Source organism: Pseudomonas sp. QTF5, from assembly GCF_000512695.2.
Lineage (GTDB): Bacteria > Pseudomonadota > Gammaproteobacteria > Pseudomonadales > Pseudomonadaceae > Aquipseudomonas.
Window position 1 is genome coordinate 57,672 of sequence record NZ_AZRW02000003.1, and the last position, 115,343, is coordinate 173,014.

At 59.5% G+C, this 115,343-nt stretch carries 87 protein-coding genes, 1 tRNA gene and 1 pseudogene (2 of these 89 cut by a window edge); 42 read left to right on the forward strand and 47 right to left on the reverse strand.

The features are described 5' to 3' along the window. The 5 genes from IC37_RS03295 to IC37_RS03315 form a co-directional block, all read left to right on the forward strand. Positions 1–249: the 3' portion of a carbohydrate ABC transporter permease gene (locus IC37_RS03295; RefSeq protein WP_030128814.1), read on the forward strand. The gene continues 714 nt to the left of window position 1, outside the view; the window shows 249 of its 963 coding nt (coding positions 715–963); its start codon lies off the left edge, out of view; it ends in the stop codon at positions 247–249. Then, a complete protein-coding gene (locus IC37_RS03300; protein WP_030128815.1) occupies positions 246–1,088 on the forward strand; it encodes a carbohydrate ABC transporter permease in 843 nt (280 codons plus the stop codon). Before IC37_RS03295 ends, IC37_RS03300 begins: the two co-directional genes overlap by 4 nt. 27 nt (positions 1,089–1,115) lie before the next feature. Then, positions 1,116–2,261: an ABC transporter ATP-binding protein gene (locus IC37_RS03305; RefSeq protein WP_030128816.1), complete on the forward strand. Its 1,146-nt coding sequence runs from the start codon at positions 1,116–1,118 to the stop codon at positions 2,259–2,261. Then, positions 2,258–3,760 (forward strand): glycoside hydrolase family 32 protein, encoded by a 1,503-nt coding sequence (locus IC37_RS03310; protein ID WP_030128817.1) that lies wholly within the window; start codon positions 2,258–2,260, stop codon positions 3,758–3,760. Before IC37_RS03305 ends, IC37_RS03310 begins: the two co-directional genes overlap by 4 nt. A gap of 92 nt (positions 3,761–3,852) precedes the next feature. Beyond that, positions 3,853–4,845 (forward strand): LacI family DNA-binding transcriptional regulator, encoded by a 993-nt coding sequence (locus tag IC37_RS03315; RefSeq protein WP_030128818.1) that lies wholly within the window; start codon positions 3,853–3,855, stop codon positions 4,843–4,845. Between the two features lie 65 nt (positions 4,846–4,910). On the opposite strand, the gene IC37_RS03320 is transcribed toward IC37_RS03315, so the two are convergent. Beyond that, the gene (locus IC37_RS03320; protein WP_030128819.1) at positions 4,911–6,971 is read right to left on the reverse strand and encodes a TonB-dependent receptor; all 2,061 of its coding nucleotides are present in this window, start codon (positions 6,969–6,971) and stop codon (positions 4,911–4,913) included. Between the two features lie 346 nt (positions 6,972–7,317). Between IC37_RS03320 and IC37_RS03325 the strand changes: the two genes are divergently transcribed. After that, complete coding sequence (locus IC37_RS03325) at positions 7,318–8,961, forward strand: cyclic peptide export ABC transporter (RefSeq protein WP_030128820.1); 1,644 nt, start codon at positions 7,318–7,320, stop codon at positions 8,959–8,961. A 9-nt stretch (positions 8,962–8,970) separates the two neighbouring features. On the opposite strand, the gene fhuF is transcribed toward IC37_RS03325, so the two are convergent. Further along, positions 8,971–9,660, reverse strand: a complete 690-nt coding sequence (fhuF, locus tag IC37_RS03330; protein ID WP_081729283.1) for a siderophore-iron reductase FhuF — start codon at positions 9,658–9,660, stop codon at positions 8,971–8,973. Between the two features lie 199 nt (positions 9,661–9,859). Here fhuF and IC37_RS03335 point away from each other — a divergent pair, with 199 nt between their 5' ends. Continuing rightward, complete coding sequence (locus IC37_RS03335; RefSeq protein WP_030128822.1) at positions 9,860–11,563, forward strand: ABC transporter ATP-binding protein/permease; 1,704 nt, start codon at positions 9,860–9,862, stop codon at positions 11,561–11,563. 18 nt (positions 11,564–11,581) lie between these two features. Here the strand turns inward: IC37_RS03335 and IC37_RS03340 are convergent, their stop codons facing one another. From IC37_RS03340 to IC37_RS03400, 13 genes are all read right to left on the reverse strand, one after another. After that, positions 11,582–12,664 carry a hypothetical protein gene (locus IC37_RS03340; RefSeq protein ID WP_030128823.1) on the reverse strand — a complete coding sequence of 361 codons (1,083 nt, stop codon included), beginning with the start codon at positions 12,662–12,664 and terminating at the stop codon, positions 11,582–11,584. After that, positions 12,661–13,878 carry a CynX/NimT family MFS transporter gene (locus IC37_RS03345; protein WP_030128824.1) on the reverse strand — a complete coding sequence of 406 codons (1,218 nt, stop codon included), beginning with the start codon at positions 13,876–13,878 and terminating at the stop codon, positions 12,661–12,663. The genes IC37_RS03340 and IC37_RS03345 overlap by 4 nt, the downstream gene beginning before the upstream one ends. Then, positions 13,875–15,095, reverse strand: a complete 1,221-nt coding sequence (locus IC37_RS03350) for an acyl-CoA dehydrogenase family protein (RefSeq protein WP_030128825.1) — start codon at positions 15,093–15,095, stop codon at positions 13,875–13,877. Before IC37_RS03350 ends, IC37_RS03345 begins: the two co-directional genes overlap by 4 nt. After that, positions 15,089–16,738 carry a class I adenylate-forming enzyme family protein gene (locus IC37_RS03355; RefSeq protein WP_030128826.1) on the reverse strand — a complete coding sequence of 550 codons (1,650 nt, stop codon included), beginning with the start codon at positions 16,736–16,738 and terminating at the stop codon, positions 15,089–15,091. The genes IC37_RS03350 and IC37_RS03355 overlap by 7 nt, the downstream gene beginning before the upstream one ends. Further along, on the reverse strand, positions 16,735–18,588 hold the full coding sequence (locus IC37_RS03360; RefSeq protein WP_030128827.1) for a CoA transferase: 1,854 nt from the start codon (positions 18,586–18,588) through the stop codon (positions 16,735–16,737). The genes IC37_RS03355 and IC37_RS03360 overlap by 4 nt, the downstream gene beginning before the upstream one ends. Before the next feature lie 86 nt (positions 18,589–18,674). Then, a complete protein-coding gene (locus IC37_RS03365) occupies positions 18,675–18,947 on the reverse strand; it encodes a MoaD family protein (protein ID WP_030128828.1) in 273 nt (90 codons plus the stop codon). 74 nt (positions 18,948–19,021) lie between these two features. Then, the gene (locus tag IC37_RS03370; RefSeq protein ID WP_030128829.1) at positions 19,022–19,429 is read right to left on the reverse strand and encodes a Mov34/MPN/PAD-1 family protein; all 408 of its coding nucleotides are present in this window, start codon (positions 19,427–19,429) and stop codon (positions 19,022–19,024) included. A gap of 19 nt (positions 19,430–19,448) precedes the next feature. Further along, positions 19,449–20,621, reverse strand: coding sequence for a molybdopterin-synthase adenylyltransferase MoeB (gene moeB / locus IC37_RS03375; protein ID WP_030128830.1), 1,173 nt, complete (start codon positions 20,619–20,621; stop codon positions 19,449–19,451). A 181-nt stretch (positions 20,622–20,802) separates the two neighbouring features. After that, positions 20,803–23,313, reverse strand: coding sequence for an aminotransferase class III-fold pyridoxal phosphate-dependent enzyme (locus IC37_RS03380; RefSeq protein ID WP_030128831.1), 2,511 nt, complete (start codon positions 23,311–23,313; stop codon positions 20,803–20,805). A gap of 23 nt (positions 23,314–23,336) precedes the next feature. Then, entirely contained in the window at positions 23,337–25,751 is a 2,415-nt protein-coding gene (locus IC37_RS03385; RefSeq protein ID WP_030128832.1) for a decarboxylase, read from the reverse strand. Between the two features lie 25 nt (positions 25,752–25,776). Next, entirely contained in the window at positions 25,777–27,087 is a 1,311-nt protein-coding gene (locus tag IC37_RS03390; protein ID WP_030128833.1) for an MFS transporter, read from the reverse strand. Continuing rightward, positions 27,084–28,124, reverse strand: a complete 1,041-nt coding sequence (locus IC37_RS03395) for a methyltransferase (RefSeq protein WP_030128834.1) — start codon at positions 28,122–28,124, stop codon at positions 27,084–27,086. Before IC37_RS03395 ends, IC37_RS03390 begins: the two co-directional genes overlap by 4 nt. A gap of 26 nt (positions 28,125–28,150) precedes the next feature. Beyond that, positions 28,151–30,142: a TonB-dependent receptor gene (locus tag IC37_RS03400; RefSeq protein WP_030128835.1), complete on the reverse strand. Its 1,992-nt coding sequence runs from the start codon at positions 30,140–30,142 to the stop codon at positions 28,151–28,153. Between the two features lie 158 nt (positions 30,143–30,300). Here IC37_RS03400 and IC37_RS03405 point away from each other — a divergent pair, with 158 nt between their 5' ends. The 16 genes from IC37_RS03405 (at position 30,301) to IC37_RS03475 (ending at position 48,817) form a co-directional block, all read left to right on the forward strand. Further along, positions 30,301–31,266, forward strand: a complete 966-nt coding sequence (locus IC37_RS03405; protein WP_030128836.1) for an AraC family transcriptional regulator — start codon at positions 30,301–30,303, stop codon at positions 31,264–31,266. Positions 31,267–31,859: 593 nt separating this feature from the next. Next, complete coding sequence (gene rfaH, locus IC37_RS03410; protein ID WP_030128837.1) at positions 31,860–32,381, forward strand: transcription/translation regulatory transformer protein RfaH; 522 nt, start codon at positions 31,860–31,862, stop codon at positions 32,379–32,381. 255 nt (positions 32,382–32,636) lie between these two features. Then, a complete protein-coding gene (locus IC37_RS03415) occupies positions 32,637–33,794 on the forward strand; it encodes an outer membrane beta-barrel protein (protein ID WP_030128838.1) in 1,158 nt (385 codons plus the stop codon). Positions 33,795–33,807: 13 nt separating this feature from the next. Then, positions 33,808–34,341 carry a polysaccharide biosynthesis/export family protein gene (locus tag IC37_RS03420; RefSeq protein ID WP_030128839.1) on the forward strand — a complete coding sequence of 178 codons (534 nt, stop codon included), beginning with the start codon at positions 33,808–33,810 and terminating at the stop codon, positions 34,339–34,341. A gap of 2 nt (positions 34,342–34,343) precedes the next feature. Next, the gene (locus IC37_RS03425; RefSeq protein WP_030128840.1) at positions 34,344–36,590 is read left to right on the forward strand and encodes a polysaccharide biosynthesis tyrosine autokinase; all 2,247 of its coding nucleotides are present in this window, start codon (positions 34,344–34,346) and stop codon (positions 36,588–36,590) included. A gap of 143 nt (positions 36,591–36,733) precedes the next feature. Next, positions 36,734–38,125 carry an undecaprenyl-phosphate glucose phosphotransferase gene (locus tag IC37_RS03430; RefSeq protein WP_033864844.1) on the forward strand — a complete coding sequence of 464 codons (1,392 nt, stop codon included), beginning with the start codon at positions 36,734–36,736 and terminating at the stop codon, positions 38,123–38,125. A gap of 11 nt (positions 38,126–38,136) precedes the next feature. Further along, complete coding sequence (locus tag IC37_RS30325) at positions 38,137–38,289, forward strand: hypothetical protein (protein ID WP_256580633.1); 153 nt, start codon at positions 38,137–38,139, stop codon at positions 38,287–38,289. Between the two features lie 17 nt (positions 38,290–38,306). After that, positions 38,307–39,260: a glycosyltransferase family A protein gene (locus IC37_RS03435; RefSeq protein ID WP_030128842.1), complete on the forward strand. Its 954-nt coding sequence runs from the start codon at positions 38,307–38,309 to the stop codon at positions 39,258–39,260. A 56-nt stretch (positions 39,261–39,316) separates the two neighbouring features. Continuing rightward, on the forward strand, positions 39,317–40,372 hold the full coding sequence (gene galE, locus IC37_RS03440) for a UDP-glucose 4-epimerase GalE (protein WP_030128843.1): 1,056 nt from the start codon (positions 39,317–39,319) through the stop codon (positions 40,370–40,372). Further along, entirely contained in the window at positions 40,372–41,850 is a 1,479-nt protein-coding gene (locus tag IC37_RS03445) for a family 16 glycosylhydrolase (protein WP_033864845.1), read from the forward strand. The genes galE and IC37_RS03445 overlap by 1 nt, the downstream gene beginning before the upstream one ends. Before the next feature lie 96 nt (positions 41,851–41,946). Continuing rightward, positions 41,947–42,993, forward strand: coding sequence for an acyltransferase (locus IC37_RS03450; protein WP_030128845.1), 1,047 nt, complete (start codon positions 41,947–41,949; stop codon positions 42,991–42,993). A gap of 96 nt (positions 42,994–43,089) precedes the next feature. Continuing rightward, complete coding sequence (locus tag IC37_RS03455) at positions 43,090–43,797, forward strand: WecB/TagA/CpsF family glycosyltransferase (protein WP_030128846.1); 708 nt, start codon at positions 43,090–43,092, stop codon at positions 43,795–43,797. Between the two features lie 23 nt (positions 43,798–43,820). Then, positions 43,821–44,900 (forward strand): glycosyltransferase, encoded by a 1,080-nt coding sequence (locus IC37_RS03460; protein WP_030128847.1) that lies wholly within the window; start codon positions 43,821–43,823, stop codon positions 44,898–44,900. Continuing rightward, on the forward strand, positions 44,897–46,009 hold the full coding sequence (locus tag IC37_RS03465; RefSeq protein WP_030128848.1) for a glycosyltransferase: 1,113 nt from the start codon (positions 44,897–44,899) through the stop codon (positions 46,007–46,009). The genes IC37_RS03460 and IC37_RS03465 overlap by 4 nt, the downstream gene beginning before the upstream one ends. After that, on the forward strand, positions 46,006–47,370 hold the full coding sequence (locus IC37_RS03470; RefSeq protein WP_051414802.1) for an O-antigen ligase: 1,365 nt from the start codon (positions 46,006–46,008) through the stop codon (positions 47,368–47,370). The genes IC37_RS03465 and IC37_RS03470 overlap by 4 nt, the downstream gene beginning before the upstream one ends. Before the next feature lie 28 nt (positions 47,371–47,398). Beyond that, the gene (locus tag IC37_RS03475) at positions 47,399–48,817 is read left to right on the forward strand and encodes an oligosaccharide flippase family protein (protein WP_030128850.1); all 1,419 of its coding nucleotides are present in this window, start codon (positions 47,399–47,401) and stop codon (positions 48,815–48,817) included. A 307-nt stretch (positions 48,818–49,124) separates the two neighbouring features. Here the strand turns inward: IC37_RS03475 and IC37_RS03480 are convergent, their stop codons facing one another. The 5 genes from IC37_RS03480 to IC37_RS03500 all read right to left on the reverse strand — a co-directional run bounded on the left by IC37_RS03480 (position 49,125) and on the right by IC37_RS03500 (position 54,497). Further along, on the reverse strand, positions 49,125–50,189 hold the full coding sequence (locus IC37_RS03480; protein WP_256580648.1) for a 2,3-butanediol dehydrogenase: 1,065 nt from the start codon (positions 50,187–50,189) through the stop codon (positions 49,125–49,127). Between the two features lie 90 nt (positions 50,190–50,279). Next, entirely contained in the window at positions 50,280–51,392 is a 1,113-nt protein-coding gene (locus tag IC37_RS03485; RefSeq protein WP_030128852.1) for an acetoin dehydrogenase dihydrolipoyllysine-residue acetyltransferase subunit, read from the reverse strand. Continuing rightward, a complete protein-coding gene (locus IC37_RS03490) occupies positions 51,389–52,408 on the reverse strand; it encodes an alpha-ketoacid dehydrogenase subunit beta (protein ID WP_030128853.1) in 1,020 nt (339 codons plus the stop codon). The genes IC37_RS03485 and IC37_RS03490 overlap by 4 nt, the downstream gene beginning before the upstream one ends. 33 nt (positions 52,409–52,441) lie before the next feature. Continuing rightward, the gene (locus IC37_RS03495; protein ID WP_030128854.1) at positions 52,442–53,419 is read right to left on the reverse strand and encodes a thiamine pyrophosphate-dependent dehydrogenase E1 component subunit alpha; all 978 of its coding nucleotides are present in this window, start codon (positions 53,417–53,419) and stop codon (positions 52,442–52,444) included. Then, on the reverse strand, positions 53,397–54,497 hold the full coding sequence (locus IC37_RS03500) for an ATP-NAD kinase family protein (protein ID WP_030128855.1): 1,101 nt from the start codon (positions 54,495–54,497) through the stop codon (positions 53,397–53,399). The genes IC37_RS03495 and IC37_RS03500 overlap by 23 nt, the downstream gene beginning before the upstream one ends. 347 nt (positions 54,498–54,844) lie before the next feature. Between IC37_RS03500 and IC37_RS03505 the strand changes: the two genes are divergently transcribed. Together IC37_RS03505 and IC37_RS03510 are read left to right on the forward strand one after the other, a co-directional pair. Beyond that, on the forward strand, positions 54,845–56,731 hold the full coding sequence (locus IC37_RS03505) for a sigma-54-dependent Fis family transcriptional regulator (protein ID WP_030128856.1): 1,887 nt from the start codon (positions 54,845–54,847) through the stop codon (positions 56,729–56,731). A 111-nt stretch (positions 56,732–56,842) separates the two neighbouring features. Then, entirely contained in the window at positions 56,843–58,843 is a 2,001-nt protein-coding gene (locus IC37_RS03510) for a U32 family peptidase (protein WP_030128857.1), read from the forward strand. A gap of 197 nt (positions 58,844–59,040) precedes the next feature. On the opposite strand, the gene IC37_RS03515 is transcribed toward IC37_RS03510, so the two are convergent. Beyond that, positions 59,041–59,115: transfer RNA gene (locus IC37_RS03515), tRNA-Gln, on the reverse strand. Positions 59,116–59,293: 178 nt separating this feature from the next. Here IC37_RS03515 and IC37_RS03520 point away from each other — a divergent pair. The 6 genes from IC37_RS03520 (at position 59,294) to IC37_RS03545 (ending at position 73,085) form a co-directional block, all read left to right on the forward strand. After that, positions 59,294–60,406: a CapA family protein gene (locus IC37_RS03520; RefSeq protein ID WP_030128858.1), complete on the forward strand. Its 1,113-nt coding sequence runs from the start codon at positions 59,294–59,296 to the stop codon at positions 60,404–60,406. A 373-nt stretch (positions 60,407–60,779) separates the two neighbouring features. Further along, positions 60,780–62,519, forward strand: coding sequence for a dipeptidase (locus IC37_RS03525; protein ID WP_030128859.1), 1,740 nt, complete (start codon positions 60,780–60,782; stop codon positions 62,517–62,519). A 137-nt stretch (positions 62,520–62,656) separates the two neighbouring features. Continuing rightward, entirely contained in the window at positions 62,657–63,475 is an 819-nt protein-coding gene (gene dapF, locus IC37_RS03530) for a diaminopimelate epimerase (protein ID WP_030128860.1), read from the forward strand. A gap of 97 nt (positions 63,476–63,572) precedes the next feature. Beyond that, complete coding sequence (locus IC37_RS03535; protein ID WP_030128861.1) at positions 63,573–65,537, forward strand: metallophosphoesterase; 1,965 nt, start codon at positions 63,573–63,575, stop codon at positions 65,535–65,537. A gap of 388 nt (positions 65,538–65,925) precedes the next feature. Then, on the forward strand, positions 65,926–70,065 hold the full coding sequence (locus IC37_RS03540; RefSeq protein WP_081729284.1) for a hypothetical protein: 4,140 nt from the start codon (positions 65,926–65,928) through the stop codon (positions 70,063–70,065). Positions 70,066–70,373: 308 nt separating this feature from the next. Further along, positions 70,374–73,085, forward strand: coding sequence for a DUF5801 repeats-in-toxin domain-containing protein (locus IC37_RS03545; RefSeq protein WP_030128863.1), 2,712 nt, complete (start codon positions 70,374–70,376; stop codon positions 73,083–73,085). A 73-nt stretch (positions 73,086–73,158) separates the two neighbouring features. Here the strand turns inward: IC37_RS03545 and IC37_RS03550 are convergent, their stop codons facing one another. The 5 genes from IC37_RS03550 to IC37_RS03570 all read right to left on the reverse strand — a co-directional run bounded on the left by IC37_RS03550 (position 73,159) and on the right by IC37_RS03570 (position 79,370). Then, positions 73,159–73,902: a response regulator transcription factor gene (locus IC37_RS03550; RefSeq protein WP_030128864.1), complete on the reverse strand. Its 744-nt coding sequence runs from the start codon at positions 73,900–73,902 to the stop codon at positions 73,159–73,161. 593 nt (positions 73,903–74,495) lie between these two features. Beyond that, the gene (locus IC37_RS03555; RefSeq protein WP_030128865.1) at positions 74,496–75,875 is read right to left on the reverse strand and encodes a TolC family outer membrane protein; all 1,380 of its coding nucleotides are present in this window, start codon (positions 75,873–75,875) and stop codon (positions 74,496–74,498) included. A 2-nt stretch (positions 75,876–75,877) separates the two neighbouring features. Then, a complete protein-coding gene (locus tag IC37_RS03560; protein ID WP_030128866.1) occupies positions 75,878–77,191 on the reverse strand; it encodes an HlyD family type I secretion periplasmic adaptor subunit in 1,314 nt (437 codons plus the stop codon). Beyond that, the gene (locus tag IC37_RS03565; RefSeq protein WP_030128867.1) at positions 77,172–78,956 is read right to left on the reverse strand and encodes a type I secretion system permease/ATPase; all 1,785 of its coding nucleotides are present in this window, start codon (positions 78,954–78,956) and stop codon (positions 77,172–77,174) included. Before IC37_RS03565 ends, IC37_RS03560 begins: the two co-directional genes overlap by 20 nt. 147 nt (positions 78,957–79,103) lie before the next feature. After that, positions 79,104–79,370, reverse strand: coding sequence for a DUF2798 domain-containing protein (locus tag IC37_RS03570; RefSeq protein ID WP_030128868.1), 267 nt, complete (start codon positions 79,368–79,370; stop codon positions 79,104–79,106). A gap of 126 nt (positions 79,371–79,496) precedes the next feature. Between IC37_RS03570 and IC37_RS03575 the strand changes: the two genes are divergently transcribed. Further along, on the forward strand, positions 79,497–80,423 hold the full coding sequence (locus IC37_RS03575; RefSeq protein ID WP_030128869.1) for a LysR family transcriptional regulator: 927 nt from the start codon (positions 79,497–79,499) through the stop codon (positions 80,421–80,423). Positions 80,424–80,445: 22 nt separating this feature from the next. On the opposite strand, the gene IC37_RS03580 is transcribed toward IC37_RS03575, so the two are convergent. Beyond that, positions 80,446–81,627: an MFS transporter gene (locus IC37_RS03580; protein WP_030128870.1), complete on the reverse strand. Its 1,182-nt coding sequence runs from the start codon at positions 81,625–81,627 to the stop codon at positions 80,446–80,448. Further along, a complete protein-coding gene (locus tag IC37_RS03585) occupies positions 81,624–82,862 on the reverse strand; it encodes a serine hydrolase (protein WP_030128871.1) in 1,239 nt (412 codons plus the stop codon). Before IC37_RS03585 ends, IC37_RS03580 begins: the two co-directional genes overlap by 4 nt. A 125-nt stretch (positions 82,863–82,987) precedes the next feature. Here IC37_RS03585 and IC37_RS03590 point away from each other — a divergent pair, with 125 nt between their 5' ends. Beyond that, positions 82,988–83,908 (forward strand): LysR family transcriptional regulator, encoded by a 921-nt coding sequence (locus tag IC37_RS03590; RefSeq protein WP_051414803.1) that lies wholly within the window; start codon positions 82,988–82,990, stop codon positions 83,906–83,908. Between the two features lie 15 nt (positions 83,909–83,923). On the opposite strand, the gene IC37_RS03595 is transcribed toward IC37_RS03590, so the two are convergent. Beyond that, complete coding sequence (locus tag IC37_RS03595) at positions 83,924–84,931, reverse strand: AraC family transcriptional regulator (protein ID WP_030128873.1); 1,008 nt, start codon at positions 84,929–84,931, stop codon at positions 83,924–83,926. A gap of 131 nt (positions 84,932–85,062) precedes the next feature. Between IC37_RS03595 and IC37_RS03600 the strand changes: the two genes are divergently transcribed. Genes IC37_RS03600 through IC37_RS03610 form a run of 3 tightly spaced genes read left to right on the forward strand, consistent with a single transcriptional unit; the run spans position 85,063 to position 87,713 of the window. Then, complete coding sequence (locus IC37_RS03600; RefSeq protein ID WP_030128874.1) at positions 85,063–86,247, forward strand: acetyl-CoA C-acyltransferase family protein; 1,185 nt, start codon at positions 85,063–85,065, stop codon at positions 86,245–86,247. 16 nt (positions 86,248–86,263) lie between these two features. Beyond that, positions 86,264–87,115, forward strand: a complete 852-nt coding sequence (locus IC37_RS03605) for a 3-hydroxybutyryl-CoA dehydrogenase (protein WP_030128875.1) — start codon at positions 86,264–86,266, stop codon at positions 87,113–87,115. Beyond that, the gene (locus IC37_RS03610; protein WP_030128876.1) at positions 87,102–87,713 is read left to right on the forward strand and encodes a TetR/AcrR family transcriptional regulator; all 612 of its coding nucleotides are present in this window, start codon (positions 87,102–87,104) and stop codon (positions 87,711–87,713) included. The genes IC37_RS03605 and IC37_RS03610 overlap by 14 nt, the downstream gene beginning before the upstream one ends. A gap of 20 nt (positions 87,714–87,733) precedes the next feature. On the opposite strand, the gene IC37_RS03615 is transcribed toward IC37_RS03610, so the two are convergent. From IC37_RS03615 to gabT, 3 genes are all read right to left on the reverse strand, one after another. Continuing rightward, positions 87,734–88,222, reverse strand: a complete 489-nt coding sequence (locus IC37_RS03615; protein WP_030128877.1) for an Lrp/AsnC family transcriptional regulator — start codon at positions 88,220–88,222, stop codon at positions 87,734–87,736. 46 nt (positions 88,223–88,268) lie between these two features. Beyond that, positions 88,269–88,925: an HAD family hydrolase gene (locus tag IC37_RS03620; RefSeq protein ID WP_030128878.1), complete on the reverse strand. Its 657-nt coding sequence runs from the start codon at positions 88,923–88,925 to the stop codon at positions 88,269–88,271. Positions 88,926–89,018: 93 nt separating this feature from the next. Next, complete coding sequence (gabT, locus tag IC37_RS03625; protein WP_030128879.1) at positions 89,019–90,311, reverse strand: 4-aminobutyrate--2-oxoglutarate transaminase; 1,293 nt, start codon at positions 90,309–90,311, stop codon at positions 89,019–89,021. A gap of 448 nt (positions 90,312–90,759) precedes the next feature. Here gabT and IC37_RS03630 point away from each other — a divergent pair, with 448 nt between their 5' ends. The 4 genes from IC37_RS03630 (at position 90,760) to tatA (ending at position 94,319) form a co-directional block, all read left to right on the forward strand. Then, complete coding sequence (locus tag IC37_RS03630) at positions 90,760–91,686, forward strand: glyoxylate/hydroxypyruvate reductase A (protein ID WP_030128880.1); 927 nt, start codon at positions 90,760–90,762, stop codon at positions 91,684–91,686. 713 nt (positions 91,687–92,399) lie between these two features. Next, on the forward strand, positions 92,400–93,257 hold the full coding sequence (locus IC37_RS03635) for a GNAT family N-acetyltransferase (RefSeq protein ID WP_030128881.1): 858 nt from the start codon (positions 92,400–92,402) through the stop codon (positions 93,255–93,257). Between the two features lie 57 nt (positions 93,258–93,314). Beyond that, the gene (locus tag IC37_RS03640; protein ID WP_030128882.1) at positions 93,315–94,022 is read left to right on the forward strand and encodes a cupin domain-containing protein; all 708 of its coding nucleotides are present in this window, start codon (positions 93,315–93,317) and stop codon (positions 94,020–94,022) included. Positions 94,023–94,106: 84 nt separating this feature from the next. After that, complete coding sequence (gene tatA / locus IC37_RS03645) at positions 94,107–94,319, forward strand: twin-arginine translocase TatA/TatE family subunit (protein WP_030128883.1); 213 nt, start codon at positions 94,107–94,109, stop codon at positions 94,317–94,319. A 329-nt stretch (positions 94,320–94,648) separates the two neighbouring features. Here the strand turns inward: tatA and IC37_RS03650 are convergent, their stop codons facing one another. From IC37_RS03650 to IC37_RS30330, 13 genes and pseudogenes are all read right to left on the reverse strand, one after another. Further along, the gene (locus tag IC37_RS03650; protein WP_030128884.1) at positions 94,649–95,728 is read right to left on the reverse strand and encodes a tartrate dehydrogenase; all 1,080 of its coding nucleotides are present in this window, start codon (positions 95,726–95,728) and stop codon (positions 94,649–94,651) included. A 40-nt stretch (positions 95,729–95,768) separates the two neighbouring features. Beyond that, positions 95,769–97,226 (reverse strand): NAD-dependent succinate-semialdehyde dehydrogenase, encoded by a 1,458-nt coding sequence (locus IC37_RS03655; RefSeq protein ID WP_030128885.1) that lies wholly within the window; start codon positions 97,224–97,226, stop codon positions 95,769–95,771. 347 nt (positions 97,227–97,573) lie between these two features. Further along, the gene (gene argE, locus IC37_RS03660) at positions 97,574–98,731 is read right to left on the reverse strand and encodes an acetylornithine deacetylase (protein WP_030128886.1); all 1,158 of its coding nucleotides are present in this window, start codon (positions 98,729–98,731) and stop codon (positions 97,574–97,576) included. Further along, entirely contained in the window at positions 98,728–99,882 is a 1,155-nt protein-coding gene (locus IC37_RS03665; RefSeq protein ID WP_030128887.1) for an FAD-binding oxidoreductase, read from the reverse strand. The genes argE and IC37_RS03665 overlap by 4 nt, the downstream gene beginning before the upstream one ends. After that, the gene (locus IC37_RS03670; protein ID WP_030128888.1) at positions 99,879–101,270 is read right to left on the reverse strand and encodes an NAD(P)/FAD-dependent oxidoreductase; all 1,392 of its coding nucleotides are present in this window, start codon (positions 101,268–101,270) and stop codon (positions 99,879–99,881) included. The genes IC37_RS03665 and IC37_RS03670 overlap by 4 nt, the downstream gene beginning before the upstream one ends. Continuing rightward, positions 101,252–101,560 (reverse strand): (2Fe-2S)-binding protein, encoded by a 309-nt coding sequence (locus IC37_RS03675; protein ID WP_030128889.1) that lies wholly within the window; start codon positions 101,558–101,560, stop codon positions 101,252–101,254. The genes IC37_RS03670 and IC37_RS03675 overlap by 19 nt, the downstream gene beginning before the upstream one ends. After that, positions 101,557–103,401 carry an ABC transporter ATP-binding protein gene (locus IC37_RS03680; RefSeq protein ID WP_030128890.1) on the reverse strand — a complete coding sequence of 615 codons (1,845 nt, stop codon included), beginning with the start codon at positions 103,399–103,401 and terminating at the stop codon, positions 101,557–101,559. Before IC37_RS03680 ends, IC37_RS03675 begins: the two co-directional genes overlap by 4 nt. A gap of 1 nt (position 103,402) precedes the next feature. Then, the gene (locus tag IC37_RS03685) at positions 103,403–104,275 is read right to left on the reverse strand and encodes an ABC transporter permease (protein ID WP_030128891.1); all 873 of its coding nucleotides are present in this window, start codon (positions 104,273–104,275) and stop codon (positions 103,403–103,405) included. Continuing rightward, a complete protein-coding gene (locus IC37_RS03690; RefSeq protein WP_030128892.1) occupies positions 104,272–105,228 on the reverse strand; it encodes an ABC transporter permease in 957 nt (318 codons plus the stop codon). The genes IC37_RS03685 and IC37_RS03690 overlap by 4 nt, the downstream gene beginning before the upstream one ends. A 46-nt stretch (positions 105,229–105,274) precedes the next feature. Beyond that, positions 105,275–106,921: an ABC transporter substrate-binding protein gene (locus IC37_RS03695; protein ID WP_030128893.1), complete on the reverse strand. Its 1,647-nt coding sequence runs from the start codon at positions 106,919–106,921 to the stop codon at positions 105,275–105,277. Between the two features lie 92 nt (positions 106,922–107,013). Further along, entirely contained in the window at positions 107,014–108,288 is a 1,275-nt protein-coding gene (locus IC37_RS03700) for an FAD-binding oxidoreductase (protein WP_030128894.1), read from the reverse strand. A gap of 36 nt (positions 108,289–108,324) precedes the next feature. Then, positions 108,325–108,993: a haloacid dehalogenase type II gene (locus IC37_RS03705; protein WP_030128895.1), complete on the reverse strand. Its 669-nt coding sequence runs from the start codon at positions 108,991–108,993 to the stop codon at positions 108,325–108,327. Positions 108,994–109,357: 364 nt separating this feature from the next. Next, positions 109,358–109,501, reverse strand: a pseudogene (locus IC37_RS30330) (D-amino-acid oxidase); the annotation flags it as partial. A gap of 173 nt (positions 109,502–109,674) precedes the next feature. Between IC37_RS30330 and IC37_RS03715 the strand changes: the two are divergent. After that, positions 109,675–111,159 carry an aldehyde dehydrogenase family protein gene (locus IC37_RS03715; protein ID WP_030128896.1) on the forward strand — a complete coding sequence of 495 codons (1,485 nt, stop codon included), beginning with the start codon at positions 109,675–109,677 and terminating at the stop codon, positions 111,157–111,159. A gap of 157 nt (positions 111,160–111,316) precedes the next feature. On the opposite strand, the gene IC37_RS03720 is transcribed toward IC37_RS03715, so the two are convergent. Together IC37_RS03720 and nspC are read right to left on the reverse strand one after the other, a co-directional pair. Beyond that, positions 111,317–112,552: a saccharopine dehydrogenase family protein gene (locus IC37_RS03720; protein ID WP_030128897.1), complete on the reverse strand. Its 1,236-nt coding sequence runs from the start codon at positions 112,550–112,552 to the stop codon at positions 111,317–111,319. 27 nt (positions 112,553–112,579) lie between these two features. Continuing rightward, on the reverse strand, positions 112,580–113,677 hold the full coding sequence (nspC, locus tag IC37_RS03725; RefSeq protein WP_030128898.1) for a carboxynorspermidine decarboxylase: 1,098 nt from the start codon (positions 113,675–113,677) through the stop codon (positions 112,580–112,582). A 795-nt stretch (positions 113,678–114,472) separates the two neighbouring features. Here nspC and bcsQ point away from each other — a divergent pair. Beyond that, positions 114,473–115,343: the 5' portion of a cellulose biosynthesis protein BcsQ gene (gene bcsQ, locus IC37_RS03735; protein ID WP_030128900.1), read on the forward strand. 299 nt of this gene lie beyond the right edge of the window; only the first 871 of its 1,170 coding nucleotides appear in the window; the start codon lies at positions 114,473–114,475; the stop codon falls past the right edge of the window.

Genomic DNA, 115,343 nt, shown 5'->3' on the forward strand with positions numbered 1-115,343 from the left:
ATGCCCGCCTTGTTGGTCGCGGCGATTTTCCGCATCCTCGACTCGCTGCGGGTATTCGACGTGATCTATGTGCTGACCTCGAACTCGTCGAGCACCATGAGCATGTCGGTGTATGCCCGCCAGCACCTGGTGGAGTTCCAGGACGTCGGTTACGGCAGCGCGGCCTCGACGCTGCTGTTTCTGGTGGTTGCGGTCATTGCCATGCTTTATCTCTACCTCGGACGCCGTCAACTGGAGGTCCGGTCATGAGCCCGCGCCTATTGAAAAAAACGCTGTTGCGCCTCGGATTCTGGTGCCTGATCGGGGTATTGCTGCTGTATGCGGTCTTCCCTTTCTACTACGCCATCGTGACTTCGCTGAAGCCGTCCAGCGCCTTGTTCGAGGTGAGCTACTGGATCGAAAACCCCGATTTCTCCAATTACGCGGCGGTACTCAACCAATCCTCATTCCTGCTAGCTATCGGCAACTCGCTGGTGGTTGCGCTTAGCGTAGTGACGCTGGCGTTGTTCCTCAGCGTGACCGCCGCCTATGCCTTGGGCCGGGTGAAGTTCCGTGGGCGTGGCACGGTGTTGATGATGGTCCTTGGTGTGTCGATGTTTCCCCAGGTCGCGGTGCTGTCGGGGCTGTTCGAAGTGATCCGCGCCCTGGGTCTGTACAACACCTCCTGGGCGTTGATTCTGAGCTACACGATTTTCACCCTGCCCTTCACCGTCTGGGTGCTGACCACGTTCATGGGGCAACTGCCCCATGAACTGGAAGAAGCGGCAATCATGGATGGCGCTTCACCCTGGGTCACGCTGACCCGAGTGCTGTTGCCGCTGCTCTGGCCCGCGCTGGTCACCACTGGCTTATTGGCTTTCATCGCCGCGTGGAACGAGTTCCTGTTTGCCCTGACCTTCACCCTCACCGACACCCAACGCACGGTGCCGGTGGCCATCGCCTTGATTTCCGGCGGCAGCCCCCATGAGCTGCCTTGGGGATTGTTGATGGCCGCCTCGGTGCTGGTCACCGTCCCATTGGTGATTCTGGTGCTGATCTTCCAGCGCCGAATCGTTTCCGGTCTCACTGCCGGCGCGTTAAAGGGTTGATGCCCAACAAAGACAAGGAACAGCATCGTGATCAAATTGAAACTGGACAACGTGAACAAACAATTGGGCGGCGCGCGGATTCTTCGCGACGTCAGCCTGGAAATCGCCGCGGGTGAATTCGTGGTGTTCGTCGGCCCTTCGGGCTGCGGAAAATCGACCCTGCTACGACTGATCGCCGGACTGGATTCGATCTGCGGCGGCGACCTGCTGATCGACGGGCGTCGCGTCAACGACCTGGAGCCGCGCGAGCGTGGCGTCGGCATGGTGTTTCAGTCTTATGCGCTGTACCCGCACATGAGCGTCTACGACAACATCAGCTTCGGCCTCAAACTGGCCAAGACTGAAAAGACCAGCCTGCGCGAGCGCGTGCTGAAAACGGCGCAAATCCTGCAATTGGACAAACTGCTGCAACGCAAGCCAAAGGAACTGTCCGGCGGGCAGCGTCAGCGTGTGGCCATGGGCAGAGCCATGGCGCGGGAACCGGACATTTTGTTGTTCGATGAGCCGCTTTCCAACCTGGACGCATCCTTGCGCGTGCAGATGCGCAACGAAATCGCCCGACTGCATGATCGACTGGGCTCGACCATGATCTACGTCACCCACGATCAGGTTGAAGCGATGACCCTGGCCGACAAAATTGTCGTGCTCAATGGCGGTCGCGTCGAACAGGTCGGCTCACCGCGCGAACTCTATGAACGCCCGGCCAGCCGCTTTGTCGCCGGCTTCCTGGGCTCACCCAGAATGAATTTTCTTGCCGCGCGCCTGCAGGCCCCAGGCGAAACCAGCCTGGTCGATTGCCCTATATTGGGTATGACCTCCCTGCCCTTCGACAGCTCGAACCTGACAGCGGACGCGCAGCTGAGCCTGGGGATTCGCCCGGAACACGTGTCGCTCAAAGCGGCGCAGGGAACCGCCGGCGTCGTCGTGACCGGGGTCGAATACCTGGGCAGCGAAACCTATGTGCACCTCGAGACAGGTCAGGACGAGCCACTGATCTGTCGTTGTGAGGTCAACGCCGGATGGCAGGCGGGCGATCGGGTCGAACTGCAACTGGACGTCGACAACCTGCACCTGTTCGACGTCGACGGCACGGCCTTGAAGCGCCATCCACACGCCATTGAAACCCTGCCGGATGGTGTCCCTCTGCGCTCGGCACGAGCAGGCGCCCTATGACTGTGTCTTTGAATTCCATGAGTGTTCCAATGTCCGCTGCCCTTGAGATTGCGCAGCATGCGCTGAGTAATGGCCTGTCTCGCGTCATCCACGATTATCGACCCGATTATCATCTTGCCCCCCCGGTGGGCTGGATGAACGACCCCAACGGAGTGGTGTACTTTCGTGGCGAATACCATGTGTTCTATCAGTACCATCCCTTCGACGCGAAATGGGGGCCGATGTATTGGGGACATGCCAAGAGCGCCGATCTGGTCCATTGGCAGCATCTGCCCATCGCCCTGGCGCCTGGCGATGACTTCGACCGTGACGGTTGTTTTTCCGGTAGCGCGGTGGTGAATGGCGATACCCTGGCACTGATCTACACCGGGCACACCTGGCTGGGGGACGTGGGTGACGAACGCTCGATCCGCCAAGTCCAGTGTCTGGCCACCAGCACCGACGGCATCCACTTCGTCAAGCATGGCGCCGTCATCGAGACCGCGCCGCAAGACACGATCATGCACTTTCGTGACCCCAAGGTCTGGCAGGAGGATGACTATTGGTACCTGATTGCCGGCGCGCGTCTGGGTGATAAACCGCTACTGCCGCTATACCGTTCCACGGATCTGCACGCCTGGGAGTTCCTGGATTATGTGTCCAGCGGCAGCGAGGGCGATGGCTATATGTGGGAGTGCCCGGATCTGTTCCGACTGAACGGGCGCGATGTGCTGCTGTACTCCCCCCAGGGCATGCAACCCGAGGGTTACGAACGGCTCAACAAGTACCAGACCGGTTATCGAGTGGGCCGACTCGACAGCGAATGGCACTTCACCGGCGGGCCCTTTATCGAGCTGGATAACGGCCACGATTTCTATGCCGCGCAAACGCTACTGGCCGCCGACGGTCGGCGCCTTGTGTGGGCGTGGCTCGACATGTGGGAAAGCCCGATGCCGAGCCAGGCCCATCACTGGTGCGGCATGCTCGGGTTGCCGCGCGAACTTGAACTGTGCGCCGATCGCCTTTGCGTGTATCCGGCACGGGAGCTCACCGCACTGCGCAAGGCGCCATTGCCGGGCACGTCCTGGTGGGATGGGTCGGGAGCCCGATGGGTGCGGGAAGTGAATGGTGACAGGCTCGAAATCCATGTGCATCTGGATTTGCTCGGCTGCACCGACGGCCACCTGGGAATCGCCTTGCGTTGCAGCGATGATGGTCAAGAAGAAACCCTGCTCTACTACGATGCTTCGCTGCAGCGACTGGTGCTTGACCGCGGCCGCTCGGGTGCACAAGTCACCGGTCAGCGCAGCGTGGCGATAGATCCGACACAAGAGCGACTGGAACTGCGTGTGTTTCTCGATCGCTCGTCCATCGAGGTGTTCGACGAAAACGGGCGCTTCAGCCTCAGCAGTCGCCTTTATCCACGGCCGGACAGTCTGGGCGTGAAGCTGTTTGCCAACGGAAGTGGCGGGCGTGTCTCGATTCCCAAGGCATGGCCTCTCGACTCTGGATGGCTGTGAACGGCGGATGGCTATGAGCAGCGTCATTCGAGTCGCGAGAAACCCGGGCCCTGTGTCATGATCCTGCGTCAACCTGACCGGCCTCGCCTCGCATGACTTCAGTGAAAGACGTTGCACAGCTGGCCGGCGTGTCCCTGATGACGGTTTCTCGAGCGCTCAATAACCCGGAAAAACTGAGCCCCGAAACCCTTCAGCGGGTGCGTCGCGCCATTGATGAACTGCAATTCGTACCGAGCCTGTCGGCGCGCAAGATGCGCGGCGACAACCTCCAGTCGCGAACCATCGGAGTGTTCGCGCTGGACACCGCGACCACACCGTTCGCGGTCGAACTGTTGCTGTCCATCGAACAGACCGCGCAGCAAGCCGGCTGGAATGTCTTTATCCTCAACCTGTTGAGCAACCCGCCCACCGACCAGAACATCGACCTGATGTTGTCGCACCGTCCCGACGGGTTGATCTTCAGCGCCATGGGGTTTCGCCAGGTGAGCATTCCCGAGCGCTTGAAGAGTAAACCCCTGGTACTCGCCAATTGCCTGGCAGATGACAGACACTTGGTGAGTTATGTGCCGGACGACGAATCGGGGCAGTATCGCGCCGTACATCACGCGTTGAGCCAAGGCTATCGGCGCCCTCTGTGTATCAATCTGCCCAAACAGAGTCTGGCCTGGGGCCTGCGACAAAAAGGCCTGCAGCGTGCCTGTCAGGCATTCGGGCTGTTGCCTGACGCACTCCTGCAATACAACCTTTCCGATCATGACGCCTATGGTGAAACCGCAACCATCCTCGACCGGCACATCATCGAAGGTCGTCCCCAGTTCGATGTTCTGATCTGTGGCAACGACCGCATTGCCTTTTGTGCTTATCAGCTGCTTTTAGGCCGTGGCCTGAAAATTCCCGACGATGTCGCCGTGCTCGGCTATGACAACATGATCGGCATCGCCGAACTGTTCATCCCGCCGCTGACCACCGTGCAACTGCCGTACTACGAGATCGGTCGCAATGCTGCCCTGCACCTGATCGAGGCCCTCGAGGTATCGGGAGCCCAGCCCGTTGATTGTCCATTGGTGGTCAGGGCGTCGTTATGAGGGATCGAGCAGAACACGCGGCCTGAAAACGTACGCGGGGAGCCTGCCTCCCCGCGCTCATGGGTTTACATGTCGTAACGCAGAACCATGCCCACCGTGCGCGGTGCGCCGACGTCGATGATGTCGTCGTTGCGGTTGTTGGTGACGTATTCCTTGTCGAAGGCGTTTTTCACGAAACCGGATACGGCGATGTTCTTGGTGACCTTGTACTCGGTGTTGAAGTTGACCAGCACGTAGTTGTCGCTCTTGAGCTCGCCGGTTACCTGACCGTCCGCGTCGAACAGGTATTCCGACGGCGTGGTGCTCTGGTAAGTGACGTCCGTGCTGAAGGTCAGACGGTCGTCCCAGCGATAGGTACCACCCACCGACATCTTGTACTTGGGCGAATAGAGGAACGACTCGCCGCTCCTGTCCTCGCCATCACCCGTGACGAAGTCCTTGTACTTGCTATCGGTGATAGCGCCACCCGCGGTCAGCGTCAGCTGTTCGGTGATGTCTTTCTCAACGAAGACTTCCAGACCCTTGATCTCACTGCGACCGGCGTTGTAGATCTGAGAGAAGTCGCTACCGCTCTTCCGGATACTGACCTGCTGGTCCTTCCAATCCGTGTAGTACAAGTTGGCACGGGTACGCAGGCTCTTGTCGAAGAACGAACCACGGTAGGACAGTTCGTAGTTGGTGGTGTATTCCGGATCGTAGGCCTGGTGGCCGCCACCGGCGCGCACGTTGACGCCACCGCCGCGGTAGCCTTTTTGCACCATAAAGCCGAGGTACTGATCCGTGGCCAGCTCGTAGTCGATACCGAGTTTCGGCAGTACAGCGTCAAATGATTTGCTGACTTGGCCTGCGCTGGAGAAGTCATCCTGTTCAACGTCGGTGTCGTTGGTCTCGTGGTCGTAGCGCAGACCGGTGATCAACGTCCAGCGCGGCGCGAACGTCCAGTTGACTTCACCGAACACCGCCTTGTTTTCAATCTTGGTATCGCCCTTGACGGTCGCGAACAGTTCGTTATCGAACAACAACCGGTCGTGGAAGTTGTTGGTGTTGTGGCCATAATAGGCACCCACGAAACTCTTCACCGTGTCCGCGCTGTAATTCAGACGCAGCTCCTGGCTGAACAGGTCGCCGTCCTGCTTGCGCAGAATGACTTCGTTGGCTTCAGCGGTCTGGTCGAAGTCCAGACGATTGCTGTAATCAGAACGGGTGTTGGCGGTCAAGCTTGTCAGCGTCCAGGCATCATTCAGCCGGTAATCCACTTTGGCGCTGAGGGTGTCCTGCTTGAGGTTGTCGAATGCCTTGGTATTGGACGAAATATCGTAATAGCTGGGTTTGCCATTAACACGCATTGTCGAGCGATCGCCCTGACGGTGTTCGCTATGGGCATAGGTCAGCAAAACGTCTGTGTCGTCATTGGGCAGGATCAGCAACTTGCCTCGGGAGTTGCTGGTGCGATGGGGATTGGCGTCGTCGCCGAGCGCGATGTTATCGATGTAACCATCGCCGTCCTGATAATCCACGGCAATACGCCCGGCGATCTTGTCGTCGACGATCGAACCGCCACCGGCTACCGCCGCACCCTTCTCACCATTGTTCCCCACATTGGTCTGCGCCGAGAAGCTCGGTTGGAAGGTCGGGTTCCTGGTCTGGATGACCACAGCACCTGCCAGAGAGTTACGTCCCTGAGTGGTGGACTGCGGGCCAAGGAACACTTCGACCTGTTCCGCATCCCACAGCGGCATCGGGCTGAGGGTAAGTGCCCGGTTCGGCTGCACGGCACCGTCGACATAAACCGATACGGCACCATTGAGGGTCGCCGGGCCCTGGTCGTCGAAACCGGACACCGGCACACCGCGAATACCCCAGTTTTCGTTACCGGCCTGGCTATACACGCCCGGTGTACGGGCGAACACGTCGACCAGGCTGTGGTCGGCCTTCTCGCGTAGTTGCTGTTCGGTGACGACCACGACGCTGGACTGAGTCTGCTCCAGGGTGCGGTTGATTTTTTCACCCGTCACCGTGATCGGAGCGATCTCCATTGTGTTCGACTGTTCGGCCGCCCATGTGTTGTTAATCAGGCATACCGCCGACCCCACAGCCAACGCAATTGTATTCTTTTTGAAATTCACGCCCCGCTCCCATGCGACAGATATTCTTTGTTTTTCAGCTGACTGAATGCCGTTTGATGCCAGCGGGGCTGAGTCTAATTCAAAAAAAATATTAAAGTAATAGAATTGATAATCCGTCTCATTTGTAACTAGTGTGCCGCCGTGCATTAGAGCGGATACATTTCAGTCGAGCTCCGCACCGGCGACCTGAGCCGAACAGTCCGACATTGCCTGCGCAGTGGGACGCGATCAGCCAGCGAACCTGTCATCATCAGGTCGCTGCCGATCACGAAACGCTCCTCGGGTAGTCAGCCTTCCATGAATAACTCATCAAGTCGCTGGCGCTGGCCTCGACGGAAACCGTCGCATGAACCTGATTCTCTATCTCTACCGCCAATCGGCACGCCTGCTGGCGCTGGCCTCCATCACCGGTGCACTGGGCGGTCTGGCCAGTGCGGGGCTGGTGATTCTGATCAACCGCGGGCTGGCCAACCCGCAACAACTGCCGGAGCTGGCCTTGGGGTTTTTCGGGCTGTGTGTGGGCATGCTGCTGAGCAAACTCTGCTCGGAACTGTCGCTGCTGCACCTGACCCAAAGCGCAATTTTCCAGATGCGCATCGATCTCTCGCGCAAGCTGCTCGCCACCCCGCTCAAACGCCTGCAAGCCATGGGCAAACACCGTTTGCTGGTGATCCTCACCGAAGACGTACACACCTTTACGGCTGCGTTCGAGTGGGTGCCGCTGCTGTTCGTCAACGCTGTGGTGACCCTGGCGTGCTTCGCCTACCTGGCCTGGCTATCGTGGTCGCTGTTGGCGATTCTCGCGTTGTTCCTGTTGGTGGGGCTGGTGGCGTTTCACCTGGCCGAACGCGGGCCATTGAACCATCTGGAGCGAGTTCGGCAGCAAAAAGATGTGCTTTACCAGCACTTTCGCAACCTGATCGAGGGCAGCAAGGAATTACAGTTGAACAACGCTCGTGGTGAAGCGTTTGTCGAGCGGGTCATCCAGCCGGGTGCCAACGAATTCCGCACGCGTTTTATACGCGGCATGGCCGGCTACTCGGTGGTGGCTAATCTGGGCACTTTGTTGTTTTACCTCAACCTGGGTGTGCTGTTATTTATCATCCCGTTCTGGCTACCGCAGCCGATCACTGTGCTGACCAGTTTCACCATCACCCTGCTGTATCTGGTGCGGCCGATTTCCGACCTGATGATCGCCCTGCCGTCACTGCGTCAGGCCAGTATCGCCCTGAACCGCATTCGTCAACTGGACGCCGAACTGAGCACCGAAGCCCAGGCCGGTGCCGCGGTCGGTAACCTGTTCGCCAGCGAAGGTCCTATGCGGCTATCGCTCAATGGCGTGTGCCACCGTTATCCCGGTGAACACGAGGATCATCCCTTCATGCTCGGGCCGATGGACCTCACGCTGGAACAGGGTGAACTGGTGTTCGTGGTTGGGGGCAACGGCAGCGGCAAGACCACGCTGTCCATGCTGCTGCTCGGGTTGTACGCACCGGAAACCGGCTGCGTGGTGCTCAACGGCGTGGAAGTGGACGACAACAACCGCGAGCAATACCGTCAGCACTTTGCCGCCGTCTTCGCCGACTTCCACCTGTTCGAACATCTGCTGGGCAACGACGGAGCGGACGCCGAACACCGCACCGCCGAAGCGACGCGTTATGTGAAGGCCTTGGGGCTGGGGCATAAAGTCAGCATCGTCGACGACCGTTTTTCCACCGTGGATCTTTCCACGGGTCAACGCAAGCGACTGGCGCTGGTGTCGGCGTATCTGGACGACAAGCCGTTTTATCTGTTCGACGAGTGGGCCGCCGACCAGGATCCGACCTTCAAGCGGGTGTTCTACATGGAGCTGTTGCCGGAGTTAAAAGCCCGGGGTAAGACCGTGATCGTGATCACCCACGATGATGCTTACTTCCAACAGGCCGACCGGGTGTTGAAAGTCGAGAACGGCCACCTCGCCCAGGTCGAAGCCCACGCGGTTTATGCCTGATTACGAGGGTCAACCGGCCTCATAGATGTAGTGCAGGTAGCTCACCTGCTCTGCCACAGGCAAGCGATGCAACTTGGGGCAGGACTCGCAAAGCACTTGCGGTGTGCCCTCGACGGGCTCGTGCAACTGGTAATGCAGGCAGCAATGCCGACGCAATGGCAGACAGGGACAAATCTGCGGCGCAGGTGACTCGACCATGCGCTGCAGGCCCCTTAACTTCAGACGCCCGTCGTTCACCGTGGCCTGTTCCAGCCATTGGTGCGCCTCGGCGAAACCGTTTCTGGACAAGTTGGCATCCATTCTCGCGAAGGCACCGTCCCAGATGGCGACCAGGTTGCCCCACAATATTTTCGGAGCCAGGCCACCGGCGGCGGCCAGGGTGGTGAAAAGCGGTGCCAGGTGTTCATGGATCAACCGCGACCAGTAGGCTGCGCGGTCTTCGGGGGCCAAGGTCGATAACCGGGAGGTCAATCCCAGCGCCAGAGGTTGACCGTCATCGTGCAACAGCACAGCTTCCGTGCCCCAGAAGTCGATCGCGCAATGACGGGTGAGAGCACAGGCCAGGGCGGCCGGCAGGACAATGCTCATGTAGTTCATCGACCACTGCGAAACCACCGCTGCGCGGTTCACCCCCGGATAACGCAGGGCGAACCGGGTCAGCAACGGTTGCAGCACGGCAGGGTCGGCAAGCTGACTCAACGTTATGGAAGGCTGATCACCAGGTTCATTCTGGATTACCCGTTGTATCGGCGGCCAGGCCTGGTTAAGCCATTCTGGAAATTCGATAACGGGTCCCCCGTGACTTTCCCTAATTAATGCAAACGATTAGCATTGGCCGATCCTATCCTCCCTCCCCTGCAAACTCAACGTCGTTAGCGACCGGGCTCACCAAGACCACATGCACACACTCCGCAATTTCTGGCGTCTTGCACGGCCTTTCTGGGCATCCGAGGAAAAGTACCCGGCCTTGTTACTGCTGTTGGCTACCGTGCTGATGACCCTGTGCCTGGTGGGGATCAACATCCTCACCAACTTTTGGAACCTGCATTTTTATAACGCATTGCAGGCTATGGATTACGCCGGCTTTCTGCTGGGTAGCCTGCAGTTCATCCTGCTGCAGATCGGCATCGCTGCCTTTACCGTGGGCGCGTTCCATTTCCAGCAGAAGCTGACGATACGCTGGCGTCGTTGGGCCACCCGGAACATGCTCGATCAATGGCTGGCCAGTCACCGTTACCAAAAGCTGAAACTGACCGAGACCGACGTCGATAACCCCGATCAGCGGATCGCCGAGGACATCGACCTTTTTATCGTCAAGTCGCTCAAGTTGAGTCTGGGAGTGTTGACGTCGGTGGTGTCGCTGTTTTCCTTCCTGCATATCCTCTGGCAGGCCTCCAGCCTTGTCAGCGTGCCGTTCAACGGCCAGTCGTTGGTCATCCCGGGGCTGCTGGTGTGGGTGGCCCTGGTGTACGCGATATTAGGCACCGGCGTCGCGTTCTGGCTGGGCCGCGCGCTGCCAAGGCTCAATTTCATGCAACAGCGGCGCGAGGCGGATTTCCGCTTCTCGCTCATTCGCCTGCGGGAAAACGCCGACTCGGTGGCCCAGTACCGAGGCGAAACCGTGGAAAACTCCCGTTTCAACCAACGCTTGGAGGCGGCGCTGGAGAACTTTTGGGCGCTGGTGAAAAAGCAGAAGCTGATCATGGGCTACTCGACCTTCTACTTGCGCAGCGCAACAGTCATCCCGATGTTCATCATGGCACCGCAGTTCTTCGCGGGCGCATTTCCCCTAGGCCGCCTGACCCAGATAAGCGCTGCCTTCGGCGAAGTACACGCAGCCGTCGCCTACCTGGTGAGCGTGTTTCCAGAGTTATCCGAGTGGAAATCGGTGATCGACCGTTTGATCGGTTTCCAGGAGCGACTGGATAACGTCGAGGTCAATTCGACCGTCAGGCTCGGGCAGCAGACCAACGGCCTCGATATCAAGGATCTGGACATCTGGCTTCCAAATGGCAGGCAATTGTTCAAAGGCTTCAACCTTTCACTTGAGCCCGGCGATAGCCTTCTGATCAGCGCGCCGTCCGGCTACGGCAAATCGACACTGATTCGTACGATCACGGGGCTTTGGCATCATGCTTCCGGCTCCACTTGTTACGACCGTGAGCGTGCTCTAACGCTTTCGCAAAAACCTTACCTGCCGTTGGGCAGCCTGCGCGAGGCGCTCTGGTATCCCAATCCTCCCCATCGCGAAGAAGACGCCGCTCTGCGCCTGGCCATGCAGCAAGTCGGCCTGCAACACCTGAGCGAACAATTGGATCAGGAACGGGACTGGTCGCAGACCTTGAGCGTCGGCGAACTGCAACGCTGTGCGTTCGTTCGGGCACTGTTGGCCCGCCCCACGGTCCTGTTCCTCGACGAGAGCAGTTCGGCGCTGGATTCGGCAAATGAGGCGCGCTGCTATCAATTGCTCAAACAGACGCTACCGGAGACGATCCTGATCAGCGTCGGACACAATGCGTCGCTGGAGCGCTTCCATTGGCAAGTCCTGGAGCTGCAAAGCGAGGCTCAGTGGGTGCATCGAAAGGTGAAGCAACCTGTGTGATTCACTCCCGCCCTCCTCTCAGATCCAGCGCGGATCGATCTCCCCGGTCCAGGCCAGCAACGCCGCCAACAGAAAGAAACTGCCGCAGGCCGATTCGACCTTCTGCTCCACCGCCGCCGAAGTGCGATAGCAATGGCCGATGAAGCGCCCATCCTCGAAGTCGGCGCTGCGCACGATCGCCGCCAGTAGCTGGCCCGCCTGTTGTCGCAGCAGCTCAGCCTCGACAGCCCCCATCGCCAGCCCTTGCAGGGCCAATGCCGCCATCGCCGCGGCGCACGGGTCGCTCAGTCCCATGGGCTGATCCAGGCGATTGACCGGGACGCACACGCCTCGACTGCGCAGCCAGTACTGGCTTGCCCTTTCGGCGTCGCTGCTGAACGGCACACCGTATAAGCGGGCGCCCGTCCCCAGGCCGAGCATGGCCCAGGCCTGACCCCGAGACCAATTACCCGGGACATCGCCGGCCTGCCATTGCCCATGGTCAAAACGTGCGTGGCTGCTCCAGGTACCGTCCGCGCCAGCGCAGGCACGGAAGGAGGTTTGCAACTGTTGTCGGCCCAGTCCCAGCAGTCGTGGTTCGGCATTCAGGGCAAACAGTTGCAGGGTCGCGGCCAGCGGATCGATGCTCAAACAGCTGTCACCCTGTTCACCGCCGCCCATTTCGCGACCGAGGGGGATGCAGCCCAGCACCGGATCGAACGCCCGGACCAGGCGTTGAACCGCCTGCTCCGTCAGCTCCTCGGCCTGGGGATCGGCCAGCAGGCGTGCGCCCAACCCGGCGCCGTACCAGAAAATCAGACTGCGATGATGGGTATCGCTGTCGAGCTTGTCCCGCAGCCGCTCGGCGATGCGCAGCGCCTGTTGCAGATCCGCCCGGTGCCCGCTGCAATGGGCTTTCAACCACCACAGGCCGGCCCAGAATCCACCCAGCCAGGAGCCGCCCGCAGACACTTTCCACAGCGCATTGTTTCCCGTGCAATACAGGGGAAAGCCCTGGCCACACGCGGCGTCGATCTGCTCCAGTCGCGTGAAGATGGCGTTGATGGCGCGCCGAACTTCAGCGGTCTCAAGGGGCCGATGCGGGACCTCGAAGGCGCTCATTTGACCACCCTCAAGGACGACTCGACCGCCACGCCGGCAGTGCTTTTGTGGCGTAGCCTGACCCGCGACAACAACAGGCTCAGCAGGCAGCCCACCAGCAACACTCCGATCAGCGCCAGCCAGGCATAAGCAAACCCCCGCGGCCCGTTCTGCACCAGCCCGAACAACGGTGGCCCCAGAGCAAAACCACCAAAGAAACCCACCGACAGCAAACCCGCAGCCGGCGCCGGGCTGCCGAAGCCCGGGTCGCGCAGCACCATGCTCATGGCAATGGCATTGGTCGCGACCGCGGTCAGCCCCATGCCCAGAGCCCCGGCCCACAACGGCCAATGACTGCCCGGCGCGGCCAGCGAGGTCAGCCACAAGGCCACACTCGACAGCAGCAATAACACCAGCAGCAGCCAGGACTCATCGGCCATGCGCGCGCCCAAAGGCGTAAGGAAGATCCGCGCAACAATGCCCATCACGCCGAAGCCCGCAATCAAGCCGCCGATCAATGCGGCAGGCATCCCCTGCCCCGCGGCGAACACCCCGAGAAACGTCACGAACGACGAGAGCACGATGCCGACGCACAACTGCACGCTCATCAGCAGCGCCAGTCGCCCGTTGGGCCGGGCAACGGCAAGGCTCAGCGGTTTACCCTTGTGCTCCCGAGGAGCCACTCGCGGCCCCAGAAACGCCAGCACCAAGGCCGGTATCAGCAAACTCGCCAAGGCCATGCGCCAGCCGAAAGTCACTGCCAGGGTCGGCAGCAACAAGCCTGCAAACAACGCCGAGACCTGTACGCCGGATTGTTTCAAGCCGACCACCGCTGCCTTGTGCCGGGGCTCGACGCGCTCGGCGATCAGTAAATTGGTTACCGGATTGGCAAGTGCCTGGGCAATCCCGCACGCTGCCAGGGCCAACACCACGCCGACGAATCCCGGCAGGCTGGCCAGCAATCCATAGGCGCCCACCGTGCTCCAGAACAACATCGCCATGGCCCGCCGGGTGCCCACCCAGTTGACCAGTGGCCCGGCCCACAACGACAACAGCGCGGCAAAACCGAAGGCGCTGGTGATCAGCCAGCCCAGCCAATGGGTCGGTACGCCAAGGTCCGCGACAATCAATGGGCCGAGGGTGCCGACGGCGTAAAAGATCAGCATCGGCAAGGCCATGGCTGCGGTCAGCACCACCCGCAACCACCAGCCCTGCAGAGCGTTGTGCTCAGTCATCGGCCCGCTCCCTGTACCTGCGATGGCCAGTCGAAATCCAGTCCGTCGTCGCCGCAACTGTCCAGCAGTTGTCGCCCCACCGAGCTGATCAGGGCATCGTCGGTGCCATCGAGAATGTGTGTGGTCCGTGCGGTGCGGTAAATCCCCGACAGTGGTGACAGCTCGCTCAAGCCCTCGGCGCCCATGATCTGGATCGCCGAATCCACTGCCTCGCTCAACGCCTGGGACGCGGCAACCTTGGCGATGTTGACCTCGATGCTGTTGGCCACCCTGGCATCGTGTTTACCGGCGGCGTCCTGCAGCAGCGCGCGGGCGCTGGCGATGGCTTGATAGACCTGGAATACCCGTTGGCGCACTAGCTGTTTATCCGCCAGCCGCGCCTGTTGGCCACGGGCCGAATGGATACGCGCGCACATCAGATCGAAACAGCGCTGGGCCAGGCCCAGCCAGTGCACCGAGCGCAATATTCGACCGAGCCCCAAGCGTTCCTGCATCAGCGCCAGCCCTTGCCCAGGTTGTCCCAATACATGGCTGGGCGGGACCCGCACCTGATCGAAGGACAGCTCGCCCTGACCGGAAAATCGCCCGAGGATCGACAACGGCCGCTCGACCCGAAAACCCGGGGCATCACTGGGCACCAGCAACATCGACAGCCCGTTTTCCAGCGGGCCGGAGGCGGTGCGGGCAATCACCGTGACCAGGGCCGCGCGCTCGGCGCGGCAGATGAACCACTTGCGCCCGCTCAACAACCATTGGCCATCGACGAACTCAGCGTGGCTGCTCAGGGTCGCCGGGATCGAGCCGATGCTGTCGGGCTCGGACATGCCGTAACTGGAGACCAGCGTCCCCGCCGCCAAAGGTTCGAGAAAGCGCTGGCGAATGTCCTCGCTGGCATGCCGGGTGAGCATGTGCAGATCGAGGGTGGCATCGTCACCGAAGATCGCCGGGGCGTACTCGGAACGCCCCTCCTGCTCAGCCACCGCCAGGTAATCGCGCAGGCTGGCGATGCGTCCGCCGAGGACCTGGGGGTAAAAACTGCCCCAGAGCCCGGCGGCCCGCGCCTCGGCGCTGAGTTCAGCAATGCGCCGGGCGGCCTGCCGGGGCTCCCCCGCCAGCTCACTCTCCAACGGAACGATGCGCTCGTCGACAAAATGCCGCACCGCTCGAGCCAGCTGCGTGCTGTCCCGAATGTCGGTCAATGGCTGTGCACTCAACATGCGATGCCCGCCCCGCTCTCCAGAAACGCCACTTCGGCGGCCAGGGATTTTTTGTCGATCTTGCCCGCCGGGGTCAGCGGCAGCTGACGGTAGAAACGCAGGTACTCCGGCAGTTTGTTGACCTCCAGGCCCTGCTCGCGCAGGTAGTCGGTCAGCTCGCTCAAGGAGAAGCGCGGCGCGCCGTCGCGCAAGGTGACGCAGATGCACACCCGCTGGCCGAGGTCCGGGTCCGGCACCGCCACGCAAGCGACGCTGACCACATCCGGGTGGCCGGTGGCCAGGGTTTCGATCTGCACCGGGCTGATATTGGCGCCGCCACGGATGATGATGTCCTTCTTGCGTCCGGCCAGAATCAGGTAGCCATCGACATCGATATAACCCAGATCACCGGTGTTGACCCAGCCTTCGGCATCGCGGTATTGCGCGTCGAGTTCCGGGGCGTTGACGTATTGCATGGGGCTCAGCGGGCCACGGGCCTTGATTTCGCCGACGCTGCCCTGGGGCAATTCAATGCCTTGCTCGTCGGCAATCTTGATCGCGCACACTGCCGGGTTCGGCCGGCCGACGCTGTAAAACACGACATCCTGAGCATCGTCCAGCGTGTTGTGACAGTTCACCCCGTCCGCCGAACCATAGAGGCTGATAAAACCACAACCGAACGCCTCGACACAGCGGCGTACGGTCACTTCATCGATCAGCGAACCACCGCAGATCAGCCCCACCAGGCTGGATTTGTCGATCTGTTCCAGGCGGGCGTCGGCGGCGATGCGCTGGAGCATCGTCGGCACGCCGAGAATATGGGTCGGACGCAGCTGCTCGATGGCCTCGATCGCCGCCCCTACGTCGAACTGCGGCAGCACGGCAATCGAACCGCCGAGCCAGGACAGGCTGCCAAAGGTCGCGGTGGAACCGAAGGACGATCCCAACGGCACCAGATACAGCCCGCGGAAGGTCTCGCCTTCGGGGTGGACGCGCTGCAGGAAACGCCCACGCCCGCCCACCAGGGCGTTGTGGGAATAGGCCACCAGCTTGGGTTCGGATTCGGTGCCGGAAGACACCAGCAAGCGCACCGGCGAGTTGGGGCAAACATTGGGCAATTGCGCTTGCGTCAACGGCTCGGCCTGGAGCATGTCTTGCAGACTCAGCCAGCCGTTCCGGACCTCACCTTCAACAATCAGCACCCGCAATGACAACAGGCTCGGTCGAAGGGACTCGATGACCTGGCACAGATCGATGCCGGCGTACTCCGCTGGAACGATCACCGCCCGCGCATCGCAACGGCGCACCAGGGCCTGGATGTCCAGGCTGCCGCGTCCCGGTGGAAACGGCGCGACCACCGCCCCCAGGGCCGCGGCGGCGAGGTCGATGGCGCAACTGCGCCAACTGTTGGTCAGTTGATAAGCGACCACATCGCCGGCGACGATGCCAGCGGCGCGCAGGCTCGCGGCCATGCGCAGCGCGGCATCATGCAACTCGCCATAGCTGAGTGTACCTTCAGGTGAGAGCACCGCCGGTTTCTGCGGAGCACGTTGCGCGTGTTCGCGGAACAGTTGGTAGACCGAACGGTTGGGGTAGGTGCCGTCGCGTTCCCAAACACTGCGAACGTCCGCGGGGACCAGATCAATAATGCCTGCGTTATTCATCGAAAACTCCAGTGAGCGTTGACCGAGGTATAGGTATTCACGCTTAAACACGTCTTCAATCGCCTGTCTTGAGCCAGCTGTGACAGGTCTTCTACGGCCACGACGGCCGGGATAGCGGCGTCGCCCAGCACCTGTTGCCAGGTAGCGGCAGACTGCGACGCCAAGGCCCCACGAATCAGCCCATCACGCCCCTCGAGGTCGCTATGCAGATCGCAGGCGAGGATATTTTCCAGTTGCTGAAACTGGACCGGGGTCTGGCAATCGATGGCCAACAGACCGGCTAGCGTTGGGTACACGCCCTTGAGCACACTGCTGTCGGCGGTATCCGTCCCTTGCAGTGACTGCACGCACAACAGGTTGGCGGCGCCGAGCAGCGAACTGTCGACTCGTACGCCCTGCCCGCTGAACGCGCGATGCAGCAAGGCGGCGCTGACCCCTTGAGCCGCGACCACACCGCCCAGCACATCCAGCACGGTGAACAGAGAACCACCCGGCGTCGCCGAGGCCAGGCCAATCTGTTCGCCGACACCGGACCAGGCCTGGACCACGAAGTCGGTGCCAGGCAAGGACTCGCCCGGACGGTCATGGCCCCAGCCACCGGCGTAGGCGTACACCAGCGCCGGATTGACCCGCATCAGGTCGGCGCGGTCCAGCGCCAGTTCGGCGGCCTTGCCCGGCGCCCAGTTGTGCAGGAACACGTCAGCGTCCCTGACTCGCTCGTACAGCTCTTCGCGGCCGGCGGCGGATTTGATGTCCAGCTCACGGACCTGTTTGTGCCGATTGAGGGCGTCAAAGCGCACCGACACTCCATCGACGCAAGGCGGCATGCCGCGCAGTGGGTCGCCACCGGGCAGTTCGATGCGGATCACTTCGGCCCCTAGCAGCGCCAACAAATGTCCGGCCAGCGGACCCTGGATTCGTCGGCACGACTCGATCACCGTCAGGCCGCTCAAGGGCAGTGCTTGCCCATTCAAGTCAGGCAACGCTTTGCCGCCCGCGCTGACAGCGTCGAAGGCCCACGGCCCCTGCTCCAACTGAGCGGGCAGATTGCTGTCGGCACAGCGCTCGGCGAGACTGCGCACCGGGCACAGTGCAACGCCGCTCAACTCGCACAGGGCGCTGATCCGGGCGATGGACAAGCGCGCCAGGGTTTGACGGAACACCGCCGGCATCGGCGCAACAGCTTTGGCATAGCGCAACAGGAAGGCCTTCCAGCCCTGACCGGCCTGTTCGCCGTCGATGCCCACCGCCGCCCAAAATCGCCGCCAGGGTTCAGCGTCCAGGGTTTCCAGTTCGAAATGCACGCCATCGGCCGACACAAAGGGCGGACGATTCTTCGCGCAAGTCGCCCCCGGCCACAGCCGCTCGGCCTCGCCACCCGCGGTCGCTCCCGCCAGATACTGAGCAATGCCCAGCACCCCGGCGGCGCCCATGGAGGTGGTCACTGCGCTGAAGTCGCCACCGCGCAACTGCCCCAGCGCTGCGGCAAACGCGCCTTGCAGGGCCAGGCTGGCGCTCAAGGTCGAAACATAATCCAGCCCCAGCCCTTGGGCCTTGCCGCTGGCCCGGCCATGCACCGACATCAGCCCGCAGGCCGCCTGTACGGTGTGCTCGGTGACACCGGCGCAGCTGCCGTCGGGCCAACCTTGAATCAGCCCGTTGAGAGGTTTCAGATCGGGATGGTGCAGGGTGAAGCTCAACCCCCGCTGTACCGGATCATCGGTGGTGGTCTGCGGGTTCAGGCCCAGCGTCGTCGCCTGGTAGCGCAGTGACGCTGCCAACGGCGCGAACCCGACAGGTGAAGAGGCAAAAGAGCCGCTGAGACTACATCCATGTAAAAGACGGGACATAAAACATTCGCCAGAGTGGTTGCATAACGCTGCGCGAACGGCCTCGGGTGAGGTACGCCGCGCAGGCCCGGAGCCATCAACTGCAATCAGCCACCGGCCACTGCCGGCAGAATGGTGATGGCGTCACCGGCCTTGAGAGAGGTGGCCAGGTTGTCGGCAAAACGGATGTCATCATCGTTGACGTAGATGTTCACGAAACGATGTACCTGACCGTCGCCAATCAAACGCTCCTTAACGCCCGGGTACTCCCGTTCCATCTGTTCGATCACTTCAAGAACCGTACTTCCCTGGACTTCGACGCGCTTCTGATCTTGAGTAAATGAGCGCAACAAAGTTGGCACAATGACGGAAATCGACATGCAGAACTCCCTGAGCCTGAATAGGGCTCTTTTAATTAATTCATCTGTGTTTAATGCCGTGTCGGCATCAAGTTTCAACGAACGACATGAATACTTTCTTCGGTAACTTTGCGATTGACGATTCGAAAACTGCGCACCGCCACATCAATATCCGGCAAGGTTGAAACAATCACGTAGTGCACCGACGCATCACCGGCGTACTGCACATCTTCAGCACTGGGGTAGGCCGCGCTGGCGGTATGGGAGTGATAGATCACCCGGCATTCCTCGTCCCGCTCATCCAGTTCACGCCAGACCGCCAGTTGCTGTTTCGGCGCAAAGCTGAAAAAGGTCGGCGAACGTGCCGCATTGTCCATGGCGATCAGCCGTTCGGCAGTCCTGGCGCCAGCGGGTGCGGCGATGATGCCGCAGGTTTCCAGCGGATGGTCCCGCCGTGCCTGCTCCAGCATCGCCTCCAGCAGGCCGGCACGAATTCTCAACATGCTCGCCCCTCGCTTGCGTTCAATAACTCGGCAACGTCGGCTCAACGTCCCGCACCCAGGCGAGTACGCCGCCGTCGAGGTTACGCACATTGCTGAAGCCCAGTTGCTGCAATTCCAGCAACACCGCTTTGGAGCGCAACCCGGATTTGCAGTGCAGAACCAGGTTGGCGTGCTTGCCGAATCGGGTCTCGATCAGCGCGGCGGTGTTCGCCCCCTTGGGTATGTGCTGGGCACCCTGAATGCGCACGATGTCCCACTCGGTGCGCTCGCGCACATCGATCAGCAGCACATCTTGATGTCCTTCGCGCAGGGCTTGCAGCTCCCGGGCACTGATGGACGGAATGTCCGAAGGCTGCACGCCGTGGGGCGCGGTCAGGCCGCAGAACACTTGATAATCGCTCAGGGCGGTGATCGGCTGGCGGCCGGGAGCGCGGCGCAGCGGCATTTGTCGGTAGGACATTTCCAGAGCGTCGTAGACCATCAGGCGCCCCAGCAGGCTTTCGCCGATGCCGGTGATGAGTTTGACCGCCTCGGTGGCCATGATCGCTCCGATGGAGGCGCAGAGAATGCCCAATACCCCGCCCTCGGAGCAGGAGGGTGCCAGCTCCGGGGGTGGCGGCTCCGGGTACAGGTCGCGGTAATTGAGGCCGACGCCGCCGGGGGCGTTTTCCCAGAACACCGAGGCCTGTCCCTCGAAGCGGAAGATCGAACCCCAGACGTAGGGCTTGTTGGCCAGCACGCAGGCGTCGTTGACCAGATAGCGAGTAGCGAAGTTGTCGGTGCCATCGAGAATCAGGTCGTACTGGCTGAACAGCTGCACGGCGGTGTCCGGTTCCAGGCGCTGGTCGTAGAGGTTGACCTGCACATGGGGGTTCAGATCCTTGATCGCCGCGGCGGCGCTTTCAACTTTCAATTGACCGACGGTGGCCACCCGATGAATGACCTGGCGTTGCAGGTTGGACTCGTCCACCCGGTCGAAATCGATGATCCCCAGGGTGCCGATGCCAGCTGCCGCCAGATACAACAAGGCCGGTGAACCCAGACCGCCCGCTCCGATAACCAGCACTTTACTGCTCTTCAAGCGACGCTGGCCTTCAAGGCCGACATCGGGAATTAACAAGTGTCGGCTGTAACGGGTTATTTCTTCATTACTTAGGATTGCAACGGGTTCTACAAGAGCAGGAAGTTTCATGGCGTATACCTGTTACTGAATGCAACCGATTCTCAGGCAGCCACTTCAATTAATCAATTCGACGGGTCTGGATTTTCATATTCAGAACACACGTTTTTGTATGAATTTAAACAATCGTCGATGACGTGTGACAAATAGATGAAAGCCCTCTTTCAAGGACTTTCATGGGCCGCTGATACCGTCAGGCGAGGAAGGTCGACATGTCCTTGCACACGGCACTGAAGGCCTCGACGAAATGCCGCGCCTCAGCATCGCTGAGCACCAGCGGTGGCTGGATGCGCATCACCCGGTTGTTGTTGGCGGTGACGAACGTCAACACCCCATGCTCCCTCGACAGTTTGCTGACGAAGCGCAGCACGAACATCTCCTCGAAGTTTTTCTCCACCTCGCTGATGGCCTCCTCGATATGCCGCTTGGCCTTGCCCGACAGCATGCGATAAGTGCCCGCCGCATTCCCCGGAATACGGCTGGCGAACTCACGCACGAACGCCTCGACCCCACCGTGAAAGCTGTATTCGAACTCGATGGCGATCATCAGCCCGATGCCTCGCACCTCGCGGATGAACGGGTAAGCGCTGACCGCTTCGCGCAGCGCCTCCTTGAGTTGCCCGCCGACCCGCGCGGCATTGCCGGCCAGATCTTCATCGGCGATCACGTCCAGGGTCGCCAGGGCCGAGGCCGAGGCGAAATTGCCGCCGCCGAAGGTTGAGGTATGCAGGGCGAAGGTATCGATGCTGCCGTAGGCGCGGTCCCACAGCGCTGCGCTGGACAGGGTCGCGCCGATGGGCACGGCGCCGCCGGAGAGCGACTTGGACAGCACCAGAATATCCGGCACCACCGCCTCCCACTCACAGGCGAAGAGCTTGCCGGTACGCCCGAGACCGGTCTGGATCTCGTCGAGAATCAACAGGCAGTCATGGGCGCTGCACAGCTCGCGGACCTGTTTCAGGTAGCCGGCGGGCGGCAGTATCACCCCGCCCTCGCCCTGGATTGGCTCGAGGATAAAAGCACCGATATCACCCTGGCTCAAGGCCGCCTCCAGCGCTGCCAGATCGCCGAAGGGAATCGAATCGCAGCGCGACAACAGCGGCTTGAACGGGTCGCGGTGTTTGTCGCGGCCAGTCACCGACAGCGCGCCCAAAGTCTTGCCGTGATAGCCGTTGTCGCAATACAGCACCCGAGGGCGCTGCATGGCGGCCATGGCCAGTTTCAACGCGGCCTCGATCGCCTCGGTACCTGAGTTGCTGAAGAACACCCGCTCCAGGTTGCCCGGCGCCAACTCGCTGAGACGCTGCGCCAGCAGGCTGGTTTGCAGCGGCACCGAGACGTACTGGACGAAAGTCGGGTGCTGCTGTTGCAAGTACGCCTGCAGCGCCTGGTTGATCCGCGGGTGGTTGTGTCCGGTATTCAGGCAGCCATAACCGGCGACGAAATCCAGGTAGCGGCCACCGTCCAGGTCGGTCAGCCAGCAGCCGCTGCCGTGGGTGAACACCCGCTCGATGTGGTTGAACTGATAGAACTCGCGTAACACCGGATTGATGTGCTCGCCAAAACAACGCAGGGCTTCGGCGCGCAATGCTACCGGCTGGTCGACGGGCGGGGTTGCCATGGCCCGTCGATGGAAACGGCGCAAGGCCTGGAAGTCTTCCTCGCGCAGGCGCTCGCCATAGGACGCCATTGGCGATGGAGAGAAACCGTGCAACTCGGCGATCCGGCCGATCTCCAGTACCCGCTCCTCGGGCAGTTCGCGGCCGATGGAAAACGCCTCGGCACGCCCCTCCAAGGCCAGCACCAGGGTTTCCGCCAGGCAGCCGTTAAGGAATTTCTTCGGCGCCAGGCCCAGGGTCTCGGTGCCGAAGCGCAGGGCTTCACTGGCCGAAACCAGGCCGCCATCAATGATCAGGATGTCTTTGCGATCATGCTGAAACGGCAATACATCCCGCGGCAAGGCTGCGTCCACCACCACCGAGCCCGGCGCCAGCCGGTAGGGATCAATCACGCCACCACTGGACGTCGCGGCGACGTAGAAGCGCACCTCGTCGTAGCAGCTGTCGATGTCGGCGGTCATGCGCACCTGGCCGTGCATTTCCGTCGGCAGATACGCCAGGCTTTCGCGGCCCTGTTCGACGCTGCCGCGATGCACCAGGCGCAGACGGCAACCATCCCGGGCCAGCAGTTTGGCAATGACCAGGGCAATCGAACCCGGGTAACCGACCACGGCCACTTCGCTGTCCGCTGGCGGCACCTCCAGGCGGGCCATGGCTTCCAGCACATTCTTGTAGGCGGCATAGGCCGTGAGCGAGTTGCCGGTGGTCACCGGCACACCACTGCGGTCCAGGGTCTGCAAACCGCGGTTGCCGACGATCGCGGTAAAACCGCCCAGGCCGACCAGTTGCGCGCCCTGCTCTTTCAGGCTTTGCACGCCTTCGAGTACACGGCCGGCAATAGTTCGCGGCTGGCTGAGCATCTGCTCGGCGGTCAGCGGCAGATAATGCAGGATGCCTTCACAGGTCGCGCCGGTGGCGCTGACGATGCGGCCGAAATCGGCGAACGGCACCAGGTTACGCGGCTGCCAGAGTTGGGGCTGATAACCACGGTCCTGCTCGGCGAGGGTGCGATCCAACAGGTCGATGATCTTTACCTGACGTTGCAGGGCGATGGAGGTTGGGTGGGCGATAAAACCGAATTTCATAGGGGTCTGTCCTGGGTTCTGGCTCATTGACGGTTCCAGGCGGTTTCGGAGACCAGGCTCAAGCCATCGCCTTCCGAGTTATGGGCCAGCAACACGTCGAAAATATTCAATTGTCCGGGGCACGTCAGGGCGCTGCGCAGGTGCGCTTCATCGAAGCTCACCAGACGCTCGCGGTGCAGGCTGATCGGCCCGACTCGCTCCAGCGGTGCCGCCAACGGTGCCGCACTGGTCACCGCGACCTGTTGTGCGCCATTGTGGGCGTAGCGTTTGTCGAGGTAGGTCTGAATCAGCGATAACAGGCCATTGGTGAGGTAGAACAGGGTGACGTTACGCTTTGCCGCCCCGGGATCCTCGGCCAGTCCCTGGGCCAGCCGCGCCTCGATATCCGGCACCAGCGCCCGGGCGCCGTCGCCGATAAAGGCCAGAACATTGCCAGTCCCGGTCACGGCGATATAGGGCAAAGCCATCAGCGCATCGCCCATCAAGGCGCGCCCGTACCACCCGGAAAAACCCGGATCGGTGCGCGGCACGTTACGCACCGCCGAAATGCCGCAGCGGCCGACGTCATACACGCCGATATAGCGATAGTCCTGCTGCTCGATCAGTTCGCGCACCAGGTTGCCCAAGCGGCGAAAGAAGTAGTTGGAGGTCATCGGCAGGGTTTCGATGTGGTCCGCCGCCACGCTCTCGCTGGTGGCGGACAATGCGTTGAGCTTGGCGCGACGTAAGGCGAGGATCTGCGGCTCGACCTGTAAGCCTCGCTCGATGTGATCGAGGAACACATCCAGCGGCACATCCAGGGCCAGGTCGGTAAACGGCGAAAGATGTCGCTGCTCGTGGTTGACCTGCACCACCCGCAACTGACGCTTGAGCTTGCCTTCGGAAAACGGCGTGGCGGCCTGGTCGACCTTGCCCTTGAGGAAGAACACGCAGTGGCTCTGCGGCCCGTTCAACTCGTGGTCGGTGTGCACGAACTGATAGACCCGGCGGCTGAAACCGTACAACGACAACGGCCCCAGATAGTGCGGCACCGGCCGCCCTTCGTGGTAAGGACCGACACTGCCGGGCTGGGTGATGCTGTCGGCCAGACCGATGGCGCCGCGTTCGGCCAGGGCGTGGACTCGCTGCCGCTGTCGCTCACTGAGCTTGCCGCACTGCCAGAGCAGGTGCAGCGGCTGATGGTTGATCAGATCCAGCGCCTGATCCAGCCCCTCGATCTGCGTGCTGCTCAGGAGCGTTGCCGGGGTCGTCGGTGGCTCAGGCAAACGCACATCCAACGGCACCAGAGGCCGGGATTCGAGTACCCCCTGGGTGGCCAGGATGAACACCGGTTCGGGCCGTTCGGCGAGCATCGCGAAAGCCTGCTCCAGGCCGGCGCCAATCTCCTCGACCTTGCGGATGAACACCTGGCGCAACCCTTTGGCCTCGATCACCCGACGCCCGTCGTTGTCACCGTCATGCGTCCCCTGGAAGGCGTACCAGACACTTTCCGGACTGTCGGCGCAGATGATCAGCCCCGGCGCGCCGAGGCGCTTGAGGTTGGCCAGAGTGCCGCGGAATTCATCGATCATGCCCGAGGTCACGGTGATCACATAGGCTCGGCCAAACAACTGCCAGCCAGCCATGGCGCTCACCGCCAGGCTGTGTTCGTTGCAACCACTGAGGCAGCGCACGCCGGTGCCGGCGACGTTTTGCTGCATGGACTGGATCAACCCCGCCACCATGGAGCCGGTATAGGAATGAAAGTCCCAGCGTTCCTGCCAGCGACTGCGCATAAAGCGCGTCACTTCGGTGGCCAGGCTCACCGACAACAGCGGGCCGCTGATGGAGCGCGCCAGCAGGCGGTTGAAATGGGCATGCTCCAGGTGATCGAGGATGATCCGCAACAAATCCGCGCGCCGCGCCGCGCGATCCTCCCCCACCACTCGCAGATGGCGATTGCCACCGATGCGGTTCATCCACCCTGGCAAGGCCGACAGGCTGCAATACAGCAATGCCGAATGGGGCGACAGGCGCGCGTTCGGCGCGGCGGCGATTAGCTCATCAAAAGGGTCTTCGACACCGGCCTGAGCTTGTTCACCCAGGTCGAGAATGAACAGCTCGTTCGACAATCGCGGGTCGAGGTGGCGCAACCGTGATTGCGCCGCCTCGACCGAATCGAAGGTCATCAACCACAGATCGGGCAGCGCAGCGGTATTCGCCGGGCTACCCTGCAGATAGTTCCGGGCCTGGACCATCAGGGTTTCCAGCACTGCCTCGCTCCGGGGGCGCGGCCCCAGGGCACGGTGCATTTCTTCGCAGCCTCCGATCGTCAGTGGCCAGTCAACGTCGGTGGCAGGTGGCTGCAAGCCGGCCTGCAACTGCTCAATGACAAAGGTCACATCCTCGATCAGAGGCTCGGCTTGGGTAACCAGACAGATACCTAAGGTTGCCTTCATGGACTCATCCTTACTCAAGTCAGACTTACGATTGAATGGCTCGCTGTTGGGACCCATGGCCTTCAACCCGAGCCGGATCGGGCGCCAACCGCCATGTTGGCGCCTCTTTGTAAAAAACGGCCGTGGCCACTGTGATCGAACGCCGGGCAGCCAGGGCCAGCGCACAGACCACGAACATCGCCAGGGACAGACCGGCCAGCATGCCCACATGGCCGCTGTGGTCGAGGAGCACCCCGGCGGCAATCGGCACCAGCATGCGTGTCAGCACGAACAGGCTGGCTTGCAGTCCGTAGTCGGCGGCTTGCCGATCTTCGCGGGAGAAAAACATCATCAGGGCGAAGACCAGTGTCGACACCGCGCCAATGGCCGTGGCCAGCACAAAAGCCGCCGCCATCAGCCAGGCCATCCCGGCCTGCAATCCCACCGCCAAGGTCAGCGCCAGCAGAGCGAACAACGCCCAGACCATAAACAGTGGAATTGCCCGCCCCGGCCCCAGGCGCTGAATTAGGCGACCACCGAGCAGGCTGGCCAGAGCCCCCACCACACCGCCGCCGACGCCGGCAATCAAGGCCACTTGTTGGGCGGCCATGCCCTGGTCCAGCAGCAAGGGTTTGAGGTAGAGCCAGGCGGCGCCGACAAACGGAAAACTGCTCAACAGCACCCAGGTCCACAGGCGCGCACCGGGCTGACGGAAGTAACCCGACCAGTCGGCCAGGAAGGGGCTGGCGGGCATGGGCGTTACACCCTCGACGTTACCTTCGCGCAGCCAAGCCAGGGGCAGTAATGCCAGCAGCAAGCCCGCGGCCATCAGCAGAAACGGTGCCTGCCAGCCCCAGCGGTCATGCACCAGCAGCATTACGCCGGCGCCGACAATGGCGCCGAGAAACAGCGCCGCCGAGCGAATGCCGCCGGCACGAATCCGCTCGGACGGCGGCAGCAACTTGATCGCCAAGGCATTGACCGGGATGTCCGCCCAGGTCGTCAGCACCCCGGCGGCGAACGCCAGGCCGAACAGGTACACGCGATTGACCGTGATCGCCTGCTGGCTGACCACTACCAGCAACAACGCCAGCAACAGGCACAGCCCCAGGGCCCATGTTCGGTAATGCCCGCGTTCGCCGCGATAACGCTGCACGGGCAAGGCCAGGAGGAATTTGAACACTGCCGGCAAGCCGGCCAACTGGAACAGACCGATGTCGGTGCCGGACCAGCCGTGTTCGCGCATCACCAGAGGCAACCCGAGCAGCAGATAAATGCTCGGCACCGCCAACACGAAACTCAGCCAGCCAAAAAGCAGTTGCAGACGCCAGGCGCCGGCATCGCGCTGGCGATTCATGAAGCACTCCGACGCGCCACCAGCACCGACACCGGGGTCATGGCGAACGCCACTTCGGGGTAACTGTCGATATTGACGAAACCGGCCTGCTGCAAGGCTTCGCTCATGCCGCCGGCGCAGGTCACTTGACGCCCGAGCATCCGCATCGACAGGTAATAAGGCATGACCCGCCGAGCGAGTTCCGGGTCTGCGGGGATTTCCGCATGGGCGCTGACCAGCACTCCGCCCGGGCGTAGCGCGGCATGAATCTTGGCCAGGGCCGCGGCCATGTCCGGGACGAAATGCAGCACCGAGGAACACCAGATCAGGTCGTAGCCTTCACCGATCGGATCGCTCACCAGATCACCACCGCGTACATCCAGGCGCCGCTCCAGGCCGGCCCGACGAATGTTATCCGCGGCTACGGTCACGGTCTGGGCGAAGTCGAACACCTCGCCGGTGAGCATCGGGTTATCCCGGGCCAGAGCAATGGCCACCAGCCCCGGGCCACCGCCCAGATCGAGCATGCGCCGCGCGGCAGGGAACTCCGGCACCTGAGCCATCAGGCGCAACGCCACCTCCACGGTGACTGCCCGTTGCTCCTGGGCAATCTGCAAGCGCGCCGCCATGGTCCAGTTGTCGATGGTGGTCGCCAAATTCGGCGCCTGGCCGCTGATCTGACCGGTGCGCACCTGTTCGCCAAGCTGGCTGCCGAAATGCCGCAAGCCGCGCAGGCGAAAGGCCCAGGCGTCACCGCAATAATCCGCGGCGTCGGCTCGCAGGTAATCGCTGGCCACTGCAGTGTTGCGGTAATGGAGCGGCTGGTGATCGTCGCGCTCCAGCAGTTCCATGCTCCAAAGCGCCTCCAGCCAGTAGCCGGTATTGGTTGGGTCGAGCTGTAATTGCCGGGCAATCGCCAAGGCAGAGGTCGGCACTTGCAGCAGGTTGAACAGCTTCCACTCAAGGGCAATGCGCAGGGCATCAGCGCGTACCGCCGCGAGGGTCAGGTCCCAATAAGGTTGCAGGGGATGGGGGGATGCCAGGTTGATATCGTTCATCGTTCGCCGCTCATTATTTTCATCGTTCACAGTTCGTAGCTGACCCGCAGGCCAATCTCCCGCGGCGGGCTATAGACCCGGGCGATGCCATTCAGGTAGCCGACGGCGTCGTAGCGCTTGTCGGCGGCGTTTTTCACGTAAGCGCAAATGCCGTAGTGGCTGAAGTCGTAACCGGCGTTCAGGTCGATCAGGCCGTATCCGCCACGGCTGTACTGGTTGGCCGAATCCAGGTAGGTCTTGCCGACGGCACTGATACCGCCCTGGGCGTACCAACCCGCAGGCGCGTCATAGCGCAGGCTGAAGTGGCCGGTGAAGTCCGGCGCGTAGGGATTGCGATTGCCCTGGTAGTCGTTGCTGCCCTCCATGAAGCGCTCGAAACGGGTGCGGTTCAGGCCCACGGCACTGACCATCCGCCAGTTGTCGGCGAGCAGGTATTCGGCTTCCAGCTCGAGCCCGGTAGAGCGCGCCGAGGCAGCGTTGGTGATGTACACCACCCCAGGCTGAATGATCTGCTGCACCTGCATGTCTTGAACGTCCATCCAGTACAGCGCCGCCGAGTAACGCAGGCGTTTGTCATCGAGCCAGCCCTTGGCTCCGACCTCGTAGGTTTTGACTTTTTCCGGGTCGTAGCCGGGGTAATTGGCGGCGCTGGAAAAGGCGTTGAAACCGCCGGCGCGGAAACCTTCGGCGTAACTGCCATACAGATAAGCGTCGGGCTGCCATTCGTATTGCAGCGCCGCCTTGGGGGTGAAGCGTTGCCAATTGTCGCTCTGGCGGCTACCGACCGCCGGGTCGATATGCACCTTGTCCTGCTCGGCCCGGGCACCGAGCGTCAGCGTCCAACGATCGGCCAGCGGCATCACCCATTGGCCGAACAGCGCCGTGGTATTGCCACCCAGTTTCACGTCAGTGCGGGTCAGGCGCAGGGGCAGTTTCTGTTCATAGGACAGGTCGTGATCGTCGCGATCGGCATAGGCGCCGAGCAGCCACTGGTTGTCGCGCCACTGACCTTCCAGGCGGAACTCCTGAGACAAGGTGTTCATATGGAAGTCGCGGCCAAGGTGGAACAGGTCCGTCGGCATGAAATCCGTGTCCTGCCGGACCCGGTCGTAGAAGTCATTGCGCGCAGTGATCGAGCGCAGCTTCAGGCCGGAATCGAATTCATGCAGCACGTCCAGGGACAGGCTGCGGCCGCTGGAGTGATTCCAGCTTGAAGTACCGGAACGCACCTCGCGCCGTGAGGCATTCACCGCGCCCCACTGTGAACCGCCGTCGCGATAATCCTGGCGGCTGTAGCGCAGATTGACGTCAGTGGCCAAACCCGGGGTCCAGCGCAGAACCGTCCGCGCGCTGTGCCGTTCGCGGTCATCGGCCTGGCCGCCACCCCAGGCGTTGTCGATAAAGCCGTCCTGCTCCCGCCATTGCCCGGACACCCCGGCATAGAGAGTGTCCGGCACCAGGGCGGTACTGGCATCGGCGCTCAGGGTGCGTTGGTCGTGGCTGCCTCCACCGGCTTCAAAACGCGCATAAGGCTCGGCACCGGGTTGGCGGGTATGGATGCTCAGGACTCCGGCTTCGGCGTTGCGGCCGTAAAGGGTCGACTGTGGCCCACGCAGGATCTCGATGCGTTCCACTCCCAGCAGGTTATGGTCAAAGCCCTGCCCCATCAGGGTGGGCACGCCGTCCACCAGCATCAGCATCGAAGATGAAAACGCCGTTGGGCTGGAAGTCAGGCCGCGCACCACCGGCAGGTTGGTACCAGATTGTCCGAAGGGCTGAAAGGTAAACCCGGGGGTGATCCGGGCCAGGCGCTCCAGATCATCGATGGCGCCCTTGCGCAGGTCTTCGCCGTTGAGCACCGACAGGCTGGCCGGGACCTTCTCCTGTTCCTGCTCGAACTTGTTCGCCGTGACGATCACCGACGGCAGTTCCGTCTGCGCGATCACAGTCGTCACACCACCCACCCAGCAGCCAACAAACAGCGTATAACCGCTGACTTCCAACACATGCTTGCTCATTGCTTTCCCCATCAATGAATCAGCGCACTGCCCATCTGGAGATGGCAGTTGACTTGGAAACATGTTATTCATTAATGCGAATGCTTATCATGTAAGTTCATATGGATTCTGGATCAATCCATATTCAAGCCGTAGCCCAATCAAGGAGGACAGTAAAAGTGGCGGTCTTACAGAGGATTTCCCAGTCGTATCGAGTCGCGTCAACGAACTCGCTGCAGGTCAGCAACGACACCGGCGGCTGGATGCGCCAGCAATTGCCGGAAGAGTTGGGCGAGTGCTATTCCGAACGCTTGTGCCTGGATGACGACTTGATGGTGGTGCGCTCGCGCTACCACCCCACGCGTAACCTGATCGAGGAAACCGTCAGCCCGCACAATCGCCATATGCTGGTGATTACCTTTGGCATGCAGGGCGACTCCGGGTACAAGGGCGCCGACGGTTCGGCGGTGTCGTTTCGCGCCGGCTACACCACCATCACCTCGTTCCAGCTGAGCCTCGGCGAGCGCTGTTACGAAGCCGGGGCAACAGTGTCCCAACTGCGGTTGCTGATCGGCGAAAGCATGCTCAGCAAGTACATCGGCGAGCAGCGCACCCGTCAGTTGCTGGGCAATGGCAACGTCCGCCAACTGGCGTTCCAGAAAACCTCGGCAGCCAGCGCCAGCCATGCCTGCGCTCTGACCCGCTACCTCAACCAAGGGGTGACCGGCACCCTGGACATGCACATTCACACCCTGAGCCTGCTCTCCGAACAGCTGAAACTGCTGAGCCCTGCGGCCAGCGCCGAAAGTCTGCAGTTCAGCGCGGTCGACATAGAGAAACTCGACCGTGCCCGGGACATCATGATCGAGCAGATGGACCAGCAGTTGACCATTCCCTACCTGTGCGCTGCGGTCGGGCTCAATGAGTTCAAACTCAAGGAAGGCCTGCATTACCGTTTCAACTCCACCCCGCACCGCATGCTTCACGAGATTCGCATGCGCAAGGCATACACCCTGCTCGAGAGTGGTTGTCAGGTGGCCCAGGCGGCGTATCAGGTAGGTTACAAGTTCCCCAACAATTTCAGCGCGGCCTTTACCCGGTTTTTCGGCAAGCCACCCAAAACGGTTTTTGGCAAGCGTCGCTGAGCAATCAGCGGCGCGCTCCAGCAGCCCTGACGTTCCTCGTTGCGCAGAGCTCTCTTCCAGCACCCTTTATCAAACCGCGTTTCACCAAAAATTTAAAACTGCTTTTAAAACAATCAGTTGAAACGCCCCGATTAGATTATTGGACAAAAGGCTATATTTTTGACTAGTGACATTTGACAGGTTGCCTCGAGTGGTCGATACCTAACAAGGTTGACGTATAACAAAGACGAAAGTCCGTTAGTAGATATACGCCACCCCCAGCCTGGTCATGATCGAAAGTGCTTGTTTTTCAAAGGGCCGAAAGTTCGGACTCCTGCGGTAGCTTTGGTCAACGCAAGACCATCACCCTATAGCGTTAAGTGATGTTTACACTTTTTCATCAAGAATCCTTATTGCAGCACAGCACAAACGAATTGCGCGCACCCGATTGCTGACTCAACTTATTCTTACCGTTAGCTGCGCATGACACGCTTCATTATTGATACACCCGTTACAACAACTTAACACCTCGTTCTCAAAGAGCACCGGAATCGTAACGGTGTCCCTGATGCGCGAACAGGTGTGCTTAAACCAATGCTACGGAGCTTGCCAGTATGTTAACGAGTACCCAAAGCTCTAACTGGTATCTTTTGCAGTGCAAACCACGTCAGGACGAACGGGCACAAATCAATCTATTGCGTCAAAACTACGTCATTTTTTACCCGCAAATCATTAGCCAGCGCCTGATTCATGGCAAACCCCAAAACGCCCTTGAATCCCTCTTCCCGGGGTATCTTTTCATTCAGCTAAGCCGTGACGACAAGTGGGCACCTTTGCGCTCAACCCGGGGTGTCAGCCGAGTCGTCGATTTCAATAATGGCCCGGCAATAGTCCCTGAGGACGTCATCGAGCACCTGCGTAATCGATGCTTCAAGCCACCAGAAATGCAGGAACCCCAACAGTTCAAGCCCGGAGAAACACTGCAAATAACCCAAGGGCCGCTGTCGACACTCGAAGGTATTTTCCTGAGCATGTTAGGAGATGAACGAGTCATGATTCTGCTTCACTTCCTGAATAGAGAACAACACGTTCGCGTCCCGCTGACATACATTGAACGATTGCGACCTCAAGTTTAAATCTGCTGACATGCTATTTACAGCAGCGCATTCGGCAAACAATTTAATTGATAAACTTTTAATCCATCAACTCCGATCACGCACAAGCCCACTATTACGCTTATTTAATTCGCCGCTCTTGGATCAAGTTAATCAACCTGACTTAGAAGCCTGTCTCATGAAGCCATCATTGATTTCACCTGGCCGTTCGCCGTTCACATTCAACCCTGTTTTTTCCGGTCTATAGTCATTGGATTCATCCCCAGGAGCAATGACATGACCCTCAAGACCCGCGGCCCTTTCGCACTGCTCATGATTTATTTATATCCCGGAACGGCCTGGAGTCTCGACCCCCAGTCCATTGATATTTATGGGTTCGACTTCACCCCTACCCTGCTGTTTTCAGAAAGTTATGACGACAATTTCCGCGAACTGGAGCGGGCACAGTCTTCCATGGTGACAAAAGTGGCGCCCACTTTCGAACTCAAGGCAGAAGACCGCAACAGCGCCACCCGACTTATCTGGCAGCCTACCCGGTACATTTATCATGACGAATCGGATGCCTCGAATACGGCACAACGCGTGCGACTCAATAGCATCATGGAGTTCACCGACCGCCATCGCCTGAAACTTGAAGCGGAAGCACGTAAATACGAGCGTACGACGTCGACCGCTGTCGATGGCATCAATGACAAGATTCGCAGTAACCGCGTCAATGGTCTCTATACCTACGGCGCCAGGAGCGCTGCCAATCAGATCGATCTGGGCGCCAGTTATGCGCAACTTCGTTACGGCAACTCCGACGGCATCAACGATGACAAAGAGCGCAATACCACCGGCCTGACTACCACCTGGTACCACCGCATCGGCAGCAATACGCGTGGGCTGCTGGAGTACGACCATACCGTCTTTGATTACGTGCAATCCGGCAGCCGCCTCAACAGTACATCTGATGCGGTCCTTGCCGGTGCCGAATGGGACTTCACCGCACGCACCTCCGGCAAAGTCCGTGTTGGTTATGAGCGCAAGAACTTCGATGACAGCAGCGTCGATGACCTCAGTAATCCGACCTGGCAGGTGGACCTGCGATGGAAGCCACGCACCTACTCGACCTTCTCGTTTGTTGCCCGCCAGGCCATGGCCGAGGGCGACGACGGTGCTGATGCCGTCAAGACCACCTCTGCCCTGGTCGGCTGGCGTCATGGCTGGACCGAACGCATCACCACGGTGGCCGAAGTCGGGCTGTCCCGTTATGAGTACGAGGGCCAGGAACGCACCGATGACCTTCGTGACTACAACCTCGCCGTCGAATACGCAATGCGCCGCTGGCTGGACATCGAGCTGGGCTATCGCTACCGCAACGATGACTCCGATGCCGACAATCAGAGTTTTGAACGCAACATCTTCTTGCTCGGCTTCAACATAAGTCTCTAAGAGGTTCCCCCCCATGAACTCGCGAATGCTTGGCTTGTTGTTCGTGCCGTGGCTGTTGCCGGTGACTTTTGCAGCAGACCCCGGTGCCCAGTACAAATTGGCAGCCGGCGATGTATTGCGTATCACCGTCTTCGGTGAGCGGGATCTGAGTTTCGAGAAAATCCGTCTCAACGATGCCGGAATGTTTTCCTATCCATTTCTGGGTGATATTGCCGCCAAGGGGCTCACTCCCAATCAGGTGGAAAAACTCATCGTCGACGGGCTCAAGCAAGGTTACCTGGTCGACCCCAAGGTCAGCCTTAACCTGATCGTCTACCGCTCGTTTTACATCAATGGAGAGGTGAAAAAACCCGGCAGCTATCCATTCGAGCCCGGGCTGACACTGGAGAAAGCCATCGCCCTGGGCGGTGGCCTGACCGAGCGAGCCTCGATCAAACGGGTGACCATCGTGCGCGGCGATGGCTCCCCATCACTGACCGACACGGTCACGCGCAGCACCACCATCGCCCCCGGTGACACCATCTCCATTGCACAAGGCTTTTTCTAATCATGGACAACAGCCCAAGCCTCTATGTCGAACGTCCACTCCAGCCGCATGTGCCGCAGCATCAGCCGTACAGCGAGGAAAAGGACACCATTGACCTGCTCAAATACTGGAGGGTGATCTGGCGCGCCCATTGGAGAATCGCATGGTTGATACTGCTTGGCTGTGCGTTGGCGATGGCAACGCTGTCGTTGATTCCCCCGCAATACATCGGCAGCACCACCCTGCTGATCAAAGAAAAAACGCCACCGTTATTGGCCTTCCAGCAAGTCACGGATTCGAGTTCCGGTACCGTCGATTACTTGCAGACGCAACTGGCGCTCCTGCAATCGCGGGATCTGGCCGAACGGGCGGTAAAAAAACTGAACCTCACCACCCATCCGGTGACCGATCCACGCCAGCAACCGCAGTCATGGTTTGCGCCACGCAAATGGTTGGCAACGCTTGAGCTTGACCAATGGCTGCCAGTACTAGGCGGTTTGACACCCATCGAGGTAATGCCCTCCGAAACCGAGATCTTCAATCAAGTCACGCAGAACCTCATGCGGCGAACCAGCGTCAAATTCGTCGGCAAAAGCCAGTTGATCAACATAGAAGTGGAGTTGCCCGACCCTGGTTTGGCAGCCGCTACCGCTAATGCGATTGCCCAAGGCTTCATCGATAGTCAGTTCGACAACAACCAGAAGTCCTCGCTGAATAACACCAACTGGATGAACTCTCGCCTGATCGAGTTGCGCAATAATCTGCGCAGTGCCGAAAACAAACTTCAGGGCTACCGGGAAGCACAAGGCCTGGTCGACGTCGGCGGTGTCGCCACCATCAGCGCCAATGAACTGGAAATGACCGGCAACCGCATGATCGATGCCCGCCGTAACCTGGCAGAAGCCGAGAGCCGGTTTCGCCAGGTCCAGACCTTGAGCAATGGCAACCTGAGCAAACTCTCAAGTGTGCCGGCCGTCTTGAGTAATCCTTTGGTGCAGAAGTTCCAGGCACAACAAGCCAAGGCGCAAGCCAAGGTCGAAGAACTGTCCGGGCGCTACGGTCCAAAACATCCGACGCTGGCCGCCGCTCGCGCCGAGTTGCGTACGGCCACCGACAGTTTGCGCCTACAGGTTCAACAGGTGGTTGCCAGCATCGAACAGGATTACCAGCTCTCCCGGGCCAATGAAAACTCACTGCGCAAGTCATTCAACAGCAACAAGGCGCAGCTACAGGATATTTCGCGCAAGGAGTTTCAACTGCGTGAGTTCCAACGTGAAGTCGACAGCAGCCGCGCGCTGTATGAAACCTTCGTCACCCGTTTAAAGGAAACCGCGGCCACGTCCGACATGGACTCCACCAAAGCACGCATCGTCGACCCTGCGATTGTTCCTCTGGAACCGAGCAAGCCGCGTAAAACACTGATTCTGGCGATTGTCGCCATCGTGGCTGCGCTGATCGGCGTAGCACTGGCATTGCTGTCCGAAACCCTGAACAAAACCTTCAAGACCGACGAAGCGATCGAAAGCACACTTGATGTTCCTCTGCTCAGCGTGGTGCCGCTGGTCACCAAGAGAAGCCGCCGACAACTGGCGCGACTGTTCGACGACAACGACCATCCGCGTTTTTGCGAGACCATTCGCAACCTGCGCACCTGGTTGATGTTGCACGGCGGCGACATGCCGTCACAGGTGGTACTCGTTGCCTCGACCATCGCCGAAGAAGGTAAAAGTACCATCGCCAACAACCTGGCGTACTCGCTCACAATGCTCGAGCGTGTGCTGTTGATCGACGCCGACATGCGCAAACCCAGCCTTTCGTTCAACTTCGATTTCCCGGAAGATGCCCCGGGGTTGGCCAATGTCCTCGCGGGCACAGCGCGGCTCGAGGACTGTATCCGCACGGTTGGCAATCTCGACATGTTGCCAGCCGGCAAGTTGTCGCCGCCACCGCTGGATCTGCTCAGTTCTCCGCGCCTGGCCCCCCTGCTCAAGGTGCTGAAGTCGCGCTACCAACGCATCATCATTGACTCCCCGCCTGCGCAAATGGTCAGCGACGCACTGTTGCTGGCCAAGCATTCGGACGCGGTGATCTACGTGATCAAGGCAGAAAGCACGCCTGTCAGCCAGGTGCAGAGGTGCCTTGCGCTACTGCAGCAGAGCCATGCGCCGGTGTTCGGTGTGGTGCTTAACCAGGTTGATCTGAGCAAAGCCCGCAAACAAGGCTACAGCCACTCCGATACGTTCCAGAATGGCGACTACATGTCCAGGTAGAACCTTGCGCCTGTTTCACCAGTAGTCTCTCTCCAGGCATCTACCAAAAACTGCTTCATCCCAGTCGAGCTATACCAGCGTGCGGGAACGAGGGCGTGCAGTATTCGGCGCCGATGTCCAACCCATGCCCGGAGGTTGAGCCGATGACATCGCTCTACACCGCTCAAATGACGCGCCGCCGAGGCCTGACCTTCTGGGGGCAATGGTTGTGCGCACTGAGTCTGACCAACCTGCTGCTGATGTTGCTCGTGTACTGGCGAGTCGGCAGCCTGACCAGTGAATACCGCGTTCTGATGATTCTCACCGTTCTCGGCTCGGTGCCCATCTACAGCGTCATGCAGGTTTACCACAAGCGCCATGAGTGGTTGTCCGGGCTCGCTCGGCTGCTGGCGGCCTGGATGATCTTGCTGGCCGTGCTGATCAGCATTGCCTTTGTCACCCAGACCAGCGTGATTTTCTCGCGCCAAGTGATCATCGTCTGGGCCGTACTGAGTTACCTGGTCCAGGCGGCGAGCTTCTTGCCCCTGCATTACCTGGCCCGACTGCATTCGCACAAGCTCTGCAACGAGCGCCGCGCGGTAATCGTCGGGACGTGTCCGACCGCACATACGCTGGCGAGAAAACTGTCCAGACGCAATCGCGTACCGCTCCTGGGTTTTATCGCAACCGCCGAACATACCGGCCCGGCACCGAGCATTCTGCCGCTGCTGGGGCGCATCGACGAGGTTCGCGAAATCATCACCCGCCTGCACGTACGCCGCGTCTACATCGTCTTGCCAATGGCACAAGCCGCCATCATCGAAGCCTTGTACATCGATCTTCTGGACATGAATGTCGACGTGGTCTGGATCCCCGATTTCGGCAGCATGGTATTGCTCAATCAGTCGATCTCGGAAATAGAGCGAATGCCGGCCATCTACCTCAATGAAAGCCTCATCAGTTCGCACCCCGGCAGCCTGCTCTGCAAAGAGCTGTTCGAACGTAGCCTGGCCGCCGTGGCCATTATTGTGCTCAGCCCCTTGCTGCTGATCGTGGCGGCGGCCATCAAGGCTTCCTCGCCCGGCCCGGTGTTGTTCAAACAAAATCGCTACGGCTGTAACGCCGAGGTGATCAAAGTCTGGAAGTTCCGGTCGATGCACTTGCACGATGACAACGAAGTCCGTCAGGCCACCCGCGAGGATGAACGTATCACCCCGCTTGGGCGTTTTTTGCGCCGCAGTTCCATCGACGAGCTGCCGCAACTCTTCAACGTGCTTTGCGGCGAAATGGCCCTGGTCGGCCCGCGACCGCACGCGGTCACGCACAACATTTACTACACCGGCAAGGTTCGCGCCTACATGGCCCGCCATCGCCTCAAACCAGGAATCACCGGGTTGGCCCAGATCACCGGGCATCGAGGTGAAACCCAGACGCTGGAAAAAATGCAGCAGCGCGTCGCCCAGGACCTCAATTACATCAACCAATGGTCGCTGTGGCTCGACATCAAGATTCTGGTCAAGACCCCTTTTACATTGTTCTCAAAAGACACTTACTGAGGAGTCAGGCAATGATCGACCTGGAATTGATCGGGCGCATCACCGGCCGCACGATCGGCCGGGTCAGCTTCGACTTCACGTCCATTGCCGATTCTGTCTTCAGTTGCGCCGAGAAACAGCGTCCGTCTGGCAGGGCAATGCCGCGCGACCCAGCCAAGGCATAACAAAAGGAGAAACACCCGTGTCAGACCAAGCCCCCCCTTTACCGCATTCAGTGTGCGTCGTGATCCCGATGTACAACGGCGCCGACAGCATTGAGCAAACACTGGCGTCCCTGGTCAGGCAAACCCGACTGCCCGATCACGTCATTGTCGTCGACGATGGTTCCACCGACGACGGACCCCAACGGGTCAAAGACTTCGCGGCGCCGTTTCGCCTGACGCTGTTGCATCAAGCCAACGAAGGCCAGGCCAGCGCCCGCAACCATGGATTGCAGCATACTGAAGAGACTTTTGTGGCGTTTCTCGATGCCGATGACCGATTTTGTCCGCAAAAGCTGGAGCAACAACTGGCGCTGTATGACGAACTCAGTCGTCAGGGACGGCCGGTGGGGCTGATCGACTGCTACACGCAGGTCAATTACAGCGACGGCAGGCGGCAACTGGACAACCGGCGCAAGAACGGCAGGCATTTCTACGATTTCATCCACGCCAACGTCGTCAATGGCGTATCCACCGCGCTGGTCAAGCGCGACCTGATCATGCAACTCGGCGGCTTCGATGCCAGCCTGCGTTACTCCGAAGACCGCTTCATGTGGAGCCGAATCGCCGAACACTGGGAGATCCACACGGTGCCACAGGTGCTGCTGGAGCGCACGGTCAACAGCGGCAACATGACCGCGCAACCGAAAAAGTACTACCAGAACAAGATCAGGTTCATCGAAGTGTATCTCGCCCGCTATGGCGCGCAGCTAAGCAAGCAGCAACGGATTGATTTCGTGCTGGGCAACCACACCGACTTTCTCAATGCATTTTCCCGACGCGGCGAGCATGCCCAAGTGATTGGTGTGTACCGGCGAATGCTGGAATATTCCTGGCAAGCACTGATCTTCGCCAACGGCAAACCGACCTTGCGCTACCTCTATGCCCGCGCCAGATCATTGCGCAAGGCAACGGCGTCAACCATCGCTGATTGAACCGGTATCCGCACGGCCAATCACCGTCTGGGTACATTGATCAGGAACACCTCACCATGCGCAAAACCACACTGATCACTGGCGGGACCGGCTATATCGGCACCCATACCGCCTTGGCGTTAATCAACGCCGGACACAATGTGCTGGTGCTCGACAACCTGTGCAACAGCTATCGAGAATCGATCGTTCGCCTTGAGCGACTGACTCATACCCGGGTCGATTTCATCAATGGAGATGTTCGCGACTCGATCTTGGTCGACGATGTCTTCCGTCGCTACGACATTGATGCGGTGGTGCATTTCGCAAGCTTGAAATCCGTTGAGGAAAGCGTGCGAAGACCGTTGGATTACTACGCCAATAACTTCGCCGGTACGCTGAACCTCTGCGCGACGATGGCCCGAAACGATGTGTTCAACCTGGTGTTCAGCTCGTCGGCCACGGTGTATGGCGACCCCACGCGAATACCGATTGCCGAAGACTTCGGCACCGGCAAACCGGTTAATCCCTACGGCCGCACCAAGCTCATGATCGAGGAGTTGCTCACCGATCTGTGCAATTCTGATCCACGCTGGAACATCGCCTTATTACGCTACTTCAACCCGATTGGCGCTCACGAAAGCGGGATGATCGGAGAAGATCCCAAGGGCCGACCCAACAACCTGTTGCCGTGCCTGACACAGGTCGCGACTGGCCGGATTCCCGAACTCACGGTGTATGGCTGCGACTATCCCACCGTGGATGGGACCTGCGTACGCGACTACATTCATGTGGTCGACCTTGCCAACGGTCACCTCAAAGCGTTGCAGGTGCTGCAGCACCGCAGCGGCATCAATTTCTGGAACCTCGGCACCGGCGTCGGCTACAGCGTGCTGCAGATCATCCACAGCTTCGAAGACGTTACCGGCATCACCATTCCCTACCGCTTCGCGCCGCGCCGCCTCGGTGACATCGCAAAATGCTGGGCCGACCCGAGCAAGGCAGGACGTGAACTGGGTTGGAGCGCGCAACGCGGCTTGGAACAGATGATCATCGATACCTGGCGGTGGCAGTCGTGTAATCCGCAGGGGTATCAGACTTCATTCGAAATTCCGGCGCCGATTGAAGCGAAGTGATGCAGATGCTTAAAGAATGTCTGCTGGTACTACTGCTGTCGGTTTCGCTTGTTTGCAACGCAGCACAAGCGCCTTCCCGTGCACCCACCACCGGGCTCGTGCTGTGGCTGGACGCGGCCGATGCTTCAACAATGACCTTGGACGCGCAGAACCGTCTCCAGCGCTGGAGCGACAAATCCGGCGAGTCCAATGACGCCACAGTAGACGATGCCGCCTTGCAGCCACAGCGGATGGCAAACGCCCTGAATGGTCATTCGGTAGTGCGTTTCAGTGGCGTTTCGGCGTTTCTCGGCAAAACGATCCGCACGGCCAAAGGCCCTGTGACGGTATTGATCGTGTCCCGTCGATTGCCCGAACAAGCCCCGGTCGATCCCTGGCAACGGTTGTTCAGCTCACGCCCGCAAACCGCCAACAACGATAACGTGTTGCCGAATTTCGCCATCAGCCTGCAACAGACCACCGCGTATGCGCCGACCTTTTCCGTCCTGGAGCTTTACGATGTGCCGATTGGTCCGTATGCCGTCGGGCGCAATGTCGTCGGCAATTCCGAAAACTTTCGCGGCGACATCGCAGAAGTGCTGGTGTACGACCGTCCGTTTGCCTCCCTTGCAGAGCGCCAGCGTGCATTTCAGTACCTGGCAGACAAGTGGTCAGTTGCCATCCCCTTACAGGCCGATACCTGGACCCGTGTCGGACCACTCGGCACATTGCCGACCCGGACCAACGCCAATCTGCCGCTGTCCGATCAGGCCAATGCCGGTCAGTGGATTCTCAACACGAAACTGTCCGACGACTTCAATGGCACAACCCTCGACCCCGGGCGCTGGCATGTCAACAATGCCATAGGGACCGAATCGCTCGGACGCAAACCGGCGCTTTTCACTCCGGGCAATGCCACCGTCAGCAATGGCAACCTGAACATTGTCTTCCGCAAGGAAACCTTGCCGCAGAAGTATGTCCTACTCGGTTTCAAGGACTACACCTCAGCCATGGTTCGTACCATTGAACGCGGCTTCTACGGATATTACGAAGCACATGCCAAACCCATGAACTCCGCAGGCTCCAGTGCATTCTGGCTCGCGTGGACGGGCATGGCTGACAACGCAACCGAAATCGACATCTTCGAAATCGGCGGCAAGACCAAAGACGCTGCCTTCGACCGGCAATACAACATGAACGCCCACCTGTGGGCCACGCCGCAAAGCACCGAACATGTCGCCAACGGCAGCACCTGGATCAGCCCCTGGCGGCTGGCAAGTGACTTTCATGTCTACGGCTTCGACTGGCAGCCCGACACCCTGCGCTGGTACGTCGATGGCGTGCTGGTCAGGGAATCGAAGAACACACACTTCTTCTTCCCCATGCAGATCGTCTTTGACAGTGAGGCCATGTGGCAATGGTTCGGCGTAGTCGACGATGCTGACCTGCCCTCCACCTTCAGCGTCGACTACGTCAAGATGTGGCAACGTGCTCAATAACCGTCACACGGCGCTATAACGTTCGCCCCAGATCAAATTTCAATCGGCAGGGTGGTCTGTTTTCAATCAGCGCCAACACGTTTGGAGCGCATAGACATGATCAAGCGCCGGGTGAAAGAATTAGACTTGCTGCGCTTCCTTGCTGCTTTCGCAGTAGTGATTTTTCACTATGCTTTTCGCGGGTATGCAAGGGGCGACATGTCTACGATGCCCTACCCGCTATTGGCTGAACCTGCTAAATACGGTTATTTAGGCGTCGAACTGTTTTTTATGATCAGCGGATTCGTCATTCTGATGACCGCTTCGAGCAATAATCTCAAAGTATTTTTTATATCCCGCGTCGTTCGCCTCTACCCTGCTTTCCTGGTGTGCTGCACCCTCACGTTTTTAATCACTCTTGCCATCGGACACCCCAGGTATACGGCTAATTTTTATCAATACATCGTTAACATGACATTACTTAGCGACTTGATGGGCGTCCCATCGATAGACGGCGTTTACTGGTCTCTGTTTGTAGAAATTAAATTTTACCTAATGATATCCATTCTGTTGGGCTTCAAGAAAATAGAAAAAATAGAGACGTACCTCGTACTCTGGCTACTCATCTCTGCCATAGCAGAAGCCTTCACTTTTGAAAAGATGCGCACGGTATTAATTACCGATTACGCTGCATACTTCATAGCGGGTGCCACGTTCTACATGATATGGGCCAAGGGATTCACAAAAACACGAATCCTCCTATTGGCAGGTGCATTAGCATTAGCCAGCTATACCGCAATCGTATGGGCCGAATCGCTCGAAACCAAATATTCAACCGAATTCAATCCTCTGATCGTATGCAGCGTAATTATCCTGTTTTTCATGACGTTTTTTTTGATCGCAACGAACAAAACGGCAGTCATAGGGACATTGAACTGGACTACATTAGGAGCGCTGACCTACCCACTTTACCTATTACATCAAATGATCGGCTTTATGATCTTTAACATTGCTTATCCAGTGGTGAACCCGCACATACTGCTATGGGGCACCGTCGCCTTGATGATAAGTGCGTCTTATATCATCCACAAAAAGATAGAAGTCCCCATTGCCAGACAAATTAAAAAATTCCTTTCATTATCCCTCAGCCGTGTCAGAGATTGATTAGTCCCCGCAGACTTGAAGCGTATTTTCGGAACTGGTTATTGCGTAATTCGAGCAGGCGCGAGTTCATTCATCAACAGACCTCAGGAGTCAGTAATGATCAGTCTGGAATTAATCGGGCATTACACCCCGAATTTGCTGGACGCCAACAAGGCATTTTCCTTCATTAATTTTGCGTCCGTCGGCAGTCTGTTCGACCGGGAACCGACGTCCATCGCTTATTTTTGCGACGGCATGCTGATGTCCACCTTCATGTCTCGCATCACCGGCCGGGCGATCGGCCGGGTCAGCTTCGACTTCACGTCCATCGCCGACTCTGTCTTCAGTTGCGCCGAGAAACAAGGCAAGCGTGTGTACTTTGTCGGTGCCAGGCAAGCCGAACTGGACCTGTTCATCGATAAGATCAAGGTTCGCTACCCGGCGTTGATTATCGCCGGTCACCACAACGGCTATTTCGATGCACCGCAGGCCGCCTGCATTCAAGCAGACATTTGCCGCAGTGAAGCAAACCTCCTGATCGTAGGCCTGGGCGCCGGGCTGCAAGAGCAGTTCGAGCAGGATGCCCTGCGCGCCGGTTTCACGGGTACTGCATTCACCTGTGGCGGTTTCATTCGCCAAGAGGCCACGGCCACTCATCATTACTACCCCGAGCTGATCAACCGTCTGCATCTGCGTGCGTTCTATCGAATGTATCGCGAACCGCACACCATCAAGCGCTACCTGTTCGACTACCCGACCAATTTTGTTCATCTGTTGGTGATGATCATTTGGCGCAAAGTGACCATCAATATCACTCACCCCTGAACGCCCGGCACCGAGCACCGACCATGCATATCCTGTTCATTCTCAAGGACTTCAAGCCCGAGGGTGGCCTCGAGCGTGTCCAGCAACGCCTGGCCAGGCAGTTTCTCAAGGATGGCCAGCGTGTGAGTTATTTCGTCATGAACGGCGACACGCCGGACGATGAAGGGGCTACCACGCTCAATGGTGGCGGCAATGGAATCATCGGCCTGTTCAAGTCCATCGTTCTGCTGCGCCGGATTATTCGTCGCGAGCATGCGACCCACCTCATCGCCGCCAAGGAACGAGCCAACCTCTGCACCTGGTTTGCCACCTTGGGTAGCCCATGCAAGGTCATCTACACCCGTCACGCGGCACTCGATTGCAGCGAACAGAAAATCAGCCCCGCCGTCCTGCGTCTGCTCTATGCGTTGTACCTCTGTGGCAACGGCCGGGTAGTGACGGTGTCCAACGGACTGCGCCAGTCCCTCGCCGAGCGGGTGCCCTGGGGTCGCGAGCGCATCCGTTATTGCCCCAATGCAGTGGTCACCGAACAACTGCTCAGTGCCGCACAGACGCCCATGCTCACCGGTTTGCCAGCCGAGTTCTGGTTAGCGGTGGGCCGGCTGGTGGCACCGAAGGGTTTCCACCTGCTGCTCGACGCCTATGCCATGGCCTTGCGCAGCGCTGCGCTGCCGGATCTGGTGATCATCGGCGATGGCCCGCAACTCGCCGCGCTGACCTCACAGGCCAGCCGCCTGGGCATCGAGGACCGTGTGCATTTCACCGGTTTTCTGAGCAATCCCTATCCATTGATCAGGCAGGCACGACTGCTGATCCTGAGTTCGTTTCATGAGGGCTTGCCGACCGTGCTCATCGAAGCCCTGGCGTTGGGCACACCCGTGTTGGCCTGCGACTGCGAAACCGGACCCAGGGAATTGCTTGATAACGGCCGCCTCGGCGACCTGGTCAAGGTCAATGATGTACCGGCGCTGGCCGAAGGGATGCTGCGCAGCCTGACCGCGCAAGGTCAGGCTGCACCAGGCGGACAAGTGGCCGCTGACGCCGTTCGACAGTACACCAGTCAATACGCCGCGCAGGCGTACTACCAGGTATGGAATCAATGAAAAGGCTGCTGATTATCCTGCAGGACTTGAACGGAGGCGGAGCCGAAAAAATGATGGTGCGCCTCGCCGGTGCGCTGACTGATGCAGGCAATGACGTGACCTTGCTGATGCTCACCGGTACAGGTGTGAACTCGGCGCGCATCGACCCAAGGGTCAAGCGCGTCGAGTTGCACAGCGCGCGCAGCTCCAGGGCGGTGCCGGCGCTGGCACGCTTTCTTCGCCACAATCGCTTTGACGCGCTACTGGCTGCCCTCACCCACGTCAACGTGGTGGCCATCGCCGCGGCCATGCTGTCCGGTACGCTGGCGCGCCTGCATGTCAGTGAGCGCAATGCGTTTTCCCATGACAAACACGTCAACCCCGCGTTGGCGGTGCGCACCGCGTATCTTTTGGCTCCGCTGCTGTATCGACTCATCCCCAATCCGGTGATCTGCGTCTCGCGCGGTGTCGCTCAGGATCTGGTCGATACCACCATCACCCGCGCGCAGGATGTCACCATTGCCGACAACCCGGTGCTCGACAACGATTTTCGCGACAAGGCGCCGGGATGTCCGAATCACCGCTGGCTGCTGAAAAAAACCACCCCGGTGATTGTCGCCGTGGGTCGCCTGGCACGGCAAAAAGGCTTTGACGTATTGCTCGATGCCTTCGCCCGATTACCCGATCGCAGTACCCGATTGATCATTTTCGGCGAAGGCGCACTCAGATCCGAATTGTTCGAGCAAGCCGTCGCCCTGGACGTGGGCGACCGATTCGATCTGCCTGGCTACACCAGCGATCCATTGGCGGAAGTGGCAGCGGCCGATTGCTTTGTGCTGTCGTCGCGTTTCGAGGGCAGTCCCAACGCGCTGGTCGAGGCGATGTCCACAGGCACCCCGGTGGTATCGACCCTCTGCCCCTATGGCCCGCAAGAGATTCTCGACAATGGCGCAATCGCCCCGCTGGTGGCGGTCGACGACCCTGGCGCACTGGCCCGGGCCATCACCGTGGAACTGACGTTGCCGCGTGATGCAAACCGTCAGGCGCGCATCGATGCCGCTGCCCGTTTCATGAGCGCCTGTGCGGCGAAAACTTATCTCGACGCGCTACTTGGGAGTCCATCGTCATGAACAAACTGGAAGTCAGGTACACCACCCTGCGCGACGCCTTCACGTTGTTCGGCGGGCTGTTCTATATCCAGGTGATTGGATTTTTTTTCGGGTTGGCTGATGTGTCGTATCTGGACGCCGCCGAAAAAGACCTCGAAGGCAACACGATCAACCAGATCTGCGGCCTGATCACCCTGCTGGTGCCGCTGTTCTTCTTCATCCGCAACAAGGTCTTTCTCAGCAAAAGCTTTTACAGGAACAATGCCTTCCTGCTGGTGTTCATGCTCTGCCTGGCCGTATCGATCAGTTGGTCCTACGACCCGATGTTAAGTTTCAAACGTTTTGTGGCGATGATCAGCGTGGTGTTTTTTGCAGGTTTCATCGCCTACAACTACAGCCTCGAGAAAGTCGCCTTCATGCTCGGCTGCATCATCGGCGCCGCAGCGTTTTTAGGTTTGATAATCGCGCTGTTCAGGCCTGACATCGCCTTCGTATACGGCGGTCCTCGCGATGGTGCGTTCAAAGGGATCTTCCCGGAAAAAAATGCCGGCGCACGGATCAACGCGATCGCTATTCTGTTACTGCTGCCGATGATCCGCCAGCGCAATCCCTGGGCCATCCTCTGCTCGTTGTTTTCGCTGATCGCGATTGCGCTGGCCCAATCCGCCACCGCCATCGCGCTGATCTGTGCCGGCACGGTGAGCTGTTGGTACTTCCTCACGCTGATCCGCTTGCACATCAACCGCTCATGGCCAGCGTTCCTCGGTTCGATGATCGTCTATGTGCTGATCTGTTTCTTTCTATACGGCAATTATGCGTTGCTGCTGGAGCTGACCGGTCGTGACCCGTCACTCACCGACCGCACGCGGATCTGGGACCTGCTCACACCACTGATCGATGCCGAGTTCCTCAAGGGTTACGGCTTCGGCGCCTTCTGGTCCAGCCCGAGCGCCGAAGTATTCATCAACCGTTGGGGTTACATCGGCAATGCCCACAGCGGTTACATGGAAACCTTGCTTAACGGCGGCATCGTTCAGTTGATCGCGCTGATCCTCATGCTGGTCGAGGCACTGATCAAACACTATCGGGCCGTAATGGCTGATCAGTCGGCACGGTTTCACGTCAGTGCGATGGTCATCATCGGATCGTTCATGCTCACCAACTATGTGGCGTATGTCGTGCCCAACTACCGCTCGGCGGAGTTTCTGGTGTTCTGCGTCCTGGCCCTGTCATTCCGTCACCACCACGCCAAACGCCCTGGCCTGGCAACACGTCCTTTCACGTCTGGTGATTGCGTCACGCTCGAGGGCGTACCCGCCGCCAATGCGACGACTTTTCGCTATCTCTATGCGCGGGTGAAAACACTGCGCAAGGCGCCCTGAGCCGGTCCACGCCACCCAGGTTCTAGCAATGGCCAATCATCGCCTGGTGACATTAGTCTGGATCTTCACCGAGAAATTCGGCCTGATCTTCCTGTCCATGATTACCTTCATCGCGTATGCCAGGCTCATGTCGCCGGCAGAGCTGGGTGTGGGCACGGTGATCATTGCCATCGTCGAGGTGTTCGGCATTCTCTACTCATCAATGCTCGAAGACCCCCTGGTACGGCTGGAGCGTCTCGAAGACAAACACATTGGCACGGCCTTCTGGTTCGCGGTGCTGGTCAGCGTGGCCTCCATTGTCGTCATAACGTTTGCCGCGATGTTGTATACGACGTCCACGATGCTCCGATGGATGATCGCTGCCGCCTCAGTGAAAATCCTCTTCACGATGATGGCGCGGGTCTATGTCGTGGAAATGCGCCGCACCAGCAACTTCAAGATGCTGGCCTCGCGCACGCTACTGGGTAAAGTGGCCGGTGGCCTGGGAGGGATCGTCGTCGCGCTCTGGGGATTTGGCGCATGGGCCGTGGTCGCCCAGGCGCTGATCATGGAGTTCGTTTCCATCGTCGTATTGATGCGCGGAAACCGCCGCCGGATTGCCTTTTACATTGACGGCCCCTTTCTGCGCGAACTGTTGACGGCCGGAGCGCCGGTAGCCATCAATGTGATGAGTTGGCAAACGCTGCAGCGCGGCGTCATTGTGGTACTTGGCATCACGGCAGGCACCCATGCCGTCGGCATGTTCAATATGGCGATGCGCATCATCGACCTGCCCCGCACGGCGATCTATAACGGCCTGATGAGTTATGCATTGCCAGTGTTCGCCCGGCGCAGCACCGATATGGCGCGGTTGATCGCAATGATCAGCGACTCGACGGCAATCAGTGGTTTCCTGCTCACGCCCTTGTTCCTGGGCATCGCGTTAACGGCCGAGGACATCATCCTGTTGATATTCGGCGCCAAATGGGCAGAAGCCATTCCCCTGTTGCAAGTGCTTGCCTGCACCACGGCCATCGGCAACACCGCCATGTATGCCACGACGGCCCTGGTGGCGGTCAATCGTACCCACCTGACCGTCAAGGCTGAAGTGGCAACCACCGTGCTGGCGCTGGCACTGGTTTACAGCCTGGGTCACCTCTATGCAGGCATGGCCGCGGCCCTGGCTTTGCTGGTACGGATGGTGATCATCACACCTCTGCAGATCCGTGGGCTGAACACGGCAATAGGTTACGGCTGGCGATCGTTCATCGAATCCAATTATCGCAGCGTGATCGCCTCGCTCATCATGGCCGCCGCCGTGGTGTTTGTTTCTGCGCACCTGGGTTTGCGAGGCTATCTGCACCTGGCCGGCAGCATCGGTATCGGCACGCTGACTTATGCGCTGGCCTACAGCGCGTTGCACCCACGGTGGCCGCAAGAATTCAAATCGGTGTTCACCACTCGCTGAAGGCTGTGCGGCAAAGTCCGCTCGGCGAACTCGCCGTCTTCTCGAGCAAGTCTCGCTCTTACAGGTGCCGTGAACGACGCGACCCCCTGTAGGAGCGAGCTTGCTCGCGAAAGCGGTATATCTGGCGACATTAATATTGACTGCGCCTCCGTCTTCGCGGGCAAGCCCTAACTAATGCCAGTCAGTTAAGCGCAATTCAATGTGGGAGCGGGCTTGCTCGCGAAAGCGGTGTGTCAGGCGANCAATGGCAAGGGTTCGCGTTTTTTATTGACGCTGGCCCATCGTCAATCGCGCTCTTGCAAGTGCTTCAGAGTCGTGTGGGTGACACGATGATTTTCACGTTGTGCTCCTTGTTGTTGACCAATTCCTCAAAGCCCTGCCCGACGATCTGTTCCAGCTGAATACGCCCGGTTACCAGCGGTGTGATGTCCAGCCGGCCATCGGCAATAAAGGCAATCACATCGGCGAACTCACCGTTGTAGGCGAGCGCACCCAGCACCTGTTTTTCGGTGGCAACCAGCTCGAAGAAATTGAACTGGCTGGGTTCCTCGAAAATGCCCACCAGCACACACGTGCCGGCCTTGCGGATGAGGTCGATAGCGAGCTTGGCCGTGTGTTTATTGCCAATGCATTCGAAGCTGACATCCGCCCCAAGTCCGCCGGTCAGCCGCCGCACCTCGGCCAGAGCGTCACATTCATTGGGGTCTAGCACATGGCTCGCCCCTACCTCCAGAGCCTTCGCCTTGCGCGCCCCTGACATTTCCAGGGCAATGACCTGGGCCGCACCAGCAGCCTTGGCACACATGATGGTGCACAGACCGATGGTTCCCGCGCCAACCACCACCACATTTTTTCCCAGCAGACTCCCGGCCTTTTTCACCGCGTGCATGCCCACTGCCAGCGGCTCGATCAGCGCCCCGGCTTCGGCGGGAAAGTTGGCCGGCAACTTGTAAAGCAGATTGGCCGGCACGTTGACGAACTCGGCGAACGCACCATTGTTCATCAGCCCGGTGAAGGCCAGGTTTTCGCAAATGTTGTACAACCCATGGGTGCAGTAATAACAAGTACCACAGTGCTGACAGGCATCCGCTGCCACCGGCTCGCCAACACTGAACCCTTGAACACCGGCTCCGATTTCGACGATTTCGCCACAGAACTCATGACCGAGAATGCACTGTCCTTTGATTCCGGTCAGCGGGTGCGGCGCATCCACCGGGATGAACACTGGCCCGGCCACGTATTCATGCAGGTCGGAGCCGCAAATACCGCACCATTGCACGCGAATCTGGACCCAGCCCGCGGGTGGCGACACGGGCAACGGAACGTCTTCGACACGGATATCGTGACGGCCATGCCAGACAGCGGCACGCATGCTGCGGGCCGGATTAATTGAAAGGCTCATGTTGTTATCTCCTTGAAATCGTTGGCCTTGGCGACCAGCGAATGGCCGCCAAGGAAGGCATTAGTGTTGTTGCACAAAGTCCAGAATCAGCCGATTGACCTGCTCGGCCGCTTCCATCTGCACCATGTGCGCCTGGCCCGGCAGGATTTCGACCTGAGCAGGCAGGCCAACGCTGTGGGTCGCAGGAATGATCGCGTCGTCACTGCCCCAGATGAGCAACACCGGCTGCCGGCCTTCTTGCACCACGCCGCGCAGATCGAACTGTTGCCGTCCTTCTTTGAACAACCCCGAAACCAGCTGGCGCAGGGCCGCGTCCACCCCTTCAAGGCGCTTGTACTTGAGCATGTCTTCGAGCATCTGCCGATTGACCAGTTCGGGGTCAGAGAACAGCTGCACCAGCTGTGGTTTGAGGGCATTGCGGCTGGCCGCCTCGACAAAGCCTTGCAGGTAATCGCCATTGATTTCCGCGCCCAGACCGGCGCTGCCGATCAAGCTCAGGGAGCGCACCCGATGGGGTGCCAGACGCGCGGTGTTCAGCGACACCGCACCGCCCATGGAATGCCCCACCAGATGCGCCACGGGAACATTCAGATGATCAAGCAGAGCCAATAGCACTCCGCTCAGCTCATCCAGATTTCCGTGCTGCAGCTGTTTGGTCGACTCGCCATGACCCGGCAGATCCAGAGCAATCACCCGGCGTTCGGCAGCCAATGCTTCATGATTGAACATCCAATTGTTCAGGTCACCACCAAACCCGTGCACCAGCACCAACGGTACCCCGCCTTCGCCGCGCTCGAAGTAACGGATCAGTCGCCCGTCCAGTTCGACCTTTTGCGGCTTCGGCCCGCTGTCTTCCTCGGCTCCGTCACCTGGCACAAATGCGGCCTGGAACTGCTCGATCACCGCATCGATTTCGGCCTCACTGGCTTCGCCGTCGACCACGATGCCGAGCAACGCACCGACCGCAAGGGTTTCATCCTGGCGCGCGATCTGCCGACGCAGCACACCGGAAAACGGCGCCTCGACGCTGCTGGAAATTTTGTCGGTTTCTACGTCGAGCACCTCATCGCCCTTGGCGATCGCCTGGCCCTCCTCCTTGAGCCAGACATCGACCCGGCCTTCGGTCATGGACAAGCCCCACTTGGGCATGGTCAGGGTATGGATCTGGCTCATGAACGCTTGCTCCACTCGATCAACTTGAGCACGGCGTTTTCGATTTTCGCCGCGTCAGGGATATAGAGGTCTTCCAGGGCGTCGGAGAATGGCACCGGCGTGTGCGGCGCAGTCACCATCTCGATGGGCGCCTTGAGCGAGGCGAACGCTTTTTGCGCCACCAGGGCCGAGATGTCGGTGGCCATGGAACAGCGCGGGTTGGCTTCGTCGATCACCACCAGACGCCCGGTCTTTTCCACGCTTTCGAGAATACTGTCCTCGTCCAGCGGGCTGGTGGTGCGCAGGTCGATGACCTCGCAGTCAATGCCACGCCCTGCCAGGCTGCGGGCTGCGTCCATCGCCGTATTGACCGTGCGTCCATAGGAGACCAGGGTCACGTCCTTGCCATCGCGCAGGAAGTTGGCTTCACCGAACGGGATGGTATAGAGCTCTTCCGGTACCTCGCCCTGCATGCTGTAGAGCAGTTTGTGTTCACAGAAGATCACCGGATCGTTGTCGCGGATAGCCTGGATCAACAGCCCCTTGGCGTCATAAGGTGACGACGGGCAGACGACTTTCAGCCCGGGGATGTGGGTCCACAGCGATGTGAGCATTTGCGAGTGTTGGGCGGCTGCCCGCAGGCCCGCGCCGACCATGGTACGAATCACCAACGGGGTGGAGGCCTTACCACCGAACATGTAGCGAAACTTGGCCGCCTGATTGAGGATCTGGTCCAGGCAGCAACCGGCGAAGTCGACAAACATTAATTCACACACAGGACGTACGCCGCAGGTCGCTGCGCCTACGGCGGCACCGACGTAACCCAGCTCCGACAGCGGCGTGTCCAATACGCGCCCGGGGAATTGGTGATAGAGGCCCTTGGTCACGCCCAGCACTCCGCCCCAGGCGTCGTTTTCACCGGGAGCACCGGCACCGCCGGCGACGTCTTCGCCCATGATGAACACGCTGGGGTCGCGGCGCATTTCCTGCGCCAGGGCTTCGTTGATTGCCTGCTGATAACTGATTTTTCTCGCCATGATGAAGGTCTCGATTCTTGTTATAGGGGGCGTTCAGGGATAGGAAACGTAGACGTCGGTGAGCAGGTCGGCCGCGCTCGGCTTGGGGTCGGACTTGGCCTTGCGCACGGCATCTTCGATCAGCAGGTCCACTTCGCTATCGATCTGGTTCAACTGGCTGGCATCGATCAAACCGGTTCGGGTGGTGCGTTCGCGAAACTGCATCAGGCAGTCGTTGTGCTCGCGGAAATACTTGACCTCGTCCGGTGCCCGATAGGTCTGGGCGTCGCCCTCGAAGTGACCGTAGTAGCGGGTCAGCTTGACCTCGATCAGCGACGGTCCTTCACCGGCGCGGGCCCGCTCCACCGCGGCACCGGCGGCTTCGTGAACGGCGAAAAAGTCGAAGCCGTCGACGGTGACCCCAGGCATGCCGAAGCCGGCCGCGCGGTCGGCGATGTGATCGCACGCCACAGACCAGTTGGAGGCCGTGGCCTCGGCATAACCATTGTTCTCGGCAATGAACAGGCACGGCAGGTTCCACACCGAAGCCATGTTCATCGCTTCGAACACCGCACCTTCATTGGAGCCGCCGTCGCCGAAGAACACCACCGCGACGCTGTCCGTACCTTTGAGCCGGGCGGCCAGAGCCGCGCCCACAACCAACGGTGCGCCGGCTCCGACAATGCCGTTGGCGCCGAGCATGCCCTTCTCGAAATCGGCAATGTGCATGGAGCCGCCCTTGCCCTGACAGACCCCGGTTTTCTTGCCGTAGATCTCGGCCATCATCCCGTACACATCAACGCCCTTGGCGATGCAATGACCGTGGCCACGGTGGTTGGAAGCGATGCAATCATCATCCCCCAAGTGAGCCATGACACCGGCGGCCGAGGCCTCTTCACCGGCATAAAGATGGACGAAACCGGGAATCTCGCCGGTGGCGAATTCCACGTGCAAGCGTTCTTCAAAGACGCGGATGGTGCGCATCACCCGATAGGCATGCAGCAATTGATCAGCGGTCAGCTGTGTCGACATTTTTATTCTCCAGGGTGTCTTGAGACTCAAGGTTCAGAGGGTGTTGCGGATGTTCACGGCCGATGGCCAGCAGCCGCTCTTGCGCTGCATAGGCCAGCGCCGCATTGACATCGATGCTCAGCGGACCGCTGGCATCGAGGGTAACGGTGGGTAAGTCATGGGCGTTGAATTCGATTTCCCGCTCGCCATCCAGGGCCAGGGTGCCGCTGCTCAGGCACAGACGATGGGCAACGCCGGGTTCAAGGCTAGCGGCGGCGAGCACGCCGCAGCCTTGCAACAGCCCGGGCGCCAGTGGCACCAGCAAGGCTTCGCAAGATTGCGGATCAAGGCGCATCCAGGCGCCATTGGGGGCTTGGCGCGATACCGGAAACCACAAGCCACAGAGCGCCGAAATGCCAATGGACTGAGGTTCGGCAAAGGTTACAAATACCTCCGCCAGATCGATCCCACGGCTAATTGCACGGGCGCCGATAAAGGGCAGCGAGGACACGGCCACGTCCACCAATGCCACTTCGCACAGGTCGCGGCTCGGAATCCGCACCAGCAGGCGTTTGTTGCGGCGCAAAGCGATTTCGGGGGGAATCCGCCCGCTGGCGAATAGCCCGCCGGCCAACCCGGCACTGGTGGCTTCACGCAGTTCCGGGAAGGCATTGTTGGTCCCCGTCGACAGGGTCAGCAGTGGAATGTCGCCGACTTCTGCGGCCACCGCTTTGTGGGTGCCGTCACCGCCGAGTACGGCGATCAACGACACACCGCGTTCAGCCATCCAGCGCGCGGCTTGGCGAGTGTCCGCCACGCTCTGGCGCAAGGTAAGGTCGAGGAACTCCAGGGTTGGCCAGTGGCTGTCACGCGCCTGGCGGCCATGACTGTTCTTCAGCACCGCAGCGGCGATGCCGGTCATGTCGGTGGGCATCAGCACCCGCTCGACACCGGTGGCACCAAAAGCTGCCAGCAGCCGCTGGATCACCGAGACTTTGTCGGTGCTGGAAAACAGCCCGGCATTCGCCGTCAGGCGCCGTACGTCCCGGCCGGACGCCGGGTTGGCAATGATGCCGACGGTCAATGGCAAGGGACTCATGCCAGCACCACAGGTAGAACAGGGAAAAGGCCTCGGCAGGAAAACACAGGGCACCTCTTTTTATTATCGGGTTGCCAGTCGCACTGGTTGCAAGGGCTAGAGCAAGGCCAGTGCCAGATTCGCAAAAAAGCGCCAGGATGCCTGTTCCAGAGCGGCCTTGACCTGAGTCAATGAGGGTTGGGATCACGCTCGATTGAGACGTCCCATATCAGCCAGCACGGGTTTGTGGTGAGACCTTGAGACGTTGCGTCTCACCTTCGCCGTGCGTGAACCGACGCTTGTCGACCGTCCATGAACGGCGCTTAATAGCCGCACAACTAAAAAGAAGATCGAACCGGAGACCTTAAATGCTTTCCGCACCCTCGAAGGCGCACGTGGATTGCGTCAGCCGTGTTTTGAAGAACGCAGCGCACCTGCCGCAACTGCCTGTGTCGGACTTGATATTGGACTCCTGGCGCCGTTCCATGGAGCAACACCACCTGGACCCCGGCTCATTACAAGGGCCACGGATCCTTTCGCAGAACGTGCTGCAGGAGTGTCAAGAACGCTCCGAACTGTTCCTGCGCATTGCCAGCGAAGAAGTCGCCCGCCTCCACGGTCGCGTGCGCGATGCCGACTACTGCGTGTTGCTCACCGATGCTCAGGGCCAGACCATCGACTACCGCGTGGAAACCTCTATCCGTAATGACTGCCGCAAAGCCGGCCTGTACCTGGGCACCTGCTGGTCAGAAGGCGAGGAAGGCACCTGTGGCGTGGCCGCGGTGCTGACCGCACGGACACCGGTCACGGTGCATAAGCGAGATCACTTTCGCGCCGCTTTTATCGGACTCACCTGCTCTGCCGCTCCAGTCTTCGACCCTCGGGGCGAACTGCTCGGGGTGCTTGATGTGTCCGCGGTGCGCTCTCCGGACGACCGCCGTTCGCAACACCTGATCCGGCAGATGGTGGTGCAGAGCGCGCGGGAAATAGAACAGGCGTTTTTCATGAGCAGTGCCCAGGGCTACTGGGTGCTGCGGGCCCACAACAGCCCGGGCTACGTCGACAGCCAACCCGATTACCTGCTCGCCTGGGACGATGACGGACGACTGCAGGCGCTGAACCCCGCGGCGCGACAGTGGCTGTTGCAAAGCTTTGGTCAGCTGCCGGAACACATCGACCACGTGTTCGATCAGCAGTCATTGCATCGGGCCAGGGACGAATCGCTTTGCCTGCTTCACGGCCAGGGTGCCCGCCATGCCTTGCATGGACGACTCAGCGCGCCACGGAGGGTGAAACGCAACCCTGCGCGCCGGGTACTGTCACCCGCCGAACTCGACCCGCGACTGGAAGAAAGCCTGCGCCTTGCGGTGCGAGTCAAAGACCGCAATTTACCGGTGCTGATCCAGGGCGAAACCGGTTCTGGCAAGGAAGTCTTCGCCCGCCAGTTGCACCAGGCCAGTCTGCGCCGTGAGCGGCCTTTTATCGCGGTGAACTGCGCAGCGATTCCCGAAAACCTGATCGAAAGCGAGCTGTTCGGTTATGTGCCCGGCGCCTTCACCGGTGCTTCGAGCAAAGGCATGCAAGGTCTGCTGGAACAGGCCGATGGCGGCACCCTGTTTCTCGATGAAATCGGCGATATGCCTCTGCCTCTGCAAACCCGTCTGTTGCGGGTTTTAGCCGAGGGCGAAGTGGCGCCCCTGGGAGCGTCACGCAGCAAAGCGATAGACATTCAGGTCGTCTGCGCGAGCCACCGCGATCTGGAAGCACGGGTGACCTCTGGCGAGTTTCGCGAGGACCTGTACTTTCGCCTCAGAGGCGCGCGATTCCAGTTGCCGCCGTTGCGCGAGCGCAGCGATCGACTGGCCTTGATCAACCGGATACTCGAAGAAGAATCGTTGGCCTGTGGGATAGCGGTGCAACTGGGAAGCGCCGCACTGGAATGCCTGCTCGGCTATCGCTGGCCGGGAAATGTGCGCGAACTGCGGCACGTGCTGCGTTACGCCTGCGCGGTGTGCGAGACCCATTTGATTCTGTTGAGTGACTTGCCTGAGCAACTGCTCGGCCATCGACGCAGTGATCCGGCTTCAGCTGACACCGTGGAACGCTGCGCCAGTCCGGAACGCCAGGCACTCATCGATGCCCTCGTGCGTCATCGCTGGAAACCCACCGCCGCGGCCAAGGCTTTGGGCATCTCCCGGGCAACGCTGTATCGACGGGTGCATCAACATGACATCGACATGCCTGGCAGAGGCTAACCACAGCTTCATCCGGCGGCCCCGCTCGCCATCGGGCAGCATACGGGTGCCGGTCAAACGTTTCGCCGCTACAATGCGCACTTCGACCGTGACAAGCCCGACTAAAAAAATATGTCCTTGCCCAAACATCATCTGGAACTGCTCAGCCCCGCCCGCGACGTGGCCATCGCCCGCGAGGCCATCCTGCATGGCGCCGATGCCGTGTACATCGGGGGCCCGAGCTTCGGCGCCCGCCACAACGCCTGTAACGAGGTGAGCGATATCGCCCAATTGGTGGAATTCGCCCGTCGCTACCACGCCCGGGTGTTCACCACCATCAACACGATCCTGCACGACAACGAGCTGGAGCCGGCGCGCAAGCTGATCCATCAGTTGTACGACGCCGGCGTCGATGCGCTGATCGTCCAGGATCTGGGCGTGATGGAGTTGGACATCCCGCCGATCGAGCTGCACGCCAGCACCCAGACCGACATCCGTACACTGGCGCGGGCGAAGTTCCTCGACCAGGCCGGCTTCTCCCAATTGGTACTGGCCCGCGAGCTGAACCTCAAAGAAATCCGCGCCATCGCCGACGAAACCGATGCGGCGATCGAGTTCTTCATCCACGGTGCACTGTGCGTGGCGTTCTCCGGCCAGTGCAACATCTCCCACGCGCAGACCGGCCGTAGCGCCAACCGTGGCGACTGCTCCCAGGCTTGCCGCCTGCCGTACACCCTCAAGGACGAAAAAGGCGGTGTAATCGCTTACGAAAAACACTTGCTGTCGATGAAGGACAACAACCAGAGCGCCAACATCCGCGCTCTGGTCGAAGCCGGCGTGCGCTCGTTCAAGATCGAGGGTCGCTACAAAGACATGGGCTATGTGAAGAACATCACCGCCTACTATCGCCAGCGCCTGGACGAGGTCCTCGAAGACCGCCCGGACCTGGCGCGCGCGTCCAGCGGCCGCACCGCGCACTTCTTCCTGCCCGATCCGGAAAAGACCTTCCACCGCGGCAGCACCGACTACTTCGTCAGCGACCGCAAGATCGATATCGGCGCCTTCGACACCCCAACCTTCACCGGCCTGCCGGTGGGCGTGGTGGAGAAAGTCGGCAAGCGCGATCTGCTGGTGGTCACCCACGAACCGCTGTCCAACGGCGACGGCCTCAATGTGCTGGTCAAGCGCGAAGTAGTGGGCTGGCGCACCAACATCGCCGAGCCGAAGGGCGAGTTCGAAGAGGACGGGGAAAAGCGCTACCGCTATCGTGTTGAGCCCAATGAGATGCCGAAGGGGTTGCACCAGCTGCGACCGAATCACCCGCTGAGCCGCAACCTCGACCACAACTGGCAGCAGGCCCTGCTCAAGACCTCCGCCGAGCGCCGGGTGGGTCTTGCCTGGGTCGCTCGCCTGCGTGAGGATCGCCTGGAGCTGACCGCCACCAGCGAGGAAGGTGTCAGCGTCAGTGTCACCCTGGACGGTCCCTTCGGCCTGGCCAACAAACCGGAACAGGCCCTGGAGCAACTGCACGACCTGCTCGGCCAACTGGGCACCACTCAGTACCACGCCACGGCTATCGAGCTGGATGCACCGCAGGCGTATTTCATCCCGAACTCGCAGCTCAAGGCCTTGCGCCGCGAAGTCATCGAAGCGCTGACCGCGGTCCGCATCAAAGCCCACCCTCGTGGTGGTCGCAAGGCCGAGACCAATCCGCCACCGGTGTACCCGGAGTCGCACCTGTCGTTCCTGGCCAACGTCTACAACCAAAAAGCCCGCGACTTCTATCACCGTCACGGCGTCAAGCTGATCGACGCGGCCTATGAGGCTCACGAGGAGACCGGCGAGGTGCCGGTGATGATCACCAAGCACTGCCTGCGTTTCTCCTTCAACCTCTGCCCCAAGCAGGCCAAAGGCGTCACCGGCGTGCGCACCAAGGTCGCGCCGATGCAACTGGTGCACGGTGACGAAGTGCTGACGCTGAAGTTCGACTGCAAGCCTTGCGAGATGCACGTGATCGGCAAGATGAAGGGGCACATCCTTGATCTGCCGCAACCGGGCAGCGTGGTGCAGCAAGTCGTCGGCCACATCAGCCCTGAAGACCTGCTCAAGACCATCCCTCGCGCGCCCCACTGAGTGACTTGCGAGCGCGGCGCTAGGACGCCGCGTTCGCAAGGCGGCTGAATGTTAAAGGCGTCACCAGGAGGGATTTGCAGACATAAAAAAACGCCAGGCCGGATCGGCGTTGGCGTTGGCGTTTTCTGTAAAGACAATCATCCGGGACTCCCGCAATACCTGCCGGCGGAGCCATACTTGGATGAGTATAAGGAAAATGGCAGGGGCGGCTGGATTCGAACCAACGCATGGCAGGATCAAAACCTGCTGCCTTACCGCTTGGCGACGCCCCTGTATCTGTTGCTGCGAGTGCTCGGCACTCTCTTTCTGATTTGTCCTTGCGGTACAAGCCCTGTAAGGGCCTCTGCAAGAACGGGCGGGAATTTATCAACTTTCGCTTCGCCTGGGAAGGCCAAAACAAAAATATATTTGTTTTAAAACAGATGCTTACTCTTGATCCTGGAGGGTGCCATGGCAGCTGTTACCGATACACTGAAGCTGTTTCTCGCCGGCGATGTCATGACCGCCCGCGGCATCGACTCAGTACTGCCGCATCCTGGCGATCCGCGGCTTTACGAAGGCTACGTCAAGAATGCCGGCGTTTACGTCCGGCTGGCAGAAAGACTCAATGGCCCGATTCCCCTCCCCGTCGATTTCACCTATGTCTGGGGCGCAGCGCTGGATGAGCTTGAACTTCGCCAGCCACACGCACGCATCATCAATCTGGAAACGGCGGTGTCCCGTCGCGGACGACCGGAGCCAAAGGGCATCAATTACCGAATGAGTCCGGAGAACTTCCCGGCCATCAGCGCAGCCGGCATCGACTGCTGCGTGCTGGCCAACAACCATGTGCTGGATTGGGGGGCAGCCGGCCTGGCCGATACACTGGATACCTTGTCGAGCAACGGTATGTGCAGCGCCGGCGCCGGGCACAACCGGCAATCCGCCGAAGCGCCCGCGGTGCTGCCACAGCCTGGCGGGCGGCGCGTGCTGGTGTTTGGCCTCGGCGCACCCGACAGCGGCATTCCGCTGGACTGGGCCGCCACGGACAAGCGCGCGGGTGTCGCGCGGTTGGAAGATCTGTCGATGCAAAGCCTGCGCCCTGTGGCCGAACGGATTCTCGAGAGCAAAAAACCGGGGGATCTGGTGGTCACCTCCATTCATTGGGGTGGCAACTGGGGGTTCGATATCCCGCGTGAGCAGGTCCAGTTCGCCCATGCCTTAATCGACGAGGCCGGAGTTGACGTGGTGCATGGGCATTCCTCGCACCACGTCAAGGGCATTGAGGTGTACCGCGAACGCCTGATTCTTTATGGCTGCGGTGATCTGCTGAACGATTACGAAGGCATCGAGGGCCACACAGCCTTTCGCGGCGACCTGGGGCTTCTGTACTTTGCCTCGTTGGCCCCGAGCGGGCACCTGCAGTCGCTGGACCTGATACCCACCCGCCTCTGTCGCTTTCGCATCTGTCGCGCCGAAGGGGATGACCTTCAATTGTTGCACGACACCCTTTCTCGCGAATGCGCATGCTGGGGCAGCAGCATCCAGCCGGGCGCGAAAAATGCCTTCGAGTTGCGTTGGTAGGTGCCTCTGGACATGTGAAAGCCCCAGGAACCTTCAGTCATGCCTACCTTTGTGGCGAGCGAGCTTGCTCGCGTTGGGCTGCGTAGCGGCCCCAAGAATCTGATAACAATCATCGATTTTTGTGAGTGCTACGCACTCAAGCGGGAGCAAGCTCCCTCGCCACAGGTTTCTCACTGACTCAAGACTTTCTTAAATGAACAGCATTGGGGAACCTTCCCGGTTTTTTTCGTTTCTGCGTCGTTTTTGCATTTTTGTGCGACAGATTCCACTTCCGGTACTCCCGTGCCACTCCCTCGTGGTGTTAGTTTGGAAAAGTTTCTGACTCATCGACCAGATATTTCTCACAAACTGCCTGCAAAGGAATGCCCCGACAATGGATTTATCACTCAAGCACCTGACCGCGACAACCCTGATACTGGCCAGCCTTTCGTCGTTCACCACGTTAGCCCACGCCAATATCACCCCGCAACAGAGCGCGACCATCCTCAAGACCTTCAGTGACGCATCGGTAACCGATTTCAGACAGTTCCTGGGACGGCTGGCCAAGAGCGACCTTGCCAACACCAACGACCTCGGCCCGGCAATCAGTGCCTTCCAGAGCAACAAGACCCTTTCCCCTGAACAGCAGAACGAGATCCATCGTCTGCTTGGCCTCTATGCACGGGTGAAATACGGCAGTGCTGCCACCGAGACCCTGCGCGAATTGGTGGCAATCCCGACTTTCCGCGTGGAAGGCGTTGCTCAGCACGACAATCCCGAATTCATCAAGATCGCCGACAAGCTCAAGGGCCTTGCCCAGGCTTTCAATCTGAACTTTCGCAATATCGACAACCGCGTTTATGAAATTTCCCTCGCAGGCAACGGCGACGAAGTCGTAGGCATTCACGCGCATGCCGATGTGGTGCCCGTGACGCCAGAAAACTGGGTCCTGAAAGACGGCACCCGCCTCGATCCATTCAAGGTCACCCTGGTCGGCGACCGCCTGTATGGCCGGGGCACCGAGGATGACAAGAACGGCATCGTGGTGGCGCTCTACGCCATGAAGATCATCAAGGAAGAGAAGTTGCCGCTGGCGAGGAATTTCAAGCTGCTGGTAGACACCACCGAAGAAACCACCGGCGACGCCATCCCCTATTACTTCGAACACAACCCGACACCCAACTACAACCTGGCGCTGGATGGCGGCTACCCGGTAGTGATTGCAGAGAAAGGCTACGGCACCGTCATGGCGAACTTTTCCCGGCGTAAGGCAGAGGGCAAAGGCGCCGAAATCACTGCAATGACCGGCGGCCTGGCCACCAACCAGATTCCATCGACTTCCGTCGCCACCCTGATGAGCGACAAGCCCGCCGAATTGGCCGCCAGCCTGCAGAAAGCCGGTACTGATTATGCCAAGCGCAATGGCGGCAACTTCGAGGTGACTGCCAAGGTCGTCGGCAACGACGTCATGCTGACGGTCACCGGCGTTTCCGCCCACTCCTCCGAGCCAGAGTCAGGCGTCAACCCGGTGGCCAGGATGCTGGACTTCATCAACAGCCTCGACGGGAAGGTCGCGCTCAAGCACAACCACATTACCGATGCCGCCCGCTACGCCGCCGACAACTGGGGGCTGGACTACCTGGGTGGCAAATTGGGGGTCGGTTTTTCCGATGCCTTCATGGGACCGCTGACCGCATCCCTGACCTATGTCGGGATGGATGAAAAAGCCTTCAAGCTCGCGGTGAACCTGCGCGTGCCGAAGGGCAAATCCCCGGAAGTGCTCAAGACCGAAATCGCCGAAAAACTTGGCGCCTGGAGCAAGAAGACCCACATTGCGGCTTCCTTTGACTACTCGATCGCCGAGCCAATGCACCGCAACCCAGAGGGTGAATGGGTCAAGGCCCTGCTGGCTGTGTCCAGCGAAAACCTTGGCATGGAACACAAGTTCGGCACCTCTGCCGGCGCCACTTCCGTCCATGAGTTGCCCAATGGCGTGCAGTTCGGCCTGGCCAGGCCAGAGCTCAAGTACACCGGCCATAACGACGATGAGTTCAAGACCGTCGACCAGTTCCTGCTGGACTTGCAGATCGTGACCGAAATGTTCGGGCGCATTGGGCAGTTGCCGAAACTCTGATCCTCCCTTCCGGACCCGGTATGCTGGCGGGTCCGTCAGTCAGTTAAGACGTAATGCTATCCGTAGCAGCTGCCGAGCCTGCGAGGCTGCTGCTACATCGAGTGCGTCGCGGCTCTGGAATTCAGTGAGATCAATTTATGCCGCTAAGTTTTCATAAAATGCACGCCAATGGCGATGATTTCGTCATTGTGGACTCGCGAAACTCGGCCAATCCAATCACCAGTGCCATGGCTCGGCAACTGGGTGATCGGCACAGAGGAATCGGCTTCAATCAACTCGCGGTGATGCTCGATTGCGATGATGCCGCTGCGCGCTTGATGTTTTGGAATGCGGATGGCTCCACACTGGATGTTTGTGGCAGCGCAACGCGGGGTGCCGCGGACAGGCTGATGCGCGAATCGAATACCAGGTCGATAGTGCTGCGAACCAACCGTGGTCTACTCGTGTGTGAACGAACCTCGACCGGCGCGATATCTGTCAGCATGGGGAAGCCACTTTTCGGCTGGTCGCAAATCCCCCTGGCTCTGGAACTGGATACCGCTGTTTTGCCACTGGCGGGTGGTCCAGCCGCTACCAGCATGGGCAATCCGCACTGCACTTATTTTGTCGATGACCTGACAGCCGTTGATATAGCGACCATCGGACCGACCATTGAAACCAACCCTCTATTCCCCCTCAAGACGAACGTGCATTTTGTCCAGATCATTAACCGCAAGCACATTCGATTGCGCATTTGGGAGCGCGGCGGTGGTATTCCCCTAGGTTCCGGATCCTGCTCTTGTGGCGCCGCTGTTAACGGAATTCGTCGTGGCTTGTTAGACCCTTGTGTTGAGGTTGAATGTGATGGTGGAACCGTAACGGTTCAATGGGATGGCGTGGGACCTGTCTTTCTCATCGGGCCGGTAGAGACAACGTTTTCGGGAACTGTTCAAGACAGCCTCTCCTTCAGGCAATGAATCGGCGACCATCGCATAACTGACCTATTCTGAATCGACCGACAAAAGATCACCCTTTTGCGGTACCTGAATTCGTTACAGCAATGGAGGCTGAATGATGAAGGAGCATTCGATTGAGTTTCGCGCCGCAGAGGTGCGTACGCCGCACTCTTCGCCCCTCGCCATGACCCGTTCCACCCCATCTCCCACGCTCAATAGCCGCATCGAGCTGTACACCCAGGAGCCGATGGTCAACTGGCTAGGTCCGTTTCAGCTGATGCGCACGGGCTTACAAACGGCTGTCGCCACCACAATGGGTGCTTTCGCCGACCCGCGCGAAATGCTGGCCGTGCTCAACCCTCGGGGCTCGAACCCGCCCATCCAGGTGGCTGGCGACGGTGACGTGTGGATCGATTATCTGGCTGATACCGGTGACGGCTGGGACTCCACCTATTCGATGGCCCTGTGCGTCAGCCATGATGCCGAGTTGCCCGAGCACCAACTCAAGTTGCCCCGCGGCCACGTGCTGTTGCTCGGCGGCGATCAGGTCTATCCCACACCGGCCCAATCCGGCTACCGCACCCGCTTCCTGGATCCTTTCCGCGCCGCCTTTCCCGCACCGGTGCCCAAGGTGCGCCCTGATGACCAGGAACAGCCCGTGCTGCAACCTGATGCACCGTGGCTGCTGGCAACGCCTGGCAACCACGATTGGTATGACGGTCTGCGCGGTTTCTCCCAACTGTTTTGCGAGCAGAAACCCATCGGAGGCTGGGAAACCCGCCAGCGCACCAGTTACTACGTGCTACAGCTGCCCAATGGCTGGTGGATCTGGGGTCTGGATTTGCAGTTGGAGTCCATGATCGACCGGCAGCAGAAGCAATACTTCGAAGAGATGCGCACCAAACTGCAGCCAGGCGACCGCGTGATCCTCTGCACGCCCGAACCAAGTTGGGTGGACGAAGCCGAACGGCTGGCACGCGAGGAGAGCAAGGCCTTGCCCTCGATCGAAACTCAGACGCCGCGCTTTCGCAGCCTGCGCGAGATCGAGGAACTCTTGGGTGATCACCTGGCGGTGGTCTTGGCCGGAGACTCGCACCATTACGCGCGCTACCAGCCACAAGCTGGCACTCAGGCGCCGCAACGCATCACCTGCGGAGGCGGTGGCGCCTTCTTGAATGCCACCCATCAGCTTCCCGATCCGCCCAAGCCGATCAACGTTGGCGGAACCCGGCAGCATTACGAGCTGGCTGCGGTCTACCCGGACAAACAGACCTCCGAACAACTGCGTAATCGGGCATGGCGGCTACCTACCCGCAATCTCTCGTTCTGCGGCATGCTGGCCCTCTTGTACCTGCTGTTCGACTGGATGGTACAAAGCGCCAGCACGGTGCCCCACCCGGCACGAGGCAACCGCAGCCTGATGGACGTGTTGTCTGACCTCCAAGCGTCTGTTTCCAACATTAGCGAAGTTTGGCGACACCTGCTTCTGGTCATATCACACAGTCCCTCGTCGGTGATGTTCGCTGTGCTCATTGTGCTGGGTTGCGCAGTGTTCTCAGCCGCCGGGGTCAAGCGCACCCGAAAGCTCGCCTATGCCATTGGCGCTGTTCACGGGGTACTTCATCTGGGACTGGCGATCGGACTGCTGTGGCTCATGGGCCGTGTCAACATCCACTACTTGCAATTGGAGGTGGAAAACCTGCACCAAGTCTTGTTGTTCCTGGCGGAGACGCTGGTGCTCGGCGGCAGTTTTGGAGGCCTGCTGTTCGGTGCCTGGATGGTGATGGGCAACACCTTCTGGGGGCTACACAGCGAGGCGGTTTTTTCCTCCCAGTGCATCGCCGACCACAAATGCTTCCTGCGTATGCACTTCAAAGGCGACCAACTCACCCTTTACCCGCTCAAGTTGGAGAAGGTCTGTCGGCGCTGGTCCGTGGCATCAGGCGTCGCCAAACTGGCGCAGGTGCAGCGCACCTGGAGGCTTCGGGCAACACCTGAAAGCACTGGCCCGCGCTTCGTGCCAGCCTCGGGTGCGCTCAAGCTACAACTGATCGAACCGCCCATCGAAATTCTGCGGAAGTAAACCGCTTTTCGTAGGAGCCAGGCTTGCCGGCGAAGGCGAACTCAAGGACGCCTTCGCCGGCAAGCCTGGCTCCTACGGGTCCTCCGAAGGTCCTTTAAAGGGCTGAGTGATTGTGTCGCGGCGCGGCCGCACCTGCCGTCCGCTTAAAATCATGTAGGCCGCGCGGCGATGCGTTTTTTGGATTTATCTCAGGCCTGCACAATTCACAATCGAAATATGCACGCCATTCCTTCGCGTCCTCCTCATCCCGTCTCCTCCTCCCTAGTAGTCTGAAACTCCCAGCCCGCTCAGGAGTATCGGGCAATGCGCAATTTCTGGCGTTTCGCCATAGTGCGGCCAAAGGTCAGCGGTCAGGCCTCGATGACCGCATCTGCCCGGGGAAAAAGTCATGACTATTGACGAACAAAATGCATTGCTAACAACCAACTCTCTGAGCGTCACGGCGACCGGTGTGGACGTTACGCTGGACGAAACGGCCGGGTTGCAGAACGCCACCGCCACGCCAAGCGCTCCGGAAAACGCTAACGACAACGACACGGCGCTACCCCTGCCCTCGGCCTTCTCTTCCCGTTTGACCGTCCTTGGGGCAGGTACCGCAATGGATGCGGCCTTGAGTGGCTATACCGGTGTCGTGGGCAATACGGGCAGCAATGCGTTCACCATCAGCGGCGCAACAAGCGCTACCGATGTCAGCTTCGTCGACAGCAATGGCGCACCGCTCAACAACGTGGACAGTGGACTGGATACCCTCGATGGCACCAGCATCTTTCTCTATACGGATACGGTGAACAACAACATCGTTCTGGGCCGAGTCGGGGGCGCAACCGGCGCAATCGTGTTCGCGGCCTATATCGAAGAAACCGGATCGCCGGTCACGGGCGGCAAGATCTGGACCGTGGAGTATCAACCGCTCAAGCATCCAGGTACGACGAACCCCGATGACCCGGTCGATCTGACGGGTTTGGTTTTCATCGGAGCCAGTCAGAACCTGGAATTCAGTCTCGATAAGGCGCCCTCCGGTCAGAACCTCTTCCTGATGTTCACGACAGCGACCCCGGCAACTGAAACGGTCAATGGTGTCGTGCGGATCACGGATCCCGCCGTCATTGCCACCGGCAAGTTACCGGCGAATCAGTCCGGGCTTGACCCCAACAGCACGGCCGACGACATCAATATAACGACTGGCGACACGATCAATACCAGTCAGGCGGGTGGGCCGACCACCTTCGGCACCAACAACCAGATGATTACGGAACAGGAAGGTATCCGTTTTTCGTTCGTCACGGGTGCCAGGCAGGATGTGACCATTCCCAACCTGGATCAGAACGAAGCCGATCTTGAATCCAACATCGACTACACCGGCGTGGTCAATGTGAAGACGGTCAGTTTCGACGTCGTGCAGTTGCAAAGCGGCAAGAGCGCTGTCGTAAAAATCAGCGCATTCACCACCGCTGTTGAATCTGGCACGCAATTCATCGACGGCTATGCGAATGATACGAAGGTTGACATCGTCAGTGTTCGCGTCCTCAACAGCGCCGGGACGGTGCTCGAGAATTCAGCCGGACCGGAGAATGATCCGGCCATTGGCATCACCTTTACTAGTGGGGTTGCAACCATCACCGGCATTAAAGCCGGCTACGTGATCGAATACACCACAACGTTGGATCACAACCGCGTGCTCATCGAGAACGGGGCGGCCCTCAACGCCAGGGGCAATGAGCACGCCGATTTTGATATCGATGGCCTCCACCTGTTCCAAGCCTCTATTACGAAAGCCGAAATCGGTTCCCAGATGATCTTCGAAGACGACGGGCCGGCGGCGACCGGGACCGCCGTGGCGGGAACCGTCGACGAGGACGGCCTGGCCAATGGCATTGCCGGTGGTACCGGCGACGTGGCTGGCGAGGCGACCACGGCCAGCGGCAGCGTGACCGGCATCTTCCAGTCCGGTGTCGACACGCCGCTGACCTTTGCCTTGTCGAGTGACACCAGCGGCTTGCCGGCGCTGAGTTCGGGCGGGGTGGCGCTGGTGTACAGTGTCGCGGGCAACACGCTCACCGCCAAGGCCGGCGCAATCGACGTGTTCACCTTCAGCCTCACCGCAGCGGGTGCCTACACCTTCACGCTGCTCAAGCCGCTGGATCACGCGGCAGGCAACAACGAGAACGACATCACCATCAACCTGGGCTCGCTGCTGCAAGCCACCGACAAGGACGGTGACACGGTGACGGCCGCGGCCGAGAAGTTGGTCATCACCGTCGACGACGATACGCCGACCGCGACCGGCACCGCCGTGACAGGAATCGTCGACGAGGACGGCCTGGCCAATGGCATTGCCGGCGGTACGGGCGACGTGGCTGGCGAGGCGACCACAGCCAGCGGCAGCGTGACCGGCATCTTCCAGTCTGGCGCCGATACGCCGCTGAGCTATGCCTTGTCGAGTGACACCAGCGGCTTGCCAGCGCTGAACTCGGGCGGGGTGGCGCTGGTGTACAGCGTCGCGGGCGACACGCTCACCGCCAAGGCCGGCGCAATCGACGTGTTCACCTTCAGCCTCACCGCAGCGGGTGCCTACACCTTCACGTTGCTCAAGCCGCTGGATCACGCGGCAGGCAACGACGAGAACGACATCACCATCAACCTGGGCTCGCTACTGCGAGCCACCGACAAGGACGGTGACACGGTGACGGCTGCGGCCGAAAAACTGGTCATCACCGTCGACGACGACACGCCGACGGCAACCGGGACCGCCGTGACGGGAACCGTCGACGAGGACGGCCTGGACAATGGCATTGCCGGTGGTGTGGGCGACGTGGCTGGCGTGGCGACCACAGCCAGCGGCAGCGTGACTGGGATCTTCCAGTCCGGCGCCGACACGCCGCTGAGCTATGCCTTGTCGAGTAACACCAGCGGCTTGCAGGCGCTGAGCTCGGCCGGGGTGGCGCTGGTGTACAGCGTCGCAGGCAACACGCTCACCGCCAAGGCCGGCGCGACCGACGTGTTCACCTTCAGCCTCACCGCAGCGGGAGCGTACAGCTTCACGCTGCTCAAGCAGCTGGATCATACGGCTGGCAACGACGAGAACGACATCACCCTCAACCTGGGCACGCTGCTGCAAGCCACCGACAAGGACGGCGACACGGTGACGGCCGCGGCCGATAGACTGGTCATCACCGTCGACGACGATACACCCGTTATAGGGACAGCCCCTGTGCAGGATGCCGATCCCGATTTGGGTGCGACGTCATGGACCTTTTCGGGTGACTTCGCCTACTCGATAGGTGCGGACAAGCGCGGGCCAACCTACTCTTCGGCAGCGGACAGTGATTTTGCCCAACTCGCCCTCTCTGGTTCGGCGAACGATGTTGCGATCGTTGATCCAACGGTCACCTGGGATTCAGAGAATCTCGACGCTGCCACGTTTAACGTGTCGTTCAAATACGATCACGATCGGAATGCTGGCACCGCGCCTGAACTGGTGGAAGGCACACTGGTGTTTGACAAAGCCAATGACACCTATACCTTCGAGATGGATGCGCTGCAAACGACGCAAGACGTCACGCTGGGCGAAGGCACTGGATACGAAACGTATGACGTGGATGGTACGAGCCCTTCCAGTGGCCCGTCACCTGTGGCCACAGGGAAGCTTGGTGAAGATTTCTTCATCCAGATCACGGGCTTCGAGGCACCACTTAGTGCCGGCGGCAATACTGTTGTGGCGGCGGGTGAACTTGTGAGCGGCACGCTGGCCGCTGTAACCTTGTCCAGCACTGCTCTGGGCGTCTCCGGAAATACGATCCAGGCAGGTGAGGCGGCCAACATCAATTTCTTCAAGACTGATCCGAAAGGAGATCTGGACGCGAACAATTTTAGTTTCGCGACCGATTTCTTTATCAAGTTCGATGGATACGAGACTGAAAGCGATGATCTTTTGCTGATAGTCAGTCTTGCTGATGCAAATGATCCCTCCATCACTACAACACGTGCCATCTACGTCGATCAATTCGATGTGTACGAGAACGATACGGTCAACACCGATCTTGTTGGAACCAAGTACGAGGCCCTTATCCTCAACGACCCAGCCGATCCGAACGACCCGTTCCTGGACAATAATGATGCTCTATTGATTGTTGAAAGTAATGACTTCAACATTCAGACCGGTGATAACTGGCTCATCAAGGGTATTCAGATTCTTTCGAATGATGCTGGCCTTACGGGCAGCGCGATAAATCTGAATCGCGATGTCGGTGCCGATGGCGCAAGCAGCACTTCCGCACAGCCGGTCAGTGGTCTCGTCGGGCCTGGAAACACGATTGCGGAGGATACGAGTACGAATCCGCTGAAGATCATCGATGCTGGTTTCTCCACCACCACGACTACACCCGCTACCCTTGATCTAACGCTGGATTTCAAGGTCGTCGATAGAGATAGCGATTTCACCGATGTCCAGACGATTGATATCGAAAATCCTGTCGTGGTCGAACTGGTGGGAGTAACTAACTTGGCACCGACAGATTTGGTGCTTTGATCCGCTAAGAAGAGTACACGCGTGAGACAGGACGGCTTGGCTCCCACAAGGGGTCAGGCCGTTTTTTTATTGGGCCACTGCGGTCCCTGAGCCAAGGCCAGACGAGCCTTGCGGCATGTCCTCATTCACAAACGGAATAGGCGGCACCGTTCCTTCACGCCCTCGTGCTGTTCCCCCATCCAAGTAGTCTGAAACTCCCATCCCGCTTGGGAGTATCGGCCGATGCGCAACCCCCGGCGCATGCTCATAGTTGTGAACTATGGTCAACGGTCAGGCCTCGATGACCGCAATTGCTCGGGAGAAAAATCATGGCTATTGGAATCACCGGCGTGGACGTTTCACTGGACGAGACTGCCGGGTTGCAGAACGCCACCGCCACGCCAACCCCTGCAGGAGACGCTGACGACAACGACATTCTGGTGACGTCCCTGCCCTCGGACTTCTCTACCCGTTTGACCGCACTTGCGGCAGGTACCGCAACGGGTGCGGCCTTGAGTGGCTATACCGGTGCCGTGGGCGACACGGGCAGCGATGCCTTCACTGTCACCGATGGAGCAACCATTACCGATATCAGCTTCGTCGACAGCGCTGGCGCACCGCTCGATGGCGTGGACAGCGGACTGTTCACCCTCGATGGCACCAGCATCCTTCTCTATACAGATACGAACAACAACATCCTTCTGGGCCGCGCCGGGGCCGCAGATGGCGCGATCGTGTTCGCTGCCTATATCGAAGAAACCGGATCGCCGGTCACCGGTGGCAAGATCTGGACCGTGGAGTACCAACCGCTCCAGCATCCAGATGATACGAACCCCGATGATTCACTCAATCTGCTGGATAAGGTATTCGTCGGAACCAGTCAGGACCTGGAATTCAGTCTGGCCAATGCGCCCTCCGGTCAGAACCTCTTTCTGATGTTCACGACGCCGGACCCGACAGTTGTCGACGTCGGTGGTGTTTTGCGGATCACGGAACCCACCATCATCGCCACCGGCAAGGACCCCGCAAACCAGTCAACTGGCGTCAATATAAACACTGGCGATACGATCAACACCAGCCAGGCAGGTGGCCCGACCACCTTCGGCACCAACAGCCAGATGATTACGGAACAGGAGGGAATTCGTTATTCGTTCGTCACCGGTGCCAGGCAGGATGTGACCATTCCCAACCTGGATCAGACCGAAGCAGATATTGAAGCCAACATCGACTTTACCGACGTCGTCAATGCGAATAAGGCCAGTTTCGACGTCGTGCAGTTGCAAAGCGGCAAGAGTGCCGTCGTAAAAATCAGCGCATTCACCACCGCTGCTGAACCTGGCGTGAATTTCATCGACGGCTATACAAATGATTCGCTGGTTGAGATCACCAGTGTTCGCGTTATCAACATCAGCACCGGGCTGGTGATCGAGAATTCAGACGGACCGGAGGATGATCCCGCTATTACCATCAGTTTTGATGCTGACGGGGTTGCAACCATCACCGGCGTTAAAGCCGGCTACCGGATTGAATACACCACAACGGAGGATCATAACCGCGTGCTCGTCGAGAACGGGGCGGCCCTCGACGCCAGGGGCAATACTCACGCCGATTTTGATATCGGTGCTTTCACACTGCTCCAAACTGCTGTTACGACCGCCGAAATCGGCTCCAAGATCATCTTCGAAGATGACGGCCCGGCACTCGCCTTTGGCAACCTGATCGGAACCGGTAGTGTCCTGCCGCAAACTGGCTTCTGGAGTAATTCGGCCGGCGCCGACGGGCTGAGCGCGGCCGGTCTGGATATTTCGGTGAACAGCGCGTTCACCCTCGTCAGGCCAGACAACACGACCACTACCGGCACCGCCACCCTCACCGAGCTGCTGCTCTCACCGGACGGCAATGGCGCGTACCAATTCGAAGGGACATTGACCGGCGATTTCGACAACAACGTCGCTACAGCGGATACCACCATCGACTACACGCTGACCGCCTTTGACGATGGCAGCTATGCACTGGATCTGGTGCAGGGCTTCGGTTCGACGGTCGTGCTCAGCACTGCCGATGGCTCGCTCGCTGCCGGCGGTCCGGACCCTGTGCGCACATTGTTAATTCCGAAAACGAATGACCCGACTATTCCTTCGCCATCCGAGGAGGTTGTGTTCTTTTCCGCGAAGGCGCTTGCGTCGACTTCGGACATCCTGACCGGTATCGGGCTTGGAGCACCCGACCCCACCGAAGCCCAGCTACAGACCAACCCCCTGCCCTCGTACATCGACCCGAGGGCCATGAACGTCAGCACGTCCGGCATCGGCGTCGCCAATAACGTCCTCCAGGGAGACAACCTGGTGGCAATCGGCGCTACCGATGAAAGTTTCGTCGTCAATCCGGAGAGCCTGGTGACGGCGATGAAGGTCTTCATCGACAACTCTGTAGCGGGTTACAACACAGCGACCGAGGACCTGTACTACAGGATCTACTACGAGGACGGCTCGACTTCGGACCTCATCGAGGTGAATACCCTGACTCCAGAGCCCCGTGGACAGGTGTCCTTCCTCATTGAGCAGGAAGGCACGGCGCTGATCGACGCGGTTCAGCTCACGATGGGCCGAGGCGACATCAAGATCCCGGTGATCCAGTTCATTCAGGAGACCGAGAGCCTGGCCAGCGATATTCAGCTGACGTTCAACGCGACGGTGACGGACAGGGATGGGGACTCGGCATCAAGTACGTTTGACGCCAACCTGTTCGCCAATGACTTGGCCGGCGCCTTCGACTACACGCTGGTGGGTACGGGCGGTGAGCGTGATGCCTTCAACGTCGACTTGTCATTCGATGAGAACCTGTACCAGATCACCGGCTTCGACGCGGACACACTGCGAGACACCCTGGTACTCAACGGCGACCAGAGCGCCGTTTTCCAGATCGACAACAGCGGCACAGACAGCATCGTGACGGTTGCCGAAACGGGCGGAGACGTCACGACCATCACCTTGGTCGGGGTTGATCTTCTGAGTAGCGACATTGTTATCGGCGGCGTCTGAGAAACGCACGCAAAAGGATGCGAGGGTGGCGAAAGCCACCCTCGCATCCTTTTGCAGTTCCAATCGGAGGGTGTCAGAACGTCTTTTTTTGACGGGAAACCAAATCCATTTCCACCCACGAGGACTCGGGTGGTTTTTCGTTGTTGGTGAGCCCGTGCTTCAGCGCATACATCAACAAATCGATGCGGTTGATCAGATTAAGCTTTTGATAAATGTTGCTGAGGTGGTTATGCACGGTGTGTTCACTGATGCCCAGCCGCCCGGCGATGCTCATGTATTTGGCGGATGGATCCCCCACAATGGCGCGAATCAGTTCCCTCTCGCGCAGCGTCAGCCGCGCCTGTTTCGCCTGCTCCAGATTGCATTTCAAGTGTATATGCCCGGTCGCGGAATAGCCGGAAAGCCCACCGGCCCAGGCTCTATCCTTTCCGGTGTCGCGGTGATGGACCGTGATGATGGCCTGGATGATCGATTCCGTCGGGTCTTCCGCCAGCACGATGCCGCGTGCGCCCGCCTCTATTGCCTGGGCAACGGGGACGGATTCGTACAGGCCCTTGAGCACCAGCACTTTCATTTCGGCGCTGCGGGTGAGTCCCGCAACGACCTCCAGCGGGTTCAGCGCATCTGGAAAGAAACTGAAAAAAATCACATTGGGACGCAACTGATCGGCAAGATCCAGCGCATTGGTATAGGTGGTGGCCTGGCCGCTCACTTCCATCTGAGGCTTCCTGGCATTGATCAAATCTTGAAGGCCCATGAGAACGAGGGGACGACAATCGATCAGCATCACGCTTATTGGTTTTCTGTGGGTCGTCATACGTTCCTGACTCCCTTGAATAATTAACTCTGACCTCCCTCCCTTGGCCTTCATGGATCAGCAGCTGCCTCACCTGACCACCGTGATCGAAGGACAGATGCGAGCGCCGACAGGCCTTACGGTGCCCACCCGGCTATTCATCCCAGGAGGACACTTCCACTGGCTTCACCGGCAGGAGTTGCGACGTTTCCAAAAGCCGGGCAAAGCCATCGAGGCAACATAAATAGGAATAATCATCAACAGCTTGCGCATGATTGATGTGCTCCCTCGATCTGTTCAACTGAGTCTAGGCCAGACCAGCACACTGCCAGCACGCCCATCCGCCAGTCGTCGACTCAAGCCTCCTGCGAGTAGCCCGACTGACGTTGCCAAGGACCCCCCTCCCCTAGAAAATCAAGGTGTTAGGCTCGCCGCGGGAGAGCTGCGACCAAACCTGATTCCGATCAAAATCGTCAATTAACCGACGAGTGGCGTGAAGGCACGCACAGAATAAACTCTGACGTCAATTTGTCGGCAAAACTTGCCTCGCCGAGGTCATGGCTCAAATTGGCGTCCAGTGAGGATGGGGATACACAGTCGGTATTGCGACAGGATCAGGGGGATGTGAAGTTTTGGCTGGAGCTGCCGGAGCTCAACCAGCCATTAACGCTTTCGACACTTTCGGCAGGCAGCTTTCCCGCCCAGCGATTGAGCGTGAGGACATTGGTGACGAACTCGTATTGCGTCTTGAGCAGGTCACGACGAGCCCGGAATTCGTTGCGTACGCTGGTCAGTACATCGACGGCATTGACCATGCCGTAATCGAGCGCTTTCTCTGCCGCCACTCTGGACAGCTGTGCCGAGGCCAGGGCATTTCGGCTCGCACTGATTTTTTCTCCGCTCGAATTGGCGGTCAGGTAAGCGCTGGTGATCTCCTTGACCACCCGGCGCCGGATCGCTTCCAGTTCCTGCTCGGCGGTAATCTGATCCTGGTAGAGCCCACGGACCCGCGCCGAGGTCGAGCCACCGCTGTACAGCGGCACCTGAACGCCAATACCGGCGACATAGCTGTCGGTGCGCGGCGCCAGGGTATTGTTGTAGCCCTCGTTGGTCTGCTGCGCGCTCAGCGTAAGACTCAGGGTCGGATAGTGCCCGCCCTTGCCGCTACGCAACGCTGCGCCCGCGGCTTCGACACCGCTCTCGTTGGCCTTGAGCGCCGGGTTTAGCGCTATACCGTCGCGGACCCAGGTTTCCAGGCTCTGCGCTGAAACCCGCAGTTGCACGTCATCGCGAATCCGGTTGAGCTTCTCCTTCACCGGCCGGCCGACGATCTCTGCCAGCGCCTCGCGACTGATACTGGCCTGGTTCTGGGCATCCAGTTCCTGCGCCGCCAGCAAATCTACCCGAGCCTTGAGGTCGAGTTGATCAGTCACCAATGCCAGCTGCTTTTCGTACAACGCATTGACTCGGTCCAGACTCTTTTGCGTGGTTCGACGCTCCGCCCTCACCAACTCCAGTTCATCTTCGGCCGCCAACGCGGCGAAGTAACGCTGCGCCAAGTCCACTGTGGCCTCGGCCTGGGCATCCAGCGCTTGGGATTCGGACTGCTTGGCCAGGCTTTTGAATTTTTGGTAGTTCTCCCACGCGGTCTTGTTGTAGAGGTACTGACGCAGCACCAGGCTGTAGTTTTCGCTATCGTAACTGCGCTCCACCAGGTCGCTCTCCTGATGAATCCGATTCGTCCCGGCGTTGAGCGATACCTGCGGGAACAGCGCACCCATAGCCTCGCGCTGATGTTCCTTACCCGCCTGGGCTTGCGCATAGGAGGCCAATACCCGCGGATCTTCCAGCCGTGACTCACGATACAACTGCATGAGGTCGGTGGAAAACGTCGAGGCGCTGACCCCGGTCGGCGTTGCCGCAGTGGTTTGCGCCAGGGCGGTACCCGCTGCAAGCATGAACGCACCGCCCAGCAGAACTGCCGACGCGCTCATGGTCATTCCTCGATCATCGATTGAGAGATGGCATCGCGGGCCGGCTGTATCAAGTACTGAAACAGCGTGCGTTCCCCGGTGATGATCAATACGTCCGCCGGCATCCCCGGCAACAACTTGCGCTCACCCAAGGTGCGCGCGCCCTCCTCGGTTACCCGCACCCGCGCCAGGTAATAGGCAGTCCCGGCCTTTTCGTTGACCAGCCGGTCAGCCGATACGCTGCTGACCTCGCCTTCGATCACGGGAGTGGTCGAGCTATTGAACGCGCCGAAACGGATATCGGCACGCTTGCCGATGGCGATACGATCAATATCCACCGGCGCCACCTGGGCCTCTATGACCAGCTCGGAAACCGATGGAACGATATCCAGCAGCGGCGTCGCCGGGCTCACGACACCACCAATGGTGTGCACTGTCATGCCAATCACCATGCCCGCCTCGGGTGCGCGGATGACGATACGACTGAGCCGGTCTTCCAGGGACGACGTTTTCTCTTGCAAGTCGTACATCCTGGTCTGAACCTCGGCCAGCTCCTTGACCACCTCGGTACTGAAATCCTTGTCGATTTGCAGAATCTGCAGCTGTGTTTCGTTGATCTGCAGACGAGTCTTGTTAATAGCGGAACGGTGATCAGCCACCTCCGACCTGAGCATCCCCAGCTTGCGTTCCTGCTCGAGCAGACGTTGTTTGTCAACGAACCCTTGCTTGAGCAGGTCGGTCAATTCAACGATTTCACCGCTGTAGGATTTCTCCAGATGAACCTTGGCAGCAATCATCGATTCCAGTCCCTTGATCTGTTGATTCAACTGGCCAATGCGCTCACGCAACACCGAGATCTGGCCCAGCCGCGAGCCCTGCCGGGCGTTGAATACCTGGGTCTCGCCCTGGCGCGCTTCCACTCCTCGCAGACTGGCGGGATCGGCTATCTCCCCAAAGCTGATCGCCGACTGTGTGTCGCGCTCGGCTCTGAGTCTTGCCTCCATGGCTCTGGTCGCGACCAGCTGGCCTCGGGCCATCTCGTATTCGAAGCGCAACTGGGCATCATCAAGAATGATCAGCGGATCACCACGCTTGACGATGTCACCGTCATGGACCAATACCGCTTTGACGATGCCCCCTTCAGGATGCTGCACCGTTTTGCGGTAAGCCTGCACGGTGACCACCCCCGGCGCGTAAGCGGCACCGTCGAGGGGCGCGAGCACCGCCCAGGTGCCGAACAGGCCGAAGGTCAACCCTACAATACCAATGCCCAGGCGGCGTGCTTTACGATCAGATGTCGGCAGGCCGGCGAAGCTTTCAATTTGACGACTGGGCATCGTAGGGTTCATCGGCATCGCCCTTGCTGGTTTTGACCGAAGCCATGCTGGCGCCTGCTGACATGGCGTGCTTTTGTGCCTGCTGTCTCTGCGCGTTGAGTTCGGCGAGCACCTGCTCACGCGGCCCGTAGAGACTGATAACCCCTGCACTCATCACCATGAGCCGGTCAAGTTGCGACACGATGTTGGTGCGGTGGGTAATGACAAACAGGGTCGCGCCGCTCTGCTTGATCTGCTGGATAGCTGCCACCAGGGCGCGATCACCGACTTCGTCAAGATTGGAATTGGGCTCGTCGAGAATAATCAGTCGCGGGCTGCCATACAGGGCACGGGCCAGTCCGATGCGCTGGCGCTGCCCTCCCGACAGCGTGAGGCCCTCGCTGCCAATGACGGTGTCGTAGCCATCGGGCAACTGCAAAATCATTTCGTGAACGCCAGCGGTCCTGGCAGCCAGAATGACTTGCGCCGAGTCGACCTCGGCGAAGCGGGCAATGTTCTCGCTGACACTGCCTTCGAACAGTTCAATGTCCTGGGGCAAGTAACCTATATACGGCCCAAGTTCATCTTTGTCCCACGCGCTGATGTCCGCGCCATCGAGCCGGACCACACCATGCAGCGGCGCCCATACCCCCATCAGTGCCCTGGCCAGGGTCGACTTGCCCGCGGCACTGGGACCGATGATGCCGACAATGCAGCCGGCAGGTACGCTGAAACTTATGTTGTTGATGATCGGGGTTCTCGAACCAGGCGCCGCAACGACCAAATTCTCCACCTGCACGTGCCCCTGAGGCGCAGGCAATGACATACGCTCGGGTTGAGCCTGTTGTTTGTCGAGGATGTCGTTGAGACGGCGGTATTGCGAGCGGGCCGCAATAAAGCCCCTCCAACTGCCGATGATCAGATCGATAGGGGCCAATGCGCGCCCTAGCAGCACGGCCCCGGCAAACACCAGGCCTGCCCCCACTTGATGGTCCACGGCCAGGTACGCCCCCAGGCCAAGGATCAGTGATTGCACCAGGATCCGGAAGGTCTTGGAAAGCGTGCTGACTATGGCACCTCTGTCGCTCGCCTGGGCCTGCAGCAACAGGACGTTTCTTTGACGATGCCCCCAACGGTCCATAAGGGTTTCAAGCATACCCATGGACTCGATGACTTCAGCGTTGCGCAGATTTTTTGTGGTGTAGAGCGTCGCGCCGATATGTTCCTTGTTAGCCTGGGCCAGTGCCGGCCCCGTCAGCCTCTCATTGATAAACGCGAGCAATAACAACAACAGCGCACTGCCCGTCGCTACCCAGCCAAACCAGGGATGAAACATGAACATCACAGCGATATAGATCGGCAACCAGGGCGCATCGAAAAAGGCGAACAAACCGTTACCGGAGAGAAATTGTCTCAAGCCCGTCAAGTCGTTGAGCGACTGGGCCGAAGCATCCATGCCACCACTGTCCAGAGCCCGTTTGAAACTGGCCTTATAGACCTGGCGACTCAGCAACACATCCAGTCGGGTACTGACCCGAACCATGATGCGCGAACGGATCCATTCCAGGGAGCCGAGCGTGATGATCAGCCCGGTCATGATCAGCGTCAGCATTGCCAGGGTTGTCAGGCTTCCGCTGGCCATCACTCGCCCATACACCTGAAGCATATAGAAGGTAGGCACGAGCATGAGCGCGTTGATGAAAAAGCTGAAAAAGCCAACAGAAATAAAGCTGTCTCTACAGGCTTTCAACGCATTTTTCAGACTGTTTTCAGGTGTGCTTCGCATGGAAACCCCTGCTCGAAAAAACCATCTTTTGGAGCTTAGATCATGCCGAACGACTGCGGGAAACAATTGGCCGAAGGGGGTCAAGTGACGCACTGCGACGAATCCATCGCAGTGCGTAGCGCTCGCTGACTTACGGGTGCCAGCCGTTTACAGGTGGGCTTGCACGGTCCACGCCACAAGTCGGGCAACGAGCGGACGCACGACGAGCACGCAGATGAATGCCGAAGGCATTGCCACCTGGTACGCATTCATCACATTTTCCATGTAATGTTCACCTATTCCGAATTCAGCGATGGTGATGACGAGACACATGAGAAACGCCATGATAGTGGCCATGTAAAGCGCAAAGACGTAAGGCGTCGCGTATTTAGGCAAGCGAAAACGTGCAGTATTTCTAGCTGTTCTATCGGTCATCGATTTGAGCCTTGTCGATCTTGAGTGGCGAGAGCGGCTAACCTAGCAAGCTGCCGAACACGCCGGTAGACGCGTTACGCTTGAATCATTCTTAAGACAAATCAACGAATCGAGCACGGGGACCCGATGGATATTCTTGGTTTGATCAATACCTATATCCGTGTGGTAGAAAACGGCAGCATCGCGGCGGCGGCCCGTGCCCAAGGCATGAGCGCCGCGGCGGTCAGCCAGAGCATCACGCGGCTCGAAGCCCACTTGGGCGTGCGCCTGCTCTCTCGTACGACCCGGAGCATGGCGCTCACCGAAAGCGGCACTCGCTATTTCGAGAAGGTGCGCCACATTCCGGGTGATATTGATCTCGCCTCGCAAGCTGCCACTGTCGAAACCAGGCCGCATGGGCCGCTTTGCATCGCCACCACCGCGGCATTTGGTCGGCATGTACTCGCGCCATTAATGCCGGCATTCAAGGACGCCTACCCGCGCATCAACATCGAACTGATCAGTACGGATCGCAGCGTCGATCATCGGCTGGAGGGCGTCGACGTCAGCATCCGCATTGAAGCGCAGCTGAACGATCAGCTCATTGCCCGGCGTATCGCCTCGCGCCCTTTCGTGTTCTGCGCATCACCCGCGTATCTCGACCGTGCGGGCATGCCGACAACACCTGAGGAGCTGAAGCAACACACTTGCCTTGTCTTTCGCTATCCAACTGATGGTCGTTTTCTGCCCTGGACCTTTGTACTCAATGGCAGCCGTTTCGAAGCCAAAGTCAATCCGGGCTTCATCTGCGATGACATTGATACGATCGCGCAGATTGCTGTAAACGGCGGAGGGATCGCACGCCTCGCCAGCTTCGTCGCTCAGCCATTGATCGACAGCGGCCGACTACTGCCATTGTTCGAGCCGGGCAGTCGCAATGCAGCTTGCGCAGAACCTGAACCGATGCACATCTATGCCTGTGTCACCGAGCGATCGGCTTTAAATGCAAAGGTGCGCGCGTTCATCGATTTTCTTGAACGAGAGATGCAAAGCCAGTCGCATGCGCTCGCCTAAGCAGCCGCACGACGAATTCAACTCAATCTGCGGCGATCGCTACTCCCTTGCGCGGTTCGGCACTGAAAAACAGCACTTTGACCACGATCACCAACACGGCCAGCGCGGCAAATAACAAACCACTGCACAGGGTGCCCTGCAAGCCCATGCGTGCCAGGAACCACCCACCTGTAGTCGACCCGATGGTCACGCCCAGGTTGATGAACGAGATATAAATACCGGTGGCGAATTCGGGTGCTTCCGGAGCTTCCGAGGTCAGCCATATCTGCGTGACAATCAGCCCGCTGGTATGGATCGCGCCCCAGATCACCACGATAACCAGCATGGTCATCAGTGACGGGCCGGCGAACAGGTACAACAGCCCATAGGCACCGGCCAGCAGGATCGGGTGCAGGATGGTTGTCCGAACCCTGTTTCGCCCGATCAGCTTGCCGGCATACAAATTGCCCGCGACGCCGCCAATACCGAAGATCACCAGCAGGATGCTGATCATTTGCGCGCGCATGCCCGCTTCCTTGGCCAGGTACTCGGCCGAGTAGCTGTAGACGGAAAACATCGCGGCAAAAATCAGGGTCGAGGCGGTGATGTTCAGCCAGAGCGGGAACTTGCGCAAAATAGCCAACTGCTCTTTATAGGAAATGCGGGTTTTGTCGGGCGCGTCCGGCAGCCGGGCGATGATCCCAAGGCCGGCGATGCAGTTGACCACGGCGCAGAACAGAAACGAGGCTTCATAGGAAAACTGCGCCGCGATCAGCGTCGTCAACGGCACCCCCAACACCATGCCCATACTGGTGCCGACAAAGGCCTTGGCGGCTGCACGGGTTGACTCCTGCGGTGGGTACAGCGAAATGGCCGCGATAAAGGCCAGGGAAAAGTACACGGGGTGAAATAGCGCGGGGATGATGCGCAGCACCATCAGCGATTCAAAGTTGGGTGCGTAGGCCGACAGCACACTGGTGCCGGCAAAAATGAACAACGCAATCGTCAGGACCTTCTTGCGATTGAAGCGCGACAGCAGCAACACCATGATCGGGCCGAAGACCGCAATGATCAGCGCGAACAGCCCCACCAGCAGGCCAGCCTGGGACGCACTGATCGCGAAGCGCTCGATAATCACCGGAAGAATTCCGACTACGCCGAACTCAATGGTGTAAACGCCAAACAGGCCCAGTGCGAGAAAGTAGATCGGATGGAGCATTTTCATGAGTCCGACTCCGGCGTGACCACGACTTCGCGGCGATCACTGTTAATCGCCCCATAAACGGCATTACAAAGGTCAACCGTGAACTGGCCGAACATGCCTTCGAAGGCTGTGTTGGTGAAGGCGACGACCGTCAATTGCTCGGCCGGGTCGACGAACCAGGAGTGTCCATAGGCACCGCCCAATCGCCAACTGCCGACCGACTCGACCGTCCGGGCGGCGGCCGGGTCCTTGAGCACGGTGAAGCCCAGACCGAAGCCGCGACCGGGCCAGTTGGCCAGTTCCAGATCGCCGGTCTGGTTGGTGGTCATTTCATCGACCAGCGCTTCAGGCAACAACGGCGCCCCGCCCTTGCGCAGGGTTTCGAGCAACTGGAGGAACTCACCGGCGCTGCCGATCAAGCCCGAGCCACCAGAGTTGAAAGCCTGTGGGTCGAGGGCCCGGCTCGGCTCCAGCTTGATGCCGGCGGTGCCTTCGAAAACCGCAACCACTTCCCGTTCTTTCATGCGCCGCGGCTGCGGCTGATCGTTCAGGTACGCCGGGCTCAGGCGGCTGGCATCGGACACGCCGAAACCGACATCGCGCAAGCCCAGCGGCTTGGCAATCAGTGCGTCGATTGCAGCGGCCAGCGAGGTGCCGGTGACAGCAGCAATCACGCCGCCCAGCACATCGGTCGCAATCGAGTAGCCCCACGAACTGCCAGGCGGGTACAGCAAAGGGGCGTGACTGAGGCGACGCAGGTTTTCTTCCAGTGTCAGGTTGCTGCGCTCCATGCCATCGGAGACACCGGCATCGCGATAAGGGCCACCTTGATCGCTTTCCAGAAAACCATAGGTGAAGCCAGCGGTATGGCTCAGCAATTGACGCACCGTGATCGTCGCTGGCTGGCCGTCGCTCAGGGTTGGTTTGAAATAAGGCAACCAGCGGCTGATGTCGTCATCCAGGTTGAGTTTGCCCTGGCCAATCAGCACCAGTGCCGCCACCGAAACGATTGGCTTGGATACCGAAGACAGCCGAAACAGAGCATCCTCGCGCATCGGCAACTGCGCCTCACGGTCGGCCAACCCGGCCGCGCGCTGGTAAATGAGCTTGCCGCGATGAGCCACCAGCACCACCGCGCCCACCAGGCGCTGATCGTGCAGGGTCTGCTCCAGCACCGCGTCGATGCGAGAAGCCAGCTGGACGGGTTCAAATGGGCGTAGCGACTGTAATGGGCGAAGCGGTTCGTTGAATGACATCGGCGGACCTGAATAGCTGGATGAATGAGTCGATATCTCGATGGTAGAGGGGGCCGTTGTCGGGAAACAGAGGCTACAATTCCGAGGTCCACGGACCTTTTTGTCCGCAATCAAAGGAGTGAGTGTTGGATAAGCTCAATGGCATCACGGTGTTTGTGCAGGTCGCCGAAAGCCGCAGTTTTGTTGGGGCCGGCCGCTTGTTGGGGATCTCCGCCTCGGCGGTGGGCAAGAGCATCGCGCGTATGGAAGAGAAACTCGGCGCACGCCTGTTCCATCGCAATACCCGCAGCATCAACCTGACCAGCGAAGGCTCGTTGTTTCTGGAGCGCTGCCGCCGGGTGCTCAACGAACTGGAAGCCGCCGAGCAGGAACTCTCCAGCTCCAGCGAGACACCACGAGGTAAATTGCGCATCAGCCTGCCGTTGCTGGGCAACGTCCTGTTCATGCAGCTCTCACGATTCATGCAGCGCTATCCACAAATCCAGCTGGAACTGGACTTCACCGATCGGCTGGTGGACGTGGTCGAGGAAGGTTTCGACGCCGTGGTGCGCACCGGCCAGTTGCACGACTCCCGGTTAATGGCCAGGAAACTCGACAGCTTCAGCTTCTACCTTGTCGGCGCCCCCAGTTACTTTGCGAGCCACGGCTACCCGCAGAATGTCGAGCAACTGCAGAAACACCACTGCCTGCATTACAAACTGCCCTCCACGGGCAAACTGGAAAAATGGCCACTGCCAGGGCTTGCCGAAGGCACCGAGTTGAAAGTACCGGCCACGATAGTCTGCAATAATCTTGAAATGCTGATTCACATGGCCCGCCAAGGCCTGGGCATCGCCTGCGTCCCCGAGTTTGCGGTGCGCAAGTCACTGGCGACCGGCGAGCTGGTGTCGATACTGCCCGATCAAATGCTGCGCACACTGGACATCCAGGTGGTATGGCCGTCGAGCCGCTACCTGACGCCGAAGTTGCGAGCGTTTATTGATTTTGTTTGTGATGGTGGGGGTCGAGACCAAGACTTTTGCGGGGCTGATAAAGCCTTGCCGTGACCCAACGAGCAGGGCTCATTCCTGAAACCGCGCCCGATACCGCCCCGGGCTCTCCCCCGTCCACTTCTTGAACGCGCGATGAAACGCACTCGGCTCCTGGAAGCCCAACTGTTCAGCAATATCGCTGATGCTCGCCTTGCTCTGGCGCAACCGTTCAAACGCCACCGCGCGCCGCACTTCATCTTTGATTTCCTGATACGAACAGCCTTCACGTCCCAGTTTGCGGCGAAAGGTGCTGGGGCTCAGGTGCTGTTCCAAGGCGAAGGCCTGCAAGGTCGGCCATTCGCCGTAATGGCTGTGGCGCAGGCGCTGATGAACCTGCGACGCCAGCCCGTGCTGGTTGCGGAAGCGAATCACCAGCCATTGCGGTGCGGTGCGTAAAAATACTTTCAGCGAAGCAAGGTCTTGAATCACCGGCAGCCGCAGGTAGTCACTGGCGAACTCGATTTCGGTGCGTTCGCTGCCAAAGGTCAGGTTGGGCCCCCAGAGCAAGGCATCATCACGCAGCGACAAACGCTGATGACGAAAGTCTGCCCGATCGATCGGAATGCGCCGCCCGCCCAGCCAGCACAGCAGACTGATCATCAACACCAGAAACGTTTCTTCGCCCAACCGGCTGACCTCGCTGTTCTGCGAACAGGTCTGCAAGCTGATGACCGCACGCTTGCCACGCACACTCAACGTGCCGCGAAAATCACGCAGGAACAGGGCGAAATTGGCCAAACACTGACGCATGGCTTTTTCCAGCGTCGGCTCCTGAATCAATGCCCGACAGATCAAGGCAAAACTGCCCGGCGGCATACCATGGGAGTCCAACTGGAAAAATTCGTCGTTCAACTCCCGAATCTGCACCAGCCACAACGCGGCGAAAGCCGTGGCCGGCACCCGTGCCGTCGGCTGGTCCATCAGCGCCGGATCAATGCCCACCTGTTCAAGTACTGACCGCAGACGCTGCGGTTCCTCACGCAATGCATGGATCATGGGGTACATGAAGTAAACCGCCACCGAATCCGTTTCCCGCATTTGAATGCCTCTCTCGTCACATCTGAACATGGCAAAAAACGCCATCACCCTTGAACAGTTTTGGCATAGGCCAGTGGCGCTGCTGATTCTAGACTCGTGCCCAACAAAAAAGACCTATTCAGAGAGCCAACATGAACCATTCCGATATTTTTGTAGTGAGCGCCGTCCGTTCTGCCATCGGCAGCTTTGGCGGTTCACTCAAGGATGTGCCGCCTATTCAGTTGGCGACCGACGTTTGCCGCGCCGCTATCGAACGATCAGGCCTGGCGCCCGAACACATCGGCCATGCGGTGATGGGACATGTAATCCCGACCGAGGCGCGCGACGCCTACATCTCCCGGGTCGTAGCGATGAATGCCGGCCTGACGAAAGAGACTCCTGCCTTCAACGTCAACCGCCTTTGCGGTTCGGGTTTGCAGGCGATTGTCAGTGCCGCGCAAAGTTTGATGCTGGGGGATGCGGGCGCTGCGCTGGCAGGTGGCGTCGAGTCCATGAGCCGAGGCGCGTACTTGTTGCCGCAGGCGCGCTGGGGCGCACGAATGGGCGACATGCAGGCCGTCGACTACATGCTTGGGGCACTGCAAGACCCGTTTGCCGGTTTCCACATGGGTATCACCGCTGAAAATATCGCCGAGCACTATGGCATCACGCGTCAGACCCAGGATGAATTGGCACTTCTCAGCCAGCAGCGTGCTGCCCGAGCGATTGCCGAAGGGCGTTTTTCCGGGCAGATCGTGCCGATCGAAGTAGCGACCCGCAAAGGGACGGTTTCGTTTGCGACGGATGAGCATGTACGGGCTGAGGTCAACGCCGAGCAATTGAGCCGCATGAAACCCGCCTTCAAAAAGGACGGTAGCGTCACCGCCGGCAACGCGTCCGGCCTCAATGATGGTGCCGGCGCACTGATCATGGCCACGGGCCAAACTGTTCAGGAACAAGGCCTCAAGCCCATGGCCCGACTGGTGGGTTATGCCCACGCAGGCGTTGAACCTTCAATGATGGGGCTGGGACCGATTCCCGCCACCCGCCTGGTGCTCAAGCGCGCCGGTCTGACCGTTGCCGACCTTGATGTGATCGAGTCCAACGAAGCCTTCGCCGCCCAGGCCTGTGCCGTAGCGCAAGAGCTGGGCTTCGATCCACAGAAGGTCAACCCTAACGGTTCGGGCATCTCGCTGGGCCATCCAGTGGGCGCCACTGGCGCGATCATCGCCACCAAAGCCATTCACGAGCTGCATCGCTGCCAAGGCCGTTATGCCCTGGCGACCATGTGCATCGGCGGCGGCCAAGGCATCGCCGTGTTGTTCGAACGGGTTTGATCACAAGGACATGAACATGAATCTGCAGAACATTGGCGTCATCGGCGCCGGCACTATGGGCAATGGCATCGCGCAAGTCTGCGCACTGGCCGGCTTCAACGTGACCTTGATCGACATCTCCGAGAGTGCCTTGCAAAAGGCAATCGCGACCGTCGATAAAAACCTCGATCGACAGGTCGCCAAAAACACGCTGACGCACGAGCAAAAGCTCGCTGCCCTCGACAAGATTCGCACCAGTACCGATTACAGCAGCCTGCAAAACGTGCAACTGGTGATCGAGGCCGCCACCGAAAACCTCGACCTGAAACTGCGCGTGCTGCAACAAATCGCCGCGCAGGTCAGCACTGAATGCGTGATCGCCTCCAACACGTCGTCGCTGTCCATTACCCAACTGGCTGCCAGCGTCAGTCAGCCTGAGCGCTTCATCGGTCTGCACTTTTTCAACCCGGTGCCGGTAATGGGCCTGATCGAAGTGATTCGTGGCCTGCAAACCAGCGATGCCACCCACGCCTTGGCGCTGGACATGGCGACCACACTCGGCAAAACCGCCATCACTGCCGGCAACCGTCCGGGTTTCGTGGTCAACCGGATTCTGGTGCCGATGATCAATGAAGCGATCCTGGTGTTTCAGGAAGGCCTGGCCAGCGCCGAAGACATCGACGCCGGCATGCGCCTGGGCTGCAACCAGCCGATCGGCCCGCTGGCGTTGGCGGACCTGATCGGCCTGGACACCGTGCTGGCAATCCTTGAAACCTTCTACGACGGCTTCAACGACAGCAAATACCGCCCCGCTCCACTGCTCAAGGAAATGGTCGCCGCCGGTTACCTGGGACGCAAAACGGGGCGCGGCTTCCATGCCTACGCCTGAGCGTTGCTCGCGCTTCGCCGAATACCGGGACAAGGTGCTGGAGCTCTTTGCCAGCAAGGGTTTCGGTCAGGTCGGCATGCGTGAGCTCGCGACCTGCCTGGGGCTCGCCCCGGGCTCGCTGTATCACCATTACCCCAGCAAGCAGCACATGCTGCTTGACCTGATCGAGGAGTTCTACGAAGAGCTGCTGGCCACCCTGGGGCGCATCGAACAAACGGCCCCGGCAAAACGCGACAGACTCAACCAATTGATCCGCGCGCACCTGAATCTGCATCGGGAGATGCCCTGGCATTTTCGTCTGGTGGAGCGCGACAGCGGCTGCCTGAATGAAGAGCAGCAGGAACGGGTCCGGCAACTGCGCGAGCAGTACGAACGCAAGTTGCTGCTGATGCTAGGCGTCCGCCCCCGACTCAGTGAACAGAGCCTGTCGGCCATCGGTCATGCCATTGCTGCCTTGCTCAACAGCGCGCCCTGTTGGCTGACGCATTATTCGCTGGATGAACAAGAGCGCGACAATCTGATGGAAAACATGGTGAGTGGCGCCATCGAGCGGTTGCTGACGCCAAAACGCACACATGAAGCGATAAGCAGAAATTAACGCGTGTGATCAAAGTGGTATCAGTGACGCAATAGTCTACGCAGCGGAACCCCATCTTTCAGGACCGGCGATTTGATGACGATATAACTGAAGTACTTGGAGATACCGATGTTCTTGTCCAGCAGACCTTCCATCACTTCCTGATAATGCTGGATGCTGCAGGTCATGAAGCGCACCAGGTAATCGTAACCGCCGCTGATCAAGTGACACTCGAGCACCTCCTCGACCAAACGGATATTGGACTCGAACTTGGCGAAGTCTTCCCGCTTGTGGTCGCTGAGCGTGATCTCGGTAAATACCGTGACCGAGTCGGTGATCTTGGCAAGATTGAGATGGGCTCTGTAGCCGGAAATATAGCCGGCCGACTCAAGCCGCTTGACCCGTTGCAAGCAAGGGCTGGACGACAGACCCACCGCATCGGCCAGGCTGACGTTAGTCATTCGACCGTCTTTTTGCAGCTCAACCAGGATACTGATATCAATGCGGTCTAGTTTGATCAAACCTTCCATCGCGTACCTCTTGATGCCGTTCGGATGTACAGAGGTTATAGCAAAATCACCGGTGTAAGGATTGCTGATGCTGAGCGACCAGGTCGGCCATGCTATTAATGCAAAAATCCGCAGGGCATTGCTGGGTATCGTTGCCATGGCCACGACAAATCAGGCACAAACCAGCCGATTTTGGCGGCTCGGCAGGAGGTCTGGAGACCTGCAGGATATCTTTGGCTTGCAGGTTATTGTCCTGCAACCAGACGCTGTCCTCCAGTGGCTTGCTGACTCGGGAAAGCAAGTCTTCGGGCGTAATCCCCAAACGCTCACAAAGCTGTTCGCGATCCTCGGCATCACGATCGCAGCACACCAGCAGCCGATAGAATTTGCGCAGATACAACATGGCACCGGGCGCATCCTCGAACAGCGACCAGTTGCCCACCGATCGGGCGAAACTCATGCCCTCCTCCCAACTGGCCTTGAGCCCGAAATGCGCTGCCAACTGACGATGGGCGAAGCACAATAAGCCACTGAAACCCAGCTCGGAAAAACGTGGATAGAGCGTGCGCACCGCCTCGTCAAACTCAGCCAATACCTCTTCCCTGCCCAGCACGCCCGGATGGTTTTCGAGCAACGGTTGCAGGGCCGTCCAGATACCGGAATCCCGATCGACCAGAACTTCATCGCAATCGATCAGCAGTGCACGATAATCAGTCAGGTACATGGTGTGTTGCCTCCCATGATGCATTTCATCAATCCATGCGTTCCAAATGCCCCGGTTGGCGCAGTGCTACGTTGCGCCAACCGAAGCCTCAGATTAATTCAATACGCGTAGCAATGCCGCCTCAAGAATCGCCAGCGCTTCGTCGATCTGATCGTCGTCGGTCACCAGAGGCGCAAGGAAGCGCAGCACATTCCGGTGTACGCCGCATTTGATCACCAACAGCCCACCAATCCGGGCCTGATCGATCAGTTGCTGGGTGAGTTCGGCATCGGGGCTGCGGGCCTCATCGTCTTTGATCAGTTCGATCGCCAACATGAAGCCGGTGCCGCGTACGTCACCAATCCGAGGGTGACGTGCCTGCAAGCGCAGCAGGCCCTGACGCAAGCGTTCGCCCAATACTTCACCGCGCGCGAGCAACTGCTCTTGTTCGTAAGTTTCGATCACCGCCAGCGCCGCCGCGCAAGCCAGGGCGTTACCGCCGTAAGTACCGCCGAGACCACCGGGTAATGGCGCGTCCATGATATGCGCACGACCCACCACGCCCGATATCGGCAAACCACCGGCCAGGCTCTTGGCCACGGTGACCAGATCCGGCTGAATGCCTGCGTGCTGGAAACCGAACCATTTGCCGGTGCGACCGAAGCCGGTCTGAATTTCATCGAGAATGAGCACAATGCCGTGTTGCTCGGTCAGAGCCCGCAGTGCCTGGAGGAACTCCGGCGGCGCGGAGAGGAAGCCACCATCGCCCTGCACCGGTTCGATGATGATCGCCGCTACCCGGTCCGCAGGAACTTGGGTCGCCAGCAATTCGTTCAGGGCTTGCAGCGCCATCTCGCTGGTGAAACCGCGATAGGCATTAGGGTATGGCGTATGGAACACCTCCGGAGCGAAAGGCCCGAAGTTCTGCTTGTAGGGTTGGCTCATGCCGGTCAAAGTCGTGCCCAGCAAAGTACGTCCATGGAAACCGCCACGAAAGGAGATGACCGCTGGGCGATTGGTGTGCGCGCGAGCGATCTTCACCGCGTTCTCCACAGCCTCTGCGCCGGAGGTAAACAGCGCCGCCTTATAGGCTTCGCGACCACCGACCAATTCGCACAAACGCTGTACCAGGTCGAGATAGGGTTTGTAGGCCACCACCTGGAAGCACGCATGGCTGACCTTTTGCAATTGAGCTTGCACCGCCGCGACCACCTTCGGATGATTGTGGCCAATGTTCAACACGCCGATCCCGCCGACGAAGTCCAGGTAACGCGTCCCATCCACGTCCCACACCTCGGAACCCTGGGCCCGATCGATAACCAGCGGGTGTGCGGTGACCAAACCCCGTGGCACGAATTGATCGCGTTGACGGAGCAAACTCGGGGTTTCTTCGACTTTACTGTTCATTGGCATCTCTCACAGTGGGCCTGGCAACCGGAAAGCGGCTGCGATGTGGTTCACAGGTTAAGCTTTCGACGCAATTGTCTAAGCCGAACTTGGCCCCTGAGAAATCGGGATCGACTGTTTTCACCCCGGCAAACAGCAGAATCCTTCAGCGGCGGCCAGCCACCATACCAGTCAGTTAAGGGTAAATCGGAACCTGTAGGAGCCAGCGGTGCGGCGATCCGACTTGCCGGCGAAGGCGTCCTTAAGAGCGCCTTCGTCGGCAAGCCTGGCTCCTACAAGAAAAGCGGTTTATTCGCTTAACTGACTGGCATTGCGGCCAGCCCCGATGAATCTGCCGATATGTGCCGCCCACAACGCAGCGTCATGCGTTTACGCAAAGTCTTTCGACATATCCTGCTCTGCCACTCGGGCATGCTTGATGTTCACTATTTCATGCGAGAAGTTACCCATGGCCCTGCTCTATAAAGCTGACCCGGTGCGCGGCGAACAATGGAAGCGTCTGTTCGCCGAGCACGCGCCAGATATCGAATGGCGTGCCTGGCCGGACATCGGCGATCCGAAGGATATTCGCTACCTGGCGGCCTGGCAGGCGCCGGACGATCTCGACACCTTGCTGCCCAACCTGCAAGTACTGTTCGCCTTGTCGGCCGGGGTCGATCAGCTTGACCTTGATCGCTTGCCAGCGACCCTGCCGGTGGTACGTCTACTCGACCCGGGCATCACCCGGGGCATGTGCGAATACGCCAGTTTTGCGGTGCTGAGCCTGCACCGGGATATGCTCCGTTATCGCCAGCAACAAATGGCCCGGTGCTGGCAGGCTCATCTGCTGCAACCGGCCGCCAAACGTCGGGTAGGCGTCATGGGCCTCGGCACGCAGGCGCAACAGATCCTGGCGACCTTGCAGACCTTTGGTTTCGCTTTGTCGGGATGGGCACGCAGCGAGCATCGCATCGCCGGGGTGGACTGCTTTGCCGGTGCCGAGCAACTTCCGGCCTTCCTCGGCCAGTGCGACATCGTGCTTTGCGTCCTGCCATTGACCGAGCAGACCAGAGGAATTCTCAACCGAGAATTGTTCCAGTACCTGCCCAAAGGTGCTGCCTTGGTCAACATGGGCCGCGGTGGGCACCTGGTAGAAGAGGATCTGCTTGAGGCTCTGGCCAGCGGCCAGGTTAGCGCGGCGGTGCTCGACGTTCTGGAACAGGAACCGGCGGCGCCGGATCATCCCTTCTGGCACCATCCGCAGATATTGCTGACACCGCATATCGCTGCGATGACCCAACCAGAAAGCGCGTTTAGCGTGTTGCTGGAGAATATTCGTCGGCATCAACGCGGTGAATCAATGCTTGGCCAGATTGATCACGAGCGAAGTTACTAACCCGCAGTTATCGAACTCGCTAGCAATCTCGCGCGCCGTGGGCAAATCGGCCCACCCACCGATCCACCTCGTTCGACAGCGATATCGACGAGGTCCGCCTGATCATCGAATACCCGCTGAGCATTCTGTAATAGTTGTTCCCGGCCGGTTTTGCTCGTGGGCCAGCCGGCTTTTAAAGGCCTCCTCCTCGCTCCCATAGCCTTGAGGCGCCCATCCGGGTAATGCAGTAGGAGCAAGGCTTGCCGCAATGCCAATCAGTTAAGACACGGAACCCTGTAGGAGCGAGCTTGCTCGCGAAGACGGCGGAACAGTCAACATTGATGTCGCCTGATATACCGCTTTCGCGAGCAAGCCCGCTCCTACAGGAACTGCGCTTAACTGACTGGCATTGAGGCTTGCCGGCGAAGGCGCTTTTAAGGACGCCTTCGCCGGCAAGCCTGGCTCCTACATATTGCATTACCCGAATAGGCGCTTTTTTTCAGCAATGAACCATCAGCAGTGCGCTTCGCTTTGATCTGCATCCTTAAAACCGACCCGGTATTTGCTGCCGATCCTGATTCTCATTTGAGCAGTAAATGTGGTCTGCAGAGCCGTCGCTGACGGAATCTGCCGAATCAATTGGAGCCTCTTGTCAGGCCTCGCCGCAGGTGAGATACCAATACTTTGCGCGGAGAAATCCGACCGATTACGCTTCCTGTCAATGGAGACCTGACATGTCCATTTCGCAACGCCCGGCCTATATCTATCGCCCCATGACCTCGGCCGATGTGGCGTCGGCCCATGCCTTGTCCGTGCAGTTGAAGTGGCCCCACCGCCTGGAAGACTGGGCCATGTTGCAGCGCATCGCGCAGGGTTTTGTCGTAGAAGACGCAGGCCGCCTGATCGGTACCGCGTTCACCTGTGCGCAGGGAAATTACGCCACTATCGGCCTGGTGATCGTCAGTGATGAGTACCAGGGCCAGGGTATAGGTCGCAAGCTGATGGAGCTGGCACTTGAGGCTTGCGGATCGCGTACCGCCGTGCTCAATGCGACGCTGGCCGGCGCCCCGCTTTATGCCAGCCAGGGGTTCATTGAGTTTGGACATATTCAACAACATCAGGGGCACGCGCGGGTTCCTGCACCCAATGACCTGGCAGCCGGTGAGCGCTGCCGCCCGCTGACCGAAGCCGATCGGAGCGACCAGATTGAACTGGCCAACGCCGGCAGCGGCCTGGACAGGCACGCCGTGCTCAATGATCTGTTCGATAGTGTCGAACACTCGGTCGGTATCGAGCGCGATGGTCAGCTGCGCGCTTTCGCTCTGCTGCGCCCATTCGGCCGTGGTCGCTATATCGGCCCGGTCATCGGAGAAAATCCACAGCAAGCCAAGCATTTGATCGCGGTGTTGCTGGCCCAAGTGCCGGACGCCTTCGTGCGCATGGATATACCGTCCGACAGCGGTCTGGCCCCTTGGCTGGAAGAGGCCGGGCTGAAGCACGTCGACACCGTCGCACAAATGGCTCGCGGTACCCCACCGCAGGCTATCGGCGCAGCGCACCAGTTTGCTCTGGTGACTCAAGCCATCGGCTGACAAACCGCACCGTTACATCCAACGCTATACGATGCATTTTCCTGGAGAAACACCTTCATGCTCGAGCCCACTGCAGTGCTGTTGGCACACGCCGACGGCAGTCCCGCTTCAACAAAATTCACCTCCGGTTCGTTGGGGATCAACGACCCTTTCGACAGGCTCATTGCTTATAACGGGCCGCAGGACATTGCTGCTGGCGTGGTCCAGGCGAGCGGACAATTCAGCGTCGATGACTATCCCTACAGCGAAACGATCGTGGTTCACGCGGGACGTGTCACCCTGCAGAGCCAGGATTGCACGCTCCAACTAAATCCCGGTGACAGCGCGGTGATCGCCCGCGGCACGTCGCTGCAGATCGAGGCGCAACCCGACTCTCTCTGGGCATTCTGCGCGGACACCCAGCTCATTGAAGAGCGCCATCCCGGGCTCACGGCGCTCCCCCCGCTAACCTTGCTCTCTCCCTCGGCGGCACCGGGTGCAGAAATTCTGCTAAGCCCGGCACCGCAATGTCGCTCGAACAATTTGTTTGTCGAAGAACCGACCAATCTGCGTATCGGCGTTTGGGACTCGACTCCCTATACCCGTGGGGCGAGGCCGCACCTGCTGCATGAACTGATGCACCTGATCGAAGGCAACATCACCCTCCAGGTGGCGGACGGGACCGATCTGACGGTCAACACCGGCGACACGGTGTTCGTACCCCGAGGCGCCCCCTGCGCCTGGAAGAGCAGCGTTTATGTGCGCAAGTTTTACGTCGTCAAATAACTCGAACCGCGTTAGCGCCGGCAGACGGATTTTCCTCCGCCGGCCCCCACCACCAAACCGATCAATGACTGCGGAGTACAGACAATGGGATTAGGTGGCTTCAGTACCGGAAAACTTCTGATCATCCTGTTGATCGTGGTCATGCTGTTCGGAACCAGGCGTCTGAAAGGTTTGGGGGCGGATATCGGCGACACGATCAGGGGGTTCCGCAAATCCATGGGCGACGATAAGCCAATCACTGGGAAGCCCGAGGGCCAGCCCATTGACGTCCAGGCACGCACGTTCGAGGATTCGTAAAGGTGGTCTGCAGAATATCGGTGTAAAGCTTGGTCTCATCCCCTTTCGCACAGCTGTATGACGGGTAACCGGCGTTCGAACATGACCCGTCTATGGGCGAACTAGCCCCCTCCTTGCGTGCAGTGCGCACTCCAGTAAAACCATCAGCAACATCCGCATTCAAGACGTCCCTCACATTCCGCGCCCCCTCCTTCGTTACCCCCTTCGCAACAGCAAAGGCAGGTTAAACACGAGGGCGATAGGCAAAAAAAAGCCCGCAGTGTGGACGGGCTAAAAGGGTGAGACACAAGAATGAATAAAGCTTCCTGCTGAGCAGTTGTTGCCTCGGCTCAAAGCAACGCGGCGATTGCCCTACCGACATCCTGGGTCGAGCCCTGCCCGCCCAGATCGGGAGTGATCGGCCCCTGGGCGATGACCTGTTCGATCGCCTGCAGAATTCCGTCGTGGGCCGCGCGATAACGTTCATCACCGTTGCCGAGGAAGTCGAGCATCAAGGCACCGGACCAAATCATCGCGATTGGATTCGCGATGTTCTGCCCATAGATATCTGGCGCTGAGCCATGCACCGGTTCAAACAGCGAGGGGAAGCGTCGCTCCGGGTCGAGGTTGGCCGAAGGAGCGATGCCGATGGTACCGGCGCAGGCAGGCCCCAGGTCGGACAGAATGTCGCCGAACAGATTCGACGCCACCACCACATCGAAACGGTCCGGTTGCAGCACGAAACGCGCGCACAGAATGTCAATGTGTTGCTTGTCCCAAGTGACGTCCGGGTACTTCGCAGCCATCAATGCAGTGCGCTCGTCCCAGTACGGCATACTGATGGAAATCCCGTTGGACTTGGTCGCCGCCGTCAGGCGCTTGCGCGGCCGGGTCTGGGCCAGGTCGAAGGCGAACTTGAGAATCCGGTCCACGCCGCGCCGTGTGAATACCGACTCTTGCAGCACGAATTCATGCTCGGTGCCTTCGAACATCTTGCCACCGACCGACGAATACTCGCCTTCGGTATTTTCCCGGATCACCACGAAATCGATGTCCCCGGCCTCGCGCCCGGCCAGCGGACACGGCACACCGGGAAACAGCCGAACCGGACGGATATTCACGTATTGGTCGAAGTCACGGCGAAACTTGAGCAACGAACCCCACAGGGAAATATGATCCGGCACTTTGTCCGGCCAGCCGACGGCGCCAAAGTAAATCGCGTCGAAGCCCTTGAGTTGTTCGAACCAGTCGGCGGGCATCATCTGCCCGTGTTCCAGGTAGTAATCGCAATGCGCCCAGTCGAGCACCTCAATGCTCAAATCCAGTTGCCACTTCTTCGCGGCCTGCTCCAGTACCCGCAGCCCTTCCGGCAAAACTTCCTTGCCAATACCATCGCCGGCAATCGCGGCGATTCTGAATGGTTTGCTCATCAATCGTGGCTCCTCAATGTCTGTTCAAACGATGACCGGATCACAGCCCGCCGATGTGGAAGGCTTTGACTTCAAGGTATTCATCCAGGCCATATTTGCTGCCTTCACGGCCCAGACCCGATTGCTTGATACCACCGAACGGGGCGACTTCCATGGAAATGAGCCCGGTGTTGAGGCCGATCATGCCGAACTCCAGCGCCTCGCCGAACCGCCATGAACGGCGCAAGTCCTGGGTGAAGAAATAGGCACCCAAGCCATAAGGCGTGGCATTGGCCAGGGCCAGCGCCTCTTCCTCAGTGGTAAAACGCATCAGCGGTGCGACCGGACCGAAGGTTTCTTCGTTAGCCAGCAACATCCCGGCATGAGCCTCACCGAGCACCGTTGGCTGGACGAACTGGCTGTCGCCCTCAGGGATTCCGCCACAGAGCAGACGGGCTCCCTGACTCAGGGCATCGTCGATGTGCCGGGCGACCTTGCTCACCGCCGCCGCATTGATCAGCGGGCCGATGCTGACGTCGGCGTCCAGGCCGTTGCCGACCTTGAGCTTGCCCACCTCCTCCACCAGGCGCTGGGCGAAGCGCTCGTAAATCCCGTCCTGCACCAGAATCCGGTTGGCGCAAACGCATGTTTGTCCGGCGTTGCGAAACTTGCTGAGCATGATGCCAGCCACTGCCTGTTCCAGATCAGCGTCGTCGAACACAATGAACGGCGCGTTACCGCCCAGTTCCAGGCTCAAGCGCTTGATGTGTTCAGCACTCTGGCGCATCAGCAGGCGACCGACAGCGGTGGAACCGGTGAAGGAGATTTTGCGCACCGTCGGGTTGCCGGTCAGCTCTTCGCCGATGCCGGCGGGCATGCCGGTGACGACGTTGAACACCCCTGCCGGAATGCCGACCCGCTCGGCGAGTACGGCCAGAGCCAGGGCCGACAGCGGGGTCAGGTCCGAGGGTTTGACAATGATCGTACAGCCGGCAGCCAGGGCCGGCGCGCACTTGCGGGTGATCATCGCATTGGGGAAGTTCCACGGGGTGATCGCGGCGCAGACCCCGACCGGCTGTTTGAGCGTGAGCAAGCGACGGTCGCCGCCGGGGGCCGGGATGGTTTCGCCGTAGACCCGTCGGGCTTCTTCGGCGAACCATTTGACGAAGCCGGCACCGTAGCGAATTTCGCCCTTGGCTTCATTCAGCGGTTTGCCCTGTTCGCAGGTCATGATCAGCGCCAGGTCGTCGAGGTTGTCGATCATGGCCTGATACCAGCGCTCCAGCAGCGCCGCCCGTTCTGCCGCCGGGCGTGCGCGCCATGCCGGCCAGGCGCGGTCGGCGGATTCGATGGCGCGTCGGGTTTCGCTGCCTTGCATTGCGGGTACGCGGGCGAGCGACTGGCAGCTGGCCGGGTCGATGACGTCCAGGGTGTCGGCGTTGTCGGCGCTGATCCACTGACCGTCGATGTAAGCGAGTTCTACCAGCAGGCTGGGGTCTTTCAGGCGATTCTTGAGCATGGTGTCGAGTCCTGTTCCGAGACAGCCTTCAGTCTATTGGGTCGTCCCGGACGAGGATGCTGAAAGCGCCGCCCCAGCAGCCTTCGAATGCTGAAAATCGGTATTCAACGGCAGGCTCTACTGTTGGTGGGTGATGGATATTGTCGTCAGTCGATGCAGTGCTTGACGATGCCATTCAGTTCGCAGGGGCCAAGGCTCGGCGGCACTCGGTCGATTCACTGTCGGGGGTCTGGTGTTTTTGGAGTACATATCCATTTCTGCGGTAACGGCCGCTGGCGGAACCAATCGCCGCCGTGACCACAGAAACGGATATGTACACCGATCAAAATCGGGAAGCAAACAGAACTCTAAAGCCGCATCGAGCCCAACAACCCTTGCAGGAAGTGCTCGCCGGCTTCCATCTGGCTGATCTCAATGAACTCGTCAGGCTTGTGCGCCTGCTCTATCGAGCCCGGGCCGCAGACCACCACCGGCACATCCAGGCGCTGTTTGAACAACCCGCCCTCGGTGCCGAAGGAGACCTTGGCGGTGCCGGTATCCGGCGCTGCGAAGTTTTTCAGAAAGCGCACCGCTTCAACACTCGGGTGGGTATCGAGGCCGGGATAGACGTTCAGGGTTTCAATTTCGATATCCGCCACGCTGGACAGCTTTTTCGCTTCACGCACGATCACTTCGGCCCGTTCGCGCATCTGCCCCAGAAACTGATCCAGATCGTCCGCCGGCAAGTTACGCACTTCGAAATCCAGAGTGCACAGATTCGGCACTATGTTCAGCGCCTTGCCGCCGACAATCTGCCCGACATGCACGGTGCTGTAAGGCACGTCGTAATCGGTATCCTGAGCGCCCTGCTCTTGCAGTTGCTGCTGGCTCTGACGCAGTGCCGCGATGAAATCGCAGGCCACGTGAATCGCGTTGACCGAACGCGGCGCCAGCGAGGAATGCGCTTCCAGGCCGCGACAGTAAGTGCGGTAAGAACCCTTGCCCTTGTGCCCGAGCACGAACTGCATATTGGTCGGCTCACCGATCACGCACAAAAACGGCCGCACCGGCGCCAGGTGCAGCACGTCGAGCAAACGCCGCACGCCAACGCAGCCGATCTCTTCATCATGGGACAGCGCCAGTTGCAATGGCCGGTTCAAGGAATGGTCAGCGGCATCGAGCATGGCGTCGATGGCCAGCGCGATAAAGCCCTTCATATCGCAACTGCCACGCCCGTAAATCCGCCCGTCCTGCACCGTCGCCTGAAACGCCGGAAAGGTCCAGGCCTGCCCCGCTGCCGGTACCACATCGGTGTGCCCGGACAGCAAAATCCCCGGCACTTCCCGTGGACCGGTACTGGCGAACAGGTTGGCTTTTTTTCCGCTTTCATCCTTGACGATCAAGGACTCGATGCGCTTGGTCAGCAGCAGATCGCGCACGTACTCGTTCAAGGCCACATTCGACTCCGAAGAGACGGTGTCGAAAGCCATCAACCGTTTGAGAATGTCCAGTACGCGGGGTTTCATGAGACCTTGCTCCGTTGCTCGACTGAAGAAGCGAACCGGTTGATGGAGAACGGCGAAATCGAAGTGCTGGTGCTGCCGGTGCTGATCAGTTCCGCCATCACATCGCCCACCCCCGGCCCAAGCTGGAAGCCATGACCGCTGAAACCGAACGCATAGAACAAACCATCAACGGTGCCGCTCGGCCCCATGATCGGCAAAGAATCAGGCAGGTAACCTTCGATGCCACTCCATACCCGAATGATGTTCAGGTTGCCGACACCCGGCAGCAGGCGACGCATCTGATCCATCTGATTGAGAATGCTGCGCGGCTCGACATAGGCCCGGCGGTTGAGCATGTCTGGTTCACTGCGATAGCCGCCGCCAATGATGATGTTGCCGCGGGGGATCTGGCGGAAATAGATCACTTCCTCGGGAATTTTGGTGTAAACGCCGATCACCGTCGGCAAGGCGTAAGGCACTGGTTCGGTCACGGCCATTTGCGGGCCGTGGGTGTCCAGCGGCACCGGCTCGCCGAACTGCGCCGATAGCTTCTGGCCCCAGGCGCCGGCCGTAATCAGCAGGCGTTCGGCACTGAACTGGCGGCCGTCGGTGGTGCTGATGCTGAACTCGCCGCCGACCTTCTGCACCTCGGCCACTTCAGTGCGCTCTTCGATCCGCGCGCCGAGGCGTCGTGCCGCCCGGGCAAACGCCGGGGCCGCCAGACGCGGGTTGGCGTGACCATCGTGGGGAGCGTAGGAGCCGCCCTTCACGTCCGGGCCGAGAAACGCAAAACGCTTGTGCAACTCGTCGCCACGAAAGATCTTCAAGTCCAGCTGCTCCGCCTCAGGGGCATCTGCGTAGGCTTGCAGCTCGGCGATCTCGTCTTCGCGGTAACACACCCGCATATGCCCGCTGGCGATGAATTCGAGGTCATCGTCGATCAGCTCCGGCAAACGTTTCCATAACCCATACGAGCGATTGGCCAACTCAAGCTGCCCGAGATAACGCCCCTGACGACGAACATTGCCGAAGTTCACGCCGCTGGCGTACTGACCGATCTGATCGCGTTCCAGCAGAATCACCGACTGCCCGCGCTGACGCAGGAAGAACGCCGCCGCCGAGCCCATCAGGCCGCCGCCGACAATCACGACATCAGCTTTTTGTACTGTCATGGCGACACCTCCTCGGTGAGCATCGAAAGGGGTTTGACCGGCGCCTGTCCGCGCTGCCGACCGACCTGTTGCACGCTGACGTCCGCGGCGGCAGCAATCACCTCAGCCCCGGCCTGGGAGCAATAACGCCCCTGACAGCGGCCCATGCCAACCCGGCTGAAAGCCTTGGCCCGGTTAACTTCACAGGCACCCTTCTCACTGACAGTACGGCGCAACTCGCCGGCCGTGATCATTTCGCAACGGCAGACGATCGCTTCGTCCGGCAGCGCTTTGGCCTGGGCAGAAGGCCACGGAAACGCCTGGGCCAGGCCGAGACGAAACTGATCCATTACCGCCAACGCGTGCCGTTGTTCGTCGCGCAACCCGATGTTCACCGGTTGCTGCAGATCCTCCAGCAGCGCCATGGCCACCAGTCTCCCGGCGTGCTCGGCGGCATCGGCACCGCGAATTTTCGAACCGTCGCCGGCGGCATAGACACTGCTGACCGAGGTCCGGCCGTCTTCATCCGTGGCCAGCCACCATTGGCTCGACGCGTCATCGAAGCGCATACGGCAACCGGCCAGGTCGGCCAATTGGGTTTCCGGACGCAGGTGATAACCCAGCGCAACGGCATCACAATCCACCGTCAAGGTCTCACCGCGCGCCGTGTGCACGCGTACGCCACTGACACCATTAGCCGCATCGCCCAGCACTTGAAGCGGAGAAATGCCCAGATGCACCGGGATCTTCGCTCGATAGAGCTGCGCCAGCAGTTTCATCCCGGTGAACAGCAATCCGGGGCGCGCCAGCAGTTTCGGCAACGCGCCAATTCGCTTGCTCAACGGCGAAGTGTCGAGCACCGCCGCGACCTTGGCCCCGGCTTTCACATACTGACTGGCGACCAGATACAGCAACGGCCCGCTGCCCATGAACACCACGCGGTGGCCGATCGACACCGCTTGGGACTTGAGCGCTATCTGCGCCCCGCCGAGGCTGTAAGTGCCCGCCAATTGCCAGCCTTCGATTGGCATCAAGCGGTCAGTGGCGCCGGTGCACAGGATCAGGGCGTCGTAATCCACCGTCGAGTGCTTGCCCTGGCTGACGCAGCACAGTTGCCCCGGCGTCAGGTTCCACACCAGTGTGTCCGGACGATAATCGATCTGCCCGCGCAAGCGGTCGAAGCTCTGGTGCAGGTCGTTGGCCTTGGCGGCTTCGGTGCCATACAGCATGGCGTAATCGCGGGTAAAGCCTTCGGGTTGGCGACGGTAGATCTGCCCGCCATCCCGGCGATTCTCGTCGATCAGGATGGGCTTGAATCCAGCGGCGACCAGGGTTTCGGCACAACGTATGCCGGCCGGCCCGGCGCCGACGATAACGACTCGGTGAGTGCTCAGCCGCGCAGTGGCCATATCGCCTCCGGTTGTGTGGTGACAATATCCAGTCCTTCACGGACCTCAACGGAACAGGCGCGTAGACGCTCGCCGCTGCGGGCCCAGACCCAACAGTCCTGGCAAGCGCCCATCAGGCAGAAACCGGCGCGGCGGCCAGAATCGAACTCCGATTGGCGCAACGCTGAGCCCTGAGTCAGCAAGGCGACCATCAGCGTATCGCCCTGCAACGCCTCGATGGGCATGCCGTCTACCTTCAGTTTGACGATGGACCGGCCCTGTTCGGCCAGTCTGACGAAACGCCCGTTCATGCATAAGCTCCCACGGTCATGCTGTTGGAATCCTTCTGGGTTTTCAGCAACTCGGCACTGTCGTGATGACAAAGGACTTCACTGCCGCCAACAATCAAGTGACGGTCCGGCGGGACGCAATTGCACAGGCCATCAACCCTCACCGGGCAACGATTGAGGAACGTGCACAGCCCAGGCGCATTGGCTTTTGCACCAATGGGCGGCAGCGTGCCGCAGGTCGTTGTTCCGCAGCCTTCCAACCAGCCCTGGCGCAACTCCGGCACCGAATGGATCAACAGGTCGGTATAAGGATGGAACGGCGCCTCAGCATACGACTGGCGAGTGCCGGACTGAATCTTGTGGCCGCTGTACATCACCACAATGTCGTCGCATAGCGCTCGCACGGTGGAGATGTCATGGCTGATGAACAGATAGGAAACGCCCAGCTCCTGACGCAGATCGCGTAGCAGTTCGAGAATCGCCGCGCCCACCACGGTATCCAGTGCCGACGTTACCTCGTCGCACAGAATCAGATCCGGCTTGGCGGCCAGGGCCCGGGCCAGATTGACCCGTTGTTTTTGCCCGCCGGACAGTTCGTTCGGACGACGCTCAGCCATCGCGCGCGGCAAACGAACGAGATCCAGCAACTCGTCGATACGCTGACGCAGTGCGGCGCCCTTGAGACCGAAATACATCTTCAGCGGACGACTCAGAATCGTGCTGACGCTGTGCATCGGATTGAGTGCGGTGTCGGCGTTCTGGAAGACCATTTGAATGCGTCGGAACTGCTCGTCGGTGCGCGACGACAGGCTGCCCCCCAAGGGCTGGCCATCGAAGGTCAGTCCGCCAAGGGCCGGCTCCAATAATCCGGCCACGACCCGCGCCAGTGTCGACTTGCCAGAGCCCGACTCACCGATCACCCCGATGGCCTGGCCTCTGCGAACCGTCAGGTCGATCTCTTCCAGCACGCGAATGGCCGGCATGCCTTGCGCGTTCTTGTTGCCGTAACCGGCGGTCAGGCCCTGAATGGTCAGCAATGGCGTCTCTTCGGCGATGCCGCAAGGCGGACGAATCGTCGTGTCCGGCCGCGCCGCTGCCAACAAACTGCGGGTGTATTCGTGGGCCGGACCTTGGAGCAAGGGCGCCGTGGCGCTCTGTTCGAAGATCTCGCCGCCATTGAGCACCACGATCTGGTCAGCCATTTGCGCGACCACGGCCAGGTCATGGGAAACGTAGACCGCCGTCGCGCCGCGTTCGCGCACCACCCGTTTGAAGGCGCGCAGCACATCGATCTGGGTCGTCACATCAAGTGCCGTCGTCGGTTCGTCGAGCACCACCAGCAGCGGATCGCTGATCAGCGCCATGGCCGCCATCACCCGTTGCAGTTGTCCGCCGGAGACTTGATGGGGGTAGCGCTGACCAATGTGATCGGGATCAGGCAGAGCCAGATCGCGGAACAACTCGATGGCTTTGGCCTCAAGCACAGCCCGGCTGCCCAGACCATGAATCAATGCGCCCTCCACCACTTGGTCGATAAGCTTTTTCGCCGGGTTGAACGCCGCTGCGGCGCTCTGAGCGATGTACGACACACGGTTGCCGCGCAAGCCTTGCAGCTCGCTTTCGCTCAACGCCAGCATATCGTGTTCGCCGATTTGCACCACGCCGCCCGCCAGCCGACACCCACGGCGGGCATAACCGAGCAACGCCAGGGCGATGGTGGTCTTGCCGGAGCCAGACTCACCGATCAACGCCAATACCTCACCTTTTTCCAGGGAGAAGCTCACGCCCTTGACGATTTCCACCTCACCGAGCTCGCCACAGGCGACCACTCGCAGGTCCTGAACTCGAATTAATTCGCTCATTTCAATGGCCTCCCGAACGTCGACTACGTCGCGACGACAGCCGGTCGATAAACAGATTCACACCGATGGTCAGGGTGCCAATGGCCAGGGCCGGAATCACGATGGCTGGCGCGCCCTGATTAAGGCCGCCGATGTTCTCGCGCACCAGCGAGCCGAGGTCGGCATCCGGCGGCTGCACACCCAGGCCCAGAAAGCTCATGCCGCTGAGCAGGAGCACGATGAAACCGAAGCGCAAGCCCAGGTCCGTCAGCACCGGGTTGAGCATGTTCGGCAGGATTTCCACGCAGGCGATGTACAGCCGACGCTCGCCGCGAGTACGGGCCACTTGCACGTATTCCAGGGCTTCGATATTCACCGCCATGCTGCGGGCGATACGGAACGCGCCCGGGGTGAAGCTCAATACCGCCGTGCAGATCAGCAAGGTGACCGAGGAGCCGAAGGCCGAGACCATGATCAGCGCCAGCATCTTGCTGGGGATCGAAATGAAAGCGTCCATCAGTCGACTGATCAGTTCATCCAGCCACTTCGGTGACACCACCGACAACAATGCACAACTGGTCCCCAGACTGCTGGCCAACACAGCGGCAATCAACGCCAGGCCGACGGTGAAGCGTGCGCCGACGAGGATCCGGCTGAGCATGTCGCGGCCCAGGTAATCGGTGCCGAACGGGTAAGCAGCGCTCAGGTTGTCGAAGACATTATCAGAGACCACTTGCCCCACCGGATGCGGTGCCAGCCATGGGCCGAAGATGGCCACCAGCACCCAGATCACACACATCGCAGCGCCGATCAGGCCGAGCCAGGACGATCCGTGGGAAACCTTGCCCAGCGCCAATTTGGTAGTAGCCGGCGATTTCACAATGAGATTGTTCATTGGTTTCTCAGCCTCGGATTGGAAAGAATCGCGCACAGGTCGGCAATCAGCACCAACGTCAAATACGCCGTACAAAACAACATGGTGCAGGCTTGAACCAAGGCCATGTCGCGATTGGTCACGGCATCGACCATCAGGCTGGCGATGCCGGGATAGTTGAAGATCGTTTCAACGATCACCACGCCGCCCAACAGGTAGGACAGGCTCAGGGCGATGGCATTGGCGATCGGGCCGATGGCATTGGGCAAGGCATGGCGCAGGACGATCCGAATCTTGCTGACACCTTTGAGCCGGGCCATTTCCACGTAAGGGCTGTCGAGCTGATCGATCACCGCTGCCCGGGTCATGCGCGCCATTTGCGCGACAATCACGCAGCACAACGTCATCACCGGCAACGCGTAAGTACGCATGAATTGCCAGGGTGAAGTGATGTCACTGGCGTAGGACAGCGCCGACAACCAGCCCAGGTTCACCGCGAAAATCAGTACCGCCAGGGTCGCGACCAGAAACTCCGGTACCGCCACCATGGTCAAGGTGAAAAAGCTGAGGAAGCTGTCGATGCGCCCGCCCCGGCCCATGGCCGAACCAATGCCCAGAATCAACGCCACCGGCACTGACACCAACGCCGTGGCGGCCGCCAGCATCAGGGTGTTGGGCAAACGCCCGGCCATCAAGTCACTGACCGGCATGGCGTTGGACACTGACAACCCCATGTCACCGCTAAGCAGGCTCATCAACCAGTGCAGGTAACGCAACACACCGGGCTGATCCAGCCCCATTTTCAGGCGCAAGGCTGCCACTTGTTCCGGCGTGGCGAACTGCCCCAGAGACTGTTGCGCCGCGTCCCCCGGCAGCACCGCCGTGATGGCGAAAACCACCATAGACACAATCAACAAGGTCACGATCGCCGCGCCCACGCGCCGGCCGATCAACCACAGTGTGTTGCTATTCATCACCCAATCCTCATGCAATGTAGCTGCAGCAAAAACCCGACTTTCATCAAGCGTCCAGCCAGATCTGCTCGGCAAACATGTAACCCATGAAACCGCCCAGAGGGTTGGTGCCGTAGCCTTTGACTCGCTGATCGGAGCCATCGATGTTGCTGATGAACACCGGCACACCGATACCGCTGTGCTCATGCACCAGGGCTTGCATGTCGGCGTACATCTTGCCGCGCTTGGCCTCGTCGGTTTCGCCTCGGGCTTGTACCAGCAGCTGGTCGAACTGATCGTTTTTCCAGCCGGACTCGTTCCAGGGTGCTGTCGACTGGAAGAACTGCGAGAAAAGCATGTCGGCATTCGGCCGCGGGTTGATGTTGCCGAAACTCAGCGGGTGCTTCGCCCAATGGTTGGACCAGTAGCCATCGCTCGGCAGGCGGTTGACGTCGAGCTTCAGCCCGGCCTGTTTGGCTGACTGCTGCAGCAGCACAGCGATGTCCACCGAACCGGTCGCGGCCGGCGAGCACATCAGCGGCATGGTGATGCTTTCCATCCCGGCCTTTTTGAGCAGGAACTTGGCTTTTTCCGGGTCGTAGGCACGTTGTGGCAAATCGGCGTTGAAGAAGCGTGCACCGGGTGCGATCGGGTGGTCGTTGCCGACCCTGGCGTAGCCCCGGAATATCGCCGACTTGATCTGTTCCCGATCCAGCAGCAATTTCATGGCCTCGGTGAATTCCGGGCTTTTGCCCGGCAGTTGGTCCTGACGGATGATCAGGTCGGTGTAGTTACCCGACGGCGAGTCCACGACCCGATGCTTGGTGCTGGCCTTGATACGAATCGTTGAGCGCGGGTTTACCTCGTTGACGATGTGTACGTCGCCCGACAACAGGGCGTTGATCCGTGATGGCTCATCGGCAATGGCGATAAATTCGATCTCATCCAGATACGGCAAGCCGGGTTTCCAGTAATTGGTATTGCGCACACCAATCGAACGCACCCCGGGCTTGAACTCCTTGGCCTTGAACGGGCCGGTTCCGATGCCCTGGCTGAAATCGCTCGTCCCCTCGGGAACGATCAACATGTGAGAGATGGCAAGAACCGATGGCAGTTCAGCATTGGGGCCGCTCAACTGTATCTGCACTTCATGGGTGCCGTTGGCCTTGACTTCGGCGAACTGCGACGCCAGCGGCAGGACCTTGGAACCGGTGATTGGATCCTTGTGCCGCAACAGGGAAAACACCACGTCGGCGGCGGTCAGAGGCTTGCCGTTGTGGAAGACCACTTCCTTGCGCAGGGTGATTACCCAGAGCGTGGCGTCAGTGGTGTCGATACGCTCGGCCAACTCCAGTTGCGGCACCATATGGCTGTCGAAACGCGTCAGGCCGTTGTAGAACATGTAATGGCGCACGTAGTCGGTGGACGATGAACCTTTGGCCGGGTCCAGGGTGTCGGCGGTGGAACTGGACGAGCCTGCGACACGGATACGACCGCCGGGTTTGCCTTTTCCAGGGCTTGCCGTTTCATCATCGGCAAACAGCTTGCCGGCGGCGCCGAACAGGCTGCCGGCGCCCGCGACGGCCACCCCTGCCAACCCCAACATTTGCAATGCATTGCGGCGTGACATGCCGCGATTGAGCCCTTCAAAAACACGCAGACTTTCTTCACCTGTGATCAACCGGGAGTCGATATTCTTTTTATCGTCAGTCATGTCAGTCCTACCTTTCGCAAATGATAAGGCTCAAGTGCTGGCGATTAAGCGCAGCGTGATGAAACGTAAAAATGAGAAGCAACCACATGAACTCAGTGTAGGTAGTCCTGCAGGCGGTAATACGCACCGACCAAGGGCAGGAACCAGGGCTTGCCGAAATGTCCGGGAATCGCCGGCCAGTCGAGTTCACGCCAGGGGTTGGCCTCGACCTTGCCGGCCATGACCTCGGCCATGACCTGCCCCATGTGCACCGACATCTGTACCCCATGACCGCTGTAACCCATGGAGTAATAAACGCCTCCATGCTGGCCGGCCCGGGGCAACCGATCAGAGGTCATGTCCACCAATCCACCCCAGCAATAGTCGATCTTCACGCTAGCCAGTTGCGGAAACATCTGCACCATTGCCGCTTGCAACACTTTGCCGCTCTTGGCGTCGGAAACGCTGTCAGACATGGCAAACCGCGCACGACCGCCAAACAGCAAGCGGTTGTCCGGCGTCAGGCGGAAGTAGTTACCAATCATGCGGCTGGTGACATAGGAACGCCGTGCCGGTAGCAAGCTGTCGATCAGGGCCTGCGGTAGCACCTCGGTGGCGATCACGAAACTGCCCACCGGCACGATCCGCCGCCGATACCAGCCCAATCCGCCCTGCTGACATGTGCCGGTGGCCAGCAGAACCTGTTTGGCATGCAGCGAGCCCTTGGTGGTGTTGACCTGATAGCCGCCGGCACGGGCTTTCCAGTCCGTCACCGACACGCCTTGAAAGATCAACGCGCCGTGACGTGCTGCCGCTTCGGCCAGACCGACACCGAAGCGCCCGACGTGCATCTGCACGCCGTTGCGCTGCAGCAAGCCTCCATGGAATTCGGCCGAGTTGACTTCAGCACGGGTCTCTTGCGCAGACAGCAATTCGACTTCGGCATCGACCTCACGCCGAATCAATTCGCAGGTGCGCGCCAGGCCTTCGTAATGCATCGGTTTGGCGGCCAGCTTGAGTTTGCCATCGCGCTTGAGGTCGCAGGCAATCTGCTCCTGCTCCACCAGCGAGACGACGCTCTGCACGGCGCTTTCATAGGCCAGGTAATAGGCTCGCGCTTTATCAGCGCCGAGGCTGGCGCTGAGCGCCGCGTAATCCTGGGCAACGCCGGTGTTGCACTGACCGCCATTGCGCCCCGAAGCCTCGCCAATCACCCGCCCCGCTTCCAGCACCACCACACTGGCCCCCTTCAAGGCCAGGGCCCGGGCCGCCGCCAGGCCGGTGAGACCACCACCGACGATGGCCACATCGACCTGCCCGGGCAACCCGCCGAGCTGGGCACCGGTGAATACCGGTGCGGTATCGAGCCAATAGGACTCACTGCCCATGTCTAACCCCTTTTGCCTTGAAGAGTGCCGTGAGACTCAGAGACCGACCAACCCGGCCAACCCGCCGATATCCGGGATCTGGTGGTAGCCATAGACCGCATTCGCCGGTTGTTCATGACCACGGGCAACGAAGGCTTTGTGCTTGATCTTCATGTCGTGGGCCGACATCAGGTCATAACGGAAGCTCGAGGACACATGCAGAACGTCCTCCGGCCCGCAGCCGAGGTTGTCGAGCATGAACTCGAAGGCGGCAAGGCGTGGCTTGTAGGCCTGAGCTTGCTGAGCGGTGAAGACTTTATGGAAAGGCGCGCCGAGCTTGTCGACGTTGGACATGATCTGCTCGTCCATCGCGTTGGAGAAAATTACCAGCGGAATCTTGTCGGCGATTTTCGCCAGGCCGGCCGGTACGTCGGCATGTGGGCCCCACGTCGGTACGGCGTCGTAATAGAGTTGGCCTTCGCCTTTGTACTCGATGCCCCAACGTTTGCAGACCCGCGCCAGAGAGGTCTTGATAATCTCATCATACGGCCGCCAGTCACCCATCACCTGATCCAGACGATAGGCGGAGAAGTCCTTGACGAACTGATCCATTTGCCCGGCAGGGACACGATCGGCGAACAGCTCGCGCGTCATGTTTCCCATTTGGAAGTTGGTCAACGTGCCGTAGCAGTCAAAGGTAATAAACTTGGGTCGAAGAAAGCTCATGAGTGCAGTCCTGAATGATGGTTGAGGTCATGACGGGGCAAGCAGTTACTCCGTTCGAGAAGCATCGGGGGTAACGCTGCATCACGAAATTATTACAACACCAAGAGACCCTGCATAAATCGTTAAAAGTATAGGTTGCGTGGCACAAACCACCGTTTTGCAGGGCTTGCTCAGCAGACTGTGCGGGATGCTCCAGACTCGGGCGCTGCCCTCCTTTTTCTGAGCTTTGTGGGCCGTTATAGCGCGCCGGCGAACTCCCGGAACCCAACATGCGGCAGAATCTACCTGCGCAACGAGAACGGGCGCATCCCCCTGAGGAACGCGCCCGTTTATTGTTTTTACGAGGGAGTGACGCGGCCTTTCCTCAGAATTCCGCGACCTTGCCCCACGCCGAAGACTGGAATCGGTCCGGGTGATAGAGACGAGGATCAACCAAGGGATCGCTGTCGCTGACAATGTCGGCGATTAAGTGGCCAGCACCAGGGCCGATGCCGAAGCCATGGGCACTGACCCGGCCGCAAGGGTGAAGTTACGTTGATGCAAAGTTAGCCTGGCAGATACAGCAGATTATCCCTTGCAAACTTAAAGAACGGCACATTTTGTCTGGGCCGCTTTGTTAGCTTATTGATGACCACCCTCTGCTGCTCGCAGTGCCTATTACCGCTCTAAGGAGCTAGTTGGATGACAACACAATCTTCGAATAGCTACAGCGTTGATCCGCAAACGTCTCACACGTTTTATATCAATGGCTGTTGGTCTTCCCCGGCAGTCCCGGCCAGTTTGCCGGTGGTCAATCCGGCAACTGAAGAGGTTGTTGCGCACGTCGCACAAGGGTCCGCCGAGGATGTTGATCGGGCAGTCGCTGCAGCTCGTGCAGCATTTGCTGGTTGGTCTGCCACCTCGGCAGCATCGCGCGCGCTTTTCCTTGGAAAGATCTATGACCTCATCCTTGAACGAAAAGAAGTGCTCGCGCAGGCGATCTCTTTCGAAATGGGCGCAGCCATCGGTTCCGCACGGGCAATGCAAGTGCCTCTGGCGGCCGAACACGTTCGGGTCGCACGTGATCTTCTGTCCACCTATCGTTTCCAAACGGTTGAAGGCGACACGGCGATTGAACGCGAACCAATAGGCGTCTGCGGCCTCATCACTCCGTGGAACTGGCCGCTTTATCAAATCACTGCGAAAGTCGCCCCGGCTATTGCGGCCGGATGCACAGTGGTCCTGAAACCCAGCGAACTGTCGCCTATGAGCGCCCTTCTTTTTGCCCAACTGGTGCATGACGCAGGCGTTCCACCGGGCGTGTTCAACCTTGTGAATGGAAGTGGTTCCGAGGTCGGCGCAGCCATGGCGGCGCACCCTGATATCGATATGATTTCGATTACCGGCTCAAACCGCGCGGGCGCGCTGGTCGCACAGGCGGCCGCCCATACAGTGAAGCGCGTCACGCAAGAGCTCGGAGGCAAGTCGCCGAATCTAATGCTTCCCGACGCCGATTTCGCCAAAGCCGTCCCGCTGGGCGTGATGTCTGCGTTTCGCAACGTCGGTCAATCGTGCAGCGCCCCGACAAGAATGATCGTTCCAAAAGATCGGCTGGCGGAGGTCGAATCGCTGGCGGCCGCAACCGCCAATGCGATCATCGTGGGTGATCCGCAATCGGAGGATACGGTACTCGGCCCCATTGCCAACGAGGCCCAGTTCAATCGCGTGCAAGCAATGATCGAAGCCGGCCTGAGTGAAGGCGCAAAACTCGTATGTGGCGGACCAGGACGTGTAGCGGGTTATGAAATAGGCTTCTACACCCGACCGACTATTTTTTCGGAGGTGGATTCGGCCATGCGCATCGCTCAAGAAGAAATTTTTGGTCCGGTGCTGTGCATCATCCCGTATGAAACGATCGATGAGGCGGTTGCTATCGCCAATGATACGGTCTACGGGCTGGGCGCCCATGTTCAGGCTCAGAACCTTGATCTTGCACGTGCAGTTGCCTCTCGTATCCGCGCGGGACAAGTGCATCTGAATTACCCCGCCTGGAATCCAATGGCTCCGTTCGGTGGCTACAAGCGCTCTGGTAATGGTCGTGAGTACGGTGTCTACGGCTTTGAAGAGTACTTGGAAACCAAAGCAATCATGGGATTTGGCGGGCCTGATAGTCCTTCACGCACGTAGAACCCGTCTAGCGGCCAGTATTCTGATTTAACGTCAGGCCGTGAGGTTATTGCCTCACAGCCTGCTCGGCACAAACCAAAACGCCGCTCAAAGAGCGGCGTTTTTGCGTTTGGAGCGCAATACAAGATTCACCTGTATTTTGCGCGCCTCAGGCGTTTCAGCTCCAGGGACGGTCTCCATTCTCATCCTTGATGCGGGTCGGCAGGCCCATCACATCCAGCGCCTTGAGGAACGGCTCGGCCGGCAGTTCCTCGACGTTGGCCATGCGCCGCACATCCCACTCGCCGCGCGCGACCAGCAGGGCTGCCGCCACCGGTGGCACGCCAGCGGTATAGGAAATGCCCTGGCTGTCGGTTTCTGCGTAGGCTTCCTCGTGGTCGGCCACGTTGTAGATGAACACTTCGCGCGGCTGGCCATCCTTGGTGCCTTTTACCAGGTCGCCGATGCAGGTCTTGCCGGTGTAGCCAGGTGCCAGCGAGCTCGGATCAGGGAGCACGGCCTTGACCACTTTCAGCGGAACGACTTCCAGGCCTTCAGCGGTTTTGACCGGTTGCTCGGAGAGCAGGCCAAGGTTCTTGAGTACGGTGAACACATTGATGTAGTGCTCGCCAAAGCTCATCCAGAAACGCACGTTGGGCACGCCGAGGTTCTTCGACAGGGAGTGCACTTCATCGTGGCCGGTCAGGTACAGATTCTGCGCCCCTACGACCGGCAGGTCGTCGGTGCGTTTGACTTCGAACATCGTGTTGCTGGTCCACTGACTGTTCTGCCAGCTCCACACTTGTCCGGTGAATTCGCGGAAGTTGATTTCCGGGTCGAAATTGGTGGCGAAATACTTGCCATGGGAACCGGCATTGACGTCGAGGATGTCGATCGAGTCAATACGGTCGAAATACTGTTGCTGCGCCAGCGCTGCATAGGCGTTGACCACACCCGGGTCGAAGCCCACACCGAGGATGGCGGTGATGTTCTTCTCTTTGCACTCCTCGAGGTGCTTCCACTCGTAGTTGCCGTACCAGGGCGGCGTCTCGCAGACTTTGCCCGGTTCTTCGTGAATGGCGGTGTCCAGGTAGGCCGCACCGGTATCGATACAGGCACGCAGTACCGACATGTTGAGGAAGGCGGAACCAACGTTGATGACGATCTGCGATCCGGTTTCACGGATCAGCGCCTTGGTCGCCTCGACGTCCAGAGCATTCAGCGAGAAGGCCTTGATGTCGGCGGGCTGCTTGAGGCTGCCCTTGGCCTTGACGCTGTCGATGATGGCCTGGCATTTGGAGATGTTGCGCGACGCGATAGCAATACGACCGAGTTCATCGTTGTGCTGCGCGCACTTGTGGGCCACCACCTTGGCGACACCTCCTGCACCAATGATAAGCACGTTCTTCTTCAATTTTTCTCTCTCTCCTTTTCTGCCAGCTTACGAAAGGCTGGACATGTAGTCGTTGTAACCAAACTCACGAACCACCTCAACACTACCGTCGAGTTGTTTCACTACGATGGACGGCATTTTCAGGCCGTTGAACCAGTTCTTCTTGACCATGGTGTAACCCGCTGCGTCGATGAACGACAGCCGATCGCCGATCGCCAAGGGACGATCGAATTGATACTCACCGAAAATATCGCCGGCCAGGCAGGATTTGCCGCACACCATGTAGGTGTGTTCGCCTTCGCTGGGCGCCAGCTTGGCATTCAGGCGATAGATCAGCAGATCGAGCATGTGCGCCTCGATGGAGCTGTCCACTACGGCCAGGTGCTTGCCGTTGTAGAGGGTGTCGAGCACGGTGACTTCCAGCGACGCGCTCTGGGTGATGGCGGCTTCGCCCGGCTCCAGGTAGACCTGCACGCTGTATTTTTGCGAAAAGGCCTTGAGCCGCGCGCAGAACGCGTCGATCGCGTAGCCTTCACCGGTGAAGTGAATGCCGCCGCCCAGGCTGACCCACTCGACCTTGTGCAGCAGATGGCCGAACCGCTCTTCGATGGTGCACAGCATCTGGTCGAACAGGCCGAAGTCGGCGTTCTCGCAGTTGTTGTGGAACATGAAGCCCGAGATCTGCTCGATGACCTGCTCTATCTTCACCGGATCCCACTCGCCCAGACGGCTGAACGGCCGCGCCGGATCGGCTAGCAGGTAATCCGAGCTGCTCACCTGCGGATTGACCCGCAGACCGCGCACCTTGCCTGCTGAAGCCTCAGTGTAGCGCTGCAACTGACCGATGGAGTTGAAGATGATCTTGTCGCAGTTGTCGAGCATCTCCTCGATCTCGTCGTCGGCCCAGGCCACGCTGTAGGCGTGGGTCTCGCCAGCGAACTTCTGGCGACCGAGCTTGAGCTCATAGAGCGAAGACGACGTGGTGCCGTCCATGTATTGCTGCATCAGGTCGAACACCGACCAGGTGGCGAAGCACTTGAGTGCCAGCAGGGCCTTCGCCCCGGACTGTTCGCGCACATAAGCGATCTTCTGCATGTTCGCCAGCAGCTTTTGTTTGTCGATGAGGTAGTACGGCGTCTTGATCATTTCGAGGCCTCCGGCAAGGCTAGCCAAAAAAAGGATGCGCATTGTGCCCTCACTGACTGCATATCGAAAGAGCAGAAAGCCCAATTCGCTGAGTTGTCCTGAACTGGATCCGGGAGCGTGTTTGATTATTCCAGTAGAGAATCAGACGCAGCGCGCGACCCTCTGTATGACACGCACCAGCATTGACAGCGCCAACCAGATACAGACGATAAATGAAAGCTCCCCTGACTTGCTAAATAGGTTGATGTCGGCGGAAAGCATCGTGAACAGGTTCTCGCAACAGTTCCTCATCCATAGCCTGGTTAAAAAACTTATAAATCGAACCGCGATTAAAAATAACCAAAACAGTATCGACCTTCCGACCCGCCACTGTTTAAACCAGCAGCAACCCTGACTTCATTGACAGCCTGCCTAATAAGTAGATACACGCCAATCATTTAAACTGCATAACACTTTCCGACTGTTATTACACACTTCAATGACGCCATCAGGAGAACTCTTTTAACATGGCGCACTCGCCAATTCGCCGACATAAAAAACGCCCGAGCGTTCAACTCATGCCCGCCAGCGCAGCCTCTAGCCCGAGGCTTATGGCGTTCAACCTTGTTGACCAACGTGCCTCAAACACTTCAAAGAAGGGCCACCAACAACCATCACTGACTTTTTATAACAACCATTGACACTCAGACACAGACGCCAGATGATGGCGCCACATTGCCATCATCCAACAAAGAACCGACCTTGTCAGGTTAATAAACTCTGTATTCCTGAGTTATTTAATTCTCGGTATAACGCATGAACTATGTAGATGACGTCACTAGGCTTTTTGCAAGTTTTGGCGAAGCCGCAGGTAGTTACCAGGAAATACAACCCAACTATAAAGATTTCAAAGATAACCTGACCCCACCTGTCACATCGATCGCTGAGCAAGATTCAAGCGAAGCGCTGCCTCAAGCAACTACCGCCGTGCTTCTACTTGACGAGCCCGCCCCCCCCTTATTACTGATCGGCCCGCCGGTGAAACGTGCAAAAAACGTTGTCATCTCGCTGCCTTCACCGAAAACAGCCCCCTTGCCGAGCGAGTCAGCGGCTGCTCCCGTAACGGGTGACCACCAGCGATTGAGCGAACTGTTGCGCGAACTGAACCAGATTCGTCGAGACGGTCTGCCAACGCCGCGCAAGCAGACCAAGGCAAAGGTTATCGCTATCGTTTCGGCCAACGGCGGCGTGGGTAAAAGCACTGTCGCGGCCGGGCTGGCCAAGGCTCTCGGGCGCCTTGGCGGGCGAACCATCGCGATTGATCTGGACCCTCAGAACGCCCTGTCCAGTCACTTGGGCACCCTTAAACAGGGGCCTGGACTGATCCAGCTGAAACAGCCCGATGCCGACTGGAACGCCCATTGTCAGCCTGGCTATGGCGACAGCGAGCTCCTGCCCTTTGGCACGGGCAACATCAATGATCGCAGACCGCTCAAGCAGCAGATGCTTGACGATACCGACTGGCTGAACCAGCGCCTGGTGTCGATGAATCTCGGTGAAAACGACACTGTGATCCTGGACACCCCTTCAGGCGCAAACGTCTATTCGCAACAGGCATTGGATGCCGCTGATCTGGTGCTCGTCATCACCGTTGCCGACGCCGCCTCCTATCTGGCGCTGGACACCA

Bases quoted from the DNA above. Each gene is read 5' to 3' on its own strand.
- IC37_RS03535 (WP_030128861.1), top strand. From the start codon at position 63,573: ATGAAGGAGCATTCGATTGAGTTTCGCGCCGCAGAGGTGCGTACGCCG.
- nspC (WP_030128898.1), bottom strand. From the start codon at position 113,677: ATGATCAAGACGCCGTACTACCTCATCGACAAACAAAAGCTGCTGGCG.
- IC37_RS03390 (WP_030128833.1), bottom strand. From the start codon at position 27,087: ATGAATCGCCAGCGCGATGCCGGCGCCTGGCGTCTGCAACTGCTTTTT.
- IC37_RS03380 (WP_030128831.1), bottom strand. From the start codon at position 23,313: ATGAAATTCGGTTTTATCGCCCACCCAACCTCCATCGCCCTGCAACGT.
- IC37_RS03510 (WP_030128857.1), top strand. From the start codon at position 56,843: ATGTCCTTGCCCAAACATCATCTGGAACTGCTCAGCCCCGCCCGCGAC.
- IC37_RS03520 (WP_030128858.1), top strand. From the start codon at position 59,294: ATGGCAGCTGTTACCGATACACTGAAGCTGTTTCTCGCCGGCGATGTC.
- IC37_RS03420 (WP_030128839.1), top strand. From the start codon at position 33,808: ATGAACTCGCGAATGCTTGGCTTGTTGTTCGTGCCGTGGCTGTTGCCG.
- IC37_RS03345 (WP_030128824.1), bottom strand. From the start codon at position 13,878: ATGACTGAGCACAACGCTCTGCAGGGCTGGTGGTTGCGGGTGGTGCTG.
- tatA (WP_030128883.1), top strand. From the start codon at position 94,107: ATGGGATTAGGTGGCTTCAGTACCGGAAAACTTCTGATCATCCTGTTG.
- IC37_RS03395 (WP_030128834.1), bottom strand. From the start codon at position 28,124: ATGAACGATATCAACCTGGCATCCCCCCATCCCCTGCAACCTTATTGG.
- IC37_RS03600 (WP_030128874.1), top strand. From the start codon at position 85,063: ATGAACCATTCCGATATTTTTGTAGTGAGCGCCGTCCGTTCTGCCATC.
- IC37_RS03700 (WP_030128894.1), bottom strand. From the start codon at position 108,288: ATGGGCAGTGAGTCCTATTGGCTCGATACCGCACCGGTATTCACCGGT.
- dapF (WP_030128860.1), top strand. From the start codon at position 62,657: ATGCCGCTAAGTTTTCATAAAATGCACGCCAATGGCGATGATTTCGTC.
- IC37_RS03670 (WP_030128888.1), bottom strand. From the start codon at position 101,270: ATGGCCACTGCGCGGCTGAGCACTCACCGAGTCGTTATCGTCGGCGCC.
- IC37_RS03445 (WP_033864845.1), top strand. From the start codon at position 40,372: ATGCAGATGCTTAAAGAATGTCTGCTGGTACTACTGCTGTCGGTTTCG.
- IC37_RS03355 (WP_030128826.1), bottom strand. From the start codon at position 16,738: ATGAATAACGCAGGCATTATTGATCTGGTCCCCGCGGACGTTCGCAGT.
- IC37_RS03695 (WP_030128893.1), bottom strand. From the start codon at position 106,921: ATGACTGACGATAAAAAGAATATCGACTCCCGGTTGATCACAGGTGAA.
- IC37_RS03610 (WP_030128876.1), top strand. From the start codon at position 87,102: ATGCCTACGCCTGAGCGTTGCTCGCGCTTCGCCGAATACCGGGACAAG.
- IC37_RS03615 (WP_030128877.1), bottom strand. From the start codon at position 88,222: ATGGAAGGTTTGATCAAACTAGACCGCATTGATATCAGTATCCTGGTT.
- IC37_RS03465 (WP_030128848.1), top strand. From the start codon at position 44,897: ATGAAAAGGCTGCTGATTATCCTGCAGGACTTGAACGGAGGCGGAGCC.
- IC37_RS03385 (WP_030128832.1), bottom strand. From the start codon at position 25,751: ATGAAGGCAACCTTAGGTATCTGTCTGGTTACCCAAGCCGAGCCTCTG.
- IC37_RS03415 (WP_030128838.1), top strand. From the start codon at position 32,637: ATGACCCTCAAGACCCGCGGCCCTTTCGCACTGCTCATGATTTATTTA.
- IC37_RS03470 (WP_051414802.1), top strand. From the start codon at position 46,006: ATGAACAAACTGGAAGTCAGGTACACCACCCTGCGCGACGCCTTCACG.
- IC37_RS03650 (WP_030128884.1), bottom strand. From the start codon at position 95,728: ATGAGCAAACCATTCAGAATCGCCGCGATTGCCGGCGATGGTATTGGC.
- IC37_RS03485 (WP_030128852.1), bottom strand. From the start codon at position 51,392: ATGAGCCAGATCCATACCCTGACCATGCCCAAGTGGGGCTTGTCCATG.
- IC37_RS03300 (WP_030128815.1), top strand. From the start codon at position 246: ATGAGCCCGCGCCTATTGAAAAAAACGCTGTTGCGCCTCGGATTCTGG.
- IC37_RS03555 (WP_030128865.1), bottom strand. From the start codon at position 75,875: ATGAGCGCGTCGGCAGTTCTGCTGGGCGGTGCGTTCATGCTTGCAGCG.
- IC37_RS03540 (WP_081729284.1), top strand. From the start codon at position 65,926: ATGACTATTGACGAACAAAATGCATTGCTAACAACCAACTCTCTGAGC.
- IC37_RS03545 (WP_030128863.1), top strand. From the start codon at position 70,374: ATGGCTATTGGAATCACCGGCGTGGACGTTTCACTGGACGAGACTGCC.
- IC37_RS03310 (WP_030128817.1), top strand. From the start codon at position 2,258: ATGACTGTGTCTTTGAATTCCATGAGTGTTCCAATGTCCGCTGCCCTT.
- IC37_RS03560 (WP_030128866.1), bottom strand. From the start codon at position 77,191: ATGCCCAGTCGTCAAATTGAAAGCTTCGCCGGCCTGCCGACATCTGAT.
- IC37_RS03340 (WP_030128823.1), bottom strand. From the start codon at position 12,664: ATGAGCGCCTTCGAGGTCCCGCATCGGCCCCTTGAGACCGCTGAAGTT.
- IC37_RS03425 (WP_030128840.1), top strand. From the start codon at position 34,344: ATGGACAACAGCCCAAGCCTCTATGTCGAACGTCCACTCCAGCCGCAT.
- argE (WP_030128886.1), bottom strand. From the start codon at position 98,731: ATGAAACCCCGCGTACTGGACATTCTCAAACGGTTGATGGCTTTCGAC.
- IC37_RS03715 (WP_030128896.1), top strand. From the start codon at position 109,675: ATGACAACACAATCTTCGAATAGCTACAGCGTTGATCCGCAAACGTCT.
- IC37_RS03315 (WP_030128818.1), top strand. From the start codon at position 3,853: ATGACTTCAGTGAAAGACGTTGCACAGCTGGCCGGCGTGTCCCTGATG.
- IC37_RS03505 (WP_030128856.1), top strand. From the start codon at position 54,845: ATGCTTTCCGCACCCTCGAAGGCGCACGTGGATTGCGTCAGCCGTGTT.
- IC37_RS03475 (WP_030128850.1), top strand. From the start codon at position 47,399: ATGGCCAATCATCGCCTGGTGACATTAGTCTGGATCTTCACCGAGAAA.
- IC37_RS03480 (WP_256580648.1), bottom strand. From the start codon at position 50,189: ATGCGTGCCGCTGTCTGGCATGGCCGTCACGATATCCGTGTCGAAGAC.
- IC37_RS03690 (WP_030128892.1), bottom strand. From the start codon at position 105,228: ATGAATAGCAACACACTGTGGTTGATCGGCCGGCGCGTGGGCGCGGCG.
- IC37_RS03675 (WP_030128889.1), bottom strand. From the start codon at position 101,560: ATGAACGGGCGTTTCGTCAGACTGGCCGAACAGGGCCGGTCCATCGTC.
- IC37_RS03500 (WP_030128855.1), bottom strand. From the start codon at position 54,497: ATGAGTCCCTTGCCATTGACCGTCGGCATCATTGCCAACCCGGCGTCC.
- IC37_RS03525 (WP_030128859.1), top strand. From the start codon at position 60,780: ATGGATTTATCACTCAAGCACCTGACCGCGACAACCCTGATACTGGCC.
- IC37_RS03365 (WP_030128828.1), bottom strand. From the start codon at position 18,947: ATGTCGATTTCCGTCATTGTGCCAACTTTGTTGCGCTCATTTACTCAA.
- IC37_RS03630 (WP_030128880.1), top strand. From the start codon at position 90,760: ATGGCCCTGCTCTATAAAGCTGACCCGGTGCGCGGCGAACAATGGAAG.
- IC37_RS03595 (WP_030128873.1), bottom strand. From the start codon at position 84,931: ATGCGGGAAACGGATTCGGTGGCGGTTTACTTCATGTACCCCATGATC.
- IC37_RS03400 (WP_030128835.1), bottom strand. From the start codon at position 30,142: ATGAGCAAGCATGTGTTGGAAGTCAGCGGTTATACGCTGTTTGTTGGC.
- IC37_RS03705 (WP_030128895.1), bottom strand. From the start codon at position 108,993: ATGAGCTTTCTTCGACCCAAGTTTATTACCTTTGACTGCTACGGCACG.
- IC37_RS03570 (WP_030128868.1), bottom strand. From the start codon at position 79,370: ATGACCGATAGAACAGCTAGAAATACTGCACGTTTTCGCTTGCCTAAA.
- IC37_RS03685 (WP_030128891.1), bottom strand. From the start codon at position 104,275: ATGAACAATCTCATTGTGAAATCGCCGGCTACTACCAAATTGGCGCTG.
- gabT (WP_030128879.1), bottom strand. From the start codon at position 90,311: ATGAACAGTAAAGTCGAAGAAACCCCGAGTTTGCTCCGTCAACGCGAT.
- IC37_RS03680 (WP_030128890.1), bottom strand. From the start codon at position 103,401: ATGAGCGAATTAATTCGAGTTCAGGACCTGCGAGTGGTCGCCTGTGGC.
- moeB (WP_030128830.1), bottom strand. From the start codon at position 20,621: ATGAAACTTCCTGCTCTTGTAGAACCCGTTGCAATCCTAAGTAATGAA.
- IC37_RS03495 (WP_030128854.1), bottom strand. From the start codon at position 53,419: ATGTCGACACAGCTGACCGCTGATCAATTGCTGCATGCCTATCGGGTG.
- IC37_RS03585 (WP_030128871.1), bottom strand. From the start codon at position 82,862: ATGTCATTCAACGAACCGCTTCGCCCATTACAGTCGCTACGCCCATTT.
- IC37_RS03575 (WP_030128869.1), top strand. From the start codon at position 79,497: ATGGATATTCTTGGTTTGATCAATACCTATATCCGTGTGGTAGAAAAC.
- IC37_RS03565 (WP_030128867.1), bottom strand. From the start codon at position 78,956: ATGCGAAGCACACCTGAAAACAGTCTGAAAAATGCGTTGAAAGCCTGT.
- rfaH (WP_030128837.1), top strand. From the start codon at position 31,860: ATGTTAACGAGTACCCAAAGCTCTAACTGGTATCTTTTGCAGTGCAAA.
- IC37_RS03460 (WP_030128847.1), top strand. From the start codon at position 43,821: ATGCATATCCTGTTCATTCTCAAGGACTTCAAGCCCGAGGGTGGCCTC.
- IC37_RS03450 (WP_030128845.1), top strand. From the start codon at position 41,947: ATGATCAAGCGCCGGGTGAAAGAATTAGACTTGCTGCGCTTCCTTGCT.
- IC37_RS03325 (WP_030128820.1), top strand. From the start codon at position 7,318: ATGAACCTGATTCTCTATCTCTACCGCCAATCGGCACGCCTGCTGGCG.
- IC37_RS03335 (WP_030128822.1), top strand. From the start codon at position 9,860: ATGCACACACTCCGCAATTTCTGGCGTCTTGCACGGCCTTTCTGGGCA.
- IC37_RS03640 (WP_030128882.1), top strand. From the start codon at position 93,315: ATGCTCGAGCCCACTGCAGTGCTGTTGGCACACGCCGACGGCAGTCCC.
- IC37_RS03665 (WP_030128887.1), bottom strand. From the start codon at position 99,882: ATGACAGTACAAAAAGCTGATGTCGTGATTGTCGGCGGCGGCCTGATG.
- IC37_RS03620 (WP_030128878.1), bottom strand. From the start codon at position 88,925: ATGTACCTGACTGATTATCGTGCACTGCTGATCGATTGCGATGAAGTT.
- IC37_RS03635 (WP_030128881.1), top strand. From the start codon at position 92,400: ATGTCCATTTCGCAACGCCCGGCCTATATCTATCGCCCCATGACCTCG.
- IC37_RS03605 (WP_030128875.1), top strand. From the start codon at position 86,264: ATGAATCTGCAGAACATTGGCGTCATCGGCGCCGGCACTATGGGCAAT.
- IC37_RS03580 (WP_030128870.1), bottom strand. From the start codon at position 81,627: ATGAAAATGCTCCATCCGATCTACTTTCTCGCACTGGGCCTGTTTGGC.
- IC37_RS03655 (WP_030128885.1), bottom strand. From the start codon at position 97,226: ATGCTCAAGAATCGCCTGAAAGACCCCAGCCTGCTGGTAGAACTCGCT.
- galE (WP_030128843.1), top strand. From the start codon at position 39,317: ATGCGCAAAACCACACTGATCACTGGCGGGACCGGCTATATCGGCACC.
- IC37_RS03490 (WP_030128853.1), bottom strand. From the start codon at position 52,408: ATGGCGAGAAAAATCAGTTATCAGCAGGCAATCAACGAAGCCCTGGCG.
- IC37_RS03550 (WP_030128864.1), bottom strand. From the start codon at position 73,902: ATGACGACCCACAGAAAACCAATAAGCGTGATGCTGATCGATTGTCGT.
- IC37_RS03455 (WP_030128846.1), top strand. From the start codon at position 43,090: ATGATCAGTCTGGAATTAATCGGGCATTACACCCCGAATTTGCTGGAC.
- IC37_RS03370 (WP_030128829.1), bottom strand. From the start codon at position 19,429: ATGTTGAGAATTCGTGCCGGCCTGCTGGAGGCGATGCTGGAGCAGGCA.
- IC37_RS03360 (WP_030128827.1), bottom strand. From the start codon at position 18,588: ATGTCCCGTCTTTTACATGGATGTAGTCTCAGCGGCTCTTTTGCCTCT.
- IC37_RS03350 (WP_030128825.1), bottom strand. From the start codon at position 15,095: ATGTTGAGTGCACAGCCATTGACCGACATTCGGGACAGCACGCAGCTG.
- IC37_RS30325 (WP_256580633.1), top strand. From the start codon at position 38,137: ATGATCGACCTGGAATTGATCGGGCGCATCACCGGCCGCACGATCGGC.
- IC37_RS03430 (WP_033864844.1), top strand. From the start codon at position 36,734: ATGACATCGCTCTACACCGCTCAAATGACGCGCCGCCGAGGCCTGACC.